This window comes from Paenibacillus sp. Y859 (genome assembly GCF_056786405.1).
Genome location: NZ_JBXCIZ010000004.1, coordinates 1 through 115,343 on the forward strand (window position 1 = coordinate 1; position 115,343 = coordinate 115,343).

The window sequence follows — 115,343 nt, forward strand, 5'->3', positions numbered from 1 at the left end:
CTCACCCGTCCGCCGCTGAAATCCCAGAAGTGCAAGCACTTCTGAAATCTCCGCTCGACTTGCATGTATTAGGCACGCCGCCAGCGTTCGTCCTGAGCCAGGATCAAACTCTCCAATTAGTATTGAAAAGAGCGATTATGCTCATTTTGAAACAAACTGACGAGAATATTACATTCTCAATCCAAATGATTTCTCATTTGTTTTGTTCTCACTTTCGTGAAAACCACTCACTCGTTGTTCAGTTTTCAAAGATCAATTTCTCTTTCGTTTACCGCCATTCTCTCTCGGCGACAACTTCATTATCATAACATGTCCGGTTCGTTTATGCAAGCTTTATTTTCGTTTTTGTTTCATCCGATAATTTGCTTGCCGATTCAATTAAACGTTGTTTAATTGGCCGGACTAATAATATATCACGTGAAGAAGATGAATGCAAGTCTTTTTATTATTATTTCTTAGAATCATATTTTTAATATAAGTACGTGTTCAAAAAGCTGACTTTTCAGCACTAAAGTATATGCTTTCGATGCTGCATTTCCCCGGAACGCCCCAGTTGATTGGATGAAGATAGGGAGTAAGGAGTGGAGCCACATGTTTTTATAGAAAGCGACTTAGGAATCATACGTTGGCAGTACCTATCGTGAGCACCTATAAAGTTTCCGAAGGAAACATACCTCGTAAGCATATGTTAGAACCGACTGAATTCAATCTTCGATGACGAATAGACCTCTTGCTATACTTCGGGATCAAAAGGAGACTCTTGAAACAACTCCTATAACAGCCATGTCATCCCTTATAGAAGGAAAAAAAGCTGTATCAAGCTCTTTACTGATTTTTAAAAGGATTACAGCAAGCATTTTTCAGTTTAATTTATTACCTTTTCTATATAAAGATGACGTTTCTGCTCCAAATTAATAATATCACCATGTACAGAGACCATAGGTCGAGTTGGATTGTTATGATTCGAGAAAACAATTTCACCGATCTGGTCGCTACTTAGACGAACCATCTTCCCATTATGGAATTCTGTCACTTTTCCAATAAAAGTCAACACCAGTTCTGGATCCAGTTTGCCGAAAGATTCCGTATGAATCTGTTCCAATACTAAGTATGGAGACTGTCCCTTTCGATAAGCCTTATTTAAAGTCATAGCATGATATATATCTGCTATCCCAACTATTCTAGCATAGATATGAATCTTAGTAAGTTCAACACCCATAGGGTAGCCTGTACCATCTACCTTTTCGTGATGCTGTAATGCTGCTAGACGCACACCCTCATTGATTGCAGTAACGTTCTTCAATATTTGGTACCCATATTTCGTGTGCTCATGCATTTCTTCAATTTCACTTAATGTTAATGAAGTTGGTTTATACAATATGGTTGGATCAACTTTGACGTTGCCAATATCATGGAATAATCCAGCAAAGGCGGCTTGCAGCCAATCCTTTTGTGGAAGACCACTCCATTGGGCAAGCTTGTACGAAGTCAATGCACACAATACCGCATTATGATGAATATAATCATGTTCAAATACGATTCGAGGTGAAAAAGATAGCAGGTCGTAGTCTTTTAGATAGTAAATTAAGCTTTCTAACTGATTACGTATTTCATAAATAGGAATTCCAACCGCAAGAACAGAAGGATAGCCATTTTTGATTAAATTGACCATCCTGTCATACTCTTCAATAAATGAAGACGTGTTAATCACTGACACTTCTTCGCGTACAGAAGCAGGTGAGCTATCCAAAGTATTTTTAGTTAGCACTTTTTTTTCTTTATTGAACTGCTTTTCTCTTGTTGAGGTAGCTTTAGTCCCTGTTTCATTAACTTCTACACTTTCTACAAGAAAGGCCGTTAGAATATCTAAATCACGAGGCAGTAACACCTTATCTTTATTAAAAAGAAGTGAACCCAACGGGGTATATACGTCTTCCATCAATTTAACACCAGGCTTTAAACTCAATACATTCATATTACTCATGGATTTATGAATACCCCCCATTTCATTTTCTATCATTTGATAACTGAGTATTACGATTATGGTTATTATATTATTTATCGTATAGCGCTACAATCTTTATTAGATAATACAGGAATAAAGTGAATAATATAATACTAGTCTGTAATCTTTATATACGATAAAGAGCACGCTAAGTCCAAATCAACCGTATTTCTGTCCCCTTTCCCAGTGATGTTACTACATGGATCTGCCCACCCATAGCCTCAACTAATCCTTTGGAAATAGCCATTCCTAACCCTGATCCATTTGGCGTAGCTGATGTATCTGTTCCACGATAATATCGCTCAAATAGTCTATTCGTCATATTCTCATCCATTCCATGACCATTATCCGTAAATTGAATGGTTATTCCCTTTCCGCGTTCACCATTCCACAGCGTTACTGTTAGAACAGTATCTGAAGAATTATGAAGTAGAGCATTGGCCGTCAAATTATTTACAATTCGCTCAAGCCAAGGGGTATATAGTTTAGACAATACCTCCTTCTCGGATGGAATGAATGTAATCCTCCCCTCGCCAAACTCAGGATGCGTACCTGCTTGCTTCAACGCTGTTCGTAGCCACTCATTCAGCTCAATTACTTCCGACTCTGGCGGGGTAACTCCTGTTGTAAGACGATAGGTCATCTCAAGATCGCTAATAAGCATAGCCATATGCGAAGATTTGTTAAGCATGTTATCAGAGAAATTACGTACTTCTTCCATAGTCCATTCATATTTAGGCTCAGCTAATAAATGTGCATAGCCTTTAATAGATGATAAAGGTGTTTTTAAATCATGCGTAATACCTGCAATCCACTCTCCACGCAAGTTATTGGTCTCTTGACGTAATACCTGGTCACGCTGAAGCGTGATCGACAGTTTATCCAACGAGTGCATGACTTCAGCAAAAATGCGATAACGGAGCCGCCATTTACCCGATCGAGTTCGGCTACGTGGAACACCCTTAGAATCCGTTGGCTCTTCATATTTAGATTTGCCAAGGGAATCGAGCCAATCAAGCATATGGATTATCGGCACACCAAAGCGATGCGCATTCCACAACGATAGAAGGATAAACACGATAAGCATAGCCGTAAACATAGCACCAATTCCAATCAACAATACTTGTATTTCCGCTGGCAAAAGCATAGCCGGTCCTTCTGCATCGCTTCGGGCATTGGGTAGACCAACCAACCATGTTCGTCCGGTATGGTCCTCATACGAAGAAGAGACATTATAACCGTATCTATCACTATACATCGTGCGTAGCGCAAGCTCCTGAATGGTGAATTGCGTTGGTATATCGTTAGGCTTATTAAAGGTAGCTATCTCGAGTCCTTCTGAATCTAGTAATTGAACGTAGCCGCCAAGTACTTTAATTCGTCCCTCAACTGCAGCAGGAAGCTCCAACTCTCCAGCTGGAGTAAGCAATGCACCCGTACTAATTTCTTGCAGTAGAGGCTTTAGATCGTTAGAAATACCATATATGAGAGTGAATAACTTCCCATCCTTTTCTTGAATCCAGAGGTAAAGATCGTATGGAAATGGGGCGGTCTTTGTCCAGTATGCAACCAGCTCGCCCGGGTCGTAATTCTTCGGAACGTCAGCAGGCGTATTGTATGAGCTATCGATCCGCCCATTCTCATCTAAACTTTGTAGCCATCCATTATTTTTTTTCACCTGCGCGAGTAAGTCTGCATCGAAACGTATACCATCCTCACTAAGTTCTGATGACTCAACGAGTCGCGCTAATCCAACCGAGGCGAAATCATGTGACATACTTATATCGCCTAAACGCTGAACAATCCATATGACACATATAGTCGTAAACAGTAGCACTACTATACCAGCGGTAATGAGCTGCAATATGAAGCGAAGGGTTAATCGACGCTTCGTCCTCATGGCGAATAGAATCTTCCCTGGTTCGCTTGAACTAATTTATATCCTAGTCCTCTAACATTAATGATAAAGCTAGGATTCGATGGATCTTTCTCGATCCTCTCTCTAATGCGATGGATATGGACCATAACGGTATTGTCATCACTAAATGATTCCTCACCCCATACATGCTCGTACAGTTGGCTTTTGCTAAATATCTGATTTGGATTTTTGCATAGAAATAGAAGAAGCTGAAATACGAGCGCAGGACATGTAACCGCTATACCTTCAACTTGAAGCTCACACGCCGCTTCGTCGATCCGAAACCTTCCATAATCATATACATTATGTACTCTCCTAGATGGTTCCTTTATTCTAGATTCCATAGCCAGTTGATGAATCGCCCCAAAGTAGCGACGCAACTGGGATCTTATCCGTGCAACCACTTCCAGTGGATTAAAAGGCTTCGTAATGTAATCATCGCCGCCAACAGCGAATCCTTTAATTTTATCAAAATCAGATGTTCGCGCGCTTAGGAACAAAATAGGGGCATCCGTAGTTTGACGCAGAAAGGGACATACTTCAATTCCGCTACGTCCAGGCAGCATGACATCTAATACGATTAAATCATATTTCTTCAACTCACAAGCCATCACTGCAGCTTCACCTGTCCCCGCAGTATCTATATTCGTATACCCCTCCTTGTATAATACAGTCTGCAGTAGTTCAATAATCGACCACTCATCGTCAACTAGTAAAATGGATGCATCGTTCATGGTGTCATTCCCCTTTCCAATAACCTGTATGCCTTCATTTTAACATGATTGCTTCGCGTCAAACGAAGACTTATCTTAACGGAAGCTTAATTCAAAATACATACAAAGTTAAGGGGGAGTTAATATACCATTTCACTAGACATAAGACTTCGTTGGTACAATGAGATGGTTAGAAGATGCTATGGCAAATATGAGGAGGAATGAAGAATGAACGTGAAGCTAAACCATTTGATTCATTCAGGAATGTATAGAATAACTGTGGTCGTACTTCTTACTTTAATGACGGCTTGCGGAGGAGGAACGGGAATGGGTACAAATACAAATATAAATAATCCCAGTTCAGAAGGTATGATCGTCACTGATAACTATCTTGAACCAAGTGAACTTCCTCAAGCGATGCTTGAAGCACAGTACAATCAAATCTACGATAGCTTCAGTCCAGCATTTAAGGGCCAAATCAGCGAAGCTGACTTTGCAGGAATGGCTAAAGACTTCACGCAAGGGGTTGAATCATTTGAACAAACTTCTGCTATGCAACTTAACGGAAATGACCAACGTGTATGGTTGAATCCTTCTCATGATAAGGGGATCTTAGCAGTATTTGATGAAACAGGCTTCATCGTGGGACTTCAGATTATGAACCTTTCCCCATCGACAGATACAGACGAGATGCTAACTACAACAACCTACGAGCTTCCTTTTCATGGAGATTGGCTTGTGTTCTGGGGGGGATCAAATATTCTCGTGAATTACCATTATGAATATGAAAGTCAGCGATATGCATATGACTTCATTCAACATAAAAATGGATATTCATTCTCTGGTGATCCACTGGTTAATCATAGTTACTACGCCTTTGGTCAGGATATATTGGCACCAGCAAACGGAACAGTTATATCAGTAGTCAATCATATTTCAGACAATGAGCCCGTTGGTGTCATGAACGAAAAAGAACCTGCAGGAAATGTAGTTGTTATCGATCATGGAGGAGAATATAGTATTCTAGCTCACCTCAAAAAGGATTCAGTCACAGTGAACCCTGGAGATCAGGTCATGCTAGGTGATAAGATTGGGGAGCTCGGTAATTCAGGTAACTCAAGCGAAGCACATCTTCATTTTCAAATATCAGACGGTGGGGATTTATTACATTCACATTCATTAAATGTACGTTGGAAGGACGGATTGAACCCGATAAGGGGTAATACTCTGCAGTCCATAGCATATTAAATATGAAGATCATCTATAAACGTTCATATTATAATTCCCATTAAAAATGACCCCGGTAGCAATACCGGGGTCATTTCTAATCTTTATTCCTATTCCTATTCCTCTTCTAGCGTATCATCTGAATCGTCTAGAATGATATTCTCATCATCCGATGAAGTTTCTTCTAAAGACTCTGTTCCCTGAACAATAGTAACAGAACCAGATTCATCGAATTCTCCATCTTCCTCAAGCAATTCATCCGTTTCTTCCGTCTTATCTACACGAGATACTGTAGCCACGGCGTCATCTTCACGTATATTAATCAACTTAACACCTTGAGTATAACGACCCATAGTGGAGATTCCCTCCATACTTGTACGTATTAAGGTTCCAAGTGTCGTAATAATCATTAAGTCTTCTTCATTCTTCACTACCTTCAAAGCGATGACCGCACCGTTCTTTTCTGTCACATTAATAGTCTTAATCCCTTTACCACCACGACCCTGAGAACGATAATCACTAGCTGGTGTTCTCTTACCATACCCATTGGCCGTAACGATTAAGATATCCAGATCCTTATCAATGACATCCATACCGATAACTTGGTCATTATCTCCTAAACGAATACCCCTAACTCCTGTTGCACTTCGTCCCATAGAGCGGACATCATTTTCAGAGAAGCGGATAGACATTCCTTGAGATGTACCCATAATTAATTCTTGTTCATTTGTTACAAGCTTCGCTTCGATAAGTGCATCATCTTCACGAAGATTAATAGCGATTAGACCGCCTTTACGGATATTCGTATAGTCTTCAAGAGGTGTCTTCTTCACGACCCCTTGACGAGTAGCAAAGAATAAGTATTCTTCACTCTCGAACTTCTGCACCGGAATGACAGCATTCACAGTCTCACCTTGTTCGATCTGTATCAGGTTGATAATCGCTGTGCCACGCGCTGTACGACTCAAATCAGGAATTTCATAAGCCTTGAGTCGATATACCTTCCCTCGATCTGTAAAGAATAAGAGATAGTGGTGTGAATTCGTCACGAAGAGATGTTCAACAAAGTCTTGATCCTTCGTGTCCATTCCCATAACGCCTCGTCCACCACGCTTCTGATTACGATAGGTATTCGCAGGAAGACGCTTGATATAACCAGAATGGCTAATCGTAATGATCACTTCTTCTTGTGGAATAAGATCCTCATCCAGTATGCTCTCTTCGCCCACTGTAATTTCAGTCCTACGCTCATCATTGAAACGATCCTTAATTTCATCCAGTTCTTCACTAATGATTTGTAAAATAAGATATTCATTAGCCAAAATTTCACGCATTTCTGCAATTCTCTTCATCAAATCCTGGTACTCGTTCTCAATCTTATCACGTTCCAAACCAGTTAGACGTTGTAAACGCATTTCCATGATGGCCTGTGCCTGTTCAAGGGTTAGCTCAAATTTACTCATGAGTCCATCACGTGCAATTTCTGATGTTTGTGAACCACGGATTAGAGCAATAACTTCATCCAGATGATCAAGTGCAACACGCAAACCCTCTAGTATGTGTGCTCGTGCTTCTGCCTTTTTAAGCTCGAATTCTGTCCGTCGGCGGATAACAATCTTCTGATGCTCTAAATAATGATACAGCACCTCATAAAGACCAAGCGTCTTCGGTTCACCGTTAACAATAGCTAACATATTAATCCCAAAGGTTGACTGCATTGGCGTTTGCTTATATAGATTATTCAAAACAACATTCGGATTAACGTCACGTCGTAATTCAATAACTACACGCATACCATTACGGTCAGATTCATCTCTTAAATCTGTAATTCCATCTATATTCTTCTCACGGACAAGATCAGCAATTTTCTCTACCAGTCGTGCCTTGTTTACTTGGTAAGGAAGTTCATAGATCACAATACGAGCTCTATTGTTATTCTCTTCAATATTAGCCTTCGCACGCATCGTTACGGATCCACGACCCGTCTGGTAAGCTTGGCGTATTCCCGAACGTCCTAATATGTATCCATAGGTTGGAAAGTCTGGCCCCTTGATATACTCCATCAATTCTAGAGAAGTAATCTCTGGATTCTTAATCAAAGCTTGAACCCCATCAATGACTTCACCCAAATTATGCGGTGGAATATTCGTAGCCATCCCAACAGCAATCCCTGAAACTCCGTTCACTAACAAGTTAGGATAACGCGCTGGCAATACCATAGGCTCTTGTTCTTCACCATCATAGTTGGGTTGGAAGTCAACTGTATCCTTGTTAATATCTCTCAACATTTCCATCGCTATTTTGGAAAGACGTGCTTCTGTATAACGCATCGCTGCTGCCATATCACCATCAACTGAACCAAAGTTACCATGACCCTCTACAAGCATATAACGCATCGAGAAATCCTGTGCCATCCGTACCATTGTATGATATACCGCTGTATCACCGTGTGGATGGTACTTACCAATCACATCACCGACAATTCTTGCTGATTTCTTAAATGGTTTATCTGGGGTCATCCCCAAATCATTCATAGCATACAGAATACGACGATGCACCGGCTTCAATCCATCTCTAACATCCGGCAAAGCTCTACTTACAATAATGCTCATCGCATAGTCCATAAATGACTCGCGCATTTCCACCCCGATATCCCGGTTCTTAATTTGCGAGTTTAATTCCTCCGACATGCTGTACCTCCTCCAATTTCCTATCAATCAATGAAATATATAAAGATAAACGGCTTCGCCATCCTTTTTCAGGACAGCACCCGTTTCAGCGGAAATATAAGGATTAGAATATCAAGCGAAACTTATACTTTCTTATATTACTTTCTCAAAAGATGAACTATTAAACGTTATATATGATAAAAGAAGAAAAACACTGATTTAATGTTAAGAAATAGTGATGTGCCCTGCCCTCTTATACCGCTTATTCATATAATAATTAATAAATCCCTATCTCACAGTATACCATTGTTTTACTGCCCTGTCCTAATTTTTCACGATCTGTTATATCAAAAATAGAATGTTGAAAGGATGAATACTTTTGGCTATTCAGCGTATCTCAAGCAAATGGGCCAAAACCAAAGTGCTCCTGCAGAATGAACATATCTCATCGCATATTCCTGTTACCTGTAAATACTCACCTGATGCCTTAATACGTATGCTGAATGAATATACTTTTGTTTTCTTAAAGCCTGATATCGGTACCTATGGTCGTGGAGTATTATGCATTGAACAAATAACAACAAATATGATAGATCCACACGATAATATCCAACTCAAAGATGATCACCAAGTCCATGACACCATATATCAACTTCGCTATGCTGCTGAAACACAAGTCATTACCTCCATTGAGGAATTGCATCTTAAACTTCAAACCCATGTCCATAAAGGTACTTATTTGATCCAACAAGGTATTCGCTTATTACGATACAACAATCGCCCTTTCGACTTGCGCATTCTTACCCAGAAAAGTCCTAACCATCAATGGATAACGACAGGAATCATCGGTCGTGTGGCAGCCCCTCATAAAGTCATAACTAATCATCACAGTGGTGGACAATGCCAAACATTCGAAACCTTAATGTCCCCTTATAAGAGCACCATGGAAATATTCATCATTCAACAATCACTTAAAAAATTAGGTATCTCCGTCGCTCAACAGCTTCAAAAAAAGTATCCGAATATTAAAGAGCTTGGACTTGATATCGCAATAGATAACGAGGGCTTACTCTGGATTCTAGAAGTAAATACTCTCCCCGCCTTATTCCCTTTCAAAAAATATATTTCTGACAAAGAAGTGTATCGGAGAATTCACCGGTATGCAGTATCCTATGGAAGATTAACTGCAAAGAAGAGCACCACACATTAATCATTCTTATATTTCAAAGAAAAGAGAAGACGCTTCTAACAGCATCTTCTCTTCTCTCATCATCAAAATCTAACTTTAAACATCCAAGTTCTTAACTGATTTCGCATGTTCATAAATAAATTCACGTCGTGGCTCTACATTATCACCCATTAGCGTATCAAACATGTTATCCGCTAACATCGCATCATCAATGGTCACTTGAAGCATTGTCCGTGTTTCTGGATCCATCGTTGTATCCCATAGTTGGGCTGCGTTCATCTCTCCAAGACCTTTATAACGTTGAACATTATATTTAGCATTAGCTCCAAATTCACTAATGATTTGATCTCTTTCCTGCTCTGTGTTCGCATATTTGATGACTTTATTGCGTTCCACTTTATATAAAGGGGGTTGTGCAATATAGACATAGCCTGCATCAATGAGTTTTCTCATGTAGCGATAGAAGAATGTTAACATCAATGTCCGAATATGTGCTCCATCGACGTCCGCATCCGTCATAATAATAAGCTTGTGGTACCGAGCTTTACTGATGTCGAACTCTTCACCAATTCCGGTTCCCATAGCTGTTATCATATTCCGAATTTCAGCATTAGAAAGAATGCGGTCAAGTCTAGCCTTCTCAACGTTTAGTATCTTTCCACGTAGAGGGAGAATTGCTTGGAAATGTCGGTCTCGTCCCTGCTTAGCTGATCCTCCAGCAGAGTCCCCTTCCACGATATAAAGCTCACTAATCGATGCATCCTTTGAGGAACAATCTGCTAGTTTACCAGGCAATGCGCTAACCTCTAGTGCACTCTTACGTCTCGTTAGTTCACGAGCCTTACGTGCAGCTTCCCGAGCTCTTGATGCTTGCAAGCCCTTATCGAGAATCCGACGTGATACAGCTGGGTTCTCTTCTAGAAATTCTTGTAGTTTCTCACCAAACAATGATTCCACAATTCCACGAACTTCACTGTTACCAAGCTTTGTCTTCGTCTGTCCTTCGAACTGTGGCTCTGGAACTTTAACTGAAATGATCGCGGTTAAGCCTTCACGAACATCATCACCAGATAAATTAGAGTTACTATCTTTAATGACTCCTGTCTTGCGAGCATAATCATTCACAATCCGCGTCAATGCACTCTTGAAGCCAGATTCATGCGTTCCGCCTTCATGCGTATTAATATTATTACAGAACGAATAAATATTCTCCGTATAGCTATCGTTATATTGCAAGGCAACTTCCACTTGGATCATATCGCGTGAACCTTCCACATAAATAGGCTCCTCATGAAGTGCCTCTTTTTTCTCATTCAAGTATTTGACGTACTCACTAATTCCACCTTCATACATGAATCGGTTGGAAACGTCCGTTCTTTCGTCAACAAGCGTCAAGGTAATACCCTTATTCAAAAAGGCAATTTCCCGAATACGTGTCAGTAGTGTCGCATAATCATACTCCGTTGTCTCAGTGAATATTTCAGGATCGGGTTGAAAGGTAACCGTTGTTCCATGTTCGTCCGTATCTCCGATCACTCTCACATCATACTGAGGCACACCACGTCGGTATTCCTGCTGATGGATATGTCCCTCACGTTTAACCGTTACAACAACTTTCTCGGATAAGGCATTCACAACCGAGACACCGACACCGTGCAAACCACCCGAAACTTTATAGCCCCCGCCACCAAATTTACCACCCGCATGCAGTACAGTCATAACGACTTCTAGAGCAGGGCGTTTCATCTTGGATTCTTCTCCTACAGGAATACCCCGTCCATTATCGACTACCGTCACACTGTTATCTTTGTGGATAGTGACTTCTATGTGATCACATATACCGGCCATTGCTTCATCGATACTATTGTCCACAACTTCCCAGACTAAATGATGTAAGCCCTTCGCACTAGTTGATCCTATATACATCCCCGGTCGCTTACGAACAGCTTCTAGACCTTCCAGTACCTGAATCTGACTTTCATCATAACTTGGTTCATTCATAGACATACCTTCACCTACTCCTATATATTCTAGATCATATAACGCTAAGCATTAGCATAAAACACGTTAACTCTTTTCTTCAGAGTGGTCGAGGAAATCGGGGAGTAAAAAACAGTGTCTCTCGTTACAACGATGGACTTTGGATCTTCCTCACCGATATTAACTAATGTTTTTTCCTCTTTAACGTGATTTACAAATTGCTTGGATATTTTAGATGTTTTCTCAATGGATATGTCAAAAATAGCAATGAGCTCTGAAGATCGAATAACTCTTTCTCCGCCCAAATGTATATACATCGTGACCCTCCACTCTGTTAGGAATCCACCTGACCTTTATTCACATGGTAAATATGTGCACCTTTTAATTTATTTGCATTCAGACTCTCTACTCCAGTTGCGGTAATGAATGTCTGTACCTTGCTTTGGAATGTTTCGATAAGTTGAGTCTGACGATAGGGATCAAGCTCAGATAGAACATCGTCTAGCAACAACACAGGATATTCACCGATCTCTTCCTTGATCAGTTCAATCTCCGCCAATTTGAGTGACAAGGCTGTCGTCCGCTGCTGTCCTTGAGAACCGTAAGTATGTACTTCCTTACCGTTTATAAAAAAGGTCACATCATCACGGTGAGGCCCCGTAAGTGTCATGCCGCGCCTAATTTCCTGTTCTTTCAATTGTTCTAACTTTATCATAAATTGCTGTAATAAAACAGCTTCATCTTCCTCGTCTGCTTCCCCGAACGATGGAACGTAGCGTAATTGGAGATCTTCGCTACCGTTTGTAATCCCGTGGTGGATCGTCTCTGCCCATTTCTGCAGCTTAATTATAAATTGTTTCCTTTTTCTTATAATTTTAACACCATGTCCCACAAGTTGTTCATTCCAGACATCTAACAACCCCTGCTGTGTATCACCTTTACCCCACAATTGCTTCAAAAAATTGTTTCGTTGAATCAATATTTTCTGATATTGCTGTAAATGATACAGATAGCTTGGTTGGACTTGCCCAATCTCCATATCGAGAAAGCGCCGACGAATGCCTGGAGTCCCCTTAACGATCTCCAAGTCTTCTGGTGCGAACATGACCACATTGAGAGAACCGATAAATTCACTTAACTTCCGTTGTTCAAGCCCATTGATCTTCGCTTTTTTTCCTTGGGGGGACAACATCAGTTCTAGTAAAAGAGGCCCATATTTCTTCTCAATAGTGGCAGATAAATGAGCTACGCCTTGTTCAAAGGCAATAAGCTCACGATCCTTGGAAGTGCGGTGACTTTTAGTAAGTGCCAGTACAAAGATGGCTTCCAGCAGATTCGTTTTCCCTTGAGCATTAGGACCAATCAAAAGGTTCACATCACCAAAGGAATCCAGCTGCAAATGTTCATAATTGCGGTAATGCTGCAAGCTGATGTTTTTCACAAACACATTGTATCCTCCTCATTTTCCACCCATGGTTCAAATATAATGGGCTTTGAGGTGCAGATCATGATTCCTTAGTAACCTCAAACGTACCTTCATCCGTCACTTTCACAATATCTCCAGGATATAACTTACGACCACGTCGTTCTTCTAATTCCCCGTTGACTAAGATCATTCCCTCTTGAATTAGAGCTTTAGCCATTCCACCTGTTGATACACAATTCGATAACTTCAGAAATGTATCTAACTTTATATATTCACTTTGGATAATAATTTTGTTCATAATCATTGTTCCTTTCACATTTAAATAGACGTATCCCTTAATTATTAGTTCTATATGGCAAAATAACAAATAGACTTTGGCTGTCATCCATTGGCTTGAGCACGATTGGACTCATTACCCCAGTGAAAGCAATCATTAATTGCTCACTTTCGACTACTTTTAGAACATCCAACATATATTTAGAGTTAAAGGAAATACGCAGAGGATCCCCTTTAAAGTCAATTAATTCCAATTCTTCACGTACTTTACCTAATTCAGTCGAACTTGAGGTTATTTCAATTCCACCATGTTCTAACGTTTGCAATCTTACGATGTTTGTTTTCTCTTCTCTGGAGAGCAAATATGCGCGATCAATCGATTCACTTAATTTTTTTGTATCGACAATTAGTTCTGTTTTATATGTTGACGGAATAATCCTAGAAGTATCAGGATAAATCCCTTCAAGAATTCGTGAATAGAAAAGAACGTTGTCAATCTTGAATAATACCTGATTATCGGATACGACGATATCAACTAGCGTATTCTGATCAGGGACAATTTTACTTAATTCATTTAACGTTTTACCAGCAATAACAACATTATTGAACTTCACATCAACTGCATTCAAATAGGCTGAACGTGTAGCGAGACGGTGCCGGTCGGTCGCAGTAAATTTCAGCTCATTATCCTCCAAGTTCCATAGGATACCTGTAAGAATAGGTGTTGTTTCATGAGTGGAAATAGAGAATCCCGTTTGTCTAATCATATTTTTCAATAAGTCCCCCGGAATAGAAACGGTTTGATTTCCTTCAATCGCTGGCAAAATAGGGAACTCCTCTGGATCTAGACCGACCATTTGGATCTCGGTTGCACCTGATGAAATAAAAGTATGGAATTGTTCCTTTACTTCCATATGAATATCTTGAGAAGGAAGTTTTTTAATAATTTCCACGAAAAATTTAGCAGGAAGCACGACGCTACCTGTTTCCTCAATTTGGATAATCGTTCCTTTATCATCTTCAATAGGAATAAATGATTGGATTGAAATATCGGTATCACTGGCAGTAAGTGTAACTCCTTGATGATTCACGTCTATTTTAATACCAGTCAGAATAGGGATCGTTGTTCTACTTGAGATAGCTTTATTGACTTGTTGGATCGATTCGTTTAAATAGTCTTTGAGAATGTTAATTTTCATAATTTCACTCCTTGGGAGAATTCGGGAATTGGGTCAGATGAGTAGACCTTTTTCACCCTCTTTATAGATGATTATTCTTTATATCTTTTATTAGTAATAGTAATAGGCGCAGTGGATATGTGTATAAGTCCAAATAGATTAATAAAGCCAAGCCTATCCACATGTGTATAGATTGTGCATAGGCTTGGACTTGTTCAGGTAGGATTTTTAATGGTATCTATGAGATTGTTGACCACTTTAAATAGCTCTTGGTCTACCTTGAGTAATTGAGTAATTTTCTCATGAGCATGAATGACGGTCGTATGATCTCTACCACCGAAAGCATCACCAATTTTAGGTAAAGAGAAATCGGTTAACTCCCTTGAAAGATACATAGCAATTTGTCTAGGGAATGCGATGGCTTTTGTCCGCTTACGCGCTTTAAAGTCTTCCATTCGCATGTTGTAGTATTCTCCAACCTTTTGCTGAATATCCTGCATTGTAATCATTCGAGGGCGGCTTGAAGGAATAATATCTTTAAGCGCCTCTGCAGCTAGATGAGTCGTTACATCTTGATTCGTCAGCGATGAATAGGCTACGACACGGATCAAAGCACCTTCTAATTCACGTATATTCGTGTCGATCTGATTCGCGATATACATCATTGCTTCATTGGGAATATCCAAGTTTTCAGCTTTTGCCTTTTTACGCAAAATCGCAGTTCTCGTCTCGAGATCTGGAGGTTGAATATCCGTAATCAAGCCCCATTCAAACCGAGAACGTAAACGTTCTTCCAACGTTGGAATTTCCTTCGGTGGTCTATCGCTAGAAATAATAATTTGTTTGCGTTCTTCATGGAGGGCATTAAACGTATGGAAAAATTCTTCCTGTGTAGACTCCTTACCTGCAAGGAACTGGATATCATCAACTAGGAGAATATCAACACTACGATATTTATTGCGGAAATTTTCCGTACGATTGTCTCGAATGGAATTAATAAATTCGTTCGTAAATTTCTCTGAAGATAGATAGACCACCTTACTGTTTGGATTGTGTTCCAGCACATAGTGACCAATGGCATGCATCAAATGCGTTTTACCGAGTCCAACACCACCATATAGAAACAGTGGATTATAGGCTTTGGCTGGAGCTTCTGCAACAGCTAAAGATGCTGCATGAGCAAATCGGTTACCTGATCCGATAACGAATGTATCAAAGGTATATTTGGGATTAAGCATGTGGGTCATAGATTCTTCATGTGAAATTTGAGGTTGTGGAGAGAAGAAAGAAGGCACGGTTTCTTCAATTTTGGTCTCTTCAATCACAAATTTAACATCAAGCTGCTTACCAACAACTTCAAATAGAGTGGAACCCACCAGTTTGGTATAGCGACTTTCAAGCCATTCGACAGCAAATGTCGTAGGGGCAGATATAACAATGGTTTGATTATTCATTGAGGTCGCTTTTGTTGCTTTGAACCAAGTATCAAAGCTGGGCTTACTTAGCTTGGTTTGAATAATAGATAAAATTTGCTGCCATAGTTCGGAAGTATGGCTTTCCACAGATATTGTCACTCCTTTAAATCATCCAAATATGGCTCAGGCCATGAGAGGAAATGTCGAAATAAAACGAAAATGGATCTATTTATCCCCAAAACTCAGAAGCAGAGAAACATAAAAAAATGGATAAATTGAAATTGTTCACAACTTTATCCACAGCCTGTTGATAGTATTGAGGCATAACACATGTATTCACATCAAAAAGTATTACCATCATAGCAAAATAACCGCTTGATTTCAATGATTGGTGGCATTTTATCCACAAACCCAATAACTTGTGTATAATTTTTATGCACACCACAAGATATTGTTTATATTATGTTAAAATTTCGACAGCATCTTGTAAAATGCAAATAAACTTATGCACAGCTTGTGCTAGAAATAATCGAAATTCAGATTATTATGAACAAGTGGATAAGTTTATATTTTTATTTTATTTATAAATGACCTGTGGAGAACTTTTTCTAATCCTTACGAATTATCGATGGAGGAAGCTCCCTGAGAATGAAGCAAGTGCATAAAGAAATGCTTCTGTTGGAAGATCAGCCAAGGTAGAGAGAAATAAGTACATGGTGGATGACAGCTAACATAGGGGGAATATTTGAAAGTCAGCTTTTGTGAGTTATTAAGTGTCGTTTGAGCAACTAAAATAAGCTAAATAGAAATCATGGTGGATTTAGTGAACTTTTTTACTATTAATATAGTAGAAGATGACTTGCTAAGACTTGATTAGGAAGATTATAATTAGGGGGAGGAAGTTGACATTTACGTGTCTACATGGTTATAATGTGTAAAGGCATTTTCGTGATTATGAGAATGGTTAATCTATGATATAAATTCCTGTAAGGGGGTGCAATACATGGGACCGACTTTTAAACCAAATGTGAGTAAACGCGCTAAGGTTCATGGTTTCCGTAAAAGAATGAGCACGAAAAACGGCCGAAAAATTTTGGCTGCTCGTCGCTTAAAAGGCAGAAAAATATTGAGTGCATAAATGTGAGCGTGCATGAAGACCACTCAGGTGGTCTTTTTTTTCTTAAATATGGAGTTGTATATATAGAAGAAGAAATAAATATTTTAAATTTGAGTTCAAAAATTCAGGTTTTCAGCACTAAAGCATTTGTTTATGATGCTGCGTTTCCTCGAAACGCTTCAGAAGATTGGTTTATGGGTTCTGAAGAATGCCTATAATATATGTAGGAAGTTAAATTATAATAATGAAGTGAAATTGGGAGAGACTCGTGCATAAAAGTTTACGTTTACGAAACCGGGCTGATTTCAGTCGCGTATATCGTCATGGAAAGTCATTTGCCAATCATCAATTTGTTGTCTATTGGTTCCGCAAAAAAGAAGTAGATCAATTTAGAGCTGGTATTTCAGTCAGTAAAAAAGTAGGGAATGCGGTTGTTCGTAATCGTATGAGAAGATTGGTGAAGGAAATTGTGCGTCATCATGATTCAGAATTGATAGAACATATTGACCTCGTATTTATTGTACGTAAAGGTGCTCTAAATATGACCTATAAGGATCTAGAGAAGAGTATTCTGCATGTGTTACGCAAAGCGTCACTTTTGAAGACTATGAAGCAATGAAGCTATATTTATTTGTCCCTTGGAATATGATATGATTTACTATGAAATGTAAGCGTTAAGAGAGGGGTTATCGAGTGTCACGACTGAAGACTAGAGTGGGAAGGAAATGGATCCTCCTCAGCATGATGATTTTTGCCATGACCATATTAGCAGGTTGTGGAACAAATGGAATGGCTGCGAAGACCACGGATCAACTACTTGAAGGTGGATTTTGGCAGAGAAATGTTGTTTACTGGTTCGCTACAGCACTTGATACGTTCGCCAGTTGGTTCGGTGGTCAATATGGACTAGCCGTACTAGTAATGGTGATTATTGTTCGGACACTTATACTTCCATTAACCATTAAGCAAGTAAAAAGTTCGAGAGCGATGCAAGCTATTCAGCCTGAACTCGCTAAGCTTAAAGAGAAGTACAAGGATAACCCGGAACAACAACAACAGGAAACGATGAAGTTATTTCAAGAGAATAAGGTAAATCCAATGGCAGGGTGCTTACCCTTAATTGTTCAGATGCCAATATTTATCGCTCTCTATAACTCTATTTATGGAAATGAATTATTACGTCATGGTGAGTTCTTATGGTTACAACTTGGAGAACCGGACAAAACATTTATTCTTCCCTTTTTAGCTGCTATTACGACATTCTTTCAGACTAAAATGATGATGAAGATGAACCCGTCACCACAACAAGGTGCTATGAAGTTCATGATGATGGTCTATCCGGTATTGATATTCTTCATGTCATACAATTTCCCATCTGCGTTACCGTTATATTGGTTCTTCAGTAACTTGTATACGTTAATACAGAATTACTTCCTTTATCGCAACAATCCTAACACAGCTAATGTTTCTGGTGTTGCTGTAGCAGGTAGTAAATCGAATATTAAAGGGAGCCAAGCTAAGGGTAAAACAAATCATAATCATCCTAAGAAGAAATCGAAGGGGGCAAAAAGGTCTAAATGAGCAACGTCATCGCTTCAGGAAAAACCGTTGAAGAAGCTGTAAATAAGGGACTTTCCAAACTCGGTGTTAGCCAAGACCGTGTTACGGTGAATATACTTTCGCAGCCGTCAAAAGGATTCCTGGGACTGATTGGTGTCAGGCAAGCGAAAGTAGAACTTACTTTGCTTCCAGAAGTAGCACCAAATTCAGTTACCGAGACGGTGAAACCTCTATCTGAATCTAGCAATCATGATTTAGTAGAGGGAGACCCTTATGCCATAGCAGTACAATTCATTCTTGATGTTGGTAAAAGTATGGGGCTAGACGTGCAGGTGGAGATGCAGCATTCAAGAGAAGCTACAACACTTCATATTTTTGGACCTGATTTGGGACTTATGATTGGTAGAAGAGGCCAGACGCTGGATTCTCTTCAATACTTAGCGAACATCGTAGCCAATCGTGCATCGAGTAGTTATATAAGAATTATTCTTGATGCTGAGAACTTCCGCGAACGTCGCAAGAAGACGTTAGAAGAACTTGCAGATCGTTTGGCAGGACGTGTGATTCGTTCTCATAAAGAGGTTGTGCTTGAGCCAATGTCCCCTCAAGAGCGTAAGGTGATTCATGCCAAGCTTCAGGATCATAAACTGGTAAAGACCTACAGTAAAGGCGAAGATCCTAATAGGCGTGTAGTCATTTCGTTAAGGTAACGAGATTAAATAGATAGAATGAAATTAAGGTGAACGCTAGTGAATATAAACTTAATTTCAATCTATCGGATAGAATGAGCTTAAGTTCATTCTGTATAGATGCAATGACTCTCTGGGAAGTGAATTAGAGTCATTGCTTTTTATATTTTATAGGGAGAGGTGACACTGTTGATTAGTGATACTATAGCAGCCATTATTACAGCGGTTGGAGAAGCAGGGATTGCGGTCATTCGCGTCAGTGGGCCGGATGCGATTGTAGAAGTAGAACGAATATTTAAAAGCCGGATAAAGCTAACTGAAGCTGACTCGCATACTGTTCATTATGGACATGTTATTAATCCTCACACAGGAGAAGAGGTTGAAGAGGTACTGACTACTGTGATGCGGGGACCTCGGTCTTTTACAACGGAGAATGTCGTGGAGATCAGTGCGCATGGTGGTGTAATCTCTGTTACGCGTGTGATGGATTTGTTATTGCAACAGAATATTCGATTGGCTGAGCCAGGTGAATTTACAAAGCGTGCCTTTCTGAACGGACGAATTGATTTATCACAAGCGGAAGCCGTTATTGATCTTATTCGCTCGAAATCAGATCGCGCCTTCTCTATTGCATTGAAACAAGTGAAGGGTGATCTTTCCCAACAAATTAAAAACCAAAGATTTACGTTGATTGAGACGATGGCTCATATTGAAGTAAATATTGATTATCCAGAGCATGATGTGGAGTCGATGACGTCTTCTTTTATTATGGAAAAGTGTAGTGAGGTTATGGAAGAAATTACGAAGTTATTAAAGACATCAAAGGAAGGCAAAATTCTTCGCGAAGGAATCACAACAGCCATCGTTGGTCGTCCTAATGTGGGGAAGTCCTCTTTGTTAAATACATTAGCACATGATAATAAAGCGATCGTAACGGATATTCCGGGAACGACACGTGATGTCATAGAAGAATTTATTACGATTAACAATATTCCATTAAAATTACTAGATACGGCGGGAATTCGTGATACGATGGATGTTGTTGAGCGGATTGGCGTAGAACGATCTAAGAATGCTGTGAATGAAGCAGATCTGATATTGCTTGTTTTAGATGCAAGTCAGCCTCTTCATGAGGATGAATTGGTATTAATGGAACAAATCCGTGGTAGACAATGTATTGTTATTACGAATAAAATGGACTTAGAATCCAAGATAGATATAGATGTAGTAAAAGGAAACTTCGATGAGGCATCTATTGTTCAAATGTCTGTAAAGGATCAAGAAGGTGTTGATGCATTGGAGAATGCCATATCAAAGTTATTCTTCAGTGGTCAATTGGAATCAAATGATTTGACTTATGTAAGTAATGTTCGACATATTGCCTTATTAAAGAAGGCACATCAGTCATTACAAGATGCCTATGATGCTGCTGAACAACTTATTCCGATAGATATGATACAGATTGATGTGCGATTGGCTTGGGAACAGCTTGGAGAGATTATTGGTGATACAGCGGGAGAATCTCTGCTAGATCAAATCTTTTCACAATTTTGTTTGGGCAAATAGAGGGGGTAGGACGATGAGTTATGTAGGAAGCAATTATGATGTGATCGTGATTGGAGCAGGTCATGCTGGGGTTGAATCTGCCTTAGCTGCTGCTCGAATGGGCTGTAAGACATTGGTTATTACGATCAATTTAGATATGGTGGCCTTTTTGCCTTGTAATCCATCGATTGGTGGACCTGCAAAGGGGCATGTTGTGCGGGAAGTTGATGCACTTGGTGGTGAAATAGGTCGAAATGTTGACCGAACATTTATTCAATTGCGGATGCTCAATACAGGAAAGGGACCTGCTGTGCATGCACTACGGGCCCAAGCAGATAAATTTAATTATCAGCATACAATGAAGGAGACGTTGGAGAAGGAACCGAATCTAACGCTACGTCAGGGAATGGTTGATGAGTTAATCGTTGAAGATGGCCAATGTGTAGGTGTCCTAACGATGACGGGGACTGAATACCGAGCTAAATCGATCGTGTTAACGACAGGCACTTATTTACGAGGCAAGGTGATTATGGGTGAGTTAACTTACGAAAGTGGGCCTAATAATCAGCAACCATCAGTAAAACTAGCAGAGAATTTACGTGAGCTTGGCTTTGATCTCGTACGTTTCAAGACAGGAACTCCGATGCGTGTGCATAGAGATACGATTGATTTCAGCAAGACGGAGATTCAACCAGGGGATGATAATCCTAAGTTCTTCTCTCATGAAACTGAATCTTCTACGAATGAACAACTACCTTGTTGGTTAACATATACGACAGCTGAGACACAGGAGATTATTATGGCGAATCTTGATCGTGCGCCTATGTATTCCGGCCTTATTGAAGGAACAGGACCACGTTATTGTCCATCTATTGAGGATAAAGTTGTCCGGTTTAGTGATAAAGCAAGACACCAAATCTTTCTAGAACCGGAAGGTAAGAACACGGCAGAGTATTATGTTCAGGGCTTGTCGACTAGTATGCCAGAGGATGTACAAATTGCTATGTTGCATTCTGTTCCAGGTCTGGAAAAGGCAGAAATTATGCGCAATGGTTATGCTATTGAATATGATTCTATTGTACCTACGCAACTATGGCCATCGCTAGAGACGAAGAAAATCCCGGGGTTATTTACTGCAGGTCAAATTAATGGAACATCTGGCTATGAGGAAGCAGCAGCACAAGGGATTATTGCTGGAATTAATGCTGCGCGTAAGGTGCAAGGCAAAGAGTCCATTGTACTTAGTCGCGCTCAAGGTTATATTGGAGTATTAATCGATGATTTGGTTACAAAAGGAACAAGTGAACCTTATCGACTATTAACATCACGTGCTGAATACCGATTATTGCTTCGTCATGACAACGCTGACCTACGTCTTACACCGATTGGACATGAGATCGGTTTGATATCAGATGAAAGATATGAGAGATTTCTTAAGAAAAAGGAAACGGTTGAACTTGAAGTTGAACGTTTGCGTGTAGAGAAGGCGAGACCAAGTGAAGTGAATGCACTCTTGGAAGCATCGGACTCATCTCAAATTCAGGATGGTAGCAGTATGTTAGTTCTTTTGCGTCGACCTGAAATTAACTATAGTCATATTGAGCAACTGTCACCTTCGCCTTATGAATTAACTGAGGAAATGAAAGAACAAGTTGAAATTCAGATTAAATATGCAGGGTATATTGAAAAGCAAATGGCGCATGTGGAAAAGCTACAGAAGATGGAGAAAAAGAAGATTCCTGATTCTATTATATATGAAGAAATAAAGGGACTGGCTATTGAAGCACGACAAAAGCTAGCTAAGATTCGTCCGCTTTCAATTGGCCAAGCTACACGGATTGCAGGTGTTACACCTGCGGATATATCTGTCTTACTGATATATTTGGAGCATTATAACCGAGTAACTGCGGCAAGGGGGTAGATGATGGATACTATACAACTGTCATTTACCAGTCGTCTGCAGGAGCACGGGATTACGCTAAGTGAAATACAATTAAATCAATTTGAAACGTATTTCAAAGAGTTAGTCAGTTGGAATGAGAAAATGAATTTAACGGGGATAACCGAGCGGGAACAAGTATATACGAAACACTTCTACGATTCTATATCTCTAGCCTTCTTTATGGATATGAGTAAAATAAAGACATTGGCTGATATCGGATCAGGAGCAGGATTTCCAGGCATTCCGCTGAAGATTTGTTTCCCAGAGCTACAATTAACAATTATTGACTCACTTAATAAAAGGATATCATTCCTTAAAAATATCGTAGAGAAGTTAAATCTCACAGGTGTTGAACTCATTCATGGTAGAGCAGAAGAATGGGGACAGAAACAAGGGTATCGAGATCACTTCGATTTAGTAACGGCTAGAGCAGTAGCAAAGTTAGCATTACTGAATGAATGGTGTCTACCTTTTGTACGTGTGGATGGGACATTTGCTGCAATGAAAGGTAGCGATCCTACGGAAGAAGTAAAAGAAGCGACATATAGTTTCAAACAATTAAAAGGTAAACTTAGTAAAGTTGAGAAATTCATTCTCCCTGTGGAGGAAGCTGAGCGACATATCGTTTTTTCTCAGAAGAAGGCTGCTACACCTCAGAGATATCCAAGAAGTCCAGGTGTTGCAGCTAAAGCTCCTCTTATATAAAAAGCCAATATAATGTTTCACGTGAAACATTATCGAAAAAAAGGACTATGTCTTTCCTATAAAGTAGGAGAGCGTATAGTCCTTTTTTTTATAGTATTAGTAAGTGAAAGTATCACGCGATACTCTGTTTCCTATATTCGCACTAAACCGAGTACCGTGTTTGAAAAAGGACAGCTTAGCTGCTTCTATGTGATTTAATGAAACATCGCGTGATATGTTTATATAATCAGTAAAAAATGCAAATAATGGTGCTGATAGAATAGGATTATATCGAAAAAGATGATAGAATAGGTTAGAAGGAATCTCATGCAATACAATGCGGAAGATTGACTCTTACAAAAAAGTAGAATGTCCATAAATATACAAAACATAGGTTCTTTTTTGCTTTGTATAGTGTTTAGAAGGCTCTAAAGGCATAGTGGTCTGAAATGAATAGATTGATCCACGGTGATTCGGAGCTATTATGAAACTAGGTGGTAATATACGGAATGAAAGAACAATTTTCTAAGTTATTTGGTCTAACTGAACGGAATAATGCGGATGAAGTGAAACAAATTCCGGTTGAGGAGATCGTATCCAGTCCATATCAACCACGTACTATTTTTGATGAAAGTAAAATAGATGAGCTGTGCCAGACGATTAAAACATTAGGAGTTATTCAACCGATTGTTGTTCGTTTCCGTAATGACAAGTATGAGCTTGTTGCAGGGGAACGCAGATGGCGAGCCGTTAAGAAGCTTGGACTTGAGGTCATCCCTGCTATAGTCCGTGACTTTAATGATTCACAGGCAGCCTCTATCGCATTAATAGAAAACTTGCAACGTGAGGGATTAACATCCATTGAAGAGGCTGTAGCTTATCAGAATCTCATCGAATTACATCAATTAACACAAGAAAGTCTGGCCCAACGTTTAGGTAAAAGTCAGTCTACCATCGCGAACAAGGTTAGGTTGTTGAATCTTCCTGAAACGGTAAAGTTAGCTTTAATGGAACGGAAAATATCAGAACGACATGCACGTGCTTTATTATCACTTCCAACTGAAGAGTTACAACTTAAATTATTATCAGAAATTATAGCTAAAGAATTGAACGTTAAACAGACAGAAGCTAGAGTTGCTTATTATAAAGAGACTGTTCATGTTAAGAAATCAAAGCGTATATCATATTCTAAAGATGTTCGTCTCGCATTAAATACCATTAGACAGTCTATTGATATGGTATCTGGATCTGGAATGTCAATTAAGACGACCGAAAAGGACCATGAAGATCATTATGAAATTGTAATTAAAATTCCTAAAAGATCATAAGAGGTAGAAGCGAAATAGGCCCAACTCATATCTCACAGCCAACATGACGAGTCTAATATATTATTGAGGTGAAATAAGTGTCCAAAATTATTGCCATAGCAAATCAAAAGGGTGGGGTTGGGAAAACGACCACTTCCGTGAATCTGGGTGCTTGCTTGGCTTCCTTAGGCAAAAGAGTGCTTCTCGTTGATATTGATCCACAAGGGAATACAACAAGTGGAGTTGGTATTAATAAAGCTGATGTTGAGAATTGTATTTATGATGTCATTATTAATGAAGTTCATCCTAAAGACGCCATCGCTCATACCAATGTAGAAGGCCTACATATTATCCCTGCTACGATTCAATTGGCTGGAGCGGAAATAGAATTGGTCCCTACCATTTCTAGAGAACAACGGTTGAAGAAATCATTACATTTAGTTAAAGATATGTATGATTATGTTCTGATTGATTGTCCGCCATCACTCGGGATATTAACGATTAATTCACTTACAGCAGCTGATTCCGTGTTAATACCTATTCAATGTGAATATTATGCGTTAGAGGGCTTAAGTCAGTTACTTAATTCTATTAGGTTAGTTCAAAAGCATCTAAATACGTCATTACAAATTGAGGGCGTGTTATTAACAATGTTTGATGCTCGAACAAATCTGGGAATCCAAGTAATTGAGGAAGTTAAAAAGTATTTTCAAGACAAAGTATATAGAACCGTCATCCCTAGAAATGTCCGTTTGAGTGAAGCACCATCTCACGGGCAATCCATTATTACGTATGATCCACGCTCTAAAGGAGCAGAAGTTTACTTAGAGTTGGCAAAGGAAGTGGTTTCTTATGAGTAAGCGCTTGGGAAAGGGATTAGATGCTTTAATTCCATCACTTTCTATTAATGATGACGATAAAATTGTAGAAATCCCGTTGAGTCAGTTGCGTGCTAATCCGTATCAGCCGCGCAAAGAATTCAAAGAGGAAGCTATTCATGAATTAGCAGAATCTATTCGTCAACACGGTGTTATACAACCTATTATCGTTCGTAAAGTTCTTAAAGGATTTGAGATTATTGCTGGTGAGCGTCGGTTTCGAGCGTCTCAATATTGCGATAAACCTACAATCCCAGCAGTTGTACGTAATTTTAGCGATCAGCAAGTGATGGAGATTGCTTTAATTGAGAATTTACAACGTGAGAACTTAAATGCGATGGAAGTTGCTGTAGCATATCAAGGACTGATGGAGCAATATTCATTAACACAAGAGGAACTGTCATTAAAAGTAGGAAAGTCTAGATCTCATATCGCTAACTTCTTACGTTTGCTGGCGTTGCCTGAGGAAGTTAAAGACTATGTTTCACGTGGAACATTATCAATGGGGCACGCAAGAGCTATCGTTGGAATTAAAGATACAGCAATCATTATACAGTTAGCTAAACAATGTGTTGAATATGAGTGGAGTGTTAGAGAGTTAGAGGAGACGGTGAAGAATTTAGATCGTAAGCCCGCTGAAACTCCAAAATCAACAATGAAGAAAATTGATCCCTATATTGATCATGTAGAGGAGTCACTTCGAGATCGCTTTAGAACGACAGTGAAAATTAAACAGAATAAAGATAAAGGTAAGATTGAATTGAATTATTATAGCAAGCAAGATTTAGAACGACTGTTGGAATTGTTGCAATAGTTGTAGATGGTGTAAATGCAGAGAGACATATCTGAGTTGGGGTGTGTCTTTCTGTGTCTTGAGGAGGTTGAGTCCAATGATTTACTTAGATCACGCGGCAACATCATGGCCTAAACCACCAGCTGTAATTCAAGCTATGAAGGTTGCAATGGAGGAGTCAGCGGCTAATCCTGGAAGGGGAAGCCACGCGATGGCCGTTAAGGCTAGTCGTGTTCTTTTCGAAAGTAGGATGCAATTGGCTAAACTGTTCTGTGTAAGAAATGCGAATGATATTGCCTTTACCAATAATACAACCCTTGCACTGAATATGGCGATAAAAGGGTTCCTACAAGAAGGAGATCATGTCGTTGCCACAATGGTAGAACATAACTCTGTTCGTCGTCCGTTAGAGTATCTGAAGAGAACGCTAGGGATTACGGTGGATTATGTACGAGTCAATGGAAAAGGTGAGTTGAATCTTCTTGATGTAGAGGTTGCATTGAGACAACCTACACGTTTGGTTGTGTGCACACATAGTTCGAATTTATTAGGAAGTATACTGCCTGTTGAAGAGATAGGTGCATTAGCCCACAAATATGGTGCGATCTTCTTGGTGGATGCGGCACAGAGTGCGGGGATTCTGGATATTGATGTGGAGCGGATGAATATCGATATGATGGCTTTTCCAGGTCATAAGGGGTTGCTAGGACCTCAAGGGACTGGAGGCTTGTATATCGCTCCTTATGTAGAATTGGAACCGCTTATTCATGGGGGAACAGGAAGCCAGTCTGAGGAGAAGGAACAGCCTTCTGTTCGTCCTGACCGTTATGAAGCAGGGACACCCAACACGGTTGGAATTGCAGGTCTACAAGTAGGAGTTAAAAAGGTGATTGAACTTACCCCTAAGCGGATATATAGTCATGAGTGGAATCTTACTCAACAACTTATGGATGGATTGGTCGATATACCAGGCGTTGCGTTATTAGGCCCCAATAAGGGAGATCCACGCACGGGTATTGTTTCTTTTGTGGTAGATAAGTATGACTCATCTGAGATGGCCTTTCGACTAGATCGTGAATACGGTATTGCTGTAAGGGCGGGTTTCCATTGCACCCCTCTTGCTCATTATGCCGTACATACGGATAAAAGCGGTGCTGTACGTGCTAGTGTAGGAGTCGATACGACAGAAATAGAAATAGACATGTTAATCAAGGCCATGAAACAAATGTGTAAATGAAACAGGAAAAGGAATGAAGCATCCATGTCAGATCTCAATGATTTAATCATAGAACATGTAGCGCTATATATTGGAATCATTATGTTTATTGTATTGGTATTGTTAATCTTGATGTTCATGCAATTATTTAAATTAAATAAATTGCGTCGTAGATATGAGCAGATGATGTCTGGCGATGGTGTGGAAAATTTAGAGGGTCTCCTAATTGATCTGAAGTTACAACTTGATCGGTTGCAAGAGGATCATGGTCAACAGCGAGAAACGCTAGAAAGTACGTTGAACAAGATGCAATCGGTAAAAGGGCATGTTGGACTGATTAAATACAATGCATTTGAAGAACGTGGTAGTGACTTAAGTTTCTCCGTTGCGATCATCGACGATCACTCTGATGGTATTGTTCTTACATCGATCTACAGTAGGGAAAATTCCTATATATACGCTAAACCGCTTAAACAAGGCGATTCAACATACACATTGTCTACAGAAGAGAAGCGAGCGATTACTCTCGCAAAGCAAACATTGTTGAGTGGGATTTCCACTCTTTAATCGCGGTGTATAAACTAATCGCAATAATATCAGATAAGCGCATAACTAAACTTAAACGTGTGTTCTGCAAAACAAAGTATTCCATGAAGCCGCCGACGTTAACGATTCCAGTTAGATGGATATCGCCTACAGGCGGTAATTGTTTATGTACCCCAGCTCCTGGCGCGAGAGGACCATCTATGATCTGGATACAACCAATACTAGAAGATTGTCCTAAACAGGCATCAATACCGATAACGAATGGTTGATGATAAGTCTTATATATAGAAGAGATATTATCCTGTAGATTAACCGCATGGACAGGGTCTTCTAATGTACCGTAAATATGAAATAGTGGACTCTCATAACGGGATAATAAAGTGCCTACGAGTGGACCGAGACTATCCCCTGTAGATCGGTCGGTACCTACACATACTATAATAATAGGCTGACCCTCTTTTACCTGAGAAAGATGGAAGAGCAAGCGATGAGTGAGTGTTGAATGGATTTCAGGATCGGTATGTGGTATTTTTAAGCAAGAAGGTTGCTGATTTGGCATTGGTTTGGAAAGAGGACTCATAGGATCTTCCTTTCATTGGCAGATAGTAGTATCTAGTATATGGACGAAGAGGGTTATTTATACGTAGGTTCTATTGAATCTATTAATTTGGATGATGAAATAGGCTATAAATTAAGAAATGGGAGGCTGAATGATGGAAGAAGGGCTTCTTATTGCGTTTGATTCCACGCAGCAGGCGTTACGAGCTGAGATGTTGCTGGAATATGCAAATATTGAGATTGACTTGTTTCCAACACCTAAAGATGTTACAGCTGGATGCGCATTATCTATTCTTTTCCCTAGTGAGGAGTTAGCTGTTGTTCAGAACATCATTGAACAAGAGAAGGTTGAGATCCGCGGGATATTTATGAAGAACAACTTAGAGCATTATGAAGCCATTTAGATGTAAGGAGGAACAGTCTTGCCATACTTGGATGTTGAAAGTGTAGATCCAGAGGCAGTCATTGTGGAGGTGCTGAGATTTAAGGATAAGGTATGGAACTGGCTAACGGATGTGGACATGTGGATGTCCGTTCTCATTGCAGGCATACGAATTATTATCATTATTTTGCTTAGTCGTTTAATAATTAAGATTGTATACAAGTTAATCGATCAATCATTGGCTCGTCAGGAGAATAGTAAGCTGAGAATGAATCCGCGTAGATTTGTGACTGTGAGTGGATTAATGAGGAATATTACTTCTGTGGCGTGTAACTTTATTATGGTTTTGATTGTTTTGGCTGAGTTTAATTTTGAATTAGCTCCGTTACTTGCGGGAGCAGGGGTGTTGGGTCTAGCCATCGGGTTCGGAGCACAAAGTTTAGTTAAAGATGTGATTACCGGATTCTTCATTATACTAGAGGATCAGTTCGCAGTGGGTGATGTGATCCAGACAGGTACTTTTAGAGGTACAGTGGAAATGATCGGCATTCGGACAACTCGGATCGTAAGCCATACGGGTGAAGTTTATATTTTGCCTAATGGAGGGATTACTACGGTGACTAACTTTTCATTATCTAATGCCTTGGCAATTGTAGATATCCCTATGAAGAATGAACATCATCTTGAAGATACGCTTAAACTTATACAGCGAGCGACAGAAGGGATGATCGAAGGTAGGATGGAAATGATCAGAACGCCTGATGTGCTTGGTATCCAAGCCTTAAGTACAAGTGAATATGCAATTCGTATTGTAGCAGATTGTCTGCCCAATACTCGTGACGAGGTTGAACGTCAAATTCAGATGGTGATTAAGCGGGCTCTTGAGGAAGAAGAGTCTTTACAATTAGGGCTGGTGGAACAGAACAATCCACAGTAAGAGAAGGCGGGAAGGAGTAGAAAAATGGAACGTAAAGTATTTCAATTAGGCGATGTTGTACAGATGAAGAAGCAACATCCATGTGGGAGTAATGAAATGGAGATCATCCGTATGGGGATGGATATTCGAATTAAATGTGTAGGTTGTCAGCACAGTGTACTTGTTCCGCGTGTGAAATTTGAGAAGAATATGAAGAAGGTTCTTCGTTCTACGATACCTCCATCAGAAACGATGGAATAAAGGGCTTAGCGAGTAGTTTGTAATTGCAATTTCATGCTCTTCACGGTATAATAAACTCTGCTGTGGAAAGGTACCCAAGTGGTCCAAGGGGGCTGACTCGAAATCAGTTAGGCGTCGCAAGGCGTGCGTGGGTTCGACTCCCACTCTTTCCGCCATTACTATTTTTCCTACGTATATAAGACCTTCCACTTCATGTGGAAGGTCTTTTTTGAAAGATCAGGCTGGAATAAGTGCCCGAATGACACTTATTTATCAGGATAACCCAGTTTATTTAAATATGACTGAAAGCCAATGTGGTTTCAACAGATGTGAACCAAAGAAGGACCCATAAGGGCCCTTCTTTGTAGCGGTGCGTGTCGATTTGGAATTCATCTACAGTCACATTTTACAGTGAAACTTCGGATTTCCGGTGATTTGTTTGAAATACAAGAAAAGTTTAAGCTTTACGCTAATTCTTGCTTATATCTCTCACAGACACAGATTTCGACCCCCAACTTAATGTAAGGCTGATGTTGTATCTGCTTGACTAAGTAGTCCAACGGAACCACACCTCTCTCATGCACCGCTTGCTAATATTATGATTAGGTAAGAGGGATCTTATACATGAACTTAATAAAAATTTATTTTAGCGATAATTAATGTGACTTTCCTTTGTCTTTCATTTTCCACTTTCGATTCTGGTTGCTCGTGTTAGGGAATCGTTCTCCCTTTTGAAGCTTAACATGCTTAGGGTCTAGAATGGGAGTATCAATACCGATTTCCCCAAACTCCATGTAATGACCGTTCTTTGGGGCCTTGTCTCCCGGTCTAAATTCTGTATGTTCGCCCATTATGATATCCTCCTTGAAATAAAAAATGGATTACCCCATTAGTGTGTACCAGTTACAAAGAATCATGTGTCCAATGATTGGACTTGCGTACAGCATGACAATTAGGTATAATGTTTAGGTGCGAGTTAACGCTCGCTCCTTGCTCCTGACGTTAGATCAGGGGCCGTGAGACCATAAGGAGGTGAAATGATATGCGCAAATATGAAGTAATGTACATTATTCGTCCTGATATTGAGCAGGATGCAGTCCAAGCTGCAGTCGAAAAATTCCAAGGCATTATCTCCAACGGTGGGGAAATTACAAAGCATGATGTAATGGGTAAACGCCGTCTTGCGTATGAGATTAAGAAATTTAATGATGGTACTTTCGTTCTAGTTAACTTCAACGGTACACCAGAAGTTATTAATGAACTTGAGCGTCTAATGAAAATTTCTGACGATATTATTCGTTATCTCATTACCAATGATGTTGCTTAATTCGTTTTTTGCTTTGTAGTTAAATCGCTTGAGGGAGGGGACTTAATTTGTTGAATCGTGTCATTCTGATCGGCCGATTAACGAAGGATCCAGAATTGCGCTACACACCTTCAGGGGTAGCGGTTACGCAATTTACGCTTGCTGTAGATCGTTCATTTACGGCTCAAGGCGGGGAACGCGAAGCGGATTTCATTCCGATCGTAACCTGGAGACAACTTGCTGAGACTTGCGCCAACTATTTACGTAAGGGCCGTCTGACGGCAGTAGAAGGACGCATTCAAGTGCGTAATTATGAGAATAATGAAGGTAAACGTGTATACGTCACCGAGATTATTGCTGATAATGTTCGTTTCTTGGAATCATCTAACCGCGAAGGCGGAAGTGGTGGAGGTAATACTGCAACACGTGAAGAGCCTTCAAACGGTGGCGAGGGGCGCGGAAATCAAGCCTCACGCAATACAAACAACAATCAAGATCCTTTTTCCGATGACGGAAAACCGATAGATATTTCGGATGATGATTTGCCATTTTAATTATGGAAGGGACTGACTAGCATGGCTTTTAAACCAAGAGAATCTGCTGATAACGATAAGAGACCGGCACGCCGCGGTGGACGTAATAAGCGTAAAAAGGTATGTTTCTTTACTGCTAACAAAATTACTCACATTGATTATAAAGATATCGATTTGCTTAAGAAGTTTGTTAGCGAACGCGGAAAGATTTTGCCGCGTCGTGTAACAGGAACTAGTGCAAAATATCAACGTGCTTTGACAATTGCTATTAAACGCTCACGTCAAATCGCTTTGATGCCATACACTACTGAATAGTAGTCTATACTTGTACATGAAAGAGACAGCTGCCTAGAGGCGGCTGTCTTTTTTTGTTTGAAAGAATAGACTTTTTTGAAGAAATGCATAAATCTATCATGCGTAGCTAATATATGAGAGTCAAATAACAGTGTCATTTATTGTGGAATATTAGCGAAAACACCAGAATGTTATATAATCTAACGCGTATTATTACATAAACCGACAAAAAACTAGAATAAGTGCTATATAATATAAAATCTCAAATACAATTATGGAAGTTAATGAAACATAATGAAGTGTATGCGGTTTTATTTTAAATGGAAGTTACACAAAAAATAGGTTGACGTGAGTTATTATAACACTGTATGATTTACATTAATTTAACAGAGGGATTAATTCCCTTATCACGCTATTATTGACCGTTGGTTTATTTCGCTTTAAAGCGTTAGTGTACTGTCTGACTATTGTGAATGCACAATGGAGGAAAATTTAACATCATGAAAAGCATCTATAAAGATTAGTATCAGCCATTCCAAGATGATCCGTAGGAGGGTGATTAATTAACATTATAGGATTCTTTCAGAATATGAATAGTTACATGGTGTTAAATAATCTCGAGGGGGACTTACTTTGAAGAAGAAACTATCAAGTATGATGCTAATACTCTTAGTTATGATTACCATTTTGTCAGCATGTTCAGGAAATAATATCGCAGAACCAGCTAAAGAAACTCCACCAGCTACTGAAACGATCAAGCCTGCGGAACCCGCAGAAACAGTAGAACCGGTAGCGACGGATGAGGGGAAGAATGATGGTGTATTCCCAGCTAGCGACCTTTCGCTGAACCCAGCGGCTGCTGCGAATCGTGCAGACACACTCATTATTGGTATGGTAGCTCCCAATGGTACATTTAACCCGTTATTCTGGTCTACAGCTTACGATAAATATGTTGTTGAAACCGTATTCGATAGTTTCCTTATCGTTCAAGGGGATGGGACGTACAAAGAGCATCTTGCTGAAAGTGTGGATGTTTCTGAAGATGGGTTGAAATATACATTTAAGTTGAAGTCAGGTATTAAGTATAGTGATGGAACGCCGGTCACAGTCAAGGATATCTTGTTCGCACTAAAAGTGCTTCATGATCCAACGTATGATGGAGAAACGGATATTCTATCTTTAAAAGTTGCAGGTGGTCAGGAATTTCATGATGGTAAGTCCAAGGATATTTCTGGTGTAACCATTATTGATGATAATACAATTGAAATTAATGTTACTGAAAAAACAGCTATTACAAGAACTGATCTGGGTGAAATTTACTTCATGCCTGAATCTTACTATGGTAAAGGGTATGAATTTGGTAAATTGGATTCAATTAAAGAACTGAATGATAAACCGATTGGTAGCGGTAAATACATCATGAAGAATCATGCTGCAGGTCAAGAAGTGGTATTTGAGGCAAACGCAGACTACTTTGCTGGTGCTCCAAAGGTGAAGAACTTGATCTTTAAGGCAACAACAGATGATACGAAGCTTGCGATGCTTCAAGCTGGTGAGATCGATATGGATATGGTTACAGTGAATGAGGATAATGTAGAAGAATTACAAATATTAGGATTTCTAGATGTTCATATATTCCCAACTAATGGATATGGGTATATTGCTTTTAACCATAAGGACAATAAATTCAAAGATGTTAAGGTTCGTCAGGCTTTAACAATCGGTCTGAACCGTAAAGAAGTTGTAGAAGGTTCTTTTGGTAAATATGCAGATGTAATCAATGTTCCAGAATCAAAAGTAGGTTGGGCTTACACAGATGAAGGTATTGAGTCGTATGACTTCGATATTGAGAAGGCTAAATCACTTCTTGATGAAGCAGGTTGGATAGTTGGAGCGGATGGTATTCGTGAAAAAGACGGAGAAAAGTTCAAGATTAACTTCTCCGCAACAGCAGATAACTCAGTTGTAGAGGCATTGCTTCCAATCATGACGAAGAACTACAAAGATCTAGGTGTTGATATTTCTTCAGAAACACTTGATTTCAATGCTATTATCGCTAAGCAAAAAGCTGGAAATTTCGAAATGTACTTCGCAGCTTGGGGCTTGACACCAGATCCAGATAACACGGTGTATACTTCTGATGGTGCACAGAACAATATCGGTTATGGTAGTGCTAAAGTAGATGAGCTAATGAGAAAGGGAAAAGTTGAACTAGATCAAGAAAAACGTAAAGAAATTTACAAAGAAATGTATCAAGAGCTTAATGCTGATCTCCCTTACATCTATATGTATCAAAGAAGAGATATGTGGCCTATTAACGGAAGAATTAAAGGGTTCGACCTTACTCCATATAAGAACTTTACGTATAGCCTGAACCAAGTGGAAATTGCACAATAATAATCATAGAACAAGAAGAATAGAAGAATAGAAGGATATATGCTCAGCCCCTAGGGGCTGAGCATATATCCATTATAAAGTCAGGAGGAATAATATGAGGCAGTACATATTCCGTAGACTGCTGCAAATGATTCCGACACTCATTGGGATCACTATGATTGTGTTTGCAATTTCCCGTATGGTTCCAGGAGATTATATTACGGCTAAAGCCTCTCCTAATATGACAGCAGAGAAAGAAGCACAGCTTCGTGAAATCTACGGCCTAGATAAGCCAATAGGTAAAGCTTATATTGACTGGGTGGGAAATATGGCTGTAGGTGATATGGGTGATTCGCTACAACATAAGAAACCGGTCACCAAGGTCATTGATACGTATGTTTGGAATTCCGTTGTCATTGCATTTACAAGTTTAGTATTAAGTTGGATTATTGCTATATTCGCAGGGGTGTTCTCTGCTAAATTTCAACATTCATTCTTGGATAAGATGATTACGCTGTTTATATTTCTCTGTATGTCGCTACCTTCGTTCTTCATAGGACTCCTACTTATATTAGTAGTCAGCCTAAATCTCGGGCTTACCCCTGTAGGAGGTATGACGACAGCAGGACTTGGGGCTACCGGATGGGACTATATCATGGATGTAGCTCATCATATGCTCCTACCGACTATTGTGTTGACGATGATTAGTACGGGGAGTCTTACACGCTATTTCCGTACCTCTATGCTGGAAGTCATCCGTCAGGATTATATTCGAACAGCGCGGGCAAAAGGGCTGAAAGAGCGAACGGTTATATTCAAACATGCCCTACGTAATGCGATGATTCCTGCGATTACTTTACTTGGATTTGAACTACCTGCTTTGTTTGGTGGCGCGATTATACTGGAGAAGATATTTATTTGGCCGGGGATTGGCCAAGTATATCTAGGATCTATCAGTATGCGTGACTATCCGTTTATGCTCGGGTTCACGATATTCCTTGCTGTACTAACATTGCTAGGCAATCTGCTCTCCGACGTATTATATGGAGTTGCAGATCCAAGAATTCGCCTGAAGTAGGAGGAGATTCAGTTGTCCGTAGACATAGCCATAAGGGAGACAAATGTACAAGTTACAACGAAAGCATCCTCTTCTCCATGGAGATTGGCGATGCGCAGATTTGTGAAGAACAGGTTAGCATTAATGGGACTTATCATACTAACATTTATGTTTATACTCAGTTTTGTAGGTCCGTTGCTATCCCCCTATAGTGTGGGGGACTATAGCATTGCTAATAAGAATTTAGCACCTCATTGGGCTCATTGGTTAGGTACCGACAAGCTAGGGCGAGATATTCTGCTTAGAATGATGCTCGCCGGTAGGATCTCTTTGACTGTTGGATTAGTGGCTACGTCCATATCGGTGGCCATCGGAGCAACGCTAGGCGCGATTGCTGGGTTTTATCGTAAAGGAATTGACGCGGTCATTATGCGTGTTGCTGATATATTCATGGCACTACCGACACTGCCAATACTGATCATTCTGGGTGCGGTGTTATCTGATCTCAAAGTAGATTCTGGCAATCGTATATACTTTCTTATGTTGATCATTGGTGTTTTGGGGTGGACGGGTCTATCTCGACTTGTACGAGGACAAATTTTATCACTTCGAGAGATGGAATTTATGCAAGCAACAGAAGCCCTTGGATTACGTGATCGTCGTAAAATATTTCGGCATCTGATCCCTAATGTTGTTCCCATTATTATTGTCTCTGCCACATTGGGAGTGGCGGGAGCCATCCTGTATGAATCAGCTCTGAGTTTCTTAGGAGTTGGTGTAGTACCTCCAACGCCATCATGGGGGAATATGATCTCAGCAGCGAATAATATGATTGATTTCCGTAAAAGGCCATGGCTGTGGATTCCACCAGGAATGTGTATTCTTATGACCGTTGTTGCGATCAATCTTATCGGTGAGGGCCTTCGTGATGCCCTGGATCCAAAAATGAAGAAATAGGGCACCTATATGCTTAAGATAGGAGATGCGATATGGCTAAGAATTTAGTAGAATTCCGTAACTTGAAAACGCATTTTCATACATCCGATGGAATTGTAAAAGCGGTTGATGATGTTAGTTTTACAATTCGCGAAGGCGAGACACTTTGCGTCGTTGGAGAATCGGGATGTGGTAAAAGCGTCACAGCGATGTCTTTGATGCGGTTGGTTGAGACGCCTCCGGGAAAGATCGCTGGTGGAGAGATTTTGTTCGAGGGTAAAGATATTTTGAAAATGAATAAGCGTGAAATGAGCTTCATCCGTGGAAATGAAATCTCAATCATTTTTCAAGAACCGATGTCATCTCTTAATCCGGTATTGACTATAGGTGAGCAGATCGCTGAACCCATTATTCTTCATCTCATGATGAATCGTAAAGAGGCTCGTATTAAGGCGATTGAACTCATTGATATGGTTGGTATACCACGAGCGGACAAAATATATCATTCATACCCACATGAATTAAGTGGCGGTATGCGTCAACGGGTCATGATTGCGATTGCTCTTAGTTGTAATCCGAAGCTGCTTATTGCTGACGAACCGACTACTGCGCTAGATGTCACCATTCAAGCGCAAATACTAGATTTAATGCGTGATATCAAGGATAAGCTGAATACTTCCATTATGTTGATCACTCATGACCTCGGTGTCGTGGCTGAAATGGCTGACTATGTTGTTGTGATGTATGCAGGAAAGGTGATTGAAGAGGCGCCGGTATTGGAGCTGTTTAAAGAGCCTAGGCATCCTTATACGCGGGGACTCTTGAAAGCAAAGCCGATTATGAATCAAGAACAGGAACGATTATATTCAATACCCGGACAGGTTCCTAATCCGGTTGATCTAGGAGATAACTGCCATTTCCATGAACGATGCGAGTTCTGTATGGATATTTGTACAACGAAACAACCCCCCTTCCGTTCACATGCAAATAAGGAACATAAAGTAGCCTGTTGGTTATATGAAGAAGAGAGGGAAGTACAATGAACGAATCATTGCTGGAAGTCGAGCATCTTAAGAAGTACTTTCCCATTACCGGCGGAGTATTCTCGCGGACCGTAGGACATGTCAAGGCGGTAGATGATATTTCATTTCATATTAACAAGGGGGAGTCGCTTGGTCTTGTAGGTGAGTCTGGTTGTGGTAAAAGCACGATTGGCCGTACAATACTTCGTTTGCAAGAGAAAACTTCGGGAACTGTGTTGTTCAAGGGAGTAGATATTTATAAGCTGCGAAAGGATAAACTACGTAACCTTCGTCCGAAGATACAAATTATATTTCAAGATCCTTATAGTTCACTGAACCCAAGAGTTAAGGTTGGTGAGGCTATAGGTGAAGCACTCTTTGATCATGGCATGGTCCATAACCAGAGAGAACTGAAGGAACGTGTCCTGGAGACGATGAATATTTGTGGATTAGCTAGCTATCAATATAATCGCTATCCTCACGAATTTTCGGGTGGGCAACGTCAAAGAATAGGTATTGCACGTGCACTAATTATGAATCCTGAATTTATCGTAGCAGATGAACCGGTATCGGCACTAGATGTATCTATCCAAGCACAGATTATTAACCTACTAAGTGATTTGCAGCAGGATAAGGGTCTTACATACTTGTTCATTTCTCATGATCTGAGCGTGGTGGAGCATCTCTGTGATCGGGTGGGGGTTATGTATTTGGGATCTATGGTGGAGATGGCTCCGAAAAAGGAATTATTCAGAAATCCACTACATCCATATACAAAAGCTCTAATGTCAGCGATACCGATTCCTGATCCTACATTGAAGCGGGAACGGATTATTCTTAACGGGGATATACCAAGCCCGGCAAATCCTCCGACTGGATGTAAGTTCCACACACGTTGCCCTATTGCTGCAGATATTTGTAAACAAGAGAATCCTGAGTATCGAAATGTAGGTAATGATCACTTTGTGGCATGCCATTTTGTATAGGTTACATGAACTCTTTTACCACCACATTACTTATATTTCCGCTGAAACGGGTGCCGTCTTTGAAAAAGGACGGCATTGCCGTTTCTACTTGTGTGTACTATTAAATAAATTTAGCGTTAAAGTCATTTTCCAGTTTCCTTTTATCGAGATAAAGTTTACAATAGTTTGGTATGCTCACTAATATTATTTATACTATACACGATAAGAAGGAACATAAACATGAAAAAAAGAACAAAAAGTTATACAATTGTAGCTATAGTGTTGGTATTGATTTTAGCGGGAGCTTTTACTTTTCGTAAATCTCTAGCTGTGCTTGCGTTTGATATCTTTCTGTCCGATCAAGTGGAGAACACATTGCAGGAGAAGTCATATAAGCCACTAAAGGAAGATGTAACTACTCCTAAGGCAGAGCCTATTGCACTTCAGAGTAAGCCTTTCTCGGTCTTACTGTTGGGAACAGACCAGCGTGACAATGAACCTGCGCGGTCAGATACCATGATTTATGCAGTAGTACGCCCGAAGGAATCGAAGATATTGTTGGTCTCCATCCCACGGGATACGTACACAGAGATTATAGGAAGAGGCAAGATGGATAAGATTAATCACTCCTACGCTTTCGGTGGCCAACAGATGGCGAAAGATACGATGGAGGCTTTACTTGATCATACGATTGATTATTATACTACGATTAATTTCGTTGGTTTGAAGGATGCTGTGGATGCAATTGGCGGTATTGAACTTCCCATCCAAAAGGATATTATCAATAAAGCAGCAGATCATGAGAAATTTACAATTAAGGCGAATCAGTTAGTCTACGACGGTACGGATGCATTAAATTATGTGCGTTACCGCGAGGATAGTGGCTTCAATCGGACAAAGAGACAACAAGTATTCTTAGACCAAGTGGCCAAGAAAATGATGAACGTGAACCAGTTAGCTAATATTCCGGAATTATTAGATATTATGGGTACTAATCTTCAAACGAACATGCAGCCTAAATTTATTATTGATCTAGCGAAACAGCTATTAACTGGAAGTGAACTACAAATTTCAAGCTATACTGTTATTGGTGAGAACATACGCTTGAATGGAATTTCCTATGAGAAAGCCAATGAGGACGATCTCCAATTTGCCCAAGATTTAATTGATAATTGGATGAATCAATCAACATCAACTTATTCATTGCTGATGCCGGAAGATCAGAAAACAACAAAGTAAGTTACTTCAGTCAGCAGCCCAACCGAGTAGGGCTGCTGATTTAGCATCTAATGGAACATTTCTGCGTTGTGAACGTATGAAGATAGTGAATTCTGTACCAAGATCAGGGAGGATCATTAAATATGAACATTGCATTTTTTCTACTTCCAAAGCAAGATGTGGTATGTTTGACTCATGAATCGACGTTGAGGCAGACGTTGGAACGGATGGAATTTCACCGATATACATCCGTACCTATGCTGGACAACAATGGGGAGTATGCCGGTACGATTACAGAAGGTGATTTATTATGGTATATGAAAAATTCTGAGGGCAAAGTGACTTTTGAGAATGCATCAAAGTTTCTAATAAGGGATATCCCTATTAAGATGAGTAATAAGCCTGTTTCGATTGATGCCAATATGGAGGATTTGATTAATCTGGCCAAAGTCCAGAACTTCGTACCCGTAGTGGATGATATGAATCGTTTCATTGGCATTGTACGTCGAAGTCAGATTATTGAGTATTGTGAGAAATTTGTATCCAAGGAATCGATAGCATCAAGCCGGGCTTAGTGTAGGAGTACTTTGTTTATGATATAATCAAGAATAAAGCTTTTTTGGGAGGTTAACGTGTCCAATATGCCGAAAGATTTGGATGTAGCCAAACGTGCTAAAGTGATTGAATGGCTGAAGACGGAAGTGGTCGACCATGTATCCCGATTGTTTAAAGCTCTATGGGAGGGCAGTACAGCTCGAGTGGGTGATAGCATCGCCAGCCTGATTATGAGCTCTTATATTCTAGGGCGAAGGCTGGGCGTGTCTTATCGAGAGATCGATGAGTTGTTAATTGACAAACTTAAAAAACATAAGCAAGAAGGACATCAATTGGAGGAGTGGTATCAGGATATCTCCACACTTGAAGAACATTTGCGTAAGAGGTGAACCTATTGAAATTTAGTTGGAAATCGTTAGCATGGACGGGAGTCTATTTGCTCCTTATCCTTTCATTGCTAACTAATTTATCAATCGTAACGGCATTTCTGTTAATTGTGCCGGTGATTGTACTATTTAACATATTAAGTATTAAAGGATTCTTGATCCATGTGATTCCGGTCTGGTTGGTTGCTTTATTCATTCATCCCGTCTATTTATTGCTGGCCTTGTATTTTGCAATTCCAGCAATCTTCATGGGGAGAAGTTACAAGAAGGGTGCGCCCGCTATACGTACCATCGGTGTTGGAACAGGTACGATTCTGACTGGGATGCTCTTGTTACTCTTTATTGGTACGGTTTTGTTCCAATTTGATCTTTCAGGGTATATGCAAGATGCCGTGAATATGACGATGAAACCGTTGCAAGACATGGTAGAGAGCGGTACTCTTCCAGCAGAATTTATATGGTCAGCAGAGGAAATGAAATTGTTGATGGATATGACAATGCAAAAGATTCCTTATGCATTGATCCTTAGCTCCTTTATGATGGCTGTGATCACACATGTGATTGCTCGACCGATTCTAAGTAGTATGGGTTACCCTGTGATGAAGCTTAAGCCTGCACGGGAGTGGAAGTTTCCAAGATCACTGATTTGGTACTATTTGCTTGGTGTCGTGATTGAAATGATTACGCTAAACTCAAAAAGCGGCTATTTAACGATGATTTCTGCGAATCTTATTCCTGTATTGAATATTTTCTTCTGTATCCAGGCTATCGGGTTCTTCTTCTTTCTAGCTCATCATCGCAAATGGCATATCATTGTTCCAATTCTAATCACTATACCTGTGTTGTTGTTTCCACCGCTGGCGATTATCGGTATTATTGACATCGCATTTCCATTGCGACAGCTAATGACCAAACCAAAAGGATAGGATGGAGAGTCATGCCTAAATTTCTACAGAAACGCTGGCACGGCTACAATAGCGTATGGGCGTTTATGCTTCTCCTGCTACTTGTTATCTTTGTGACATGGTATAACTGGCCACTTGGGATAGTTTGTCTGTGTATTGTAACTATTCTCAGCTATTTGATGTTAAAGACGGAAATGGCGTTCCGCAAAGATTTACTTGAATATATCAATGGTCTTTCATTCCGTATTAAACGGGTGGAGGCAGAGGCTGTAAGTATGCTCCCCTTTGGTATTGTGCTATACAGCGAAGATCGAACCATCGAGTGGAATAACCGTTACGTTAGTTTAATGTTTAAGCGAAAATCCTTGATTGGAAGCTCCTTACAGGATATGTTCCCTCAGCTGATGGTATCCATAAGCGATAAGAAAGAGGGCAGTAAGGATCAACTTAATAAGGAACATCATATAGAAATGCATTATGAAGATCGTCATTATCAGTTGATTGCCATTCCAGATGAGCGTCTCATCTATTTACATGACATTACGGAGCTTGTCGTACTTAGGTCCCGATATGAGGATGAGAGGTTAGCTTTAGGGATGATCTCATTGGACAATCTTGATGAAGCCACGCAGGGGATGGATGATCAACAGCGAACGGCGCTTATTGCTAAGGCCGCTAATGAAATCACGTTCTGGGCAAGAACATATGACGTATATTTAAGGCGTCTGTCTTCTGATCGATATCTAATGATGCTAAATTATAAATCTTTGCAAGAATTGGAGAAGAGTCGATTCGTCATACTGGATGACGTGCGAGAGATGACGGCGGATCTGAAGGTACCGATGACACTGAGTGTTGGTCTAGCCTTTGGTCCGGTGGATATTTCCGAATTGGGTGAGCTTGCCCAATCTAGCCTTGATATGGCGCTTGGACGCGGAGGCGATCAGGCTGCTGTGAAGGCTGGTCAGCGATTATCTTTCTATGGTGGTAAATCAAATGCTGTAGAAAGACGGACGCGTGTACGCGCTAGGGTGATTGCTCATGCCCTTCGTGATCTTATGCAAGAGAGTGATAAAGTGTTCATTATGGGGCATAAGTTGCCGGACATGGATGTGATCGGTGCCTCGATTGGTGTGCTAAAAGCAGCTCAAATGTACAATGTAGATGCTTATATCGTGCTATCGGGTAACAATCCTTCAATTGAACGAATGTTAATCCAGGTGGAGAAGGATGAGACGCTAGTAGAGCGATTTATTACGCCCGAGCAAGCCTTGCAGATGCTCACGGGACATAGCTTGTTAGTCGTTGTAGATACGCATAAAGCGTCGATGACGATGGAACCGAAGCTTGTGCATAATGCTTCTCGAATTGTAGTGGTAGATCATCATCGTCGAAGTGAAGAGTTCATCAATGATGCTGTGTTGGTGTATATGGAGCCCTATGCTTCATCTGCTAGTGAATTAGTTACCGAGCTACTTCAGTATATCCATGAGAAAATACAACTTACTCCGATCGAGGCTACCATGTTGTTAGCTGGCATTATTGTCGACACGAAGCACTTTGCCCTTCATACAGGTTCGCGAACCTTTGAAGCTGCTGGATTCTTGCGTCGTAGTGGTGCAGATACTGTGATGATTCAACGCATGCTGAAAGAGGATCTCCAGGAGTATTTGGCTAAGGCGGAAATTATTAAGAAGGTGAAAATGGTCCATCAACACGTCGCACTTGCGGTTACGGGATCAGGGGTTGTTATTTCACAACTATTAATTGCACAGGTTGCGGATACGCTTCTGACGATGACCGATGTGATGGCATCCTTTGTCATTAGTGAGCGTCCAGATGGGTTGATTGGTATTAGCGCTCGATCTCTAGGACGGATGAATGTACAAGTCGTAATGGAGATGTTAGGCGGTGGCGGTCACTTGACGAATGCCGCGGTACAACTGAAATGCACAGTTTCGGAAGCCGAAGTGAAGCTAATGGACGTACTGAATCAAATTGAAGAGAAAGAGGGTTTATTCGAATGAAGGTTATTTTTCTAAAGGACATGAAGGGTCAAGGTAAAAAGGGCGAAGTTAAAGAAGTATCCGAAGGGTATGCAGCAAACTTTCTATTTCCTCGTGGGGTAGCGCGTCCAGCGACAGATGGCAATATGAAGACTCTTGAGAATCAAACTTCAGCAGAGGAAAGACGTAAACAACAGGAAAAGGACGAAGCGATTACTCTTGGCAAAAAGCTTGAGGAAATGACGATAGAGCTTGCAGCAAAGGCTGGTGAAGGTGGTCGGTTGTTCGGAGCGATCACAAGTAAGCAGATTGCAGAAGCAATGGCGGCTAAAGGAGTCAAGATTGATAAACGTAAGATCGAGTTAGGTGAACCGATTAGGCAATTAGGTGTAACTCAAGTACCAGTGAAGCTACATCCTGAAGTAAAGGCAACGCTTAAGGTTCTAGTAGCGGAGGGTTAAAATGGGCGGAGAGCAGTATTATGATCGAATACCACCTCAGAATCTAGAGGCTGAGCAAGCTGTTATTGGTGCGATATTACTACAGGATGAAGCTCTAATTACCGCGATGGAGCGTGTAAATACAGATGATTTCTATGATAAACCACATCAACTGATCTTTGAAGCTATGCTACAGCTGGGTGAGGATAATCAACCGATCGATCTAGTTACACTGACATCTTTGTTGCAGGATCGTGGGCAACTGGAGGATATTGGTGGTGTCAGCTATTTAGCGAGGCTGGCTCATTCCGTACCAACGGCAGCCAACGTGGAGTATTACGCGCAGATTATTGAGGAAAAGTCGATGTTGCGGCGGTTAATTCGAACAGCCACTCAGATTGTTAGCGAAGGCTATACGGGTGGCGAAGACGTCTCGGGTATGCTTGGTGATGCTGAGCGTAAGATTCTGGAAATTTCCAATCGGCGTAGCGGAAGTGGGTTCGTATATATCCGTGACGTATTGATGGAAGTGTTCGATAAGGTGGAATTGTTACATGAGAATAAGGGGGGGACGTCCGGAATTCCAACGGGATTCGTCGATCTAGATAAAATGACGAATGGGTTCCAGAAGAATGACCTTATTATTGTGGCAGCTAGACCTTCTGTTGGTAAGACGGCATTTGCATTGAATATTGCTCAGAATGTCGCGGTTCGCGCCAATGAGACGGTAGCTATATTCAGTCTGGAAATGTCAGCGCCTCAGCTCGTGCAGCGGATGATTTGTGCAGAAGCTAACTTGGACGCGAACGTGATGCGGACTGGGGATTTCAAAGATGATGATTGGGCCAAGCTCACGATGGGAATATCCTCGTTATCTGAGGCAGAAATCTATATTGATGATACACCAGGTGTGACCGTGGCTGATATTCGTTCGAAATGTCGACGTCTGAAGAAAGAGAAGGGTCTCGGAATGATCGTCATCGATTATCTCCAACTGATTCATGGTCGTGGTAAAGCTGGAGAGAACCGTCAGCAGGAAGTATCTGAGATATCCAGAACGTTGAAGCAGATCGCACGTGAGCTTGAAGTGCCGGTAATAGCATTGTCTCAGTTAAGTCGGGGTGTAGAGCAACGACAAGATAAAAGACCTATGATGAGTGACTTGCGGGAGTCTGGCTCAATAGAGCAAGATGCCGATATTGTCTCTTTCTTATACCGGGATGATTACTATAATCAGGATTCAGAGAAGAAGAATATTATTGAGATCATTATTGCTAAGCAACGTAATGGACCTGTAGGCACGGTAGAACTGGTGTTTCTCAAGAACTTTAATAAATTCGTTAACTATGAAGGAGCCCAATCTGATCCTTTTGCAGGTTAATCAATGGGGTAATTTATTATATTACGCAATTAATAGTCTATTTCCGAACGATCACAGCCTTTATGGTGTGATCGTTCGTTTTTTTATTGACTTCAAAAAAATGGACTGTTACACTATTACTGTTACTTTATTAAGCTGTAGTATGGTTTGAGCGCTCTAATCATATGCTAAGCCCAGGATTTATGATGTCAATAATAGGTGCAATGGCACCAAAAGGGGAATGAACATGTCAACTGTAGTCGTTGTGGGAACGCAATGGGGAGACGAAGGCAAAGGGAAGATTACAGACTTTCTTGCGGAGAGCGCCGATGTGGTGGCTCGATACCAGGGAGGTAACAATGCCGGCCATACCATTCTGATTGACGATAAAAAATATAAGCTGAGCCTTATTCCATCGGGTGTATTTTATGAAAATAAAGTATGCGTTATTGGGAATGGAATGGTTATTAATCCAGCAGCACTTATTGAAGAGATAAATTATATCCATGATCATGGATTTACTACGAATAATTTGGTCATTAGCGACCGTGCACATGTCATTATGCCGTATCATATCGTTCTAGATGCGCTTGAAGAAGATCATAAAGGGGACCATAAGATTGGTACGACACGTAAAGGGATCGGTCCTTGTTATATGGATAAAGTTGCACGTAACGGTATCCGTATAGCAGATCTAATGGATGCAGAAGAGTTCGAATTAAAACTTCGCCAAATGATGCAAGAGAAGAATCAGGTTCTACAACAGATATATGGTGTAGAACCTCTTGATGTGGAACAGACGCTGAAGCAGTATCTAGAATATGCAGAAGTGATTCGTCATTATGTAACAGATACATCGGTTGTATTGAATGATGCGATTGATGAGAATCGTAAAGTATTGTTTGAGGGCGCTCAGGGTGTCATGTTGGACATTGACCAAGGAACGTATCCTTATGTCACGTCATCTAATCCTTCTGCTGGTGGAGTCTGTATCGGATCTGGTGTGGGCCCATCGAAGATTCAACAGGTTATTGGCGTGGCGAAATCGTATACAACTCGGGTCGGTGATGGTCCATTCCCAACAGAGTTAAATAACGAGATCGGTGACTTTATTCGTGAAACAGGTCATGAATATGGAACCGTTACTGGTCGTGCTCGTCGTGTAGGTTGGTTCGACAGTGTTGTCGTACGTCATGCTCGTCGTGTCAGTGGAATAACGGGATTATCTTTGAACTCTTTAGATGTCTTGTCTGGCCTCGAGACGGTTAAGATTTGTACCGGTTATAAGTATCGTGATGAGATTATCAGTCATTATCCCGCTAGTCTGAAGAAGCTTGCGGAATGTGAAGCCATATATGAAGAGTTACCGGGTTGGAGCGAGAATATTACGGGTGCTAAGACGTTAGGAGATCTTCCTGAGAACACTCGCAATTATGTGAAACGGGTCTCTGAGCTTACAGGTATCCCGATTGCCATATTCTCCGTTGGACGTAACCGTGATCAGACGAACCAGGTTCTTCCGATCTATGAATCATAGAATGTAGTTGTTCAAGAAACATCTAAAGGAGCCTGCTGGTCACTTCTGTGACTGGTGGGCTCTTTTTAACATAAAGAGGCTGAAATAGATGTATATATGCGCTTAATAAGCAGGAAAAGTAGTGATCAAAGGAAATAGTTGCTAAATCTACAGTTAAAAATGTCGATAACGCCGAAAAGTGGAATTTTCAGTAATTTAGATGTAGGTTGTGCAATTAAAATTGGATGAAGAGGGATATGGCTACATTTAGATGTACTTAATGCAACTGCGTTCCTAGCGAAGCTAGGTACATCTAATTGAGGAAGGGTTGGTCGGCGTAAGGTGATTACAAGATGATGATAAAGGTTAAGTATAGGACCGATCATTCGACGTGAATGTCTTATTTATGGGATTAAACGCCATCCTTCTGGTCAATACTGCTGATGAGAGTATGAACATGGATATCGGATCATGGGGTGTGGAGGAGGATAAATGATGAAGTTTCTAGTGTGGTTGTGTAAGGTAGTCTTAACGGTAGTATTGGTCAGTACATTGACCATGTTCACAACAGGATGGGTCGTGAATACTTATCTTAAATCGATGTTAGCAAGTTTCAATATACAGCTTCCGGGGCAACCCATTGCTTTGGTAAGTATGTTACAAGGGATAATGGGAACCGAAGTGAAGGATACGAAAGTCTCCGATGAGAAGATAGAGGAGAAGGGGACGCTCTCAGAACCAGGAGCGGAACAAGCTCCTTCTGACAATGATGCGCCAGTTGACGCACTACCAGTGATGGGACAATCCTATACAGAGGAAGCTGCTGGATTGGGACAACAGGATCAGTTAGGGTTGGATCAACAAGTTGTGGTTACACCCGATGAAATGGTACGTAAGAAGGATGGTCTGATCACTAGTGACAAGGAAGAGATATTTAACATATTAATCACGAAGCTTCCTCAAGAGAAAATTCAGGAAATCACCATCGCTATGGAGAATGGTCTGACAGAACAAGAGTTGACTGAAGTAGAGAAAATCTTATCTGAATATTTAGATAAAGATGAATACGCTAAGTTGTTATCTTTACTTAAATCATAATTAAGATTGTGAATGTCATCTGTTTGTCATTTATAAATAAAGAATAGAATATTAACAATATCTAGAAATCCGCATAACAGCGGGTTTTTTGTCGTAGTTAGTAAAGGTTGAATTGCTTGCAAATGTTATGGTAAAGTAAACAGAGAGCTAAAGGTTAAGATTTTGAAACCTTTTGGATTTACTTATTTTTGGAGAAGGCTACTTAATATAAAGAAAATTGGGAAGTATAAGCATTTGGAAATAGAGGATTATCATTCAACTGCAAATAAAGATATGGTTGCAAAGGAGATACATGATGAAAGGTTTCAACGTTATACCCTGGTTAAAGAATACATGGAGTAGCATCACACGATTTGTCCTGCCTGTGGAACAGGCGGATGAGAGCCAAATGAAGAGATGGTTAACTATAACAGCGACAGGAATTGTGATAACGGTAGTTCTTGTACTTGCAGGCAACCAATATGTTAATGCTAACAAAATCGCTTACTATAATGTTTACGTCGAGGATGAAGAGATCGGAAGCGTCGAGAATCCAATCCAGATTGAACAAATGTTCAGTCAGAAGCGACAAGAATATCAGAATAAATATCCCGATGTGGAAATGATTCTACAGACGGAAGGTGTTACGACCAAGGCAGAAGAAGCTTTCAATGCAGAAGTGGATAGCGAGTCAACGCTTAAGAAGCTAGACAGCATGCTAAATGCATATGCTAAAGGGGTAGAGCTAAAGATTGATGGTGAGATCGTTGCGATTGTTAAAGACCAGGAAACGGTAGACGATATATTGAATCAGGTGAAGCGACAGTATGTACCAGAGGTAGCCAAAGAACAGCTTCAGTTGAAAAGGATGAGTAGCTCGATACCAGCTGCTAACGTAAGTGCGGCGAGTGCGCCAGAAGAGTCAACTGTGAAATCAGTCAAAATCGGAGAAGAAGTGAATGTGACACCAATTAACACAGATCCTGACCAACTACTTGACGCAGAGGAAGTCGTAGCGCTCCTTACGGTAAGTAAAGAGGCTCCAATCGTATATACAATAGATGAAGGTGATACGTTAGGGTCTATTGCGAAGCGATATGATATTACAGAGAAGCAAATTTATTTAAACAATCCTGATGTTAAGGAGAAATATCTTCAAATTGGAGATACACTACAACTTAAGGTGCCTAAGCTTCCAATAACGGTTACAACGCTTGAGCAAATATCGGAAGAGATTGTGACGGCTCCGGCCGTTGAAATTAGAAAGACAGCGGAGCTTGAAGCGGGGAAATCAAAAGTAGTTCGCCCTGGACAAGAAGGACTCAAGGTCATGGAGTATTTGGTGACTAAAGAGAACGGTTATGTTGTCGATGAACAGTGGATCGGTCAAGAGGTCATTAAACAACCGGTCACCGAAGTGGTGCTACAAGGTACGAAGATTGCTGGGCAAGGATCCGGGCAATTCGCTTGGCCCGTAAGAGGTGCGACCATATCCAGTACTTATGGCTCACGATGGGGGAAACAACATAAAGGGATCGACATCGTCTCAGGAAACCGTACCATTATGGCAGCTGATGAGGGTGTTGTTACCTTCACGGGCAACATTAGCGGTTACGGTAAAGCTGTCATTATTAATCATAGCAATGGATACACGACATTGTACGGTCACTTGAAGAGTTACTCGGTCACTCAAGGGCAGACGGTAACGAAGGGAGGTAGCATCGGTGTTATGGGCAATACTGGACGCTCGACAGGTACACATTTACATTTTGAAATTCTGAAGAATGATGTTGCCCAGAACCCCATGAAATATTTGAATTAGTAGAGGAAGTTTGTTAATGGCATAAGAGCATGACCCTAATCGAGGGGCATGCTCTTTTTGCAAATATAAGATACTTATGAGGGTGTGACAGGCATTCAGGTGTGGTAAAATAAGAAGACGACTAACAACCGATTGATTGAAATATAAGGTGGGATACATTCATGCAGGGAACCATTCTAGTAGTAGATGATGAACAACCCATTGCTGATATATTGAAATTCAACTTAGAAAAAGAGGGGTACGACGTCATATGTGCATTTGATGGCATTACCGCCGTTGAATTAGCCTTATCTAAGAAACCTGATCTTATGCTACTTGATCTCATGCTACCAGGTAAAGATGGCATGGACGTATGCCGCGAGATTAGGGCAGCTCAGTTGCAATTCCCCATTATTATGCTTACAGCTAAAGATGGTGAAATTGATAAGGTGCTCGGATTAGAGCTGGGTGCAGATGACTATGTGACCAAGCCTTTTAGCACAAGAGAACTGCTAGCCCGAGTGAAAGCGCATATGCGAAGAGTCAATAAGATGGCAGCAGCATCGGAAGAGAGTGTAGCTTCGGAGAGGCAAGGTATACCCTTCTTTGACTTGTTTATAGATACGGATATGTATTTAGTATTCAAGAATGGTGAACCACTTGACCTGACACATCGGGAATATGAATTGCTGTTCTATCTCGTGAAGCATGCGGGTAAAGTGATGACGCGTGAGCACTTACTGCAAGCCGTGTGGGGATTTGAGTACTTCGGTGATGTGCGAACTGTGGATGTGACCATTCGTCGACTTCGCGAGAAAATTGAGGAGAACCCTAGCAAACCGGAGTATATACTTACCCGTAGGGGGCTTGGTTATGTGATGCGAAGTCTTAAAAACGGAGGTCTATAATGAAGCCGGCTTCATTATTTCGTACTGTTCAAGCTAAGCTTATCTTTGTGTATATGCTTCTGATTCTAATTGCCATGCAGTTGATAGGCGTCTATTTCGTGAGCGCGATGAAAAATTCACTTACGAGCAATTTCACGAATGATCTGCAAGAACAAGCAGAGCTTCTGTCCGTGATGTCCGCGGAGAAATTGGGAGGCGATGTTGAGGCAGGGAAGAATTCAGTGGAAAGTTTAGGCGTGATCATTAACAACCTGTTTAACCTCAGTGGCGTAGAAATTCAAGTCCTCGATGCGAGTGGGAAGGTACTGATTACCTCATTGTCTACCCATGCCGATTATGTGGGACGTAAGAACACGCAGACGGTAGTGAGCCGAGCGCTTCAAGGCATTAGTGATAATGAGGAATATGTGATTGATGAAGATAATGAACGCAAGCGAGTGGTTGCGAAGCCAGTCATTTATAACAGTAAAATTGTGGGTGCCGTCTATATCGTTGCTTCTATGAATGAATTACATGATACGATTGGACGGGTTAACAATATTTTTATTTCGGGAATGTTGATTGCGCTCCTATTAACGGCGATACTTAGCGTTATTCTGGCACATACGATTACCCAGCCTATCAAAGAGATGACACGCCATGCGACAGCAGTGGCAGAAGGCAGCTTCGATCAGAAGATGCCCGTATTCGGTAACGATGAAATCGGGCAATTAAGTGAAGCCTTTAATTATATGACGAGTCGCTTGCGAGATGCACTCTTACAGAATGAAGAGGAGAAGGAGAAATTAGCCTCTATCCTTACGAATATGAGTGACGGTGTCATTGCCACGGATGAAACGGGACAGGTTATTCTCATGAACCGTCGTGCTGGTGCGATGTTAAGTTTAGATGAAGAAGAGTTAGATAGCCGAGATATTACGATGCTGCTTGGACTTGATCCAGAGCAGACGGAATCTTTTGCTGAGGGATCTATTCAGAGTGCACTGCTTGAGATGAGTCCAGAAGAGGTGGCTACCACCTACAAGGTGCGTGTAACTTTCACCCCTATTCATCGACGTGAATTCGGGATAGCGGGTACGATTGCCGTATTGCAGGATGTAACGGAGCAAGAACAGCTGGAGGCATCACGACGCGAGTTCGTAGCGAACGTATCACATGAGTTAAGAACGCCACTTACAACGATTAAGAGCTACACAGAAGCTTTGGATGATGGTGCATTAGAGGATGCACAGTTAGCTCGACGCTTCTTAGGCGTGATTCAGAATGAAACAGAACGAATGATTCGTCTAGTGACGGATCTTCTACACTTATCAAGGCTTGATAATAAGGAAGCTGCCTTGCGCAAAGAACCGACGGATGTGCTGGAAATGTTGGAGGATGTGACGGATAGATTCTCTTTTCAAATGCAGCAGAAACATATTGAATCTAACATAAAGATCCAAGCGGGTATTGATAGCGTATTATTTGACCGTGACCAGATCGATCAAGTATTGGATAATCTTGTGTCTAATTCTCTTAAATATACACCTGATGGTGGTGTTGTTACGTTAGAAGCTAGGTTGACTGAGGACTATCAGATTGCAATTTCAGTACAGGACACTGGGATTGGCATACCAAAGAAGGATTTGGAGCGTATATTTGATCGTTTCTATCGGGTGGATAAAGCACGCTCGCGTAATATGGGAGGAACGGGACTGGGTCTTTCGATTGCCCGGGAAATTGTTAGTGCCCACGGTGGGGTTATGGCTCTCCAATCTGAATTTGGACAAGGGACGAAGGTTACCTTTACGCTTCCTTTAGTTGAAGATTGGGGTGTGATGACATGAAAGAGAAGCTGAAGTCGATCTTACTCGTCCTGTTGGTCTTGAGTAGCTTAGTGGAGAGTTATTATCTCATGTATCGCCTTCCGGGTGGTGATTCGGTCATTAAGTCTGCAGCTAAGTATCTCAAGGCAGAGGATATGGGACCTGAAGCCGATGTTGAGAGTCTGATTTATCCTGATAAGATGATCATTCATATGGGTGAAAATAAACATACCATATTTTATCCGAATTCAACGTTCTACAATCTGATCTTCTCTCGGCTTGAAGGTCGGAGCTTTGATAGTTTTCAGCGTCGTTCTTTGCAGGATCTGAATATCGCAGAAATACGATCACAGAATCCGGGGATTGAATTGACTTTCGGGGCTGGTGTTCCCGTGACATTATTGCAACGAATCATGCAGATCCATCCAGATGCTTTATTCCAAGCGGAGCAAATAGATCGAATCTGGATTTATAATGTTAGTAATGAAACGAAGGCACGTGCTTTGTTCTTCAGTACGGAAGGTGACGTCGTATACGAGGCAGGGAAAGCCGACCTTACGATTCAGGATGTGCAACAGCATGTCGATTTCGGATTAACATGGACCCCATATACTTTACAGAATGGGTTGTACTATATTCCTGAGACAGAGGTAGAGATGGTACAAACCAGGCTAAGTATTGATGCGTATACAGCGGAACAAATGCAACGCAGCCTATTCTTTGATCCCAGCATTACTCGTAATATTAGGGAGAAGAATGGCTCTGAAATATATACAGATAGTAAGCGGAGCTTGCAAGTAAGACAAGAACAGAAGTGGATGAGATATACAGATCCTGCGGCACTGCCGGATGGGGAAATTGATATGGATAAAGAAGTGCTAGCCGCGGTTGACTTCGTGAACGATCATGGAGGATGGAATGGGGATTATCGCTTAAGCCTTGCTGGTGGGGGTACGGATCAGAATGAGGTGGTATTCCAGCAATATTATGGTACCTATCCTATTCTATCAGAACCCCAATTTCAATATGGAACGATCAACCTTAACCTACATCAGGGAACGGTATCCACATACGAGCGCTCTCTCATCTATATGAAGTCTGAGGAAACGAAGAAGGACATGAAGATGTTGCCTTATGGGGAAGAACTGAGAGGTCGCTTAAAAGGCATCAGTGGACAATCTAGAGTAGTGGACTTGTATCCTGCTTACTTGCCTACACGTAGCGAGGAAGGGCTACTGCTTACACCTGTATGGGCTGTTAAGTTTCAGACAGGTGGAGTGATGGTGCTGGATAAATAAGTTGGGTGAATTGAATAGAACACAATGGGGATAAGGAGGGAAGGGAATGGATTGGGGACGGGCTAAAAATGTATTGATCTATGCTTTCTTGTTGCTAAATCTCGTGTTAGGCTATCAATTATGGAATGATGTAAGAGAACAAGTAAGCACAAAGCTGGATTACACCTCACTTGATAGTAATACACAGAAAATAATGCAGGAGAAGAATATACAGCTGCTATCTCTTATTCCTGCACGGACCCCAGTACTTCCTAAAATTAATTATCACTTTGTTAATGATCAGAATACGGACATCATAGAGCTAGAAACACCTGTGGATAGTAAGCTAGTCTTCATGGGTAATGAGTTAGTGAAAGCATTAGAGAGTCAGATCCCGAATTTCAAAGATTATCGTTATGATCCAATGGAGAGTGAGAACGGGGTATTTGTGTTCCACCCTTTAGTTGAAGGGGAATGGCCACTCTTTAATGATCAGTTAAAGTTGAAGCTGATATACAGCGATCGAAAGATAGTCTCGTATCAGCAATCCCCCATTAAGATGGTTTCATCCAATGAGGATGAACAACAGAAGGTGTTAACAGCGGTAGATGCATTAACTACTTTAATTAATAAGTATATTGCACCTAATTCCGTTGTGAAGGACATCCAGTTAGGCTATTATGGCGAGATGTTTGACTCAGAGAATCAGGTAGCTGCACCAGCGTGGCGCTTCACACTTGAGAATGAAATGTATTATGTACAGGGCATCAGTGGGGACGTTATTAGTTCCAAGACAGAGAAAGCGAAGGAGTAGAGTTATTGTTATGGGGATATCATTTACAGTGCTGTCGAGTGGATCGACAGGGAATGCAACGGTAGTCACGAACGGGGAGACGACACTGTTGATTGATGCAGGGTTTAGTGCACGACGGATAGATGAGCTTTTGCAGGAAAGAGAGTTAAGCGGCGGGGAAATAGACGGCGTTCTCATTACACATGAGCATTCGGATCATATTAAGGGATTAGGTCCTGTGGCCCGCAAATACAATCTCCCAATCTATGCGAATGAGAAAACATGGGATGCCATGAATAAATCCATTGGTAAGATTGCTGAAGAGAATCGGATTGTGATGGATAGTGGAGAAGTGAAAGATTTCGGCACACTCCGCGTGGAATCCTTCGGTATTTCCCATGACGCAGCAGAACCCGTAGGCTATAATTTCTATGATGGGGATGAGAAGCTGAGTGTGGCTACGGATTTAGGCTATGTCAGCGATAAAGTGAAGCGGGCTATCTCGAATGCAGATGTATTGGTGCTGGAAGCGAATCATGATATTGAGTTGTTGCGAATGGGCCGCTATCCTTGGAACACGAAACGTCGTATTCTAGGCGATATGGGGCATCTCTCCAATGAAGCTTCAGGAGAAGCGATGAGTGAGCTCCTGACAGGTGATACGAAACGCACATATTTGGCACATTTAAGTCGAGATCACAACATGATGGATTTAGCTAAAATGACAGTACGTGATGCGATGGAAGAGCGCGGGTGTTTCTATAAAGAAACGGATTTCCAGTTGTGTGATACTTATTATGATCGACCTACCCCATGGGATAAGGTGAGCAAGCGATGAATTAATCTAGTTCATCGGCCTTGATAGCCAATTCCTCACGAGTGAGAATTCCCTTGTCTACAAGAAGTTCAATGATTGTGCTTATGGCAAGGGTATTACGATAATGCTCGTCCTTCATATCTCCAAGCTTGGCCATCATGTGCACCATATCCATTGAAATATTTCCATTTTCCATGTATGAATTATTCCCTCCCTCGAACGGATGATTTACCCACTATTAACCAGTGAAAATAAATGCGAAAAGATTATGTAGCTAAGCTACATATGATACAATGAACACTAAGAGGATGACTTTTTGAACAACTTCTGTAGGCTCTATGAAGCTATGAATCTAGAATAAGAGACTTGTTATTAGTGTAGTCCGTTTCATCCGAAAATATTCCAATCTGAGTGAATTTTAACTTTTCTTATTAAGAAAGTGTCTATTTTATATTCAAAGTGACGTTATTGGGTGATATATAAAATAAAGTGGTTAAGAAGTGCAACTTTTAGGGTTGTAAAACTGTTATATTAGTGTGTGTTTAAAAAGGTTGAGGATTGTCAGAGGGTAATAACAAAGGGAGAGGATTTACTATGGGTTTGTTCGAAGATGGATTTTATTCGACCAAGGTATCAAGACAGAGCAAAGAGCATACCAAAGTAAAGCCCAATTCTGGAAGTTGGTCCAAAGCTCACCGTAAGGGAATGTCCACATTGCAAATATCTGTGATTAGTTCGGTGATCAGTGCAATGGTAGCTGTATTATTATTCAGTCTAGTTACTGGAGTGCCTAAATCAGCTCCTGAGGCAGCTGTAGTGAGCACAGTACCGGTCAAGATGGAGACGGATCCTTTTGAACGATTGATACAGGCAGCAGCAAAGGTACGTCCAGCCGTGGTGAGTATTGCTAATTATAAGGATCTGAAGACGGATGAGTTAGATCTAGATGAATCAGGTCTGGGATCGGGCGTCATATTCAAGAAAGAGGATGGCCTAGCCTATATTATCACGAACAATCATGTTATCGCAGAAGCAGATGAGCTGGAAGTGATGACGACGGATGGAGACTTGATCCGAGCGACATTGGTGGGAACAGACGTGGTTAATGATATTGCGGTTCTTTCTATTGATGGGAAGAAGATACATACGATCGCTGAGATAGGCAACTCGAGTACACTCCGGTTAGGAGAGACCGTCATTGCTATCGGCAATCCGTTAGGGTTAGGAGATACACTTACTTCTGGGATAGTGAGCCACACGAATCGGATTATTCCAGTATCGATGAATAAAGACGGCATATACGATTGGGAGCAGGAAGTGATACAGACAGATGCTGCCATAAATGAAGGTAACAGTGGTGGTGCCTTGGTGAATCTGAACGGTGAAGTGATCGGAATTAATACGATGAAGATATCGGATATGGGTGTTGAGGGACTTGGCTTCGCTATTCCGATCAAGCATGTGATGCATATCGTCGATGAATTGATGCTAACAGGTAAAATAACACGTCCATATATCGGAGTATATACGGTGGACATTAGTAATCCATTTGCACCGTTAGATGCAGACGAACGTAAAAGCTTGAAACTTCCAAGTAACGTCAAAGATGGCGTCTTGGTATTGGATGCTGTGGGTCCTGCACTAGAGGCAGGATTGAAGCTGAATGATGTCATTACGATGCTAGATAATGCACCCATTAGCTCAACGATGAAGCTCCGCAAGTACCTCTATAATGAGCGGGAAATTGGCGATGTTGTTGAAGTTACCTTTTATCGCGAGGGTATATTGAAAGTTGTTAAGCTAACACTTAGTGATAAGCCTGTGGAGTAGCAAAGAGAACCCTATGTAGTTTTTTGATGTGTTATGAGCAAATTCGGGTTATAATAAATGGAACATCAGCAGAGTGTAGGACAGAAAGGATGCTTTCATTCATGTACGTAGTATGCAAAGATCATGTAGAACTTGCGATCGACAAATTCGTTGATGAATATGAAGACGCACCGGACATTGTAGACTTGAAGGAGACTGAATTCTCCGACTGGGATCCGCCAGTGAAGTGTATTGAGTGTGAGCATGCTGCGCAGTATTTGGTGGTGTGAGAGAAGGGGCGTGAAGGTGGCGCCCTTTTTGTGTTTGTGGGGGATGACGTGGAGGGCGCTTCGAAGGTGGGGGTGTGAGAGACCGCTCCGAGAACGAATTGTTCTTCGGATCGCTGTTATCCCCGGATTTCTTGAATTTACCGCTGTTAGCGGTGGAAATCAGGGGATAAAGGCGAGCGCTTACGCTTCTCCAGTACAATTCCGTTCTCTGCGCTGATGCGCACGTTTATCGGGACAATTCCGTGCGGGCGCTACTTTCACGCTCGGTGGGTGGTAATGGGATTGGAGAAGACTTATTTCATGTGAGGTCTTGTTGGGCGAGAGTAAGGGATAAGAGCATGGGACTAGGATGAAGACAAAGAAACAGATAATGCTAAGGATGAAGTTAGTCTATGTGAAGGTACGGATATAAGTGTAAGTTCCAATAGAAGTACGAATGTAAGTACTATCAATACCAATGAGAGTATAAAGGTAAGTACTAAAGGAAGAGATAAAGATAGCGAAAAAGATAAGGGCATGATAAAGAAGAATGATAGGTGCTATTGCTAAGTATGGATAATAAGAATTAAAGATAATAGCGGAGTACGATGGACAAGTACCAGTATGAATTGTAAGGAAGAGAGTATAGATGCAAGAATTAAGAATGAGAAGATCGTGAGAGAATAAGTGTTTTGAAAGTTAATTAAGCATTAGGTGTTGTTGTGGGAGTATACATACATGTGGGGAGAGGGATTAAGGTGTTTATTCAGATTATTGGCGTTGGCAAATTGAAAGAGAAGTATTTAGTGTTGGGCATCCAGGAATATGCGAAGCGGCTTACTCCGTACATCAAGTTCCAGATGGTGGAGGTAGCGGATGAGAAGGCACCTGACACGTTAAGCGAAGCTGAGGTGTCTATTGTTAAAGAGCGCGAGGGCGAACGCATCCTCGCGCATATTAAGAGCGAGGCGCATGTCGTTGCGCTCGCTATCGGCGGCCAGCTATGGAGCTCGGAAGAGCTGGCCGCTGAGATCGACAAGCTCGGTACCTATGGGACGAGCCATGTCGTATTCGTCATCGGAGGCAGCCATGGGCTCTCCGATGGAGTACTGCGTCGCGCTCAGCAGAAGCTTAGCTTCGGGCGCATGACATTGCCGCATCAACTGATGCGGCTGGTGCTGACGGAGCAGGTGTACCGGGCGGTGAAGATAAATCGGGGTGAACCGTATCATAAATAGGGCGAAATTTTTTTGGGAAGTATTACGGTTTGATCGAGGCTAAGATACGTTATACATTATATTTTTAAATTTCCATGTTATAAATCTATTCTTAGCACCAGGGTCTTTCCTAGATGAGACTTCGTATATCAAATTGTTGACAGCTTTCGGCATAGATAATCGTCGTATTAGGTAAGCTAAAAAACATCAAGAACAGTTCTTATGTTCTTGATGTTTTTTATTTATAAAGTAAATTATATTAAGATTAGTTGATTTGATAAATGAAAAAACTCGTAGGAGCCTGGGTGCCCAAATGGATACCCTTAAATTTCGTTCAACAGCGAAAAATCTGGTGCGGGGCAGGCTTTTGACATAAAGCGTATAGTTTTGCTGGTATAGGGGCAGATAGCTAACTGTACTTGTCTTGATAAAAAATTGAGTTTTACGCGCTATACTGATAAATGTAAACGAAAGGTAAAAAAGAAAGTGGCTTAGAGGAGGCAGGCGGGTGCACAAGCTGTTAATCGTGGACGATGATGAAGAAATTTTGTTGCTCCTGAAGGACTACTTTGAAATGAACAACTACACCGTGATTACTGCTGATAATGGGATGCAAGCACTGGAGAAAGTGTCCAAAATACCGGATCTTATCTTGTTGGATATTAACATGCCGGACATAGATGGCTTCGAAGTGTGTAGGAAGATCCGTGATTATGTTTCCTGTCCGATTATTTTTTTGACGGCAAAGATAGAAGAAAGGGATAAAATCAATGCTTTTCGTATGGGCGGCGATGACTATATTGAAAAACCGTTTAGCATCAAAGAGTTAGGTGCGAGAGTGGAGGCGCATCTGCGGAGGGAACAGCGAAACGGGAACAAACAGAGCACCATTTTCCAAGGTGAGATCGTTATCGATTACGGAAAAAGAAAAGTGACAGTCAATAATCATGCGGTTAACCTAGCCAAGAAGGAATTCGATATCGTTGAATTTCTCTCCTTAAATGCCGGCCTAGTTTTTGACAAGGAGCGCATCTATGAGTGTGTATGGGGATATGACAAAGAGGGCGATCCTATTGTTATCATGGAGCATATCCGTAAAATACGAAAAAAGATTTCAGCCTATACGGACAAAAAATGTATTGAGACGGTCTGGGGGGTCGGTTATCAGTGGGGAGAATAGGGAACTTGAGCCTAAAAACAAGTCTATTCTTGTCCATGGCTGTTGCGGTAGGGATCTCCTCCGTGCTGAACTATATCGCACAAAATGTATGCGCGAAGATTATCTGGGAGATCACCCGAAAATATACGGTCATTAACACGGGTACAGTCTTGGAGATAACCACCCCTTTTTCCGCACGGGATGAATCGTTAATTCAATGGCTGAAAGCCGCGGCTGGGGTAGCTCCGATCCTCATTTTTTGCTTTTTTATTTTTCTGGCGGCACGCTTTTACTACCGGATTAAGTTGGAACGACCGATGTCGTTGTTAATCCGGGGGGCGGAGGAGATTGCCCAACATAATCTTGATTTTGCGTTGCAATACGACAAGTTAGATGAGATGAATGATGTGTGCCAAGCCTTCGAGGAGATGCGCCATGCCTTGTTGCAGAATAACAAAACCATGTGGCGTGCGATGGAAGAGCGGAAACGGTTAAATGCTGCCTTCGCTCATGATTTGCGATCACCCGTAACCACGCTTAAGGGGTATTGCGATTTTTTGTTAGAGTATTTTCCTGATCACAAAATTACCCCGGAGAAGACGGAGAAGGTTCTGCAATCGATATCCGGAAGCATTTCGAGAATTGAGCAATATATCGTTGACATGAGCAGTTTGCAACGGTTAGAGGACATTCGTCTGCAGATCCATTATGTGAAGGCGGAAAGATTGCAAGAGGTATTACAGGACACGTTGCATAGCCTTATTCCTGAGGGACGGCATTCATTTACATTGATGTTTGATTTAGATGAATCGGTTATCCCATTAGATGACAAGCTCGTTCTGCGGGTCGCGGAGAACCTGATCTCCAACGCGGCACGCTATGCAGACTCAAGCATTACGGTTAAGTGCGGAACAAAAGCCGGATTATTGACGATTCAAGTCCAGGATGATGGTAGAGGTTTTAGCAGCGAGGGATTAAAAATGGCGACAAAACCATTCTATTATGATAAATCGGCTACAAAAGGACAATCTGGAATCGGGCTATATATTTGCAAACTGTTATGCGAGAAACATGGCGGTAATATTGAACTTGCAAACGGAGAAAATGGAGGGGCGTGCGTAACGGCAACTTTTCAGTTAGGGTCTTGATCAATTTTGGCGGAAAGGAGCGTGCAAGAAAATGAAACAACGCATTATAAAAGGATTAGTATCTATCGTTTTTATCCTCTATATTGCCGTGTTAATTAAAATTATTATGTTAAAAACCATTTCGTTAACGGATCTCGTTCATGGGAACATGCATGGGTATCGTTCGTATAACTTCATTCCTTTTCAAATTTTCAAGGATTACCAACCGATGCTCCGGTCTTTCGGTTGGTTGCGGGGCATTTCGAATATCCTCGGAAATATGGTCGTATTTATTCCTTTAGGGTTATTACTCCCTGCTTTATTTGGGAAGATGAGAGAAAGAGTAGTCATTCCCGTTATCATCGCATGCGGCTTAAGCGTCTTATTTGAAAGCTTACAGTATGCATTGACGCTAGGCAGCGCGGATATTGACGATGTGATTCTCAATACTTTAGGCGGTCTCGTCGGCGTCTTGATCTACCGATTGATTGCCCGCGGCGTTCGTCAGAACATCGTGATGATTCACCGCATCGTGCTCCTGCTCATCGTCGTTAGCAGCGTTCCTGCCTATTTTGTTGCAAAAGAGGAATTCGGGAATCTACTCGGGTTAACGAAATTCGAGGCCGTCTACGTGGGAATGGAAAACATCCCGACACAGGAAGCGGATGGCGAAGGGACGCTCATTCAGATCACCGGTCAACGTCTGGAATATTATAACGGGATATTATCTAGTAATGAGACGACGAATTCGTTCTTAAAAAAGCAGGAAGCTTTGATTACGGAGAAAACGAAATTATATGTTCGTACTATTGAAAGCTCCAAATCGAAAGCTGTGTTTCGTTACACGGAGATTCGGCCTGAGCCCGATGAACTAAGCCGGATCGAACAAAAGGCAACAATCACACTCTGGCTGGATCCGAAGACTGGCAATCCGGAGGTCATTGTTTTTGCTGCCCCGCTAAAGATGGAGGGCGGCCAGATGAAAGTACAAACCGATCAAGTGTCGAAAACGGAAGAACAGGATCTGACTCATGATATCCCCGCTCAGGGAGTTCCCCTTAAGGAACCCCTCTCTGAAGATGTCCCATTGGAAGAAGTGAATGGCAGCGTATTGGAAGTACAGGATATCGGCTTTGTTCTCAATCTGGCAACAGTACAGGATCTAGAAGACGGAACATCCATCATGTCGACTGGGATCGGTAAAAACGTAAGAAAAGTAACGATTGAGTTAACGGCGAAGACCACCTTCACGCGACGCATATCGAAGGATAATGGAATGACCTATAGAGATGAAGTTGCGGAACGCAAAGATTTGGCTGTGGATCAGACCGTTATGATTACTGGCATGCGAAAGGGAGAAACGTTTATTGCTCAATCCATCATCATTTACAAATTTCACTAGATGAAACATCGTGATGGAAGGGCATCTTTTACGAGGTGCCTTGGTAGCAGAGAATGGGGTCGAGAATAATGAATAATAGTCCAGGCATTTTAATTTATCAGCAGATATATTACCTCGATTTCGCCTTACAGATGTTACGATGAACCGTATCACAAATAGGAATTTTTTTATTGCAGCTAGTGCAGGGATGTTGAAGAACTTAGTAGTATAATAAAGGAAGTTAGTTTTAAATAGCTAAAGAATCTTTATTGAATTTCTGTTGGAGGGTGGGGTTAACGGTATGAGAGTAAAATTAGAAGGAATCACTGTTTTGGCGCTTGATGTTCCTGGATTGACTAGGTTTTATCGTGATGTTCTAGGATTTAAGGCTATTGTTGAAGAGCGTAAAGGGCAGGCCTTTGAGCTTAACTTCGAATGTGATTCGCCTGAGGATGTCCACGTTAAGTATGATGATATTGTTTCAAAAGGGGCTACGGGGATAACAGCTCCGAAGTCGATGTCTTGGGGACACACTACGGGTTTCTTTGCAGATCCGGAAGGAAACATTCATTCTCTCTTTGCGATTAACCGCTCTGTTTTAACTATGAAGGGCACCTGATGGGTGCCCTTTAATTTCGCCCTATAGATTTTACGGTGAACCATATCACAAATAAATTAAAACGCATTCATTTCCAATTTTATCACGAATTTATGTTGTTTCATGGAAAGTGTTGTTTAGAGTGAGAAAAGGTACTATAATAACTTGTGGTTTAAAACAAGTTAATTAACTTTTATAGATACTTGTAAGTGTTGTTGTTATTAAGTTAGAGTAATGTGGAATGGTAATTTGTATATTTTTTTGACTAAATTGAAATCGATTTCAACTCATTCATAAAATGTTTTCCATGAATTTAACAATCCACTATAGATCCTAGTAAATAACAACACAGAGAACCAAATAAATATAAGTGGAGGATGTAATGATAGCTGAACAGTCTGAAAAAATGAGTGGTGTAAGTACAATAAGACAACTACCTAAACTTCCAATTAGTACGATCTGGATGATAAGTTTTGGTTTCTTGGGTGTACAAATGGCGTTTGCTTTACAAAGTTCAAATATGGGGCGTATCTTTCAAACGATTGGTGCTGATCCTCACTCATTAGGTTTTTTCTTTATATTACCTCCGCTTGCGGGGCTAATTGTTCAACCTATAGTAGGTTACTTATCGGATAGAACTTGGTTTCCTAGATTAGGAAGACGTATTCCTTATTTAATTGTCGGTGCTATAGTCGCCGTCATTGTTATGTGTCTACTACCCAATTCAGGTAGCTTTGGATTTACATCAGTAGTAGCATTGACTTTTGCAGCCGTTACTATTTTATTCATGGACCTTGCTTCAAACGTAGCTATGCAGCCATTTAAAATGATGGTTGGTGATATGGTCAATGAAGAACAAAAGGGTTTTGCCTATTCCATTCAAAGCTTTCTTTCTAATAGCGGTGCTGTACTAGCTAGTATTTTTCCGTTTGTTCTTACGTTTCTAGGTGTCTCAAACACAGCAGCTGAGGGAGTTGTACCACAATCAGTAGTCGTTTCCTTCTATGTAGGTGCAGTTATTTTAATCATTTGCAGCGTATTTACTGTATTAAAAGTTAAGGAGTATTCACCCGCTGAATATGCCGCATATCATGGAATAGCACTTAAGACGAAAAGAGAAAAAGTAAGCATGATTGCTTTACTTCGCAAAGCACCTAGAATATTCTGGACGATTTCTTTAGTTCAACTATTTTGTTGGATGGGTTTTCAGTATTTATGGACGTACGGTACGGGAGCAATTGCAGACAATGTTTGGAATACAACTGACGCATCTAGTGCAGCCTACCAAACAGCAGGTAACTGGTTTGGTATTCTTTCTGCTGTACAAGCCATTGCCGCAGTAATTTGGTCACTTATACTGTCACGTATTTCCAATAATCATCGCAAAATTTGGTATGCATTAAGTTTATTAATTGGTGCAATTGGATTTGGCACTATATTCTTTATCGAGAATCAAGGTGTATTACTTGTTTCATTCTTCTGCATTGGTATTGCATGGGCAGGTATGATGATGTTCCCATTCACAATGTTAACAAATGCATTGTCAGGTGAAAATATGGGCACATATTTAGGTCTATTTAACGGTAGTATTTGTATACCTCAAATTATTGCTTCTTGTCTTAGTTTCGCGTTGTTCCCATTATTAGGTGCTTCAATGCCAGCTATGCTTTTAGTTTCAGGTGTGTTACTTGTATTAGGATCGCTATCTGTTGTGACTGTTAAGGAAACTTATTTAAGTTAGGTAGTGTTTTATTACACCATACTATAAGTAAGCACATCGCTAGAATTATTTGAAGCGTCAATGAACAATTTAATGTTTTTGACGTTTCTTTTTTATCTTTGTAAACTTAGGCTATAGATTTGTTGTCTCCTTCAGGAATATAATTGGATATACAAATATAAAACTGATCTCTAACAATCCACTAAAATAGTTTAGTATGGAGTGAAATATATGCCTAATATTAACGATGTTGTCCGCCTTTCAGGAGTTTCAAAGTCAACGGTGTCTAGGGTAATAAATAACTACCCGCATATAGCATCAGATAAAAGAGAACGTGTTTTAAAGGTCATGAAGGAAATAGGATATATACCGAACGTAGCAGCTCAAAAATTAAGAGGGTTAAATGGTACTATAATTGGCGTAATTGTCCCTAGAATAATTAATCCGTTCTTTTCTCACCTAGTGGAAGCGATTGAAAAAGAAGGTTATATAAGAGGATATCAGACGATTATTTTTCAAAGTCATGAAGATAGTGAGCGTGAAATAAATTTTCTGAATTTAATGAAACATAAACAAGTTGATGGCGTCATTATGACGGCATATGAAAATGATTGGAATATAATAAATAACTATTTGAAATATGGTCCGATTGTCATGTGTAACGAGTATTTATCTGAACCAGTCGTACCAACGGTAAGAGTTGATCAATTTATGGCTTCATACGAAGGTGTAAAACATTTAGTTAGCCAAGGACATCGAAAAATTGCTTATTGCACAGGCGGCTTATTTAGTCAGTCAGGAAAAGATAAAGACAGAAATCAAGGATACCAGAAAGTATTAACAGAAGCTGGAATCGAAATCAATCCGAATTGGATTTTTATAAAGCGACATACCGTAGAAGATGGTCGAAAAGTATTGCATCAAATTTATGATATGCAGGACAGGCCGACAGCTATTTTCACAGGAAGCGATGAAGTTGCAGCAGGTATAATCATGGAAGCTAGAAATCAGGGGATACGTATACCAGTGGAACTTGCAATCATTGGATTCGACGATCAACCTTTAGCACAAATGCTATCACCAGAACTGACTACGATTAAACAGCCTGTCAGTGAAATGGGCTATACTGCAATGGATTTAATTATTAAGCGATTGGAAGGTAAAGATGTTGAAAATAAGATGTTTACATTACCTTTTCAATTAGTGGCCAGAAAAACAACATAAATTTATAAAAGTGAAATATCCGCTATCTATAATCAATGTCGGATTTTAATTCATTTTGTACTGTTTATTGAATTCCAATTGAAACCGATTTCGAAAAAATGGTATAATAAAAATAATTTTGGATATGAAATTTAATGTTATTATAAAGGATATTTAGAAGTAAATATTTATCGAATCAAATTGAAATCGTTCCCAATAACTAAAGACATTCAGTAGTAATCAATAGGGTGGATTCCAATGAATGTATTTAACTTAACATATATGAACAACTGGGAGTTACTCATTCTAGCTTTATATTTAGGAAATGTGAAAGTGAGGAAATAAGTATGAAACAAACATGGTGGAAAGAAGCAGTAGCTTATCAAATTTATCCACGTAGCTTCGTTGACACGAACGGTGATGGTATTGGTGACTTACAAGGTATAATAACAAAGCTTGATTATCTAAAGGATCTAGGAATTGATGTCATTTGGATTTGTCCAATGTATAAATCTCCAAATGATGATAATGGCTATGATATTTCTGATTATAAAGATATCATGGCTGATTTCGGTACAATGGCTGATTTCGATGAATTACTAGAACAAGTACATGCTCGTGGTATGAAGTTGATTTTGGACCTTGTTATTAACCACACATCCGATGAACACCCTTGGTTTATTGAATCAAGAAAAAGTAAAGATGATCCATACCGTGACTATTATATTTGGAGAGATGGTAAAGACGGTAAGGAACCGAACAACTGGGAAAGTATTTTCCACGGTTCAGCATGGAAATATGATGAGTTAACCGATCAGTATTTCATGCATATCTTCTCTTCTAAACAACCTGACCTTAACTGGGAAAATCCAGTAGTACGAAAAGAACTAATTGATACTGTAAACTGGTGGTTAGATAAAGGTGTGGATGGATACCGTGTAGATGCGATTTCACATATTAAAAAAGCGCCTGGTTTCCCTGATTTACCGAATCCAGATGGCTTAGACTATGTATCTTCATTCCCGTATCATCTAAATCAACCAGGCATTCAAACTTTCTTAGAAGAACTTCACCGTGAGACCTTTGCAAAGTATGATATTATGACTGTTGGTGAAGCTAACGGTGTAACAATCAACGAAGCAGAAGACTGGGTTGGCGAGAAAAACGGTAAGTTTAATATGATTTTCCAGTTTGAAGCGAATGGACTTTGGGGTCAAGAAACTGATGGTAAGTTAGATTTATTGGAACTGAAAAATGTGTATACCCAGTGGCAAAATGCCTTAGAAGGTGCAGGCTGGAATGCGTTATTCCTTGAAAATCATGATTTACCACGTTCTGTATCTGTATGGGGCGATGATAAAAATTATTGGTTAGAATCATCTAAAGCACTGGCTACATTATTCTTCTTTATGCAAGGAACACCGTTTATTTACCAAGGTCAAGAAATTGGTATGACGAATACGAAATTTGACTCTATCGATGATTACAACGATGTATCTGCAAAAAATGCTTACCGTATCGGAATTGCCGCTGGTAAAACGCATGAAGAAATTATGGCACCGATTTGGATTAATGGACGAGACAACTCTCGTACACCGATGCAATGGACGGCTGGAGAAGGTGCTGGCTTTACAACAGGTACACCTTGGTTGAAGCTAAATCCAAACTATAAAACAATTAATGTTGCTGCAGCGGAACAAGATAAAAATTCTATCTTAAGTTATTACAAGAAGATGATCAAGTTGCGTAAAGCTGATAAGCTATTAGTATACGGTAAATACGACCTAATCCTGCCTGACAATGAGCAAGTTTATGCGTATACGCGTGAATGGAATGGCGAAAAAGCAGTTGTTATTGTTAATATGTTCAGTAAAGAAGTACAGATTTCATTACCTGAGCAGTTAAACAACTACAATTTTGATTTAGTATTAAGTAATATCAATAAATCGGATTCATATGAACAAAGTATGACGCTTGCACCGTATGAAGCACGTATTTATCGTTCGAAATAATGAAGACATCAAAAAGAAGTCTAAGTTAGTGAATGAAATGTCCCCAATAAGATAGACACTTTAAAATGGTCATCTTATTGGGGATTTTTTGTCTTTCTCCCTTAACTACAGCACCATCCCCAACTACAGATTCATCCACCGACACATTGTCATACCATCCACCTACCGCAAGGTTGAGCACTAGATAGAAATACTCGTCAAAGGGCATAATGTCTGGTTGCTGGCGACGCTCGGCGTAGCAATGTCCATCTACTAGCCAGCGGATCGAGTTGGCATCCCATTCTAGCGCATAATCATGAAATTCGTTAATTGTACTGTTTTCAAGTTGGTAGGAGAACTCATCGGTCACTTTATGGTCCCAATCTTTCCCGTAGTGCAGCGTACCAGATACTTGCTTAGGCAGGCGGCCTTTCGCTTCCATAATATCGATCTCACCGGAGGCGGGCCAAGGGCCATAAATCTCTTGCTGTGGAAGCAACCAGATCGCAGGCCATAATCCCTGTCCTAAGGGCAGCTTTGCGCGGATAATTAGTTTGCCGTAGCAAAAAGAAAGATGGTTCTTAGAGTCCAAACGAGCGGATGTATAGGCAAAGTTGCGACCGTCTACTTCTATTGATTCGCGGCGCGCACATAAGTTCAAGCCAAATTCATTGATATATAGGTTGTTAGAATTCCCCGTGTAAAACTAACAAAAATGTAACGGACTATGGTGAGCATGCTTACTAATTATACTGATACAGATGTTATTGCTCCACAAGTTGTTTCGGCTAATGACCACATTGTTATATTATGGTCTACAAAAGATGACACATTTTATATGGTATTATCAGAAGATGGGAAAATTATTACCCCTGCAACATCACTCGGTGGACTACCGTTAAATTCATTTGAGCGCCCAGTGTATTATGATGGCGCAATTTATTGGGTAGTTGTCAATAATGGTAGATTAAAAATTATGAATATTAAACCTTGAAAATTCTTTAATGGAGAAGATGAGTACCAAGAAGTCATTATCTAGAAGCACACCAATTCGGTACAACGAAATGCTACCTATATGGATCTCATCGGCATAACAGCCATTACAACCATGTATATTCATCTTATCTAAAATGAAAGTTGTAACAGTATACACGAAAAAGATCCAATCACCTAAAATGACTGGATCCTCAATAATCAACTAAAATTCAAAATCAATGGTACCATTTTCGGTCAATTCAAACGGACCGGGTGTGACATCTGCATCAGGTCTCTTTATTCCGAAAAAGTCGGAGTCAAAACGATATGGAGTGCTGTCCGGTTCCTCATACTTCATATCGGCGTGATAAGTCTTGCCAAGCAGTCCGGTGGTAACCAACATTGCAGAGGCTCCACGAAGTAATTCGGGCTCATTGACCTGAATTTGCACCTTACCTTGCGTAGGATTAATCTCAACTTTTATGCCCTTCTGCGCATATATCTTCGCATTGGATTCATGACTACTTGGAACCGCATGGTTAAGATATAAATTTTCACCCATAGCCACCGGAAGAACTGCATTCCCTACAAAGAAATCCTTTGCGGCATCGCCAAGCTCAGCAAGCTCGTCTTTGGTGTATTCCCACCATTTCTTATCTTTTACATCAGGATGTTTGTCGTAGCCCCCCAGTCCCACGGTATGCAGATAGCAAATGGAATTGTCCGGAACACCATCCATGACAGTCTTCCCGTCATCTCCAGCTTCATCCCTTGGTTTAAGTGGAAGATGCTCAAAAAAGCTTATTGGAACAGGTTCCTTATTAGCATCATTATCCCCCAAAAAGATATTGTTGTAGTATCTGTCATCGCCTCCAGTGATATTGGAGTATCCTGCCATTGCCGTCTCGTGAGGGAAGTGATACGGCGTAGTACGGGTAATCTCGGAACGAACTACAAATTTACCTGCAAACAAGTTATGGACAAATGCTCCACCCTGTGCCATATTTCTGAAATTCATAGGTGAGAGGAACAGATTATGATCAACCAGATACGGACCATGGCAAACCTCAACGAAAAGGTCTTCAGAAATGTTGTCAAAAAATACATTGCGGCTGATGCGTGTGCCCTGTGCCTGCCAGTCAAGCCAAAGCCCACGGTAACAGCTATAGATTATATTTTCTCTAATTTGAGTATCCAGGGAACCATGCAGTTTGATTCCTGCTACTTCAGCACCGTGTCTGAGCCGTTTGTGGTGAATATTGTAAATGCGATTCTGATCAATGTGGCTGAAGGCTGCCCCCATATGACCCACAATACCTGCTTGTTCGCAATCATGAATCACATTACCTCGAACGATGTGACTACCGACTGTATCCTTATGCCAGCCGGAGCGTAATGCTCGCAAAATAACCTCCTGCTCACGTTGAGTACCGCCTTTACTATGTTTCTCTAAAGACTTGGTGTGACCTGTACCGATTTCGGTACCCAGGCTGATACCAACGCATTTGGATTCACTGATTATATTGTTTTCAATAATCCAACCCTTGCTCCAGTGAGGTCCGATCAAACCTTCCTGGTAATCAGTAGGCGGCGCCCATTGAGGAGAGGCTTGACGAAGGGTGAAGCCATTTACGGTTATATAGTTAAGTCCTGATTTCTCAGGCCAGAAGCAATAAGGACGGACATTAATTTCTACATTTTCCTTACGAGGATCTCTTCCACCAAAATTGGACCAAATTTTTGTTGTTGTAGATCCGACTTCGGCATACCATTTTAACAATGAGTCCTTGGGATATTTGGCTTCGGGCCAAACTTCGGGCTTGTGAACCTTTTCAACACTATCGCATTCATACAGAGATTTGCAATCCAAATACACATCACCGAGATGAACCGGGAAGGCCCCGTCAAACAACCAGTCTCCACTCAACTCCACCTCAAAGGGATTACGAACGGAAAACATGGAATTGGGGACTTCTGTGCTCCAAACATTGCTTCCTTCAGACTTCCAGTCGGTAATCCGTTCAGCTCCTGTAATGACTACTTCCCCGTCTCCTGCGGATCGATATATGATTCTATGCTCCGCTGTTCCTCCATTAGCCGGGTTAACCCATTCCCTGTATACTCCGGCATGAACAATAACCGTATCACCAGCCATGGCAAGAGCCGCAGCGCGTGATATTGTACGAAAGGGTTGACTAGCTGTTCCTTTTACCTGATCATTCCCATGTATGGATACATGATATTCCATAAAATCTCTCCTTCTTCCTACCTTATAAAAATCGTAAGAATTCCTTACAAGCTGACGGCAGGCTATGTATAAAAATATTGATGTATCTATTATAGTACAGTTTTATTATTTATAGTGATTACCTTATACGCCGTCATTTATTTCAAACCTTGCTGATGTCCTTGTACAAATTAGATGAAAGCCTGTGGCGGTGGATGATTGCATTTGTCTTGATTATGGGACACAGGTTATTTATTCGCCGGTAGCCACGTTACGGTGAGCCTTATCATAAGTAGGGCGATAAATTTGAGTGATAAGAAGTGTGTAGAGACCTTTTAAAATGTGAAGAATGGTGACATAGAAATATGTTTTCCTCACCCTATGATCGCCGGTCCTTGACAGGAGAAGCTCAATCTCTGGTGTGTCCCAAAAAGTGCTCTATAATTTTGTGTATACCTGATCATAAGCCTTTTTCATTTGCTCTCGTAATTCTAGCGCAGGCGCCTCATCATTCGTCAGATGATTCATTCGTATAACTTTTTGATAAATGATTAACCTGAGGAGGTAGAAAATGATTGTAAGAGATGCATTTAATAAATACAAGCCGGCAATTGCATCACTTCCGATTAACCAAATACTTAGTAAAGATGATCTATTAAGAAACGAGTTTAATATATTGAATTCTAAGGAAGTTACTATGTTTTACTCACCCCATAATGAATATGTAAACACATCAGCAAAAATAATGATTGTTGGTCTAACCCCTGGATGGACTCAAATGAGAATAGCATTTGAAGAGGCAAGAGCTTGTTTAAATATGGATCTTTCAGATGAAGAAATCCTAATTAGGACTAAGAAAGCAGCACGGTTTGCCGGAAGCATGAGAAAAAATCTAATTGAAATGCTTGATGAACTTAGTCTAAATAAATATTTACTAATGCCTTCTAGCGAGTGTTTATTCAATGAAACATCAGAGCTTCTTCATACAACCTCTGTATTGCCGTATCCGGTATTTATAAATAGTCTAAATTATACGGGAAGTAATCCTAACTTAGTATCAGTACCATTTCTTCGAGATTTTGCACGAAGTTCTTTTTTAGAAGAGATTGTATTACTAGAAAACCCATTAATCATTCCATTAGGCAAAGCGGTTGAGAATGTACTGATTCATGTTGATAAAACAAGTAAATATGTACTTGATAATTGTATATGGGGTTTTCCTCATCCATCTGGTGCAAATGGTCATCGAAAGGCTCAGTTTAAACAGAACTTCGAATTGATGGAAAAGTCTTTGAAAGCTTTTTTTGAAAATTAGGTAAGCGTCAAACAGCCCTCAACTTGATGACAAGGTGGGGGCTGTTTGACGCTTACGGTCGCATTTTCGCCGATAGCTCCGTTACGGAGAACCGTACCACAAGTAACGGCAAGTTTTTCGGAGATACCCGAGTTCTTGGAAGGGCACTTTCCCAGGCATGAGTTTGGGATGGATCTTACTCGGAGGAAAAGTCGGTGTAAACGGGCTGCTGCTTGCTTTTGGAGTACAGAACGATGGGGTACCTAGAGGGGACTGTTGCTTGCTGAAGCAAAAGCCCCCTCCGTTATTTGGTGGAAGGGGCCGGTTCAATTAACGTTCAACATATTTGTTTCAAAAAACGTGGTCACGGCGTCGAGGCATTACTAGACGCTGAAGACCCTTTTTTTGTTCTTTCCGCCAGCCTCGTAATCGACTCAATGTCTAGATCGGTTAACTGATCTAGGAAATGTTTGCGTATGGCCATGGAGACAATGGGCCGGGCATCATCTAATGCTGACTTTCCAATGGGAGTGATGATGACTTGAACACCGCGATCTGCGTCTAATGGCTTTCTCATCACAAGGCTACGTTTTTCCATCCGAGTCAGATGATGTGACAATCGGCTCTTATCCCAGTCCATAGATTCAGCCAACTCTTGTTGGCGAAGGCTGTCGTTCCCCAGAAGGTCTAACCGATCCAATACCCCATAATCGCCTTCGGATAGTCCGGTGCACTCGGACATCTCTTTAATTACGCGACCGAAGATGCTGTGAAAGGAGCCTTTCCACTTATACCATAATTGAATTTCTTCATCGTTCAGTTTGCTATTATCCATGAGAATATAATAGCACGGTTGACGTGACAACTTCAACCGTGCTACATTAAGTACAGGTTGACACGTCAACCTGTACTTAAATTGAGAAGACCAAGAAAGGAACATCTATTATGAAAATGCACGTAAGTACGTCTACTCCAGTCATCTCGGTAAAGCCGATAGTGCTGTCAGCCCCGGGCCGCGGTGAGGATTTGCAAGTGCGGGTATCAGCGCCAGCGACGGGTAGCCAATTACCTATTATTATTTTATCGCAAGGCTTTGGTTGGTCGATGGATAGCTACGGTCCGTTAGTCGACTACTGGGCTGCTCACGGCTTCGTGGTCATTCAACCGACCCATCTCGACTCGAGGACGCTAAATCTACCTCCTGACGATCCCCGTACACCACTGATCTGGCGTTTCCGCGTCGAAGACCTGAAGCGCATCCTTGACCAACTTGATCTTATTGAAGCTTCCGTTCCAGGCCTCAGCGGACGTCTCGACCGCAGCCGCATCGCCGCTGCGGGACACTCCTGGGGAGGCCAAACGGTGAGCATGCTGCTTGGCGCGCGAGTCCTCGATGCCAATGGCGAACCGGGAGAGGACATGTCCGACTCGCGGATCAAGGCGGGCGTATTGCTTTCCACGACTGGCCTTGGTGAAGCTGACTTGAGTCCGTTCGCGGCAGAGCACTTTCCATTCATGAACCCGAGCTTCTCCGATATGAGGACGCCGACTCTCGTGGTCGCGGGGGATCATGACCAATCCCACCTGTCCACTCGGGGGCCGGACTGGTTCACAGACCCCTACTTCCTGAGCCCGGGCAGTAAGAGCCTGCTCACCCTCTTCGGGGCAGAACATATACTTGGCGGAATCTCCGGGTACAACGTCGCGGAGACGACGGACGAGAACCCCGAACGAGTTGCTTTGCTCCAGCAGCTCACGTGGTCTTACCTTCGCGATGCGCTCAATCTCGACGATTCAAGCTGGTTGGCAGCCCGGAAAGATCTGGAGGAGGGTGCCAATCCATTAGGTCGCATCGAATCTAAGTAAGAACCTAAAAGGCGTGATCAAAGCGAATCAAAGAAAGGGCCATCAAAAGGATGGCCCTAAAACTTGCCGTTACAGACAGTGCGGTGAACCGTATTATAAATAGGGGCAAGTTAGTTTGAAGTTGAGCATAGCTCAATGTTACTAAACATTGAATTTGTTAGGAGCGATCTTCAGGGCCCGTTAACTGTGCTGACAATTACGTGCAGGAGAGATTAACCCGGCGATATCGAGCTCGCTCTGTTCCAGAGGCATGCCGTTGTTGATTCGCGTATATTCAAACAGTTCGTCGATCAATCGCCGAAGCGCCAAGGATTTCTCATACGCGATGTTGACGTAATAGCGCATCTCCACTTCATCCTGATATCGATCCTTCTCGATCACTTCGAGAAAGCCGAGAATCGAGGTCAGTGGAGTGCGCAAGTCATGCGATACACCGGTAATTAAATCATTTTTGGTCTTTTCCGCCTTGCGTTTCTCCGCTATCGAATGCTTCAACTGCATACGCATCTGGTTGATGCTGAGCGCGAACTCGCGGGGAGTCAACTTGATTTCCTGCTGATCGACCGTTACCGTATGGGACGGAATATTAATAACGACGTTGCCGATATGTATTTCGTTCGCATTAGCCGGAACGGAGTTGAACTGGTTCATCCTTCGTGGATAGCTTTACGAAAGATACACTTACAGGAAGCATTTGTTGGAGTGAGGATGAGTTAAATATGGAGGAAGAACAGGATTAAAAAAGAAAGAATAAAAAGGCTTCCCAGTAGGAGCCTTTTTACATGCCGTTACAGCCACCCCCCAATCCTTCGCCCAATCCGCTTTAATATTAACATTACAAAACACATTGATCGTTGGTAATCCACTTTGGCATAGTAAGGGGAGTTCTACTTATAACGTAGGAGTTACTTTAAATCCATCATATCTATTCCTCGTAATCCTCCTCATCAACCAACGTACGTCTGCGGTTGGTTTTGCGCCCTGGTTTGAATATCGGAGGGCATACTTTCTTGCGACGACGCGGTTTCAGATTGCAAGGCCCGCATTTCCCGGACAGCCAATGGACGTCGACGATACGTTCCTGCATGATGGTAATGACTGTTCCATCTAATTGCTTGAGATCCACGAAATCGGTGCCGACGTTGCAGATCACCCCGCGAATCACCTTTTCCCTTTCGCCCGCCAAGATATTGATTCTCACACGGCAACCTTTAAAGCGGAATAACTGAAAATTCAAGCCACCGTTCAAGCCGGCCAGACGAATCTGCACACATGGATCAAAACAAAACGAGCTTTTGAAGCGATCCACCTTGTAACCGTGACCTAAGCCTACCCCATACCGCCTATGTTCACATTTGTCGTTGTGATTGAAGGTATCTTTGCACCCGCAATGCTCCTTTATTGAATGTTTAGGGACAAAAACGAAAGCTTTCTTCGATAATAAAATACGATTACCTTTTTTCTTGCGTGTTGTGATCACTGTACACGACCTCCTGTGGTTTCCTAGTAAGATGGGATATATATACGCCCACTCGTTAGTCAGCGTAAGGTATAAACGCCTAGTTCCTGCTATTATTTTTTTTGTCAAAAATGGGCGTCTACCCATATCTAAATGGGCGTTAGGCCATAGGATGAAGTACATTTGTACGAATGCCTAACTATGGAGGGACGATTAACTTATGATAAGTAAACTATTGCATCGCCCGGATTTACAAGCCTGCTTCACTTGCGAGCCTCAGTTGCAGCCCAAAGAGGAGGTACGGAGAAAAGGATGCCCAGAGCGAATACCGACGCCATTATTCCCATCACCTGTAAGCCCGTTATCACCGGAGAAACTGAAGGAGCTTAAATTACAGATTGCCCGCGCGAACGACATCCTGCGTGCCCTTGGTAATCCCAGGGATCCGGATCAACTGCGTGCCTTTCAGTTAAAGCTGCTGGCTAACCGGGGTCAATTCCTACATTTAAAAGTGGAAAATGAACGGCGTAATCTCGATGTCAAAGGTTTTCTTATCGAGTCGGGCAAGGATTACTTGCAGCTTAGTGGTCACAAGTGGCTGACGTTTGTACTGTATACTAATATCATCAAGATCGAAGGTTTGCTGTGTCCGGGACCACCGATCGTGCACGATCCTCATCTGTCTTGCTTGAACGTGCAGCAACGTAGAGACTTAACGCTGAATTTCGGTAAAGTAGTATCCGGAAATATCGATTTATTGAATGCGTTCTTCGGTATCCCGTTGTCCATCGCTTTAGTGCCGTTTACCTGTCGTAACACCCTTGTCATCCTTCAGGACGGCAGCGTTGAAACGGGCACTATCCTGAAGGTGAAGGAAGATGAACTTCTGCTGAAATCGGCAGAAAGAAGATCCGTAAAGCGTATAAAATTGGATGACATTTCGGTTCTGAAGGTGAAAAAAGGTCTATAGGATACCAAGCGCGGCATAGGTATAAGGTGAGTATTTTATTCCTAAACAGGAGGGACCCGCTTTGACATTTGTTGCGCCGAATAACACGGTTTTTGAAGAGCTTCTCGGTCAAGATGTTCTGATTATTCTTGACGCCACCCAGCTGAATATTTTGGGGCAGACCTTCCGCTCAATCTTCAGCGGCAGACTTGCCGAAGTTTTTGTAGGCTCGATTCTATTGGACCCCGCCATCATCAAAATGCAAAACGCACCTTTCTTCCGTTTTCCGACACCACTTATGTTTCCTATCGAGCATATCGTGAGTATCCTGCCGTTCGATCCAGAACGCAGGATACCATTGATTTAGTAGGGGGAGAGACAATATGGAAGAATTATCAACAGGATCAACCGATGCCAACGAAACACGCCAGCTAGGTGTCGTGGAGCAATTCGTGTTGAATATCGGAACGAAGGTGCTGATCTTTACGGAAACCTATCCGTTCTTCATCGTCGGATTACTCGTGAACGTGGAATCAGACTTTGCCTACATTGTCGTAGAGCTGAACAATATCAACGAATTAGACGGTACAGTGATTCGGACTCATATCGACGAGATTTATGTGTTTTATTTCGAAACGGAAGGCGTTCCTATACCATCGATACAAATTTAGTCGAGGGGAGAGATAATCCTATGCTGCGAAGCTATCACATCGTGGCCATTCCGATTCGGATCGTGGTGAACAATTTCGGAGATCATGACCCCGATGGTATTATGTACATACTGAAGGAGAATGAAGCGCACGTTAGAGGGCTGGTCGCGAAAAATCCGTTTACACCTGTCGATCTCGTGCAACCACTGATCATTCGAGCCACTATTGGCGATGAGGTCGAGATCTGTTTCGAGAACCAGCTACCTTTTAATACGTCGATGCATATCCAGAACGCAGAATACGATGTACGGACATCTGACGGCGCCTTTGTCGGGAATAATCCAGATACGACCGTAGCTCCATGTGAGAGGATCACGTACAGATGGCATGTGCTCATTGAGGGTATTCATTATTTCAGCGATCTGGGGAATACATTGTCCAGCGAGTCGGGAACGCAGGTTCATGGCTTATTCGGGGCGCTGATCGTGCAGCCTCGCGGCTCATGGTGGACCGATCCGGTTACGGGAAAGCCGATCGACAGCGGTGTATTTGCGGACATACATAATCCGTTCCTTCCTTCATTCCGCGAATACGCTTGGTTCTTCCATGACGAGATGGAAGTCGACGATATGACCGGCGACAAACCAATTGATCCTCACACGTTGCAACCATCCGCAACTCACGCCGTCAACTACCGGGCAGAACCAATGCGTAACCGGTCTCGCCTCATCCAGGAGGGGGTCGTCTCTCCAGATCTCGAAGGTGAAGAGGTCCATCATGATTCTTGGGTATTCGGCGATCCTACGACTCCTATTCTTAAGGCGTACGTCGGTGACCCCGTTAAAATCCGGTTAATTCATGGCGGAACGAAGGAGACCCACGTATTCCATTACCATGTCCATCAATGGCTGTTCGAGCCGAGCGACATCGACTCCGAGACCCTCGATTCACAGGCGATCTCGCCGCAAAATTATTATACGGTATCGCCGGCATACGGTGCGGGAAGCCTTCAAGGCGCATTCGGTGACGTCATTATCCATTGTCATCTGTACCCGCATTTCGAGGAGGGAATGTGGGGGATGCAGCGAATATTCAACACGCTGCAGGACGGAAGCCAGTGCTATCCGAATGGAGAGCCGATTCAAGCGCTCAAGCCGCTTCTGGGCCGCCCGATGCCGGCTTTGCCTACGCCCGCCCGACCGGGCTTCCCGAATTTCATTCCTGGCATTGTCGGCTGCAAGGCACCAAGGCCGCCCCTCGGTATAATCGGGGGAAGGGAATCCACTCAGCTTGAAATCAATCAATTTGCGCCTAATGCTGTACCGGGAGCGGTTTTTGTCAATCCCTGCATCGTCGGCGTAACGCCTGAGCGTCATTATGAAATTGCGCTCATTCAAATGAAGATTGTATATAATGAGCATGGATGGCATGATCCGGAAGGACGCCTGTATGTGTTGCTGGAGGACGTCGAGGATGTGCTGGCGGGACGGAAGCTTCCGGAGCCGCTCGTCATTCGCGCGAACGCAGGCGAGTGCATACATTTAGAGTTTACGAATCTGCTCCCGGAGACGATTGGCGGCAACGCATTTCAGCTTGTGACCCGCACTTACGAAGCCGGAATGCACGTACACTTCGTGAAATTCGATCCGCTCGTGGCCGATGGAGCGAATGTCGGTTGGAACTATGACTCCGGCGTACTGCCAGGTCAGACGATCCGCTATCAGTGGTTTGCGGACGCGGAGCTGAAGGCCACCTTCTGGCATGACCATCTGTTCGCGAATTCGAATCAGCTGCATGGTGTATTTGCCGGCATCAATATTGAGCCCCGTGGATCCCGTCATCTCTCGCCGGTTACGGGAGAAGAGATCCGCTCCGGTACTCAGGCTATGATCGTACAGCCCTTTATCCCGGACTTCAGGGAATTTAATTTGTTCGTGCATGATTTTGCACTGTTATTCGATAAAGACGGCCAGCCTCTCAATCCGGCTAATTTCCCCAGCTCCCATGAGGACCCTGGGGTAATGGGTGTGAACTACCGCAATGAACCCATTCAATTCCGGCTGAATCAGCCGGGCTTCGATCCGGCATATGTCTTCAGCTCGTGGTTGCACGGCGATCCGGTTACGCCGCTGATGCAGACCTATAACGGTGATTCGGTGCGTATTCGGCTTCTCGATGGTGCACATGAAGAATCCCACTCCTTCAATTTGCACCGGCAGCGATGGAACCGAGAACGTCCGGATATCGACTCTGACTTGGTGCAGCAGATGCACATCGGTATTTCGGAGTCGTTTACGTTGGAGTTCGAGGTGGAGGGTGAAGGCGACTTCGATATGCTCTACCATTACGGTTCGTTGGACGATATTTGGCTTGGTAACTGGGGCATCATGCGTTCCTTCGGCTCGAGAGTGCCCCATCTACTGCCGCTACCGGATCGGCCAGCACCGCCGCCGCGCAACGATCCGTTGCCGAAGATGACCTGCAAGGCACCGCCGAAAGCTATTCCGAAGAGCAACCCGGGACCGCCGGGCGCACCGGTTCGTTCCTATGACGTAACGGCGCTTCAAACGCCGATTGTCTACAACAAGTTCGGTGACCATGATCCAGACGGCTTGATTTTCGCGTTGACACGTGACGTTCGTAATATCCGGAAGGGGCAGATCAACCCCGAGCCGTTAGTTCTTCGCGCCAACGTCGGCGAGGTCATCGAAGTGACACTGCATAACCGGCTGAAGAAGGATACTCAACCTCTCGGCTTTGGGTATCCGGCCGTTGCGGTGGAGGTTCCATTCAAAGCTTCAAATCGAATATCGCTGCACGCGCAGCTGTTGGTGTATGACGTTAGGGACGCCGATGGGGCGACCGTCGGATTCAATTTGGATCAAACGATCGGCCCGGGCGAGCGCTATACGTATCGTTGGTATATCGACAAACAGTTAGGCGCAGTGAACCTGGTCGATATGGCGGATATCCGGCATCACCGCCATCATGGCGCCTTCGGTATTCTCATTACAGAACCGAGAGGCTCGAAATATGTGAATTCCTTGACGGGTCAGCCTGAGGTAAATGCGAGTCAGGCTGTCGTGATCAATCCGTTCGGCTCGTTCCGCGAGTTCGCCCTCATCATGCATGACGGTGTTCGTTTGCTTGATAAGGATGGTAATTTAATCGTCGATCCGGAGCCGCCTCTGCTCGATTCGCCGGAGCCTGGTGAAGTGGAGGATTTCGAGGACCAAGGCTCGCGGGGCTTTAATTACCGCGCGGAACGGTTCAAGAACCGTCTGGCCAACGTGTTGGATATCGCCAAGGTGTTCAGCAGCAAGGTGCATGGCGATCCGTCCACCCCGTTGTTCCTTGCGCATGTCGGCGATCCTGTGGTCATTCGTTTTGTCTTTACGTCAGATCGTCCTCGCACCCATACGTTTGTATTGCACGGTCATACATGGCTCCGAAGTGATGACGACGTGAATTCCCAGGCGGTCTCAACGCAGGGGCAGAACACAGTCGGCTCGTCGGACGATTTCCTCCTCCTTTACGGAGCTGGTGGTTTCTTCGGAAGACCGGGTGATTATATGTACCGATCGGGCAATATCCGCTGGGACATCGAGCTGGGATTATGGGGGATTTTCAGAGTACTGAAGCCGGGCGACCGGACGATCGTTTCGCTTCAAAAGCTTATCGATCGCTACTGATCCCCACATGTAAAAGCAGACCCACGATGTGATCGGTGTTCGATCAAATCGTGGGTTCCCTTTCATTTACCTGATTTTTTGGGGAGGATGAACAGGAGAGGAGAGAGCGAATTCAGCAAACGGACATCATGAATGCAAGAGATCGCGTGGGTTAGAATATCTGTTTGGTTTCGTGCGCTATTTAATGCAACTAGCCGACCTTCCTTTACTCTGACCAGGGAACTTCCGGATTCTTGTTTCGTGCGAACCTGAAACACCGTGCCTTCCCACGTTTTTAAGTAGCTTTCCAAGGAGGGTTCGAAGAACTGACGGAGCAAATCATTACGCTTGTTCACGGTCCGGCCGAATTCTATTGTCAGTTGCTTGCGAAGGCGTTGGTCGAATACCGCGTGCTGGTGAGTGGAAGATAGATTGGGCAATCCGAGCGGTATATTCGCCGAAGTAATGACAGAGAACGGTAGCCAGTAACGATGAATCAAGCGAGAGATGATGACAAAATCTCGGCCGACGACTTCCACCTTGCCTATCGTTTCGATCGTCTCACCACAATGTTGCCAGGAGACCGCAACCTGTTGAAACCGTTTGTGTTTGAAAAATTTAAGTAAAATCATTTCGTTCTTCTTTGCCGGCATAGCCTCGCTTAAACGCTGCAGATTTAGTCCATGCAGATAATCCTGTCTAACTTTTAATTCATGGAGCGGGAGCGTACTCGTCGGAGACGTGTATTTGGACTCTTCTCGTGGTTTCATGATCAGATCACCTCCCTTTATCTTATGATCTTTACAGCTTCGTTTATTTCCGTGCCGGCCGAATGGAATAAATATATTTCTAAGGTTATATATTAGAAATATAAAAGGGAGGGAAGCGTGATGACGGACGTAGGGGCGCTGCTATTACTGGCAGCTATTTTGTTAGTAGGGGTAATTTCCTACCTGTATTTATATAAGGCGAGAAGACTGATCAGCTACCATCTGGGCATGAATATCGCGATGACGGCGAGCGGCGTCTCGGGACTCGCGATCGGAGCGGTACTGAGTACATGGCTGTCCCACGACATGTCCACCCTGGTCATCATTGGGACGACATGCACGGCCATTGTGATAGGTATCATTTTTGGCTCACTTGTCGATTACCAAACCATCGTCAGCGGAGTGACAAGCGGCGTCATGTCCGGCTTAATGGGACCCATGTTGGGAATGCACCTAAGTGATCCGGGTACCATTGCCGTTTTCTGCTCAATACTGGCTTGTATGTCTTTTTTCATGCTGTGCTTATCCGTTAGAGCATAACGCCGAAGGAGGTACGTTAATGAGGGTTAAAGCGAATGCATCGGGTAGCTCTAGAACGGGTATCTGCATCATAATGGTTCTCCTTGCCATTACGCTCGTTCTGGCGGGATGTCAAAAGGGAGAGACAAATCATAGCGAGCATGAGCATCATGATTCTGTGCAGAAATAAGGATACGCTTATTATTCTCACGGATAAACTAAACCGGAAAAAACACGTCAACTAAGAGGTGTTCTCGTCTGCTTTGTCTCGCGTGATGACTTAGCTGCAGCATGGACATCTGTCCAGACGATGGTCAACGTAACAGATTCGAAGGTGAAGAATTAATCTGGATACTCTCTCATGATCTTAACGTGGAGCCGCAATCGGTTCCGCGTTTTTTATGATTGACTCCCTTTTAAAACATCGCTATTGACATAGAGTAAACTCTAGACATTATAATGAAAACAACTTGTGATTAGGAGGATTTATAAATGAAAACAATATTTATTACAGGTGCATCTACAGGGTTAGGGAAAGCGACAGCCGTGCATTTCGCAGAACAAGGGTGGAACGTCGTAGCAACTATGCGATCCCCGGAAAAAGAAACCGAACTTATTAAGTATAATAATGTTCTTGTGACTCCTATGGACGTCCAGCAGCCAGAAAGCATCCATTGTGCTATAAGTGAAGCCGTAGAACGCTTCGGACAAATAGACGTACTTATAAACAATGCAGGATATGGAGCAGTGGGAGTTTTTGAAGCAGCTACCGAAAAACAAATTCACAACCAGTTTGACGTAAACGTTTTTGGATTAATGCGAGTGACGAAAGCCCTATTACCACATTTTAGAGCAAATCAGAAAGGCATGATTGTTAACATTTCTTCTCAAGGCGGAAGAATCACGTTCCCTTTAACCTCTTTATACCATGCAACTAAGTTTGCCGTAGAGGGCTTCTCCGAATCGCTGTCCTACGAACTGGCTTCCCAGAATATTCAGGTTAAATTAATCGAGCCGGGCATTGTAAAAACTCCGTGGTACAGCTCCGCCGAAAGATTGCACGATGAATTGCTGTCAGACTATAATGATTTCTCCGAATCTTTCAATCAGGGGTTTGAGAAATTCACCCAGAAAAATGCTCACCTACAAGCCACAGCAGAAATGGTCGCTCAAACCATTTTTAGAGCAGTAACGGACGAAGGTGATCAATTAAGGTATCCCGCTGGCCAAGATGCTGAGGAAATATTGAAGTTTCGCGAACAATTAAAAGACGAGGAGTTTAAAGCGTACGTATACAGCCAAGTTCTTGGTTAAAGGGGCAGTCTTATTAATTACTCGATTGGCAAGGTTGCAGAAGAAACCGGTCTGTCTATTCATACCTTACGATATTATGAAAAAGAGGGGATTTTTCCTCCTATAAAACGTAACGAATTCGGCACAAGAGTCTTTGACGAGGATGACATGGAATGGCTTAAGTTCGCTCTCTGTCTCCGGGACACCGGGATGACCATTGAAGAAATGAAGACTTTTGCACAATTAACCCTCCAAGGCGATGGAACAATCCCAAAACGTGTCGATCTACTGAATCGGCAAAAGGAGAGGGTATCGAACCAAGTCAACCAATTAATGACATATGCATCTATGATTGAACACAAGCTTGAAAAGTATGGTGAGAAGATCTGAAGGAAGTTGTGAATCATTGTGAAGAATAAAATTAAACCTGATCGGACAAAAGTAAAGATTTTGTCCGATCAGGTTTTCGTTTTTAAATCAGCAGACTGAACATTTTCTAGACCTGGACAGAGGCTTTTTGTTTATAGCCGATTACAATAATAATAAATTGAATATCTAGATAATCATCTGTATGTAATAGATACAAGGACTAAATTAAAAACAAAAGGAGACCAAGATAAATCTTAATTAACGACATTTCAAACTGTCAGCAAGCTCAAAGTGGTGTAATAGCCAAAGCTTGCGAGGCATCCATTAATGGATACCAATCGCCGGAAGCGTTCGCACGGGCGTTCAAGAATCTCCATGGGATCATTCCGATATCTGCGCGCAGAAATACTTGGGAACGAATCACTTTTAAAACCGATGAACTACCTTCCCCCTTAAGTAGAAGATTAACTGACCTGAGCAGAGGGGCGAATAATGATTTCATTCACCGAGGCCCATTCCGGTTGCTCGATGGCATAGCAGATCGCTTTAGCAATGTCTTGGGGCTGTAAAGGCTGAGTGGTTCCATGGGTGCCCCACTTGATGTTGTTGACCCGTAGCGTGGCTACGGGTCTTCTTGAATTTAGGAAATGTTATTTCACACTTTGGGGGGATTTATCTCGCAGGACTGTATTCTTCATCGAGAAATTGCTGCACAGCCTTGAAGACCTGTAATCTGTTCTTCTCAAGCATGACCATATGCGTTCCTTCTCCGATTTCGACCCAACGCCGATAGGGAGCGCCTGTTATTTCGGAGAATAACTCTTTTGCCAATTCGATCGGAACATCGATGTCCCATTCTGCATGAACCAAAAGGACCGGAACCTTGATATCTTTGGGTTCATAGAACTTTTTGCCTGCGCCCCAATATTCGCGTACATCTTGTATGGGACCGTTAGTGGCTTGGATACTCGGGGGGGTCCGCATCTTGCTAGTGGGGTCAGAAGCGAGTGTCGCTTCCGACCACTTCTCGAACCAGCCTTCTGGGAGGAGGTCGTCTCTCTTATGTTCCGGAGCAGCGCTTAACCATCTAACCTTCATTTGGTTTGTCGGAACGAAGCGATACGCTCCAATCTGACCGCCGGGATCAAGCGGAATTGGCTTCGAGCTAATCCATTGCGGCGCGACTAGTGTAAGCTTATTCACCTTATCATTATGCATGCTGGTGTAAGCGGCTGCTACGGTCCCGCCCCAGGACATCCCGAACACATTGATTTTGGACAGTTTCTTTCGCTTCAAGATAAAGTCAACTGCAGTACCAAAATCTCGAACGGCTGTTTCGGTTCGGACGAGCGGGGGATTGTGATCAGCAGGCTGCTCCATCTCGGATGGGCGAGTCGATCCACCATAACCGCGTACGTTCACGGCATACACATCATAACCATGACTGGCGAGGAAATCCAAGAAGGTAAAGCCGTCGAGTTCGACATCAAATAGACTTTCGATTGGATAGGTTGCACCATGTACGATCAATATTGTCCGTTCCGTGGTAAAGCTTTCACTGGAAGCCAAGCGTTTATTTCTAACCAGCAGTTCAATGCCCGGTGTATCGCTTTGAATTCTAAAGTCTTCCTTCACAATGAATTGCTCGTTTAATAATAGATTTGTATTCATGTTATTACTCATAACGCCATTTGAAGCCGTCTCCATCTCGACTCACATAACCTGCTGAAGTGCCAGGAAAATGCGTGCCGAAATAAAGAGCGTTGCGATCCGCTGCATAGGCAAGCGCCCAAAGCCGCGATTCACGTGCTTGATCGTCAAATTCACAGAAGCAAGAGTTCCATTCCGGACGATATACCTGGATCGGATGATGCAAGACATCGGAGGCGAAGAAGGCCTCTTCCCCACATGATGTTATACTGATCGACATTTGACCGATGCTATGGCCCGCCGATGGGATGAATTTGATGCCTTCAATAAAGTCTCCGCCCTCTGGTCCGATGAATTCGGCTAATCCCGCCTGGATAATCGGTAAAACACTTTCCTCGTAGGCATTAATGCTTACCTGGTTTGCCTCGTTATGGCTTTCCGAACTACCGAAGAATTGTTCCTCTATCCTCGGCATAATGTATTTGGCATTCGGGAAGGTCGGAACCCAATTGCCGTCAACTAGCTTAGTGTTCCAGCCGACGTGATCATAATGGAGATGCGTCAGCAAAACGTAATCCACTTCCTCGGGGGTTACGCCAGCTTCCTCCAACCATTGGAGATAGGGAAGCTGAAGATTGGAAAGACCCGGATTATTGGGCAAGTTTTTATCATTTCCAGTAGACGTATCTATTAAGATCGTATGCTCAGGAGTTTTCACGATCCAATTTCCGATCGTAATGATGACATGTTCCAAATCCTCATCCATGCTTCCTTTAAGCAACCAGTCTTTATGCTGTTCTAAGAAGGACGGATCCCAATCAGGAAGAAGACCCTTCGCCGTATATCCGTTTGTTTCCAATTCATTTATACGTCTGACTGTGATGTCTCCCACTTTATAGATCTTTGATCCTAATGCCATAATTGTTTCTCTCCCACTATAATTTATTTATCGGATATTATGTCTTTGCAGGAAGAAACATGATGCATGTTTCTCTCCCTAGAGCGTAAATTACGCTAGCAACGAATACTATCAAGATAGGTCTGAAATATTCTAATTCAAAAGTCTTCTGTCTGTAGAAGATGCTTACTAGCCCCGGAAGCTAGCTTTGCATCAGCCTTGATATAAATACTAATGCAATCATGTTCACAAATCAACGTTTTTAGAACGTAATCCTGCCCTGCTTCAAATGCTTGTAAAAGCACAAATTAGGGCATATAATTACGATATTATTTCGCTGTCAGCGTAAAAAAGGAAAAGAGGAGAAATTTCTACATGAATTCAATAGGCGATTCCATCCGTAAAGTAAGAAAAGAGAAAAAATTAACTCTCCATGACGTGTCCGAAGCGGCCTCAATCTCGCTTTCGTTTCTTAGCGAGATTGAGCGGGATAAGGCTAATCCTTCTATGAGCGTATTAAAACGGATCGGCAATGCATTGCAAATTAATTTTAGAGATTTATTGGCAAATGATGAGCGAAGCACTGTCATAAGAAAAAATGAACGAAAGCCTCTTGTTCAATCTGAAGGTTCCAGGATTACCTGGTTTGCGCTTAGTCAGGGAAACAGCAATAAAATGGGCCCGCTTTATGGGGTACTTGAAGAAGGTGGTACTTCTGGAGAGATCGGTGTCGGTCACAGTGAAGGGGAAGAATTTACATTTGTAGTTGCAGGGAAATTAGAACTCTTTATTGGTAATGACCGTTATATTCTAGAAGAAGGAGATAGCATTTACTATGATGCTACCCTTCCCCATCGCTATAGAAATATCTGGAAAGGAGAAACCATACTTCTTGCCGTTTCGACTCCCCCGTTCTAATGAAGAGTATATATTTTCATCTAATTCGTTTACAGATTAATGGCGGCCATGAGGCCGCTATTTGTTTTTGCCGATAGACCCGTTAAGGTGAACCGTATTACAAGTGACGGAGGAAAAATACTTTAACTATTTTGTAATTGGGATTACAAAAATCATTGAATTATTATATTAAAATATAATTTGCCGGCTAGAGTCAGGGAGCCGCAATTAATATAATCGAATACCTGTCTTTTTGAGAAATCTAATGATTAATTTTGTCCGTCTAGCGGCGATCGTGTCACCAAAAGTTCATAAATGTGGGGGGAAGTAAAGTGATAAAAATAAAAAGACTGAAATTATCCATTGTACTTATGCTTGTAATGACGTTGTTTGCAGTTCCTGTTGCTCAGGCGACTTCGCTCGGCCAAGTGGCTGAGATTTCTATTATCGTTAATGATAGCCTAATCCCGAGTGACGTTGAACCCGTTGTCCATAGAGGAACCATGCTTATGCCGTTGAGGGTCCTTGAAGACTCGCTTGGTGTGTCTCTTAACTGGAACAGTTCTACACAAACAATAGTAGCTTTTAAAGGAGATGCATCGGGTACGCTGATTATCGGCAACCCGACCGCCAGCACTAAAGTCGGTGATGTAGAGGAGAAGGTCACGCTAGATCAACCTGCTAAGATCATTCAGAACCGGGTTATGGTACCGGTACGTTTTATTGCCGAATTATTCGGTGCAGAAGTAGAATGGAATTCCACCGCGAAAACCATCTCCATCAGTACGCAGCTATCGGTTGTCCAAGAATCGCAGGATTCTAAAGTCAATGGAGTCAAGGGTGATAAAGGCGATACCGGAGCGACTGGGCCAGCGGGAGCACAAGGCCCATCAGGACCGGCGGGATCACAAGGAGGTTCAGGGTCAGCAGGAGTACAAGGCGCAGCAGGCCCTGCGGGATTGCAAGGAGATCCAGGACTAGCGGGAGTACAAGGCGCAGCAGGCCCTGCGGGATCGCAAGGAAATCCAGGACTAGCGGGAGTACAAGGCGCAGCAGGCCCAGCGGGATCGCAAGGAGATCCAGGACTAGCGGGAGTACAAGGCGCAGCAGGCCCTGCGGGACTGCAAGGAGATCCAGGGCCAGCGGGAGCACAAGGCCCAGCAGGCCCTGCGGGATCGCAAGGAGATCCAGGGCCAGTGGGAGCACAAGGCCCAGCAGGGACTTCTTTTACCTCGGAGGGGTTTTCTGTTTCGGGTACGACATACTCAATCGCTAGTAGTACGCTATTTACGAATTGGAGTGAGGCGTCCCCTTATTACGCAAGCCCTACATTTAATCCTGCTACAGGGATATTTACGGCACCGGCCACTGGCAAATATGCCATACATGCAACTGTTAACTATAAGACTAACACTGCAGTTAGTACAAGCTTAGGACGTGGGGTCGATCCAATTTTTACCGTAAAGAAGAATGGCAACACTGATTTAATAAAAGGTTATATGCCTATATTGGACGTCAATGTGGCGTTAATTTTAACTATGAGGACCGTACTAAGTAGTGCGACGGTGACGCTATCCGGTGATGTAGAGCTGCAAGCAGGTGACTCAGTTGGATTATATTACGAAGCTAACGGTCTAACCCTTGGTTTCAATACGGATACAGTATGGTCGATTCATCGGCTATTCTAATACAGGGTTGCATGAGGTGCTGTTGAACCTCTGGTAATAGAAACACATCTTAACAGATATAGAGTTGGGCCATACTCTTTGGGAGAATGGCCCAACTCTATTTTTAATACAACTCTTTAATGAAGTGTCATGCCGACTACTTCTTAATATGCTACTCGCGTCCTTTATTCGCTGCACCTCGGCACTCATCCTGAGGACTGTGGCCCCGCGCCATACTCAGCTCCGTGAACCATTTCAGTACATTTAGACCGAACACCACGATTACGCGTGCAGAACTCGTTATGATGCTGATGAATGGACAGAAGCTTACTAGCAAAGTCACTACATTAAAGTTTAGCGATGCACCAATGATCCCCGCGTGGGCAAAGAGTGCAATTGCGCAGTCAGTAGAATCCGGGATCGTGCATCCTCTTAGACGTCTGACTTGTAAAGCAGTTGATCAGGAGAGAGTTTCGCTGCTCTAAGTTTATGTATGCAGAGAAAGGAATCGAATTTAACTAGCACTTGGAGTATACTCAAAGTGAAATTGAAAGATTTCATTTAAAGGAGTATTATATGATGGTAAAAACATCCGATAATTAAGGGGTGAATCTTGTTGGCTAAAAAGTCATCTCAATTTTGGGCCTTACTTTTATTCTCGATCGGCGTATTTATGGCACAGCTTGATAACGGGATTATTAGTGCAGCGCTCACAACCATTAATCGTCACTATGATGTGACGGATAACTGGGGTGCTTGGGGGATTACCATTTATACACTAGGGTTGGCGATTAGCTTACCGATTGTTGGTAAACTTTCCGACCGGTATGGAAGAAAGAAACTATTTATTATTGAAATTGCCTTATTCGGTATCGGTTCAACATTAGTAGCGCTTAGCCCGTCATTTGGTTTTTATTTAGCAGCGCGTTTCATTCAAGCACTTGGCGGCGGTGGTATTTTCATTATCGGGAACTCCCATATTTTAAGTACCGTTGAGCCAAGCAAGCAGGCGAAGTATTTAGGACTATTAGGTGCGATGAACGGAGTTGCAGCTGTATTAGGGCCAAACGTCGGTTCATTCTTACTTGATTTGACGGGGAACTGGCATATTTTATTCTTAATCAACGTGCCCATTGCCATTGTTTTATTTATTCTTGCATTTATGAAACTAAAGGAATCAGCAGATCCAAGTCCTGGACGTTTAGATTTAATGGGAACAATTATTTTATCGTTCGCTATTTTATCGATTATGTACGGCTTAACCAACATTGATATTGATTTCTGGGCAAGCTTTAAGCAGCTTGAAGTATCAGGCTTTATTGGCGCAGGAATCGTATTGTTTATCGTGTTAATGATTTATGAGTCTGCATTAGAACGAAAAGAAAATGGTGACCCTATTTTACCTATATACTTAATTAAACAGCCTCGTTTCTTAATGGTGCTTTTAATTGGTGCTTTATCAGGTGGAATTTTAGCAGGTATGATTTTTATCCCAGCCTTCACAGAAAATGTACTTGGTATCACGGCTGAAAAATCAGGTTACTGGATGACTCCACTTGCATTAGCAGCAGGTGTTGGTGCTGGGTTAGGTGGTATACTTGTTACTAAGCGAGGCCCCGTATTTACAGTTATTGTTTCGGGGTTAATTGCAGCCATCGGGTTTGCATTATTCCCGTTATGGATTGAAGTGAAATGGCAATTTGTTGTCTCAAGTATGATTGCAGGTGTTGGGATTGGTGTCATTTTAGGTGCACCATTAAATATTTTAGCGACAGAAGGTTTAAAATCAGATAAAGGTTCTGCTCTTGCTTCTTTATCATTACTTCGTCAAATTGGTATGACCATAGCTCCAACCATTTATGCGGGTTTCATTGCACGAGGCTATAACAATATGGGTAATCTTTTTAAGAATGATTTCCAGGATGTGTTACAGGCCAACGTTGCGCAGGCGGATTTATCAAAGGATGCACTTGGTGAGTTAGCACAAATCGGTCAGCAAATGGCTTCCGGATCTGGTTCAATTGATCCTAATCAAATGAATGAAATCGTTAGTTCGATTCAAGACCCAGCATTAAAAGAAGTTATTCTAAACAGTGTTTCTGAAATTACAACAAGGGCTGCAGAAAATGGTTACGGCGGGTTGTACTGGTCAGCGGCTATTCTAGGTATACTCATCATTGTCGCTTCTTTAATATTAGTACCATTACGCGAGAAGGTTTCTGCATCACGTGCTGAATAGGTCGGGAAACAATTGGTCCGTACAGCCATTGAGAACGGCATTAACTTACTTGATACTGCTTTTTTGTATGGCCCAGGACGTTCAGAAGAACTCATAGGTGAAGTTGTGAAAGAAAGCGGCAAACGATCTGAACTTGTCGTCGCAACGAAGGTTTCTGCCATACTTCCAAAGCGAAGCATTCGCGTAAAATCTTGATAAAGTGGAACGCATTCGTCAGCTAGCAGACGCTAAAGGAGTCGAAGTGGCACATATTGTACTTGCTTGGTATTTAACGAGCGAAGCGATTGATGTCATCATTCCAGGGGCTAAACGGGCAGAGTAAGTATTAAACAATTTAAAAATGGTAGATGTTCAGCTATCCAATGAGAAAATTCAAGAAATTAATATGATTTTCCAAGCTTAAAGGATGGAATAATGATGGGAAAGAAAGGTGAAGTGCTATGAAAATTATTATTTTTGGCGCATCAGGCGGTGTAGGCCAATCTGTCGTGAAGCAGGCAATAGAGAGCGGCTTTGAGGTAACGGCGTTTGTACGAACTCCAACAAAGATAGACGTTACACACGGGAATTTAAATATCATACAAGGAAATGCCTTCAATCAAGGAGAAGTCGCAGCAGCGATTGCTGGTCATGATGCTGTCGTGTCATGCTTAGGCTCTAGTCAAGGGATGAAGAAATCTACGGAGCTCCAAGAGATGGCAAAAAATATTGTTAATGGTATGCAGGAGCATGATGTGAAACGAATTATCTACACCGCATCTGCCGGAATTCATAAAGAACTACCGGGGATAAGTGGGAAACTGATCATGAGAATGCTTAAGAATACTCTCGTCGATCATCGAGCTGCTACTGATTATATTGAAGAACATGGACTGAATTACACAATTGTTAGACCTTTAGGGTTAACCAATCGTCCCTTTTCAGGAATATACAGAGAATCTACGACGAATGTACCAAAGAAATCAATGTCAATACCACGTGCTGACGTAGCACATTTTATCTTAAAAGCATTAAAAGATGCACAATATGAAAACACATCGATCGGAATATCTACTTAATGAATTATTGTCAGTTTGAATAAATTCATGCTAGCTGTTATGGCATATTGGTTGAACGTAGGAAAGAGTCAGCGTTATTGTTCACGCTGACTCTTTGGCAATTGAATCTCGAACATTGTTTTTTCAAAAGGGACACTTCTCAAGATAATGGCCTTCTGATCCGTAGCGAATCGCGTTGTCCAATAGGTTTCGCAGCGCACGTTCGATGAGGGAGGCATCAATCCAGGATTGGATATCCTCATCAGGGATATTTACTTCAACATGAAGCTCTAAATTCCCCTCATCGTGGCGAGTAATATCTAACAATTGATCTAAAAGCTTATCGATATAACGAGAGCGCTGTAGCAAAACATTGGAACTCGCTTGTAGCTCCTTCTCATCCTTATGCAATCCAGCACGAATCGTTTCTGCGTAGCCTAAAATCATCGTTAGAGGGGTGCGTAGATCATGGGAAAGATTAGACAGTAACAGATTTCGTCTGGTGTCAAATTGCTTGATTTGTTCGCCATGATTTTGAATAATTGGCCACATTCCTAGTTCGAGGATTAGGTATCAAGGAGAAAGTTGAATCGACTCCAATTGGGCTGCTGGATATGTCCAGAAGGCGCTCAATTTAGGCTTGCTAGAGAACGCTCCGGACGGTACATTCGGCGGTAAGGAGGAGGCGAGTCGCGGGCTGCTTGCTACTGGAGGCTTCGAAACAGTTAGAACGTTTGAAGAGACCAAACCTCTTGAAGTGTCTGGAGCAGACTTTGCAGCGGGAAACAAGCTACATCTGACTCATGATCTTCGTTTTTCTAGTTATCAGAATAAAAGAGCTTCAACATTGAATAAGAGACGCCATCTGATAGTAGGGTAAGCGAAGGATTACTCTCCGCTCCTACGAATGTGCTGGGGATGGAAAGAAACCTTTACAACTTGGTATAACTATTCACTGAATGTCGAAGTTGTGCAGGATAGGGTGACTGCGGCGACGATACGTCGCTACGCATCCCCTTTCCTCTTCCGCCCATTGACCAATGACTAATAACCTAAAAACCCAACCTCATTATCCATTCAACAAAGCGCTCCTTCTCCTCAAACTGCGGATAATGAGCTGATTCTTCAAATCGTACGAATTCCTTTACTGGTGCATCCAGTATATCGAAGTAATCTTTTGCCGCTTCCATAGATGTCATGTAATCATATTGTCCCATAACAAAATAAGTGGGTATTTCCAAGCGCTCAACAATATCGGTGATATGGTTAGTTGATGCTTCCATAATCAGGGATTTTTGTGAATTGGATATCCCCTTGATTGAGCGAATCACATCGAGCCCATTATTCTCAGGATTCAGAAGTAACCCTAAGTAATAATCCTGGTTATCGTTGATGAGTCTAGCTGCTCCACCATATTTTCGAACAAGATTTCTGGGCGTATACCCCTCCCCTCGTTCGATGGGGTCTCGAAGAAGCTCTAAGCTTTCCACATCATCCAAATTTCCCGCTTGCTTTGCCTGTTCAATGGTGTATTCCAAGCCATCCAGCTCACTCTGAATCGTATCAGCCATTTGTCCTATTCCTATATATGCTTGGAATTTATCTGGCGCTTTAGCAGCAGCCTTCATCCCAATATAGGTTCCGAACGAATGTCCTATCAGCAGAGCTTTATCTTGATCTAATTTCTTGGTAACATAATCTGTTAATGCCAGTAAATCATCAACAAGTAAATCGGTTCTCAGATTCGAATAGTCCTCAAAAAAATGATAAGACTTTCCACTTCCGCGCTGATCATAATGAACGATAGTAAAATACTGCTCAAGCTCTTCCTGATATTTTCTCACATACGGAATCTCGGAGACGCCTGGACCTCCATGTACAAAGATCATGATCGGATTGCTCCGATCGACTCCTCTAATCATGATCTCATGTCCTGCACCGTTGATTTGGACCTGATCTAGTACACTGATGCTGTTCTTGCCTTTAATTTGTGGTGTCCATGTAGGAAATACCAAACCTAGTACAGCTATTATAATGATGATTAACAAGCTACGTTTTAATATTTTTGAAATCTTTCTGCGCATGTAACCGCTCCTTCAAGTTGGATCGTATCCATCTTTTTATTTTTCATCTAAGGTATGTTCTCTTCCATTCTAATACATATTCAAAATACTGCACCCCCGTCACAAGAGTTAATTTCCAGAAATGGGGATACGGTATTCAGACAAATCTATTTAAGTCTGGTGATACGGTATTAGTTAACTTTGGTATCTGACAGTGGGCATCGATGTAGACTCTATCGACCTGTCTAAGATTACGATCAACGGGGTGGCGTTAAATCCCAAGTTGGACAGCTTTGCTCTGTCTGAAGACAAGAAAACGATTATTATCAAGTTGCATGATGGCTTCCAGTTAAATACGTCCAAGACACCAGTCATCGCCGTGAACGGCCTGAAGACACAATTCGGTAACGATGTGAAAAACGATGAAAGTAATAAGATCCCGGTTACATTGACCAAGCCTCCAGCCAGCTCAACAACACCGTACATAATTACTTCCAACGGGTTCTAATGTTACTTTCGATCATGACGGAGAGATACGAGATGCCCTTTGCGGCGAGCAAAGATCAGCATAGGGATGGCAATAAACAGACTGATTATGATGGGTACTATCGAAGCTTCAAGACCAAATTCGCCTCCAGTGAGAAGGGCCGGGCCCGTAACTTCGACCGTGAAGAGACCTGAGGAGGGATGCCCCGAGACGGGGATACCTAAGAGTCCCACCGTTGTATTCCAAATGAAATGGAGGCTAATGATATACCAAACATTGCGCCGCCAAAGGAAGGCTGCACCTAGCAATACACCAGCTTCAATGGCAATAGCGAAACCTCCCCAAATTGTAGCTCCGGGGTTGCCGAGGTGAGCGATCCCGAAGAAGAGGGATGTCACGGCCAATGCAATCCAACTTCCCCCCATTTTTTCAATTGCTTGAAAGGCAAGCCCCCGAAAGATCAATTCTTCTACCAAGGCAACGCCGAGTGCTGTGGTGATGATAGGCAGAACGACAGAGCCAGCGTTTTCGGGTGACCATGTGAATGAATAGCCACCAAATGAGATGATGAGAACCGTTGAAACGATGACAAAGCTCAGACCGACGACAGCACCGAGAATTGCCTCCGATACCGCACGTTGTACCAGAAGTTCAGTAACTAGACGCTGTGCCAGAAATTTCATCACGAGCCAATAGAGAACGATAGCAACAACGCCTCCGACAAGTGTCAGTACGAAGGACCCTAGTGCTTTGGAATCTTCGGACAACAAGCTGAATGTCACATTGGCGAGGGCGATACCAAGCGCTCCCACAAGCATCCAGATGAGAGGGAATTGAAAGAACGAAACAAACTTAGATATTCTCTTACCGCTAAGCACCTCATTATCGGGTGTATTAGTCTTTCTCATCATAAATAATCTCTCCTCTTCCTCTTACAGGATCTCTATTCATATTTCGATATTACAGGTAACAAATCATACTATACTTTAATAAAGTCATATATCAGGAGTGCCATTTAGTCATATCATGGTCATATGACTTTAGCGAAATAGATTATTAGAATGGGGATGGCTAGCCCCGACCTCTCACAGCATCGGACAGGTAATCTACATCAACAAAAAAGCCGACATCCGTTACGGTGTCAGCTTTGAGCAGATGTACTGTGTTATCCCATTCTTCTTTAAGGTGTATTCTTTAACTATCTAAAATCCCTGTTTCCCTAGCCTTATGAGTAGCTTCTCTTCTGCCTTTCACATTCAATTTCGAATAAATATTCGAGATGTAATTCTTAACTGTACCTTCACTAAGAAATAATACCTTAGCGATATCCTGATTGCGCAACCCTAGTGCCAGCTTGTGAAGAACTTCGACTTCGCGGGTACTGAGTCCGTACTCATTGTTTCTCTCAAGCAATTCGGGCTCAAAGGCCCTTGTATCCATAGTCGATGGAATACCACTTTTCAGCAAGTTTTTAATCATCTTATCTGCCATTTCTTGCGAAATCAATGTGCCGCCTGTGTGAACCACCCGTATGCCGGCTATAAGGTTTTTGGGATGGATGGCTTTGAGTAGGAAGCCTTCAGCTCCATGGCTTAACGCGGCCAGAACATAATCCACCTCTTTGTACGAAGTCAGAATAATAATTTTCGTTAATGGGAATCGCTGTTTGATCCTCTCTGTTGCTACAACGCCATCCATAATAGGCATATTTATGTCCATAAGGACGATATCCGGTTGGGATTTTTCACAATAGATGATGGCTTCTTCACCATTCTTAGCCAATCCCACAACCTCGATGTCGTCTTCTATCCCTAGTACTATATTGAGACTTTCAAGGATCAATTCCTGATCATCAACTATGAGTACTTTGATTTTAGGCATACAACTTATCCCCTTTCAGTGGTATTTCGCATCTGATTTCAGTGCCAGCGATCGCCAGGGCAGAGATTGAAAAGGTGCCTCCCAGCATCTCTATCCGATTCTTCATTGTGGTCAGGCCGAACCCATACTCCATTTTATCCAAGGGCTTTCCATTATTTTGAATGACAACACGTAAAGTTGATGCAGTAAAATGGAGCACCAACTCAATTTCCGATGCTTTTCCATGCTTTAGTGCATTCGTAAAAGACTCTTGGATCACCCGAATTATCGATTGGCGCACATCGAAACGAATTGCCTGTTCTGTTCCCTCCAGTGTGAGACGAATGACCGTTCCGGTATATTCCCGAAAGTTGTTGATGAGCCTCTCGGCTTGATTCACTAGACTTATATCCTCTTCCTCCCCCATCTTGTGCACGATGTCTCTCATTTCATCCAAGTTTTGTTCCGTCAGTCCTCTTAAACTAATCAACTTTTCTTTGGCCAGAGTCGGCTTCTTGTCCAGCAGTACAATAGCAGCATCGAGACTCATAATAAGGGAAATAAAAGAATGTCCTAACGTGTCATGCAGCTCCTTGGACATACGATTTCGTTCCTCCAACAGAGTCATCCTTTCGATCTCGGCAGCATACTGGGTTAACAATTTATTTTGTTCATCAATTTCTTTAGCCAATGTATTTTTCTCATGATAGGCACTTGCAATGAAGCCAACCCAAATTCCGATAAACGAGAAAAGCAAGTTGTCTGTGCTTGAACCGAGTACCAGGTCCCACGTAACTTCTCCAAATAACATGCTGGCAACGGGAAGCAGTAATAGGACCGACATAGTCCAGGCAGTCTGTCTAGTCAATAAGTATCCGATTGCAAGACTCGGGATCAGATAATCGACACTCCCCACCACATCCGCCTGCATGAACGATTTAATATAATAAGATCCTCCTAGCAATAGTTCAAGTAAGATGAACCATTCCTTGTTCATCCTTCGCTGCGGAAACCAGAATAAAATAGGAACAATAAGGGCAGCTAAGAGCCAGACGACGTTAACGAGCAACTGGGGAGAATATTCATTCTCCATTAAAATATGTAATATCAGCAAAATATAATTGTAGGACCGGAGCCCAAATATACCCCAATCCATGAAATGAAAAACTTTTTTCATAGGTATCACTTCCTTTACCCCAAGCATAACTATTGAATCTGCTCAATTATACATCAAATAATAAAATTCAGTGCAGCCCAAATTGTCAGAGGCTACCGAAGATTGAATATATTTTGAAAACAAATATAAAAGGAGTGAATTCTACATGAGTTCCATCACAAGTGAATTCCACAAAACAAACGATTTCAATAAAATCGTCTTGGAGCGCAGTTCTGTTAAAGTCTACGATTCCGAAGTGAAGATTAGCAGGGAGGAGATGCCACCAATCCGATGGCCGGTTATGAAAAGGACCGGATCGCAGAAGCTTTTGGCCTAGACAAAAAGCGGTTCCAACCGGTCATGTTGATCTCAATAGGGAAAGCAGACCAAGAGGGCTATCCTACCTACCGCCTGCCGGTTGAAACGACTACTACCTGGGCATAATCCATAGAAGCGTAACATCAAATGAATCCACCGGGTATGATCATTTTTTTTGCTACTGTTATGATCGCCTAAATGAGGGAAGGTCTTGATGAAACGCTACAGTTAGAAGGCTAACGGCCATTGGCGAACGTTCTAGAGGACTGTAGATGCAATGGGCAGTGAAAGTAACAACAGTGGGAGAGCGCTACACTGGCAGTGTAGAGGTCAGCGGTTTGATCCCGCTAAGGTCCACCAATACCTTAAATTAAACGGCAGAGATGCCGTTTTTTTATTTGTATAGGAAATTATGAGCGATAAAAAACTGTGCAAAAAGCAATACGGTGTGGAACCAATGATATGGGGCTTGTCGTCGTTACTTGTACCAACACAACTAACACAGAAATCTCATCCCTCAGACGGAGGAGTTATCCATCTGAAGCCAGTTAATAAAATGGAGATCCTAAAATATAATAAATAGATCAATGGAATTACTTTTTATATTGTACGGGAGAGGATGGTTATAGGGTGGAGAAGATGATTGAAGTACGGGGAATTAGCAAGGTGTATGGGAAAAGGAAAACGGAAGAGAAGATACATGCCGTTCGTGATGTTTCTTTTCATGTGAATCGTGGAGAGGTTCTCGGTTTATTAGGGCCTAATGGTGCTGGGAAAACATCAACGATCAAGATGCTCTGTGGCTTGTTAGAATCGGATGCAGGTTCTATACACATTAATGGCTTAGATATTGGTAAGAAGAGACTCAAAGCTCTAGAGCATATTAGTGCTGTATTAGAAGGGAACCGAAATTTATATTGGCGTCTTACCGTCCGGGAGAACCTAGAGTATTTCGCGGGTAACCGGGGTTACTCTCGGAAGCAAGTGGCCTATCAAGCGGATAAATTATTAGAGCAATTCAACCTTAAGGAAAAGGAGAATGAGCTTGTCAATGGATTGTCCCGTGGGATGCAACAAAAGCTGGCAATCGCTGTAGCACTACTAGCTAATACGGATGTCATCTTGCTAGATGAGCCAACGCTCGGCTTGGATGTTGAGGTTAGTTATGAATTGCGTAATATTCTAAAAAGGATCGTTAAGGAAGAAAAACGCACGATTATTATTAGTTCACATGATATGCCCGTCGTTCAGGAGCTGTGTGACCGTGCCATTATCATTAATAAAGGTGAAGTTGTGATTGACGACAGGGTGGACAATTTACTTAAGTTATTTGAGACAAGGGCATATTCAATTAAGCTGGGTGAGCAATTAAGCATAAACCAGGAGAGTACACTGTTGAGTAGATTCCCTTTAAGTACTTATAAAGCAAGTTCCCATGAAAGCATTGTGGAAGTGAATTTGGAGCATAGTCAGGACATCTACGAGTTGTTCGATCTTCTGAAAGAGGAAGGAACGATGGTGGAAAGTATTGATCGTATAACGATCGATTTTGAACAAGTGTTTATTCAGATTGTAAAGGGAGGGAAGACTCATGAAATGGCTCCACTTATTCAATGCTAATTTCCGTAAGGAATATATTGAGATGAAACGGTATCTACCGAACACGATTGCGTTAGTATTCACCTTTTATATTATATTTCTGGCTGCCTTTTTTGGGATTATGTTCATAGGTGATCCAGCCAGCTTCGATAGTAATGTTCAATATTCCATTGTAAGTGTCGTCTTTTGGAGCTTAACGATGATGACGATGAACTTTATTGGTTTTTCGGTAGTAACAGAAGCGACACGTGGAACGTTAGAACAAATATATATGTCTCCCATGGGTGTGTGGAAAATCATGCTCACGCGGATCATCGGACAATTTGGCTTACAGTCTGTTATTATGGTGTTCTTGCTTTTTGTTGCTATGCTCACCTCTGGACAGTGGTTGAGTCTTAACCCCATGACAACGATCCCGATCATTGTAGTGACGATGATAAGTATGGTAGGTATTAGCTTTATGATTGCTGGTTTAGCTATTATCGTGAAACAAATTCAAGCATTTCTGCAGATTTTTCAGTTTGTATTGATGGGGCTTGTATTCGTTCCGTTAACTGTAGCCCCGTTTCTAGCATTCGCCCCATTTGTCAAAGGAGTGAATATGGTAAGAACAGTGATGATGGAGGATCTGACGTTGACACAATTACCGCTGTCGGATTATGGGTCATTATTATTGAATTCGCTGGTATATTTGATTCTAGGGCTCTTTGTGTTTCAACGCTGCGAGAAAATAGCTATGAAGAAAGGCCTTCTAGGGCAATACTAGTATGGTATTATCCCCTTTAAGTAGACACTCAAAAAAGCATGTTATCATGTGGATAAGAGTGAACTTGGAGGGGATATTTTCATGGCTAAAAAAGGACAAGTATTTCAGCAGTATTCGGATGAGTTCAAAGTAGAGGCAGTAAAGGCTTATGTGTAAGGATCAGAGAGCTATAAAATTGTAGCAAACAGGTTAGAAATCAGAAGTTGCACACAATTAAGGTATGGGTGAAGAAATGGCTAGATGGGGAAAAATTCGATGTGTGTAAGGGGCAATCTAACCCACTTAAAGGACGCCTCCGTACAGTATTTGAAGGTGTGGAGGAAGAACGAGATTACCTAAAAGCACAGGTAGACTACTTAAAAAAGCGGCGGAGCAGGGGGTCGAACGGCCAATCCGGGAGTACACTAGCACGTAGGAGGCGGGTAATTTTTTACAGTCTATATATTAAAGAAGCTCGCTGTCGCAGCGAGCTTTTTCTGTGTCATCTCTCAACCTATATCCAACAACCGTAATTCAACTACAAACTTTTCTCACCTGTTAAAATAGTGGCCCTGTTCAACGTCTTGGATCAGGCCAGGATGGACCGGCTGCCATCCTAAGCGTTCCTTTGTCAGCGCGCTCGACGCTGGATTATCCGTGGAGGCAGCGAAGGAGAGCCATCCGAAGTGAGCGTCTGCCTCTTCACGGGTGATGCTGACCACTGGCAGGTTTAAGTGACGCCCGATGACGCTGGCAATATCCCGGAAGGGCACTCCCTCGTCGGCGACCCCGTGATAGATGACTTCCTTGTCGCCTTTTTCAAGCACCAGTCTGAAGAGACGTGCTGCATCCAATTGATGTACTGCCGGCCATCGGTTGAGTCCATCTCCCACATAGGCTGAAACCCCTTTTTGGCGCGCGATCTCGATGAGGGTCGGAACGAAGCCCTGCTCGCCCTCACCATGTACGGACGGCGCGAGGCGGACGATCGATGACCGCACCCCGTGTTCAGCCAGCTCAAGAGCTGCCTCCTCGGAGCGTCGCGGCGTAGATTGCGTCGACGCCTGTTCCTCCGTCCCCAGGATTCCCGGTATGAGCATCAACGTGCCTGAGGTGGCCACGAATGGTTTCCCGGTACCCTTGAGCACCGATCCCATGGCCTCGATCGCCAGACTGTCGGCTGCTGCAGCCGCCTCAAAGCTGGCGAAGTCGTGTTTGAAGGCCAAGTGAATGACCCCGTCCGCCGATCCGGCACCTTCTCGCAGGCTGTCAAGGTCATCGAGGTCGCCGCGTTGTACTTCGGCGCCGGACGCCTTCAACGCTGTGGCTGACTTATCCGAGCGGGCGAGTCCAACAACCTGATGCCCCGCATCGAGAAGTTCGCGTACGACGGCAGAACCGATGAACCCCGTTGAACCAGTTACAAATACACGCATAGTATCCATCCTTTCATCTCATTGGCATGATTAGGTACAGGAAGGATTATACAGCAAGGAATCATTAAAGTAAACTAAATTCACTAAATTAGTTAAGTTAGTAAAATAAGTTAATGAAGTTTGTGGTCCTAGCGATTTTGCTATACTATTGTGAAGTAAGCATCAAAGGGGGCCTAAGTCGTGAGAAAACCGATGAGCGCAAATCATTATATGAATAAAATCAAGCCTATCGTTCGAAAGACCAAGTTTAGCCAATTGAGAATCGACGATATCGCAAAATATATGGATATTAGCAAAGTGACGTTATATAAACATTTTTCATCCAAAGAGGATATCATCGAAAAGGTAGTCGAATATGAAATTCAGTATTTGCAGCAGGCTGATCTCGTTGTAAATGATGATTCCCTCTCTTTTATAGATCGCTTCCAAAAAACATTTCTGCAATCGGTGCTGTGCGTTGCGTATATATCTGATTTGTTTCTGCAAGATCTCAAGGAATTTTATCCGACACTTTATGAAAAGCTTGTCTATGCCCAACAAAATCGGAATAAGAATTTGCAGGACTTTTTTGAAGCCGGGATGGACCAGAAGGTGTTTAACCGAATGAATGCCGTGCTGTCCTTGGTTCAAGATGACGCCACCCTGCGGCGCATTATGGAACCGACCTTTAGTATCCAATGGTACGATCTCACGTTAAAACAAGCCATTATCGAATATTATAAGATGAAACAGTATCAAATGATTAAGCCGGAACATCTGGATACGATTGACGACTCCAATTTGGAAAGTCAGGTAGCGGAGATTTTACAAACCATCTCGTGACGTCAACGATGCATTTAGCGCAGAGATGATATCGGGGTAACCCTTCGGTTGGATTTGTACTACCTTGTCAGCATAAAAGAATAATCGGAAAGGTCATTCGCATGGAGAACTGCACCCCTTACAGTGGCATTGGAAAGACTCCTTCGTCTTTTTATCATTGAAAACTGTAAAGGGTGCTATTTGTTATGGAGAAGAAAGGGCAAAGGAAGCAAACGTTCTAAAATATTATGAAACAGATTTGCTGCCTTTTATAAATTATACAAGACAGCAACTCGGCCGTTTGCATTCCCTTAGCGTGCTTTGGGGCGCGAAATGCGTTCCATGATCAAAGCTACTCTGCGTCGGGGAAGAAAACGGCCCATCTGGGCCGACATGTAGTTGTTTCGCCCGTCGATGATATAACTGCTTCCTTTGTCGATTCCACGAAATCCGGCTTGAACTACGTTCTCCGGTGTGGACAGCGCACTGCCCGCCGCCATGTCCCGGCTGCCGACAGCATCGAAGAAGCCCGTATCCGTCGCACCCGGGCACAGGGTAAGTATGTGGACACCTCGTCCGCGGGTTTCTGCCCATAGCGCTTCGGAGAAAGATAATACGAATGCCTTGGTAGCACCGGCAGGCAATCCACAAGGCGGCTCCAAGTGACATGTGGATCGCGATGAATTTACTGGAAAAACATGGGCATCATGCTAAAATTGATTTGAGAGAAGTTAAAAAAATTCTGGCAGAGAACAAATCATGAAAAACATCCTAATAAAGGATATAACTCTGTAGATATTAACTGGTTGTCTGATTTCGCCTTACTTATGATACGGTGATGCGTATCGCGCATACTGGTACAGCAAAGAGTTGAGTTGAAAATTGAAGCAGCAATGCTAAAAGTGACAGTAGGTACGTAGGTCACAGCACTCGACTCATGTGGAGTGCTGTTCACTGTTAGTGAGGAAAGATTAATAACAAGATGTATCGGTGCTCAGACTTGCCGGCATTCCATTGTTCCCGCATGGCTCTGCAACTGCATCTCCGCAATCGCCGCCGAGCTTAAATCCGACGTTCCGCGAGGTGTAATTTGATTGCCGGGATAAAGACCGAACAGATGGGACAAATGCCGATGGTCGATGTATCCAAGACGAGGGCTAATTATTAGTATTCGATGCAATGACCTATTGAATATAAAAGTGTGTTATCTAAACAAACAATACAGAGTACCAGAGGTCATCTCTCAGAACTCTGGTAACCTGTATTGTTTAGGTTGGCTTTATTTCACATTAAATATTTACCTTTCAGTTCATCTTGTTGCTCTTTTGTGATATCAAGTTCTTGTTCGAAAAATGAACTAACAGAACCATATTGTTCGTCAATTGTTTGGAAGACAGCTTGGATATAACTTTCAGTAACACCTTGTAATAAACGAACGTTAGATAGTACTTGCTCGTCAGAGGTTTTTTGAGAAGCTAATTTTACAGTTCCATCGATTTTTGGCTTAAGGAATTCATTCGACTTCAAGAAATCCTCAATGACTGTTTCTCGATCTACTCCGAGTACGCTAAGCAATAAAGCAGTTGCCGTGCCAGCTCGGTCTTTTCCTGCAGTACAGTGATACAATACGGCACCATCTTCATTTGCCAGTACATATTCAAAAAATGATTTCAGTTGACCGATTGAATAGTCCTCTGTAACCAATTCGGGATATGATTTTACATTGTACGCTTCGACGTCTCCGCCCATCGTATCAACATAAGCTAGCAATATATCTGCAGGGTCTGTAAGCTTTGTTTTATTTTCATGCGTAATGCCTAGCTTCGTATCTTTAATAAGCGGAATAGCCGTATTCGTCACGCCATTAATAACAATCTCCGGATCTTTCGCTACCTCTGCTTCTGTTCTGAGGTCAATGATGTTTTTTATTTGATAATCATTCACTAATGTTTGAATATCTTGTTCAGTTAGTTTTTCAAGTGAACCACTACGTATGAGCATATCCGGCTTTACGACTTTCCCATCTAACGTTTCGTAACCACCTAAATCACGTGTATTTAGAGAACCTTTAAGTTGTATTTTTGTTCCTTGCGTTACAGTTGCTGTTTCGTTCGTGTCTGCAAGTTGATTGTTGGCTGTCGGTTCACTTGTAGGCTGAGAATTGACTACTTCCTCTGACTGATTTGAGCATGCCGCAAAAAGCAAACCGATTGCTAAAATAGAACTCAATAAATGAAATTTTCTCATGATGTATGATATCCCCCTAGTTTTATGTGCAAAATCAATGATACTAGGTAATTATTAAATTCACGTACGAGTTATGTTTTACTATTGTAAAGTTTATTGAGGCTGATAAATGAGGGGAAGAGTTGATATGCTTACAATTTCTTTTATCTTATCTTATGATTTCAAAACCCTTAGGCACCTCGCCACTTCCCGAAAGGTTCCCTCGTTCGAAAGGATGCCGTCATGATCGCAATCCAGCAGCGATACCGTCTTTTCTTTACCATGGGAATTTAGACACATATAGTTCAAGTAATATCCTGCGTTACTTCGGGCTTTAATTAAGGAAGTCCATATGAAATCTACTATACCAGTGTAATAGATAATGTGAGGGTTGAATTTCATAGTAGAAGGCTTTTTTCCAATGAGGAAGTAGTTGAATATACACCCAAGGAATTTGAGCTATTAGAGGTACTCATAAGAAATAGAAACATTGCTTTATCAAGAGAGAAGCTTTTAGAGTTAGTATGGGGATATGAATTCATGGGAGAAACAAGAACGGTAGATGTTCATATTCAGAAGCTTAGAAAAAAGTTAGGGTTGGAGAAAAGAATTGTAACCGTGTATAAACTAGGTTATCGGTTAGAGGTGTAGTATGAAAAACAAAACGTACATATGGACTTTGGTATTATTTCTATTGTTTATTAATGTTGGGATTATGTTATTTAGTATTAGTAATACAAAACATAACCTTTCAGGCATTAAAGGGAGCTATCTAAGAGAGCATTATTTTTTAGTGAATAGTATGACTAAAGACATCATGGCTATGAACAATAGAGGTTATGAAATAGATGATGCTATTGCCCATTCTTATGATTCGTATAAAATGCATTATGAAGTTCGGAGATACATGTTGCGACACTAAATGAAAGGAAATACATAAAAATATCTGGGAACTTACCAGAGAAGTATAGCCAATATGCATTAGTCTATTATGCAGACATAACAGATATAGTACATGAGTGGGAAAAGAGGAATAACTCTTTATTTATTGCAAGTATCATATTTTCGGGAATTTTAAGTATATGTTTGTTTATTTTATTAGAGTATCTATTTGAACCACTAGAAAGAATTTCAAGTATGTCAAATAAGATTGCCAATGGGGAATACAAAGAAAAGCTAGAGATTAGGGGTGGCGAAGAAATCGCAGAAGTTGTACAAAGTTTTAATACGATGGCGGATAAAATTCAATATCAGATGGAAGAGCTTGAGAACCATGCGAGAGAAAGGCAGAGATTGATAGATGATTTGGCACATGAATTAAGAACGCCATTAACCGCAATCTATTGATATAGAACAGTTGTTTAGAAAGGTTCATCAAACCGAAAATATTAAGCTCAAAGAAAAAGGAATAGAATTTGTATATTACAATGAGAGCTTATTTTGAAAATGAGAAAAAATTTATTGAAGTAGAAGATAACGGAAAGGGAATGACAGAGAAGCAGCTCCTTCAGGTAACAGAAGCATTTTATAGAGTAGATAAGGCAAGAAGTAGAAAAGAAGGGGGAAATGGATTGGGACTCGCATTATGTGCGCAGATTGCTAAGAAGCATCATGCAGAGTTATCTTTTTCTTCAAAACCTAACGAGAAAACAATTGTAAAGATAGTTTTTCAAGAATGATAACTTAAAGGATGCAAAGAACCTTACTTTAGGAAGAGGTTGCACTTGCCTTACAGTCTGTTATTATGGTGTTCTTGCTTTTTGTTGCTATGCTAACCTCTGGACAGTGGTTAAGCCTTAACCCCATGACAACGATCCCGATCATTGTAGTGACGATGATAAGTATGGTAGGTATTAGCTTTATGATTGCTGGTTTAGCTATTATCGTGAAACAAATTCAAGCATTTATCCGTTGGGTATTGTATAAGTGCGAGTTCAAAAAGTCGACTTTTCAGCACCGGAAGGACCGGCTGAATTCAATCTTCGATGTCGAGTAAGCTTCTTGGTAACCTTCGTGATCAAAAGGTGGATTTTTGAACATCCTCTATAAGTGAAGATGACTAATGATTAGGGCACCCAATCAGGTGCCCTTTAATTTCGCTGTTAGAGTGATACGAGGAATCGTACCACAAATAACGGCAATAAAGTGCAAGTGATGGCGGAGACTTTGGGGTTCAATACCAACACTTTTATGGCTATTAGATAAGATATGATCCCCACACTTGCTAATAATGTTACAAGTGTTTGCTTGCACAAAATTGCATAGATCGGTTCTATTTTAATCAATAAGTTCCTTTGGATGTGAAGCTACCAATGCCTTTTAATACATAGTCAAAGAACTCAAGAATAATTTGGTTTTCGGTTTCAATACAATAATATGGATCAATATCTGCTACGCCACCTTGAAGTGCATTGGCAAGTAGAGGAGAGAACAGCGGTAAATCTGTCAGGCTTAAATGCTTAGCACCTTGAAAATGGACGGTATATGCCTCTGTGGAATTTGCATCAATGACTTTGTTCGCGGCATAAGTGGAGCTGGTATCTAGCTGTACCCAAACATCATCTGAATAGATATTCAGAAGTGGAGTCGTGTAGACTTCGCCGCTGGCAACGAGATCATCGATCTCTTTATTGTACCTAAGCTCACTAAACAACGGAGCATCAATATTAACAACGGCACTTATATCATCACGCTCTCGACCGAGCCATACACTTGCTGCACCGCCCATGGAGTGCCCAAACACACCTATTTTATCGGTATTGATAAGCTTATATATGGCGTTACTGTTACCTTTAGACTGTGTAAGTATTGTATCTATTACAAAATTCATATCGTCCGTTCGAAGCTTCATCCATTTTTGAATTAACCCGTAAGTCTCCTCCACCGTATAGATGCCCTCTTTGTTGGAATTGTTGATCTCCCGCATATATTCTGTATTGACTATAGCAGTTGTCCCATCATCTGAAGCCGTATAAAAAGAATGATAAGGATGATCGATGGATACGACGACATAACCGTGGCTTGCAAGCTCCGTATAGGTAGAGCTGTTGCTTGCCTTAATACCGTATGCCCCATGTGAGAATACCAATAGTGGATAGGTTCCATCAGTATTGTCCGGATACCAAAATTCTACGTTAACAAATCTATGCTTACCGGTGTCGGTAAACTGATCTATGCGGTTCTTGTCTGTGTATGTGTACGTTGCTGTTGCGACTTTATATTCGCCGGTAACTTGTGGGGGATTATACTGCGGAAAAACAAGTACAGGTGCAAATGAAAATACCAGTGTGAGTGTCATTATGATTGCTTTTCTGATCATACGAGAAGTTTTGTATCCTTTCGTATTTACTTTGTTACGGATAAGCGAGACTGTTCCGATTACCGCCAGTATGAACAGCAATATTGCAAGTAAGAACCAACGGAAACTCCATATGATAACCCATGAAAGTGTGAGCGTTACAAATACGATGAATACGGCAATTCTAGCCCAATTCCTAACTTTGTTATGGTTGTGCTTCGTAACCATACAGTAGGTTGTAAAGGAAATCTCAAAGATCAAAGCGAACAAAAATAGTAACATTCCCATAGTGGATACACCGTTCCCCTTCTACATTTAAATCCTATGAGTTCATCATAAAAAATGGCTGAAAGGATGTATATAGCAAAACAATAAGCTGTATCTACAGGCAAATAAGTTGCAAAAAAAGAGCGATAAGCTATAAAGCTTACCGCATAATAATCTGTTGCAGACAACTGCTTTATATTGTTTTATCGACTACTCTCAAATGTTTTTCTTGAATTCCTTTAGTTGTTCGTTGATCCTTTGGGCTTCTCTTTTATCATTTTGCCATGATAACAGACGAACGATGACATAGATTACCGCGATTTCCGATGCCAAAATGATGACACTTAATGCATTATCCACAATACCAATGATACTACCAAGGGAAATGATTATCACCTCTAGGGCGAGAAAATGAATTACGATCCTTACACGCATGTTTTTCTCGCTTATATCATGAGGAGAATACAAAATAAATCCCGTTAACGCACCTACAGCTGAAAATGCCATAAGGGTATAAATCGACTTCAAATCAAAGGCTATATCGGGATAAAAAATTTGTCGCAAAAAAGTAATAATAATGATGATGGATGCGAAGATGATCAAGAAATCTGTAATTACTTTTTTGGTGAATTCAGAAAGCCCCATATTGATCTCCCCCTTACAATCCGATCATATTTTTAAGCACAGGTACATACTGCCTCGATATCACAATACGTTCACCGTTATCAAGTACCGCTTGAAATCTGCCACTCATCGACGGATGGATATATGAAATTTTAGCTATGTTCAAAACAGTAGATTTGGATACACGAAAACATTTCTTTTCTTTGCATAATTCCTCTAACTCATACAGCTTTTGTTTGACCTCATATACGCTATCTTTGCAGTAAATAAAAACCTTACCGTCCACAGCCTCGAAATAATAGATATCGCTAAGTTGTATACGGTGAATATTGTCATGATGATATCCGAGTATAATGAGGTCTTCTGTCTTCAGCTTGTTTACGATTTCGCATATATCATCATCGACCTTATGGCACCGGATGATGATTTCCTCTTCGTGTTCTTTACCTATTTCTTCTATTGAAACTTTGATATACTCACCCACTTTATTAAATCACTGGTGCTTGATTTCGTATGGAGATTAACTAACTCTACTAAATATGTTTGGTAAAATTCCTTGATTCCGCTTTTGTCTCGGTATAAACTCAACATTATCATGTTTTCTATGTTTGGTAAATTTATGTGGATATTATAACTTAAAGAGAATCCCATACAAAGGAGCCTTCATAAAGTCTAATGTCGAAAACGTCAAGTTAGTACTCAATAATGGTGGAAAAACATATGGGGAAAATGATCGAGCCGTGGCAACCAAAGTTTCGCCTAATAGATGATATGATGAACCGTACCATAAGTAACAGCAAGTCTTACAGGACAAAACGGAGCATTACAGGACAGGAACCAATGCCCTACTCCCCTTAGACTGAAGGAGAAAGGAGATGAGAAATGATGGAGACGTTAGTATTGCTGCGTCAGGCTATCGATTACATGGAAGATAGGTTGGAGACGAGGCTTGAAATCGAGGATATAGCAAAGGCAGCATTGTCCTCTAAATACCATTTTCAGCGAATGTTTCATGCCTTGACCGGTTTTACCGTAACCGAGTATATTCGTAATCGCCGACTTACCCTCTCTGCTGAAGAATTGGCAAGTACGGACAATAAAGTTATTGATGTCGCGCTGAAGTATGGTTACGAGAGTCCAGAGGCGTTCACTAAAGCTTTTCAGCGGTTGCATGGCATCACGCCCTCTGCTGCGAAGAAACAAGATGTGAAGCTCAAGTCGTTCCCTCGAATCTCCTTTCAAATTCAGATTAAAGGAGTAGTGGAAATGGAATATCGTATTGTGGAAGAGAGTGCTTCAACAGTGGTGGGCAAGGACTTTATTATTCAAAAGGATGCTGCTACGGAAATACCCGAATTTGTGGAGAGAATTTGGAAGGATGGAACGCATGATCAAATCAATGAAGTTTTGGGGAAACCTGCGGGGACGCTTCTTTACGGGTATCATTACGATTTTAGCGAAGATGGTGCGAAACGGTATTTAATGGGCTCTGAATTAGAGGATGGAAATGAAACTCCGCAGGACTTAACGGTTCTCCAGATTCCAACACAGACGTATGCGGTGTTTGACAGCAGGGAGCAAATTCCGGATGATGTGGAGATTGGTTTGGAGATTGTGAATGTTTGGAGACGGATCTACTCGGAGTGGTTCCCTTCGGCGAACTTTGAACAAGTTGAGGGTCCATGCATTGAGAAATATCATTGGGTAGACGAGAGTCAAGCGGATTCTATTTGCGAGGTATGGATACCCGTTCGGAGAAAGAAGCTTTAGATATAAGAACCGTCTAGCGGATATGGGCATTTGGTTGCTAAATATTACGACAAGTTGGAGAGCGCCTGATGTGATCAGGTGCTCTTCAACTTGTCGTATCACACATGGATTGGCATATCCATGTGTTTAATCAAACAAGAAAATGGGGATATAGACAGAGTCGAGTTCTTTGAAATTGAGTATGAAATCAGTCTTTAGAGTTTCGTTGTAGCAAGTTGATCTTGATTCTACTATGATCAGTAGAAGGTCGACACTGAGTTAGAAGGAATGTACCAATCGGTTGTGGAATATATCCGAGAAACCAAAGTGTTGAATATCAGGGGTATCTAGGAGTACGCCCTGTTGTAGGAGGAGAGAGACATGAAGACAATCACTGTTAAAAGCCTTACGGAGGTATTCCAATTGGAAGTACTTGCGGGAGCAAGCCGAATGGATCGCGTGATTACCCGTCCACGAACGCACAGACCAGGACTGGAGTTTGTTGGGTATTTCGATTTTTTTCCTATGGAGCGGGTGCAAGTACTCGGACGTAAGGAAATTACCTATTTATTGACACTTACTATAGAGGAACGCAAGATGCATATCGGAAACGTTGTTAAATATCATCCACCATGTTTTATTGTGACGTCAGGACAACAGGAGATTCCTTATCTGACCTTGTTTTGCGATCAGGAGGGCATACCGCTGCTGCGGACGCCAGAGACGACAACGGAATTTATCGGCAAGCTGGACAGTTATCTGGTGAAGAATTTGGCTCCGGAGGTGTCGATCCATGGGGTATGTATGAATGTATCCGGCATAGGCATCCTGCTCAGGGGTAAATCCGGAATTGGCAAAAGCGAGACAGCTCATACGCTCATCGGAAGAGGTCACCGATTTGTGGCGGACGATGTTGTCGTGCTTAAGAAGCTGGGCCCATCGACGCTTCTCGGAACACATAATGAGACTACACGCGAGTTCCTTGCCCTACGCAGTGTCGGGCTGATCAATGTCGTACGCCAATATGGGCGCAGGGCATTCCAGGACGAGACGCGAATTGTACTCGATATTGAGCTGTCCCCGTGGCAGGAGAATTCCCTGAATAATGAGTTAGAGATAGTACCACAGTTCACGGAATATCTCGGCGTTCAAATACCGCATATAGAAGTCCAGCTTCAGCCGGGACGCGATGTAGCAGGTTTGATCGAGGCAGCGGCGAATAACTGGTATCTCAAGCAGCTCGGCTATAGCGCTGCTGAAGAGTTCATGGGTCGGATCGCAGATAAGATGCAGTAGGATATGGAGAATCACAATATATAGAGTTAATTAATAAAATAAAGTGAATGAATATACTAGATGGCCTTGGAAGGGTATTGCATCTGCTTATTCAGAAGATAACAATTGATAAAGATAGAAAAATTAAAAGCATTCAATTACATTGTATGTAAATTGATAAAGGCGACTTTCCATTCAAATCTGAATGGAAAGTCGCCTTTATTTATGTTTTTCTCGGACTCTTTTACTTCATAAGCGTCAATATTCTTTTAAGATTGACTGCGAATATGGCAATCGCCCCCTCCTTATAGCAACCTTCTTTCAAAGGACATTGCTTACACTTATCGATATCAAAGTAATAGGTATCTACGTGGTCTATCCCTACATCCTTTCTTCCTTTTCCACAGACTGAATCACTTTTCGGCAATAGTCCAGTTCATTTACCAATTCGTTGTTGTTTTGGGAGGTCATTGATTTGAAGTAGCATATTATCTTTTGGCACGACTATATCGTAAATGGCTATGTATGGACTTAGAGTAAGAGATCGTTGGTTTGAAATCATCGTAAACACCTGCCTGAATTTGACACTATTATTATACGTTACATTTCATTATTTCAACCGTGAGACAAAGTGTCCTATCAAAATAGTCTACCATAGTAAAGTCACTGTAACCAAAAGATCATGAGAAAATAAAGCGATGAAAACTTAATTAACAAAAACTAATTATCTAGATGATATTCCTCTAACATTGAAGTGTTAGATTTAACACAAACGTTTGCGGGAACGTTTGCGGTAGCCGGCTAAGCAAACTACAACCTAAAAACGTTGAGTGATTGATTTTGGATTAATAGGAAGGAAGTGAGCTGTGTGGCAAGTATCAAAGATATAGCTAAGCTTGTAGGAGTTTCAAATTCCACAGTTTCTAGGGCACTGAATAATCATCCAGACATAAGCGAGGGAACGAAACTTCAAGTAAAGGAGGCAGCTCTTTCTCTCAACTATCATCCAAATGCGATTGCAAAAGGGCTAATACAGAAGAAGACTTATACGATTGGTCTAATGATCCCAGATATCTCGGACCCCTTCTTCTCGGCATTAGCTAATGCAGTAGAGACACAATTGTATGAGCATGGATATCAGGTCGTGTATGTGAACACGAATCGAAATCCGGAGAAGGAAAAGCAGTTCATATCGAACGCGATATCCAGACAATTCGATGGGCTCATTATTACACCGGATTATGTGGATGATGAATTGATAGACCTGCTGACAGGCTTGGAAATGCCAGTTGTGTTCTTAAGACGGAGAACGCCTGCAGGACTGCCCTATCCATTTGTTGACGTTGATCATTACGAGGCTGCTTGTGTTGCTGTCAATTACTTAATTGACTTGGGTCACAGTAGTATCGGCTTCATCGCCATGCCAGAGAAATCATTCACCGGTTCAGAAAGGTTAAGAGGATATAAAGACACCATGAGCATGCGTGGTCTCCCGGTCCCAAACAACGGTATTGTCATTGGGGGCCGAACCATTGAACACGGACGGATGGCAATGGATCGATTGGTTCAGACCAATTCACAATTGACAGCCATATTTGCTGCGAACGACTTGCTCGGCATTGGTGCGCTTGAATGGTTAGCTGTACATAACATCAGTGTGCCGGACAATCTATCGATTATGGGCTTTGACAACTTAGAATATGCTGACCTTCATTGGGTTCAGTTAACAACGATGGATCAACCGCGTGATGAAATGGGGAAGAAAGCCGCACAGTTGTTACTGAATATGATCTCAGATAAGAGAAATGAAAGTTCGACCTCTCAGGGATCTCAATTGATTGAAGCTAGACTCGTTATTCGTAAGTCTTGCAAGTCATTAGGTTAAGATTATACACATTCTAAGGAGGTTCAAATTATGTTGAGGTTTAAAAAAATGATGGTATTGGCAGTGTCTATGGTATTGGTGCTATCTGCTTGTGGAAACGAAGGAAGCTCAAGTAAGTCTACTGAAGGATCAGGTAAACTGGTGCTTTACTCAGCGCTTAATGAAGATGATACCGTTCAAATACAAAAGAAGTTTAAAGAAGATACAGGCATTGAGATTGAATACTTAAGATTGAACAGTGCAGGTGAAGCGAGTACACGTGTGCAAGCTGAGAAGGGGTCACCTAAGGCTGATGTGCTCGTTGGCGGATCAGTTGAGTTCTACAGTCCGCTTGCTGAACAGGATTTATTGGAAAAGTACAGCTCCGAAAATGCTAAAGATTTGGATGCCATGTTCAATGATGCTAACGGCTACTTCCAAGGCTGGTATATGGGGGTTCTAGCACTAGCAGTCAATGAGGAGCGCTTCGAGAAGGAAATAGCATCGCAAGGCGTTCAAGAACCGACAACTTGGGATGATCTGCTTGATCCTGCTTATAAAGACCTTCTTATCCTTCCGAACCCAGCAACAGCGGGTAGCGGATATATTTTCACAGCGACCCAGATCTTCCGTCTTGGTGAAGATAAGGCTTGGGATTACGTGAAAAACGTGAGCAATAACGTTCACCATTATGTAGCATCAGGCGGAGATGTTGTCAATCTTGCTGCAACAGGCGAATTTGTTGTTGGTATGCATTGGGCTCATGATATTGTGAAATCCGCGAAACAAGGTTATCCAGTAAAAGCCGTTATTCTTGAAGACACCGCATTCGAAATCGGAGGAGCGGGGATCGTTAAAGGCGGAGCGAATATAGAAAATGCTAAAATCTTTATCGATTGGCTACTGACGAAGGAAGCACAAGAGATGAACACTGAGAATTCAAGTCGTT

The 115,343-nt window shown here is 42.0% G+C and carries 113 protein-coding genes, 1 tRNA gene, 1 rRNA gene and 5 pseudogenes (1 of these 120 running past the window's edge); 87 read left to right on the forward strand and 33 right to left on the reverse strand.

Translation table 11 applies throughout. From position 1 onward, the window contains the following. The 4 genes from AC1TO8_RS11065 to AC1TO8_RS11080 form a co-directional block, all read right to left on the reverse strand. A 16S ribosomal RNA gene (locus AC1TO8_RS11065) occupies nucleotides 1-119 on the reverse strand; the annotation flags it as partial. 746 nt (nucleotides 120-865) lie between these two features. Then, nucleotides 866-1,984: an HD-GYP domain-containing protein gene (locus AC1TO8_RS11070; RefSeq protein WP_482055682.1), complete on the reverse strand. Its 1,119-nt coding sequence runs from the start codon at nucleotides 1,982-1,984 to the stop codon at nucleotides 866-868. A 169-nt stretch (nucleotides 1,985-2,153) separates the two neighbouring features. Beyond that, nucleotides 2,154-3,905 (reverse strand): sensor histidine kinase, encoded by a 1,752-nt coding sequence (locus AC1TO8_RS11075; RefSeq protein ID WP_482055683.1) that lies wholly within the window; start codon nucleotides 3,903-3,905, stop codon nucleotides 2,154-2,156. Continuing rightward, the gene (locus tag AC1TO8_RS11080) at nucleotides 3,902-4,657 is read right to left on the reverse strand and encodes a response regulator transcription factor (RefSeq protein WP_482055684.1); all 756 of its coding nucleotides are present in this window, start codon (nucleotides 4,655-4,657) and stop codon (nucleotides 3,902-3,904) included. The genes AC1TO8_RS11075 and AC1TO8_RS11080 overlap by 4 nt, the downstream gene beginning before the upstream one ends. A 207-nt stretch (nucleotides 4,658-4,864) precedes the next feature. Here AC1TO8_RS11080 and AC1TO8_RS11085 point away from each other — a divergent pair, with 207 nt between their 5' ends. Further along, on the forward strand, nucleotides 4,865-5,884 hold the full coding sequence (locus AC1TO8_RS11085; RefSeq protein WP_482055685.1) for a peptidoglycan DD-metalloendopeptidase family protein: 1,020 nt from the start codon (nucleotides 4,865-4,867) through the stop codon (nucleotides 5,882-5,884). A 95-nt stretch (nucleotides 5,885-5,979) separates the two neighbouring features. Here AC1TO8_RS11085 and gyrA read toward each other — a convergent pair whose 3' ends face one another. After that, entirely contained in the window at nucleotides 5,980-8,553 is a 2,574-nt protein-coding gene (gene gyrA, locus AC1TO8_RS11090) for a DNA gyrase subunit A (RefSeq protein ID WP_482055686.1), read from the reverse strand. Between the two features lie 358 nt (nucleotides 8,554-8,911). Between gyrA and AC1TO8_RS11095 the strand changes: the two genes are divergently transcribed. After that, nucleotides 8,912-9,742, forward strand: coding sequence for a YheC/YheD family protein (locus tag AC1TO8_RS11095; protein WP_482055687.1), 831 nt, complete (start codon nucleotides 8,912-8,914; stop codon nucleotides 9,740-9,742). A gap of 75 nt (nucleotides 9,743-9,817) precedes the next feature. On the opposite strand, the gene gyrB is transcribed toward AC1TO8_RS11095, so the two are convergent. The 6 genes from gyrB to dnaA form a co-directional block, all read right to left on the reverse strand. Next, entirely contained in the window at nucleotides 9,818-11,728 is a 1,911-nt protein-coding gene (gene gyrB, locus AC1TO8_RS11100) for a DNA topoisomerase (ATP-hydrolyzing) subunit B (protein WP_482055688.1), read from the reverse strand. 38 nt (nucleotides 11,729-11,766) lie between these two features. Beyond that, complete coding sequence (gene remB / locus AC1TO8_RS11105; protein ID WP_482055689.1) at nucleotides 11,767-12,018, reverse strand: extracellular matrix regulator RemB; 252 nt, start codon at nucleotides 12,016-12,018, stop codon at nucleotides 11,767-11,769. A gap of 17 nt (nucleotides 12,019-12,035) precedes the next feature. Beyond that, the gene (gene recF, locus AC1TO8_RS11110; RefSeq protein ID WP_482055690.1) at nucleotides 12,036-13,148 is read right to left on the reverse strand and encodes a DNA replication/repair protein RecF; all 1,113 of its coding nucleotides are present in this window, start codon (nucleotides 13,146-13,148) and stop codon (nucleotides 12,036-12,038) included. A 58-nt stretch (nucleotides 13,149-13,206) separates the two neighbouring features. Further along, on the reverse strand, nucleotides 13,207-13,425 hold the full coding sequence (gene yaaA, locus AC1TO8_RS11115; RefSeq protein WP_482055691.1) for a S4 domain-containing protein YaaA: 219 nt from the start codon (nucleotides 13,423-13,425) through the stop codon (nucleotides 13,207-13,209). Between the two features lie 37 nt (nucleotides 13,426-13,462). Further along, nucleotides 13,463-14,602, reverse strand: a complete 1,140-nt coding sequence (gene dnaN / locus AC1TO8_RS11120; RefSeq protein ID WP_482055692.1) for a DNA polymerase III subunit beta — start codon at nucleotides 14,600-14,602, stop codon at nucleotides 13,463-13,465. A gap of 194 nt (nucleotides 14,603-14,796) precedes the next feature. Continuing rightward, on the reverse strand, nucleotides 14,797-16,143 hold the full coding sequence (dnaA, locus tag AC1TO8_RS11125) for a chromosomal replication initiator protein DnaA (protein ID WP_482055693.1): 1,347 nt from the start codon (nucleotides 16,141-16,143) through the stop codon (nucleotides 14,797-14,799). 856 nt (nucleotides 16,144-16,999) lie between these two features. On the opposite strand from dnaA, the gene rpmH reads away from it, so the two are divergent. The 13 genes from rpmH (at nucleotide 17,000) to AC1TO8_RS11190 (ending at nucleotide 28,294) form a co-directional block, all read left to right on the forward strand. Continuing rightward, nucleotides 17,000-17,134 (forward strand): 50S ribosomal protein L34, encoded by a 135-nt coding sequence (gene rpmH / locus AC1TO8_RS11130; RefSeq protein WP_482055694.1) that lies wholly within the window; start codon nucleotides 17,000-17,002, stop codon nucleotides 17,132-17,134. A gap of 2 nt (nucleotides 17,135-17,136) precedes the next feature. Further along, nucleotides 17,137-17,331 (forward strand): hypothetical protein, encoded by a 195-nt coding sequence (locus AC1TO8_RS11135; RefSeq protein ID WP_482055695.1) that lies wholly within the window; start codon nucleotides 17,137-17,139, stop codon nucleotides 17,329-17,331. A gap of 50 nt (nucleotides 17,332-17,381) precedes the next feature. Next, the gene (gene rnpA, locus AC1TO8_RS11140; RefSeq protein ID WP_482055696.1) at nucleotides 17,382-17,732 is read left to right on the forward strand and encodes a ribonuclease P protein component; all 351 of its coding nucleotides are present in this window, start codon (nucleotides 17,382-17,384) and stop codon (nucleotides 17,730-17,732) included. 170 nt (nucleotides 17,733-17,902) lie between these two features. Then, nucleotides 17,903-18,694: a YidC/Oxa1 family membrane protein insertase gene (locus AC1TO8_RS11145; RefSeq protein WP_482055952.1), complete on the forward strand. Its 792-nt coding sequence runs from the start codon at nucleotides 17,903-17,905 to the stop codon at nucleotides 18,692-18,694. Then, a complete protein-coding gene (gene jag / locus AC1TO8_RS11150; RefSeq protein WP_482055697.1) occupies nucleotides 18,691-19,383 on the forward strand; it encodes an RNA-binding cell elongation regulator Jag/EloR in 693 nt (230 codons plus the stop codon). Before AC1TO8_RS11145 ends, jag begins: the two co-directional genes overlap by 4 nt. Nucleotides 19,384-19,551: 168 nt before the next feature. After that, nucleotides 19,552-20,928: a tRNA uridine-5-carboxymethylaminomethyl(34) synthesis GTPase MnmE gene (gene mnmE, locus AC1TO8_RS11155; protein WP_482055698.1), complete on the forward strand. Its 1,377-nt coding sequence runs from the start codon at nucleotides 19,552-19,554 to the stop codon at nucleotides 20,926-20,928. Nucleotides 20,929-20,941: 13 nt separating this feature from the next. After that, entirely contained in the window at nucleotides 20,942-22,828 is a 1,887-nt protein-coding gene (gene mnmG / locus AC1TO8_RS11160; protein WP_482055699.1) for a tRNA uridine-5-carboxymethylaminomethyl(34) synthesis enzyme MnmG, read from the forward strand. Nucleotides 22,829-22,831: 3 nt separating this feature from the next. Then, nucleotides 22,832-23,554, forward strand: coding sequence for a 16S rRNA (guanine(527)-N(7))-methyltransferase RsmG (rsmG, locus tag AC1TO8_RS11165; RefSeq protein WP_482055700.1), 723 nt, complete (start codon nucleotides 22,832-22,834; stop codon nucleotides 23,552-23,554). Between the two features lie 488 nt (nucleotides 23,555-24,042). After that, nucleotides 24,043-24,861, forward strand: a complete 819-nt coding sequence (gene noc, locus AC1TO8_RS11170) for a nucleoid occlusion protein (protein WP_482055701.1) — start codon at nucleotides 24,043-24,045, stop codon at nucleotides 24,859-24,861. Nucleotides 24,862-24,938: 77 nt separating this feature from the next. Beyond that, entirely contained in the window at nucleotides 24,939-25,700 is a 762-nt protein-coding gene (locus AC1TO8_RS11175) for a ParA family protein (protein ID WP_482055702.1), read from the forward strand. Beyond that, on the forward strand, nucleotides 25,693-26,532 hold the full coding sequence (locus tag AC1TO8_RS11180) for a ParB/RepB/Spo0J family partition protein (RefSeq protein ID WP_482055703.1): 840 nt from the start codon (nucleotides 25,693-25,695) through the stop codon (nucleotides 26,530-26,532). Before AC1TO8_RS11175 ends, AC1TO8_RS11180 begins: the two co-directional genes overlap by 8 nt. A 67-nt stretch (nucleotides 26,533-26,599) precedes the next feature. Next, nucleotides 26,600-27,748: an aminotransferase class V-fold PLP-dependent enzyme gene (locus AC1TO8_RS11185; protein ID WP_482055704.1), complete on the forward strand. Its 1,149-nt coding sequence runs from the start codon at nucleotides 26,600-26,602 to the stop codon at nucleotides 27,746-27,748. Nucleotides 27,749-27,772: 24 nt separating this feature from the next. Continuing rightward, nucleotides 27,773-28,294: a DUF4446 family protein gene (locus tag AC1TO8_RS11190; RefSeq protein ID WP_482055705.1), complete on the forward strand. Its 522-nt coding sequence runs from the start codon at nucleotides 27,773-27,775 to the stop codon at nucleotides 28,292-28,294. On the opposite strand, the gene yyaC is transcribed toward AC1TO8_RS11190, so the two are convergent. Continuing rightward, nucleotides 28,248-28,853 carry a spore protease YyaC gene (gene yyaC / locus AC1TO8_RS11195; RefSeq protein ID WP_482055706.1) on the reverse strand — a complete coding sequence of 202 codons (606 nt, stop codon included), beginning with the start codon at nucleotides 28,851-28,853 and terminating at the stop codon, nucleotides 28,248-28,250. The genes AC1TO8_RS11190 and yyaC overlap by 47 nt on opposite strands. Before the next feature lie 133 nt (nucleotides 28,854-28,986). Here yyaC and AC1TO8_RS11200 point away from each other — a divergent pair, with 133 nt between their 5' ends. The 4 genes from AC1TO8_RS11200 (at nucleotide 28,987) to AC1TO8_RS11215 (ending at nucleotide 30,545) form a co-directional block, all read left to right on the forward strand. After that, entirely contained in the window at nucleotides 28,987-29,235 is a 249-nt protein-coding gene (locus tag AC1TO8_RS11200; protein ID WP_482055953.1) for a putative Se/S carrier protein, read from the forward strand. Nucleotides 29,236-29,253: 18 nt separating this feature from the next. After that, on the forward strand, nucleotides 29,254-30,150 hold the full coding sequence (locus tag AC1TO8_RS11205; protein ID WP_482055707.1) for a mechanosensitive ion channel family protein: 897 nt from the start codon (nucleotides 29,254-29,256) through the stop codon (nucleotides 30,148-30,150). A gap of 24 nt (nucleotides 30,151-30,174) precedes the next feature. Continuing rightward, nucleotides 30,175-30,390: a DUF951 domain-containing protein gene (locus tag AC1TO8_RS11210; RefSeq protein ID WP_438348365.1), complete on the forward strand. Its 216-nt coding sequence runs from the start codon at nucleotides 30,175-30,177 to the stop codon at nucleotides 30,388-30,390. A gap of 64 nt (nucleotides 30,391-30,454) precedes the next feature. Then, a tRNA-Ser gene (locus AC1TO8_RS11215) sits at nucleotides 30,455-30,545 on the forward strand. Nucleotides 30,546-31,025: 480 nt separating this feature from the next. On the opposite strand, the gene AC1TO8_RS11220 is transcribed toward AC1TO8_RS11215, so the two are convergent. Next, nucleotides 31,026-31,220, reverse strand: a complete 195-nt coding sequence (locus AC1TO8_RS11220) for a YjzC family protein (RefSeq protein ID WP_482055708.1) — start codon at nucleotides 31,218-31,220, stop codon at nucleotides 31,026-31,028. 191 nt (nucleotides 31,221-31,411) lie between these two features. Here AC1TO8_RS11220 and rpsF point away from each other — a divergent pair, with 191 nt between their 5' ends. The 23 genes from rpsF (at nucleotide 31,412) to AC1TO8_RS11335 (ending at nucleotide 55,743) form a co-directional block, all read left to right on the forward strand. Beyond that, a complete protein-coding gene (gene rpsF, locus AC1TO8_RS11225) occupies nucleotides 31,412-31,696 on the forward strand; it encodes a 30S ribosomal protein S6 (RefSeq protein ID WP_482055709.1) in 285 nt (94 codons plus the stop codon). Between the two features lie 47 nt (nucleotides 31,697-31,743). Next, nucleotides 31,744-32,229, forward strand: a complete 486-nt coding sequence (ssb, locus tag AC1TO8_RS11230) for a single-stranded DNA-binding protein (protein WP_482055710.1) — start codon at nucleotides 31,744-31,746, stop codon at nucleotides 32,227-32,229. A gap of 21 nt (nucleotides 32,230-32,250) precedes the next feature. Next, nucleotides 32,251-32,523 carry a 30S ribosomal protein S18 gene (gene rpsR, locus AC1TO8_RS11235; RefSeq protein ID WP_438348368.1) on the forward strand — a complete coding sequence of 91 codons (273 nt, stop codon included), beginning with the start codon at nucleotides 32,251-32,253 and terminating at the stop codon, nucleotides 32,521-32,523. 633 nt (nucleotides 32,524-33,156) lie between these two features. After that, nucleotides 33,157-34,899: an ABC transporter substrate-binding protein gene (locus tag AC1TO8_RS11240; RefSeq protein WP_482055954.1), complete on the forward strand. Its 1,743-nt coding sequence runs from the start codon at nucleotides 33,157-33,159 to the stop codon at nucleotides 34,897-34,899. A 94-nt stretch (nucleotides 34,900-34,993) separates the two neighbouring features. Next, nucleotides 34,994-35,956, forward strand: coding sequence for an ABC transporter permease (locus AC1TO8_RS11245; RefSeq protein WP_482055711.1), 963 nt, complete (start codon nucleotides 34,994-34,996; stop codon nucleotides 35,954-35,956). Nucleotides 35,957-35,968: 12 nt separating this feature from the next. After that, the gene (opp4C, locus tag AC1TO8_RS11250) at nucleotides 35,969-36,892 is read left to right on the forward strand and encodes an oligopeptide ABC transporter permease (protein WP_482055712.1); all 924 of its coding nucleotides are present in this window, start codon (nucleotides 35,969-35,971) and stop codon (nucleotides 36,890-36,892) included. Nucleotides 36,893-36,924: 32 nt separating this feature from the next. Further along, entirely contained in the window at nucleotides 36,925-37,914 is a 990-nt protein-coding gene (locus AC1TO8_RS11255; protein ID WP_482055713.1) for an ABC transporter ATP-binding protein, read from the forward strand. After that, nucleotides 37,911-38,879, forward strand: a complete 969-nt coding sequence (locus AC1TO8_RS11260) for an ABC transporter ATP-binding protein (protein ID WP_482055714.1) — start codon at nucleotides 37,911-37,913, stop codon at nucleotides 38,877-38,879. The genes AC1TO8_RS11255 and AC1TO8_RS11260 overlap by 4 nt, the downstream gene beginning before the upstream one ends. A 219-nt stretch (nucleotides 38,880-39,098) precedes the next feature. After that, nucleotides 39,099-40,097 (forward strand): LCP family protein, encoded by a 999-nt coding sequence (locus AC1TO8_RS11265; RefSeq protein WP_482055715.1) that lies wholly within the window; start codon nucleotides 39,099-39,101, stop codon nucleotides 40,095-40,097. A 122-nt stretch (nucleotides 40,098-40,219) separates the two neighbouring features. Further along, nucleotides 40,220-40,651: a CBS domain-containing protein gene (locus AC1TO8_RS11270; RefSeq protein ID WP_482055716.1), complete on the forward strand. Its 432-nt coding sequence runs from the start codon at nucleotides 40,220-40,222 to the stop codon at nucleotides 40,649-40,651. Between the two features lie 66 nt (nucleotides 40,652-40,717). Then, complete coding sequence (locus AC1TO8_RS11275) at nucleotides 40,718-41,020, forward strand: MazG-like family protein (RefSeq protein ID WP_482055955.1); 303 nt, start codon at nucleotides 40,718-40,720, stop codon at nucleotides 41,018-41,020. A 5-nt stretch (nucleotides 41,021-41,025) separates the two neighbouring features. Beyond that, on the forward strand, nucleotides 41,026-41,943 hold the full coding sequence (locus AC1TO8_RS11280; protein ID WP_482055717.1) for a DUF2232 domain-containing protein: 918 nt from the start codon (nucleotides 41,026-41,028) through the stop codon (nucleotides 41,941-41,943). A gap of 11 nt (nucleotides 41,944-41,954) precedes the next feature. After that, nucleotides 41,955-43,949 carry a DHH family phosphoesterase gene (locus tag AC1TO8_RS11285; protein ID WP_482055718.1) on the forward strand — a complete coding sequence of 665 codons (1,995 nt, stop codon included), beginning with the start codon at nucleotides 41,955-41,957 and terminating at the stop codon, nucleotides 43,947-43,949. Then, a complete protein-coding gene (gene rplI / locus AC1TO8_RS11290; RefSeq protein ID WP_482055719.1) occupies nucleotides 43,946-44,389 on the forward strand; it encodes a 50S ribosomal protein L9 in 444 nt (147 codons plus the stop codon). The genes AC1TO8_RS11285 and rplI overlap by 4 nt, the downstream gene beginning before the upstream one ends. A gap of 1 nt (nucleotide 44,390) precedes the next feature. After that, complete coding sequence (dnaB, locus tag AC1TO8_RS11295; RefSeq protein ID WP_482055720.1) at nucleotides 44,391-45,749, forward strand: replicative DNA helicase; 1,359 nt, start codon at nucleotides 44,391-44,393, stop codon at nucleotides 45,747-45,749. A gap of 226 nt (nucleotides 45,750-45,975) precedes the next feature. After that, nucleotides 45,976-47,265 carry an adenylosuccinate synthase gene (locus AC1TO8_RS11300; RefSeq protein ID WP_482055721.1) on the forward strand — a complete coding sequence of 430 codons (1,290 nt, stop codon included), beginning with the start codon at nucleotides 45,976-45,978 and terminating at the stop codon, nucleotides 47,263-47,265. Between the two features lie 471 nt (nucleotides 47,266-47,736). After that, the gene (locus AC1TO8_RS11305; RefSeq protein WP_482055722.1) at nucleotides 47,737-48,342 is read left to right on the forward strand and encodes a hypothetical protein; all 606 of its coding nucleotides are present in this window, start codon (nucleotides 47,737-47,739) and stop codon (nucleotides 48,340-48,342) included. 292 nt (nucleotides 48,343-48,634) lie between these two features. Beyond that, on the forward strand, nucleotides 48,635-50,143 hold the full coding sequence (locus AC1TO8_RS11310; protein WP_482055723.1) for a peptidoglycan DD-metalloendopeptidase family protein: 1,509 nt from the start codon (nucleotides 48,635-48,637) through the stop codon (nucleotides 50,141-50,143). A 161-nt stretch (nucleotides 50,144-50,304) separates the two neighbouring features. Further along, nucleotides 50,305-51,030: a response regulator YycF gene (gene yycF / locus AC1TO8_RS11315; RefSeq protein WP_482055724.1), complete on the forward strand. Its 726-nt coding sequence runs from the start codon at nucleotides 50,305-50,307 to the stop codon at nucleotides 51,028-51,030. Next, nucleotides 51,030-52,856 (forward strand): cell wall metabolism sensor histidine kinase WalK, encoded by a 1,827-nt coding sequence (gene walK / locus AC1TO8_RS11320; protein WP_482055725.1) that lies wholly within the window; start codon nucleotides 51,030-51,032, stop codon nucleotides 52,854-52,856. The genes yycF and walK overlap by 1 nt, the downstream gene beginning before the upstream one ends. Continuing rightward, entirely contained in the window at nucleotides 52,853-54,133 is a 1,281-nt protein-coding gene (locus AC1TO8_RS11325; protein ID WP_482055726.1) for a YycH family regulatory protein, read from the forward strand. Before walK ends, AC1TO8_RS11325 begins: the two co-directional genes overlap by 4 nt. A 46-nt stretch (nucleotides 54,134-54,179) precedes the next feature. Beyond that, nucleotides 54,180-54,926 carry a two-component system regulatory protein YycI gene (yycI, locus tag AC1TO8_RS11330; protein WP_482055727.1) on the forward strand — a complete coding sequence of 249 codons (747 nt, stop codon included), beginning with the start codon at nucleotides 54,180-54,182 and terminating at the stop codon, nucleotides 54,924-54,926. A gap of 10 nt (nucleotides 54,927-54,936) precedes the next feature. Then, the gene (locus AC1TO8_RS11335) at nucleotides 54,937-55,743 is read left to right on the forward strand and encodes an MBL fold metallo-hydrolase (protein WP_482055728.1); all 807 of its coding nucleotides are present in this window, start codon (nucleotides 54,937-54,939) and stop codon (nucleotides 55,741-55,743) included. 1 nt (nucleotide 55,744) lies between these two features. Here AC1TO8_RS11335 and AC1TO8_RS11340 read toward each other — a convergent pair whose 3' ends face one another. Next, nucleotides 55,745-55,918, reverse strand: a complete 174-nt coding sequence (locus tag AC1TO8_RS11340; RefSeq protein WP_482055729.1) for a hypothetical protein — start codon at nucleotides 55,916-55,918, stop codon at nucleotides 55,745-55,747. Nucleotides 55,919-56,316: 398 nt separating this feature from the next. On the opposite strand from AC1TO8_RS11340, the gene AC1TO8_RS11345 reads away from it, so the two are divergent. The 10 genes from AC1TO8_RS11345 (at nucleotide 56,317) to AC1TO8_RS11390 (ending at nucleotide 68,217) form a co-directional block, all read left to right on the forward strand. Then, nucleotides 56,317-57,552, forward strand: coding sequence for a S1C family serine protease (locus tag AC1TO8_RS11345; protein ID WP_482055730.1), 1,236 nt, complete (start codon nucleotides 56,317-56,319; stop codon nucleotides 57,550-57,552). 101 nt (nucleotides 57,553-57,653) lie between these two features. Further along, nucleotides 57,654-57,821, forward strand: a complete 168-nt coding sequence (locus AC1TO8_RS11350; protein ID WP_438348391.1) for a CxxH/CxxC protein — start codon at nucleotides 57,654-57,656, stop codon at nucleotides 57,819-57,821. A 737-nt stretch (nucleotides 57,822-58,558) separates the two neighbouring features. Beyond that, on the forward strand, nucleotides 58,559-59,038 hold the full coding sequence (gene rlmH / locus AC1TO8_RS11355) for a 23S rRNA (pseudouridine(1915)-N(3))-methyltransferase RlmH (RefSeq protein WP_482055731.1): 480 nt from the start codon (nucleotides 58,559-58,561) through the stop codon (nucleotides 59,036-59,038). A 487-nt stretch (nucleotides 59,039-59,525) separates the two neighbouring features. After that, nucleotides 59,526-60,197: a response regulator transcription factor gene (locus tag AC1TO8_RS11360; RefSeq protein WP_482055732.1), complete on the forward strand. Its 672-nt coding sequence runs from the start codon at nucleotides 59,526-59,528 to the stop codon at nucleotides 60,195-60,197. After that, nucleotides 60,185-61,324, forward strand: a complete 1,140-nt coding sequence (locus tag AC1TO8_RS11365) for a HAMP domain-containing sensor histidine kinase (protein ID WP_482055733.1) — start codon at nucleotides 60,185-60,187, stop codon at nucleotides 61,322-61,324. The genes AC1TO8_RS11360 and AC1TO8_RS11365 overlap by 13 nt, the downstream gene beginning before the upstream one ends. 31 nt (nucleotides 61,325-61,355) lie before the next feature. Beyond that, on the forward strand, nucleotides 61,356-62,705 hold the full coding sequence (locus AC1TO8_RS11370; RefSeq protein ID WP_482055734.1) for a VanZ family protein: 1,350 nt from the start codon (nucleotides 61,356-61,358) through the stop codon (nucleotides 62,703-62,705). A gap of 280 nt (nucleotides 62,706-62,985) precedes the next feature. Then, nucleotides 62,986-63,303 carry a VOC family protein gene (locus AC1TO8_RS11375; RefSeq protein WP_482055735.1) on the forward strand — a complete coding sequence of 106 codons (318 nt, stop codon included), beginning with the start codon at nucleotides 62,986-62,988 and terminating at the stop codon, nucleotides 63,301-63,303. A gap of 361 nt (nucleotides 63,304-63,664) precedes the next feature. Further along, nucleotides 63,665-65,023 carry an SLC45 family MFS transporter gene (locus AC1TO8_RS11380; RefSeq protein ID WP_482055736.1) on the forward strand — a complete coding sequence of 453 codons (1,359 nt, stop codon included), beginning with the start codon at nucleotides 63,665-63,667 and terminating at the stop codon, nucleotides 65,021-65,023. Nucleotides 65,024-65,233: 210 nt separating this feature from the next. Next, the gene (locus tag AC1TO8_RS11385) at nucleotides 65,234-66,226 is read left to right on the forward strand and encodes a LacI family DNA-binding transcriptional regulator (RefSeq protein ID WP_482055737.1); all 993 of its coding nucleotides are present in this window, start codon (nucleotides 65,234-65,236) and stop codon (nucleotides 66,224-66,226) included. Nucleotides 66,227-66,552: 326 nt separating this feature from the next. Then, nucleotides 66,553-68,217: a glycoside hydrolase family 13 protein gene (locus AC1TO8_RS11390; RefSeq protein WP_482055738.1), complete on the forward strand. Its 1,665-nt coding sequence runs from the start codon at nucleotides 66,553-66,555 to the stop codon at nucleotides 68,215-68,217. 25 nt (nucleotides 68,218-68,242) lie between these two features. Here AC1TO8_RS11390 and AC1TO8_RS11395 read toward each other — a convergent pair whose 3' ends face one another. Next, nucleotides 68,243-68,857 (reverse strand): glycoside hydrolase family 16 protein, encoded by a 615-nt coding sequence (locus AC1TO8_RS11395; RefSeq protein WP_482055739.1) that lies wholly within the window; start codon nucleotides 68,855-68,857, stop codon nucleotides 68,243-68,245. Between the two features lie 75 nt (nucleotides 68,858-68,932). On the opposite strand from AC1TO8_RS11395, the gene AC1TO8_RS11400 reads away from it, so the two are divergent. After that, nucleotides 68,933-69,190 carry a hypothetical protein gene (locus AC1TO8_RS11400; protein WP_482055740.1) on the forward strand — a complete coding sequence of 86 codons (258 nt, stop codon included), beginning with the start codon at nucleotides 68,933-68,935 and terminating at the stop codon, nucleotides 69,188-69,190. A gap of 204 nt (nucleotides 69,191-69,394) precedes the next feature. On the opposite strand, the gene AC1TO8_RS11405 is transcribed toward AC1TO8_RS11400, so the two are convergent. Beyond that, nucleotides 69,395-71,419: a right-handed parallel beta-helix repeat-containing protein gene (locus AC1TO8_RS11405; protein ID WP_482055741.1), complete on the reverse strand. Its 2,025-nt coding sequence runs from the start codon at nucleotides 71,417-71,419 to the stop codon at nucleotides 69,395-69,397. A 550-nt stretch (nucleotides 71,420-71,969) separates the two neighbouring features. Between AC1TO8_RS11405 and AC1TO8_RS11410 the strand changes: the two genes are divergently transcribed. Further along, complete coding sequence (locus tag AC1TO8_RS11410) at nucleotides 71,970-72,713, forward strand: uracil-DNA glycosylase family protein (RefSeq protein ID WP_482055742.1); 744 nt, start codon at nucleotides 71,970-71,972, stop codon at nucleotides 72,711-72,713. 343 nt (nucleotides 72,714-73,056) lie between these two features. On the opposite strand, the gene AC1TO8_RS11415 is transcribed toward AC1TO8_RS11410, so the two are convergent. Then, nucleotides 73,057-73,527 (reverse strand): MarR family winged helix-turn-helix transcriptional regulator, encoded by a 471-nt coding sequence (locus tag AC1TO8_RS11415; RefSeq protein WP_482055743.1) that lies wholly within the window; start codon nucleotides 73,525-73,527, stop codon nucleotides 73,057-73,059. Nucleotides 73,528-73,637: 110 nt separating this feature from the next. On the opposite strand from AC1TO8_RS11415, the gene AC1TO8_RS11420 reads away from it, so the two are divergent. After that, nucleotides 73,638-74,558 (forward strand): alpha/beta hydrolase family protein, encoded by a 921-nt coding sequence (locus AC1TO8_RS11420; protein WP_482055744.1) that lies wholly within the window; start codon nucleotides 73,638-73,640, stop codon nucleotides 74,556-74,558. A gap of 210 nt (nucleotides 74,559-74,768) precedes the next feature. On the opposite strand, the pseudogene AC1TO8_RS11425 reads toward AC1TO8_RS11420, so the two are convergent. Beyond that, a pseudogene (locus tag AC1TO8_RS11425) lies at nucleotides 74,769-75,083 on the reverse strand (histidine kinase dimerization/phospho-acceptor domain-containing protein); the annotation flags it as partial. 400 nt (nucleotides 75,084-75,483) lie between these two features. Beyond that, nucleotides 75,484-76,038 (reverse strand): hypothetical protein, encoded by a 555-nt coding sequence (locus AC1TO8_RS11430; protein ID WP_482055745.1) that lies wholly within the window; start codon nucleotides 76,036-76,038, stop codon nucleotides 75,484-75,486. A gap of 199 nt (nucleotides 76,039-76,237) precedes the next feature. On the opposite strand from AC1TO8_RS11430, the gene AC1TO8_RS11435 reads away from it, so the two are divergent. The 4 genes from AC1TO8_RS11435 to AC1TO8_RS11450 all read left to right on the forward strand — a co-directional run bounded on the left by AC1TO8_RS11435 (nucleotide 76,238) and on the right by AC1TO8_RS11450 (nucleotide 81,308). Beyond that, a complete protein-coding gene (locus AC1TO8_RS11435) occupies nucleotides 76,238-76,987 on the forward strand; it encodes a hypothetical protein (protein WP_482055746.1) in 750 nt (249 codons plus the stop codon). A gap of 61 nt (nucleotides 76,988-77,048) precedes the next feature. Continuing rightward, nucleotides 77,049-77,333 (forward strand): hypothetical protein, encoded by a 285-nt coding sequence (locus tag AC1TO8_RS11440; RefSeq protein WP_482055747.1) that lies wholly within the window; start codon nucleotides 77,049-77,051, stop codon nucleotides 77,331-77,333. 16 nt (nucleotides 77,334-77,349) lie between these two features. Continuing rightward, a complete protein-coding gene (locus tag AC1TO8_RS11445) occupies nucleotides 77,350-77,637 on the forward strand; it encodes a hypothetical protein (RefSeq protein WP_482055748.1) in 288 nt (95 codons plus the stop codon). Nucleotides 77,638-77,657: 20 nt separating this feature from the next. After that, nucleotides 77,658-81,308, forward strand: coding sequence for a multicopper oxidase domain-containing protein (locus AC1TO8_RS11450; RefSeq protein ID WP_482055749.1), 3,651 nt, complete (start codon nucleotides 77,658-77,660; stop codon nucleotides 81,306-81,308). A 62-nt stretch (nucleotides 81,309-81,370) separates the two neighbouring features. Here AC1TO8_RS11450 and AC1TO8_RS11455 read toward each other — a convergent pair whose 3' ends face one another. Beyond that, nucleotides 81,371-82,057, reverse strand: coding sequence for a hypothetical protein (locus AC1TO8_RS11455; RefSeq protein ID WP_482055750.1), 687 nt, complete (start codon nucleotides 82,055-82,057; stop codon nucleotides 81,371-81,373). A gap of 120 nt (nucleotides 82,058-82,177) precedes the next feature. Here AC1TO8_RS11455 and AC1TO8_RS11460 point away from each other — a divergent pair, with 120 nt between their 5' ends. The 5 genes and pseudogenes from AC1TO8_RS11460 to AC1TO8_RS11480 all read left to right on the forward strand — a co-directional run. Continuing rightward, complete coding sequence (locus AC1TO8_RS11460) at nucleotides 82,178-82,597, forward strand: hypothetical protein (RefSeq protein ID WP_482055751.1); 420 nt, start codon at nucleotides 82,178-82,180, stop codon at nucleotides 82,595-82,597. A 19-nt stretch (nucleotides 82,598-82,616) separates the two neighbouring features. Next, on the forward strand, nucleotides 82,617-82,766 hold the full coding sequence (locus AC1TO8_RS11465) for a hypothetical protein (protein ID WP_482055752.1): 150 nt from the start codon (nucleotides 82,617-82,619) through the stop codon (nucleotides 82,764-82,766). Nucleotides 82,767-83,068: 302 nt separating this feature from the next. Further along, on the forward strand, nucleotides 83,069-83,890 hold the full coding sequence (locus AC1TO8_RS11470; protein ID WP_482055753.1) for an SDR family oxidoreductase: 822 nt from the start codon (nucleotides 83,069-83,071) through the stop codon (nucleotides 83,888-83,890). 24 nt (nucleotides 83,891-83,914) lie between these two features. After that, on the forward strand, nucleotides 83,915-84,259 hold the full coding sequence (locus AC1TO8_RS11475; protein ID WP_482055956.1) for a MerR family transcriptional regulator: 345 nt from the start codon (nucleotides 83,915-83,917) through the stop codon (nucleotides 84,257-84,259). A gap of 308 nt (nucleotides 84,260-84,567) precedes the next feature. Continuing rightward, a pseudogene (locus AC1TO8_RS11480) lies at nucleotides 84,568-84,639 on the forward strand (AraC family transcriptional regulator); the annotation flags it as partial. 271 nt (nucleotides 84,640-84,910) lie between these two features. On the opposite strand, the gene AC1TO8_RS11485 reads toward AC1TO8_RS11480, so the two are convergent. After that, a complete protein-coding gene (locus tag AC1TO8_RS11485) occupies nucleotides 84,911-85,909 on the reverse strand; it encodes an alpha/beta hydrolase (RefSeq protein WP_482055754.1) in 999 nt (332 codons plus the stop codon). 4 nt (nucleotides 85,910-85,913) lie between these two features. Continuing rightward, nucleotides 85,914-86,807, reverse strand: coding sequence for an MBL fold metallo-hydrolase (locus AC1TO8_RS11490; RefSeq protein ID WP_482055755.1), 894 nt, complete (start codon nucleotides 86,805-86,807; stop codon nucleotides 85,914-85,916). Nucleotides 86,808-87,161: 354 nt separating this feature from the next. On the opposite strand from AC1TO8_RS11490, the gene AC1TO8_RS11495 reads away from it, so the two are divergent. From AC1TO8_RS11495 to AC1TO8_RS11520, 6 genes and pseudogenes are all read left to right on the forward strand, one after another. Further along, the gene (locus tag AC1TO8_RS11495; protein WP_482055756.1) at nucleotides 87,162-87,704 is read left to right on the forward strand and encodes a helix-turn-helix domain-containing protein; all 543 of its coding nucleotides are present in this window, start codon (nucleotides 87,162-87,164) and stop codon (nucleotides 87,702-87,704) included. A gap of 311 nt (nucleotides 87,705-88,015) precedes the next feature. Further along, nucleotides 88,016-89,371, forward strand: a complete 1,356-nt coding sequence (locus AC1TO8_RS11500; RefSeq protein ID WP_482055757.1) for a copper amine oxidase N-terminal domain-containing protein — start codon at nucleotides 88,016-88,018, stop codon at nucleotides 89,369-89,371. 224 nt (nucleotides 89,372-89,595) lie between these two features. Further along, nucleotides 89,596-89,835 carry an S-layer homology domain-containing protein gene (locus tag AC1TO8_RS11505; RefSeq protein WP_482055758.1) on the forward strand — a complete coding sequence of 80 codons (240 nt, stop codon included), beginning with the start codon at nucleotides 89,596-89,598 and terminating at the stop codon, nucleotides 89,833-89,835. A gap of 128 nt (nucleotides 89,836-89,963) precedes the next feature. After that, nucleotides 89,964-91,589 carry an MFS transporter gene (locus tag AC1TO8_RS11510; RefSeq protein ID WP_482055759.1) on the forward strand — a complete coding sequence of 542 codons (1,626 nt, stop codon included), beginning with the start codon at nucleotides 89,964-89,966 and terminating at the stop codon, nucleotides 91,587-91,589. Then, a pseudogene (locus AC1TO8_RS11515) lies at nucleotides 91,590-91,992 on the forward strand (aldo/keto reductase); the annotation flags it as partial. A 37-nt stretch (nucleotides 91,993-92,029) separates the two neighbouring features. Further along, nucleotides 92,030-92,647: an NAD(P)-dependent oxidoreductase gene (locus tag AC1TO8_RS11520; protein ID WP_482055760.1), complete on the forward strand. Its 618-nt coding sequence runs from the start codon at nucleotides 92,030-92,032 to the stop codon at nucleotides 92,645-92,647. Between the two features lie 123 nt (nucleotides 92,648-92,770). On the opposite strand, the gene AC1TO8_RS11525 is transcribed toward AC1TO8_RS11520, so the two are convergent. Beyond that, nucleotides 92,771-93,178: a sensor histidine kinase gene (locus AC1TO8_RS11525; protein ID WP_482055761.1), complete on the reverse strand. Its 408-nt coding sequence runs from the start codon at nucleotides 93,176-93,178 to the stop codon at nucleotides 92,771-92,773. 37 nt (nucleotides 93,179-93,215) lie between these two features. Here AC1TO8_RS11525 and AC1TO8_RS11530 point away from each other — a divergent pair, with 37 nt between their 5' ends. Next, nucleotides 93,216-93,506, forward strand: a complete 291-nt coding sequence (locus tag AC1TO8_RS11530) for an S-layer homology domain-containing protein (protein WP_482055957.1) — start codon at nucleotides 93,216-93,218, stop codon at nucleotides 93,504-93,506. A gap of 172 nt (nucleotides 93,507-93,678) precedes the next feature. On the opposite strand, the gene AC1TO8_RS11535 is transcribed toward AC1TO8_RS11530, so the two are convergent. Continuing rightward, nucleotides 93,679-94,710, reverse strand: a complete 1,032-nt coding sequence (locus AC1TO8_RS11535; RefSeq protein WP_482055762.1) for an alpha/beta fold hydrolase — start codon at nucleotides 94,708-94,710, stop codon at nucleotides 93,679-93,681. A gap of 244 nt (nucleotides 94,711-94,954) precedes the next feature. Between AC1TO8_RS11535 and AC1TO8_RS11540 the strand changes: the two genes are divergently transcribed. Beyond that, the gene (locus AC1TO8_RS11540; RefSeq protein WP_482055763.1) at nucleotides 94,955-95,197 is read left to right on the forward strand and encodes a hypothetical protein; all 243 of its coding nucleotides are present in this window, start codon (nucleotides 94,955-94,957) and stop codon (nucleotides 95,195-95,197) included. A 2-nt stretch (nucleotides 95,198-95,199) separates the two neighbouring features. Here AC1TO8_RS11540 and AC1TO8_RS11545 read toward each other — a convergent pair whose 3' ends face one another. The 3 genes from AC1TO8_RS11545 to AC1TO8_RS11555 form a co-directional block, all read right to left on the reverse strand. Then, nucleotides 95,200-96,087 carry a CPBP family intramembrane glutamic endopeptidase gene (locus AC1TO8_RS11545; protein ID WP_482055764.1) on the reverse strand — a complete coding sequence of 296 codons (888 nt, stop codon included), beginning with the start codon at nucleotides 96,085-96,087 and terminating at the stop codon, nucleotides 95,200-95,202. Between the two features lie 283 nt (nucleotides 96,088-96,370). Further along, nucleotides 96,371-97,057 (reverse strand): response regulator transcription factor, encoded by a 687-nt coding sequence (locus AC1TO8_RS11550; RefSeq protein ID WP_482055765.1) that lies wholly within the window; start codon nucleotides 97,055-97,057, stop codon nucleotides 96,371-96,373. After that, nucleotides 97,050-98,213 (reverse strand): sensor histidine kinase, encoded by a 1,164-nt coding sequence (locus AC1TO8_RS11555; RefSeq protein WP_482055766.1) that lies wholly within the window; start codon nucleotides 98,211-98,213, stop codon nucleotides 97,050-97,052. The genes AC1TO8_RS11550 and AC1TO8_RS11555 overlap by 8 nt, the downstream gene beginning before the upstream one ends. Nucleotides 98,214-98,358: 145 nt before the next feature. Here AC1TO8_RS11555 and AC1TO8_RS11560 point away from each other — a divergent pair, with 145 nt between their 5' ends. The 4 genes and pseudogenes from AC1TO8_RS11560 to AC1TO8_RS11575 all read left to right on the forward strand — a co-directional run bounded on the left by AC1TO8_RS11560 (nucleotide 98,359) and on the right by AC1TO8_RS11575 (nucleotide 100,875). Continuing rightward, on the forward strand, nucleotides 98,359-98,529 hold the full coding sequence (locus AC1TO8_RS11560; protein WP_482055767.1) for a hypothetical protein: 171 nt from the start codon (nucleotides 98,359-98,361) through the stop codon (nucleotides 98,527-98,529). Next, nucleotides 98,466-98,636, forward strand: a pseudogene (locus AC1TO8_RS11565) (nitroreductase family protein); the annotation flags it as partial. The gene AC1TO8_RS11560 and the pseudogene AC1TO8_RS11565, both read left to right, overlap by 64 nt. A gap of 504 nt (nucleotides 98,637-99,140) precedes the next feature. Further along, nucleotides 99,141-100,130 (forward strand): ABC transporter ATP-binding protein, encoded by a 990-nt coding sequence (locus AC1TO8_RS11570; protein WP_482055768.1) that lies wholly within the window; start codon nucleotides 99,141-99,143, stop codon nucleotides 100,128-100,130. Beyond that, nucleotides 100,102-100,875, forward strand: coding sequence for an ABC transporter permease (locus AC1TO8_RS11575; protein WP_482055769.1), 774 nt, complete (start codon nucleotides 100,102-100,104; stop codon nucleotides 100,873-100,875). The genes AC1TO8_RS11570 and AC1TO8_RS11575 overlap by 29 nt, the downstream gene beginning before the upstream one ends. A 530-nt stretch (nucleotides 100,876-101,405) precedes the next feature. Here AC1TO8_RS11575 and AC1TO8_RS11580 read toward each other — a convergent pair. Then, nucleotides 101,406-102,290, reverse strand: a complete 885-nt coding sequence (locus AC1TO8_RS11580; protein ID WP_482055958.1) for an SDR family oxidoreductase — start codon at nucleotides 102,288-102,290, stop codon at nucleotides 101,406-101,408. 180 nt (nucleotides 102,291-102,470) lie between these two features. Here AC1TO8_RS11580 and AC1TO8_RS11585 point away from each other — a divergent pair, with 180 nt between their 5' ends. Both AC1TO8_RS11585 and AC1TO8_RS11590 read left to right on the forward strand, forming a co-directional pair. Further along, a complete protein-coding gene (locus tag AC1TO8_RS11585; protein WP_482055770.1) occupies nucleotides 102,471-103,112 on the forward strand; it encodes a TetR/AcrR family transcriptional regulator in 642 nt (213 codons plus the stop codon). A gap of 477 nt (nucleotides 103,113-103,589) precedes the next feature. Further along, nucleotides 103,590-103,757 (forward strand): hypothetical protein, encoded by a 168-nt coding sequence (locus AC1TO8_RS11590; protein WP_482055771.1) that lies wholly within the window; start codon nucleotides 103,590-103,592, stop codon nucleotides 103,755-103,757. Between the two features lie 328 nt (nucleotides 103,758-104,085). Here the strand turns inward: AC1TO8_RS11590 and AC1TO8_RS11595 are convergent, their stop codons facing one another. After that, entirely contained in the window at nucleotides 104,086-104,271 is a 186-nt protein-coding gene (locus AC1TO8_RS11595) for a glycosyl hydrolase family 95 catalytic domain-containing protein (RefSeq protein WP_482055772.1), read from the reverse strand. A gap of 104 nt (nucleotides 104,272-104,375) precedes the next feature. Beyond that, entirely contained in the window at nucleotides 104,376-105,338 is a 963-nt protein-coding gene (locus AC1TO8_RS11600) for a tyrosine-protein phosphatase (protein WP_482055773.1), read from the reverse strand. A gap of 405 nt (nucleotides 105,339-105,743) precedes the next feature. Between AC1TO8_RS11600 and AC1TO8_RS11605 the strand changes: the two are divergent. The 5 genes and pseudogenes from AC1TO8_RS11605 to AC1TO8_RS11625 all read left to right on the forward strand — a co-directional run. Next, a pseudogene (locus tag AC1TO8_RS11605) lies at nucleotides 105,744-105,968 on the forward strand (winged helix-turn-helix domain-containing protein); the annotation flags it as partial. A gap of 1 nt (nucleotide 105,969) precedes the next feature. Next, on the forward strand, nucleotides 105,970-106,239 hold the full coding sequence (locus AC1TO8_RS11610; protein ID WP_482055774.1) for a hypothetical protein: 270 nt from the start codon (nucleotides 105,970-105,972) through the stop codon (nucleotides 106,237-106,239). 164 nt (nucleotides 106,240-106,403) lie between these two features. After that, nucleotides 106,404-106,664, forward strand: coding sequence for a HAMP domain-containing protein (locus AC1TO8_RS11615; protein WP_482055775.1), 261 nt, complete (start codon nucleotides 106,404-106,406; stop codon nucleotides 106,662-106,664). 80 nt (nucleotides 106,665-106,744) lie between these two features. Next, on the forward strand, nucleotides 106,745-106,996 hold the full coding sequence (locus AC1TO8_RS11620; protein WP_482055776.1) for an ATP-binding protein: 252 nt from the start codon (nucleotides 106,745-106,747) through the stop codon (nucleotides 106,994-106,996). 65 nt (nucleotides 106,997-107,061) lie between these two features. Next, entirely contained in the window at nucleotides 107,062-107,313 is a 252-nt protein-coding gene (locus AC1TO8_RS11625) for a hypothetical protein (RefSeq protein ID WP_482055777.1), read from the forward strand. 285 nt (nucleotides 107,314-107,598) lie between these two features. Here the strand turns inward: AC1TO8_RS11625 and AC1TO8_RS11630 are convergent, their stop codons facing one another. The 3 genes from AC1TO8_RS11630 to AC1TO8_RS11640 all read right to left on the reverse strand — a co-directional run bounded on the left by AC1TO8_RS11630 (nucleotide 107,599) and on the right by AC1TO8_RS11640 (nucleotide 109,990). Beyond that, nucleotides 107,599-108,903: an alpha/beta hydrolase family protein gene (locus AC1TO8_RS11630; protein WP_482055778.1), complete on the reverse strand. Its 1,305-nt coding sequence runs from the start codon at nucleotides 108,901-108,903 to the stop codon at nucleotides 107,599-107,601. Between the two features lie 195 nt (nucleotides 108,904-109,098). Then, nucleotides 109,099-109,527 carry a hypothetical protein gene (locus AC1TO8_RS11635; RefSeq protein ID WP_482055779.1) on the reverse strand — a complete coding sequence of 143 codons (429 nt, stop codon included), beginning with the start codon at nucleotides 109,525-109,527 and terminating at the stop codon, nucleotides 109,099-109,101. 13 nt (nucleotides 109,528-109,540) lie between these two features. Further along, nucleotides 109,541-109,990: a LytTR family DNA-binding domain-containing protein gene (locus AC1TO8_RS11640; protein WP_482055780.1), complete on the reverse strand. Its 450-nt coding sequence runs from the start codon at nucleotides 109,988-109,990 to the stop codon at nucleotides 109,541-109,543. A gap of 398 nt (nucleotides 109,991-110,388) precedes the next feature. Between AC1TO8_RS11640 and AC1TO8_RS11645 the strand changes: the two genes are divergently transcribed. From AC1TO8_RS11645 to AC1TO8_RS11660, 4 genes are all read left to right on the forward strand, one after another. Further along, nucleotides 110,389-111,276, forward strand: coding sequence for an AraC family transcriptional regulator (locus AC1TO8_RS11645; protein WP_482055781.1), 888 nt, complete (start codon nucleotides 110,389-110,391; stop codon nucleotides 111,274-111,276). Nucleotides 111,277-111,636: 360 nt separating this feature from the next. Continuing rightward, nucleotides 111,637-112,551, forward strand: a complete 915-nt coding sequence (hprK, locus tag AC1TO8_RS11650; protein ID WP_482055782.1) for an HPr(Ser) kinase/phosphatase — start codon at nucleotides 111,637-111,639, stop codon at nucleotides 112,549-112,551. A gap of 847 nt (nucleotides 112,552-113,398) precedes the next feature. Then, complete coding sequence (locus AC1TO8_RS11655; protein WP_482055783.1) at nucleotides 113,399-114,415, forward strand: LacI family DNA-binding transcriptional regulator; 1,017 nt, start codon at nucleotides 113,399-113,401, stop codon at nucleotides 114,413-114,415. Between the two features lie 30 nt (nucleotides 114,416-114,445). Further along, nucleotides 114,446-115,343: the 5' portion of an ABC transporter substrate-binding protein gene (locus AC1TO8_RS11660; RefSeq protein ID WP_482055784.1), read on the forward strand. The gene runs 143 nt beyond the window's last position; only the first 898 of its 1,041 coding nucleotides appear in the window; the start codon lies at nucleotides 114,446-114,448; the stop codon falls past the right edge of the window.

Coding starts and splice junctions, on each gene's coding strand:
- AC1TO8_RS11070 (WP_482055682.1), bottom strand. CDS start 1,984: ATGAGTAATATGAATGTATTGAGTTTAAAGCCTGGTGTTAAATTGATG.
- AC1TO8_RS11075 (WP_482055683.1), bottom strand. CDS start 3,905: ATGAGGACGAAGCGTCGATTAACCCTTCGCTTCATATTGCAGCTCATT.
- AC1TO8_RS11080 (WP_482055684.1), bottom strand. CDS start 4,657: ATGAACGATGCATCCATTTTACTAGTTGACGATGAGTGGTCGATTATT.
- AC1TO8_RS11085 (WP_482055685.1), top strand. CDS start 4,865: ATGAACGTGAAGCTAAACCATTTGATTCATTCAGGAATGTATAGAATA.
- gyrA (WP_482055686.1), bottom strand. CDS start 8,553: ATGTCGGAGGAATTAAACTCGCAAATTAAGAACCGGGATATCGGGGTG.
- gyrB (WP_482055688.1), bottom strand. CDS start 11,728: ATGTCTATGAATGAACCAAGTTATGATGAAAGTCAGATTCAGGTACTG.
- remB (WP_482055689.1), bottom strand. CDS start 12,018: ATGTATATACATTTGGGCGGAGAAAGAGTTATTCGATCTTCAGAGCTC.
- yaaA (WP_482055691.1), bottom strand. CDS start 13,425: ATGAACAAAATTATTATCCAAAGTGAATATATAAAGTTAGATACATTT.
- dnaN (WP_482055692.1), bottom strand. CDS start 14,602: ATGAAAATTAACATTCTCAAAGACTATTTAAACGAATCGATCCAACAA.
- rpmH (WP_482055694.1), top strand. CDS start 17,000: ATGGGACCGACTTTTAAACCAAATGTGAGTAAACGCGCTAAGGTTCAT.
- AC1TO8_RS11145 (WP_482055952.1), top strand. CDS start 17,903: ATGGCTGCGAAGACCACGGATCAACTACTTGAAGGTGGATTTTGGCAG.
- jag (WP_482055697.1), top strand. CDS start 18,691: ATGAGCAACGTCATCGCTTCAGGAAAAACCGTTGAAGAAGCTGTAAAT.
- mnmG (WP_482055699.1), top strand. CDS start 20,942: ATGAGTTATGTAGGAAGCAATTATGATGTGATCGTGATTGGAGCAGGT.
- rsmG (WP_482055700.1), top strand. CDS start 22,832: ATGGATACTATACAACTGTCATTTACCAGTCGTCTGCAGGAGCACGGG.
- noc (WP_482055701.1), top strand. CDS start 24,043: ATGAAAGAACAATTTTCTAAGTTATTTGGTCTAACTGAACGGAATAAT.
- AC1TO8_RS11180 (WP_482055703.1), top strand. CDS start 25,693: ATGAGTAAGCGCTTGGGAAAGGGATTAGATGCTTTAATTCCATCACTT.
- AC1TO8_RS11190 (WP_482055705.1), top strand. CDS start 27,773: ATGTCAGATCTCAATGATTTAATCATAGAACATGTAGCGCTATATATT.
- yyaC (WP_482055706.1), bottom strand. CDS start 28,853: ATGAGTCCTCTTTCCAAACCAATGCCAAATCAGCAACCTTCTTGCTTA.
- AC1TO8_RS11200 (WP_482055953.1), top strand. CDS start 28,987: ATGGAAGAAGGGCTTCTTATTGCGTTTGATTCCACGCAGCAGGCGTTA.
- AC1TO8_RS11210 (WP_438348365.1), top strand. CDS start 30,175: ATGGAACGTAAAGTATTTCAATTAGGCGATGTTGTACAGATGAAGAAG.
- AC1TO8_RS11220 (WP_482055708.1), bottom strand. CDS start 31,220: ATGGGCGAACATACAGAATTTAGACCGGGAGACAAGGCCCCAAAGAAC.
- rpsF (WP_482055709.1), top strand. CDS start 31,412: ATGCGCAAATATGAAGTAATGTACATTATTCGTCCTGATATTGAGCAG.
- rpsR (WP_438348368.1), top strand. CDS start 32,251: ATGGCTTTTAAACCAAGAGAATCTGCTGATAACGATAAGAGACCGGCA.
- AC1TO8_RS11240 (WP_482055954.1), top strand. CDS start 33,157: ATGATGCTAATACTCTTAGTTATGATTACCATTTTGTCAGCATGTTCA.
- AC1TO8_RS11245 (WP_482055711.1), top strand. CDS start 34,994: ATGAGGCAGTACATATTCCGTAGACTGCTGCAAATGATTCCGACACTC.
- AC1TO8_RS11255 (WP_482055713.1), top strand. CDS start 36,925: ATGGCTAAGAATTTAGTAGAATTCCGTAACTTGAAAACGCATTTTCAT.
- AC1TO8_RS11260 (WP_482055714.1), top strand. CDS start 37,911: ATGAACGAATCATTGCTGGAAGTCGAGCATCTTAAGAAGTACTTTCCC.
- AC1TO8_RS11265 (WP_482055715.1), top strand. CDS start 39,099: ATGAAAAAAAGAACAAAAAGTTATACAATTGTAGCTATAGTGTTGGTA.
- AC1TO8_RS11270 (WP_482055716.1), top strand. CDS start 40,220: ATGAACATTGCATTTTTTCTACTTCCAAAGCAAGATGTGGTATGTTTG.
- AC1TO8_RS11275 (WP_482055955.1), top strand. CDS start 40,718: ATGCCGAAAGATTTGGATGTAGCCAAACGTGCTAAAGTGATTGAATGG.
- AC1TO8_RS11285 (WP_482055718.1), top strand. CDS start 41,955: ATGCCTAAATTTCTACAGAAACGCTGGCACGGCTACAATAGCGTATGG.
- rplI (WP_482055719.1), top strand. CDS start 43,946: ATGAAGGTTATTTTTCTAAAGGACATGAAGGGTCAAGGTAAAAAGGGC.
- dnaB (WP_482055720.1), top strand. CDS start 44,391: ATGGGCGGAGAGCAGTATTATGATCGAATACCACCTCAGAATCTAGAG.
- AC1TO8_RS11300 (WP_482055721.1), top strand. CDS start 45,976: ATGTCAACTGTAGTCGTTGTGGGAACGCAATGGGGAGACGAAGGCAAA.
- AC1TO8_RS11305 (WP_482055722.1), top strand. CDS start 47,737: ATGATGAAGTTTCTAGTGTGGTTGTGTAAGGTAGTCTTAACGGTAGTA.
- AC1TO8_RS11310 (WP_482055723.1), top strand. CDS start 48,635: ATGATGAAAGGTTTCAACGTTATACCCTGGTTAAAGAATACATGGAGT.
- yycF (WP_482055724.1), top strand. CDS start 50,305: ATGCAGGGAACCATTCTAGTAGTAGATGATGAACAACCCATTGCTGAT.
- walK (WP_482055725.1), top strand. CDS start 51,030: ATGAAGCCGGCTTCATTATTTCGTACTGTTCAAGCTAAGCTTATCTTT.
- AC1TO8_RS11325 (WP_482055726.1), top strand. CDS start 52,853: ATGAAAGAGAAGCTGAAGTCGATCTTACTCGTCCTGTTGGTCTTGAGT.
- yycI (WP_482055727.1), top strand. CDS start 54,180: ATGGATTGGGGACGGGCTAAAAATGTATTGATCTATGCTTTCTTGTTG.
- AC1TO8_RS11335 (WP_482055728.1), top strand. CDS start 54,937: ATGGGGATATCATTTACAGTGCTGTCGAGTGGATCGACAGGGAATGCA.
- AC1TO8_RS11340 (WP_482055729.1), bottom strand. CDS start 55,918: ATGGAAAATGGAAATATTTCAATGGATATGGTGCACATGATGGCCAAG.
- AC1TO8_RS11345 (WP_482055730.1), top strand. CDS start 56,317: ATGGGTTTGTTCGAAGATGGATTTTATTCGACCAAGGTATCAAGACAG.
- AC1TO8_RS11350 (WP_438348391.1), top strand. CDS start 57,654: ATGTACGTAGTATGCAAAGATCATGTAGAACTTGCGATCGACAAATTC.
- AC1TO8_RS11370 (WP_482055734.1), top strand. CDS start 61,356: ATGAAACAACGCATTATAAAAGGATTAGTATCTATCGTTTTTATCCTC.
- AC1TO8_RS11375 (WP_482055735.1), top strand. CDS start 62,986: ATGAGAGTAAAATTAGAAGGAATCACTGTTTTGGCGCTTGATGTTCCT.
- AC1TO8_RS11380 (WP_482055736.1), top strand. CDS start 63,665: ATGATAGCTGAACAGTCTGAAAAAATGAGTGGTGTAAGTACAATAAGA.
- AC1TO8_RS11385 (WP_482055737.1), top strand. CDS start 65,234: ATGCCTAATATTAACGATGTTGTCCGCCTTTCAGGAGTTTCAAAGTCA.
- AC1TO8_RS11390 (WP_482055738.1), top strand. CDS start 66,553: ATGAAACAAACATGGTGGAAAGAAGCAGTAGCTTATCAAATTTATCCA.
- AC1TO8_RS11400 (WP_482055740.1), top strand. CDS start 68,933: ATGCTTACTAATTATACTGATACAGATGTTATTGCTCCACAAGTTGTT.
- AC1TO8_RS11405 (WP_482055741.1), bottom strand. CDS start 71,419: ATGGAATATCATGTATCCATACATGGGAATGATCAGGTAAAAGGAACA.
- AC1TO8_RS11410 (WP_482055742.1), top strand. CDS start 71,970: ATGATTGTAAGAGATGCATTTAATAAATACAAGCCGGCAATTGCATCA.
- AC1TO8_RS11415 (WP_482055743.1), bottom strand. CDS start 73,527: ATGGATAATAGCAAACTGAACGATGAAGAAATTCAATTATGGTATAAG.
- AC1TO8_RS11420 (WP_482055744.1), top strand. CDS start 73,638: ATGAAAATGCACGTAAGTACGTCTACTCCAGTCATCTCGGTAAAGCCG.
- AC1TO8_RS11435 (WP_482055746.1), top strand. CDS start 76,238: ATGATAAGTAAACTATTGCATCGCCCGGATTTACAAGCCTGCTTCACT.
- AC1TO8_RS11445 (WP_482055748.1), top strand. CDS start 77,350: ATGGAAGAATTATCAACAGGATCAACCGATGCCAACGAAACACGCCAG.
- AC1TO8_RS11450 (WP_482055749.1), top strand. CDS start 77,658: ATGCTGCGAAGCTATCACATCGTGGCCATTCCGATTCGGATCGTGGTG.
- AC1TO8_RS11455 (WP_482055750.1), bottom strand. CDS start 82,057: ATGAAACCACGAGAAGAGTCCAAATACACGTCTCCGACGAGTACGCTC.
- AC1TO8_RS11460 (WP_482055751.1), top strand. CDS start 82,178: ATGACGGACGTAGGGGCGCTGCTATTACTGGCAGCTATTTTGTTAGTA.
- AC1TO8_RS11465 (WP_482055752.1), top strand. CDS start 82,617: ATGAGGGTTAAAGCGAATGCATCGGGTAGCTCTAGAACGGGTATCTGC.
- AC1TO8_RS11470 (WP_482055753.1), top strand. CDS start 83,069: ATGAAAACAATATTTATTACAGGTGCATCTACAGGGTTAGGGAAAGCG.
- AC1TO8_RS11485 (WP_482055754.1), bottom strand. CDS start 85,909: ATGAATACAAATCTATTATTAAACGAGCAATTCATTGTGAAGGAAGAC.
- AC1TO8_RS11490 (WP_482055755.1), bottom strand. CDS start 86,807: ATGGCATTAGGATCAAAGATCTATAAAGTGGGAGACATCACAGTCAGA.
- AC1TO8_RS11495 (WP_482055756.1), top strand. CDS start 87,162: ATGAATTCAATAGGCGATTCCATCCGTAAAGTAAGAAAAGAGAAAAAA.
- AC1TO8_RS11520 (WP_482055760.1), top strand. CDS start 92,030: ATGAAAATTATTATTTTTGGCGCATCAGGCGGTGTAGGCCAATCTGTC.
- AC1TO8_RS11525 (WP_482055761.1), bottom strand. CDS start 93,178: ATGTGGCCAATTATTCAAAATCATGGCGAACAAATCAAGCAATTTGAC.
- AC1TO8_RS11535 (WP_482055762.1), bottom strand. CDS start 94,710: ATGCGCAGAAAGATTTCAAAAATATTAAAACGTAGCTTGTTAATCATC.
- AC1TO8_RS11545 (WP_482055764.1), bottom strand. CDS start 96,087: ATGATGAGAAAGACTAATACACCCGATAATGAGGTGCTTAGCGGTAAG.
- AC1TO8_RS11550 (WP_482055765.1), bottom strand. CDS start 97,057: ATGCCTAAAATCAAAGTACTCATAGTTGATGATCAGGAATTGATCCTT.
- AC1TO8_RS11555 (WP_482055766.1), bottom strand. CDS start 98,213: ATGAAAAAAGTTTTTCATTTCATGGATTGGGGTATATTTGGGCTCCGG.
- AC1TO8_RS11560 (WP_482055767.1), top strand. CDS start 98,359: ATGAGTTCCATCACAAGTGAATTCCACAAAACAAACGATTTCAATAAA.
- AC1TO8_RS11575 (WP_482055769.1), top strand. CDS start 100,102: ATGAAATGGCTCCACTTATTCAATGCTAATTTCCGTAAGGAATATATT.
- AC1TO8_RS11580 (WP_482055958.1), bottom strand. CDS start 102,290: ATGCGTGTATTTGTAACTGGTTCAACGGGGTTCATCGGTTCTGCCGTC.
- AC1TO8_RS11590 (WP_482055771.1), top strand. CDS start 103,590: ATGTCCCGGCTGCCGACAGCATCGAAGAAGCCCGTATCCGTCGCACCC.
- AC1TO8_RS11600 (WP_482055773.1), bottom strand. CDS start 105,338: ATGAGAAAATTTCATTTATTGAGTTCTATTTTAGCAATCGGTTTGCTT.
- AC1TO8_RS11610 (WP_482055774.1), top strand. CDS start 105,970: ATGAAAAACAAAACGTACATATGGACTTTGGTATTATTTCTATTGTTT.
- AC1TO8_RS11620 (WP_482055776.1), top strand. CDS start 106,745: ATGAGAGCTTATTTTGAAAATGAGAAAAAATTTATTGAAGTAGAAGAT.
- AC1TO8_RS11625 (WP_482055777.1), top strand. CDS start 107,062: ATGGTGTTCTTGCTTTTTGTTGCTATGCTAACCTCTGGACAGTGGTTA.
- AC1TO8_RS11630 (WP_482055778.1), bottom strand. CDS start 108,903: ATGGGAATGTTACTATTTTTGTTCGCTTTGATCTTTGAGATTTCCTTT.
- AC1TO8_RS11635 (WP_482055779.1), bottom strand. CDS start 109,527: ATGGGGCTTTCTGAATTCACCAAAAAAGTAATTACAGATTTCTTGATC.
- AC1TO8_RS11645 (WP_482055781.1), top strand. CDS start 110,389: ATGATGGAGACGTTAGTATTGCTGCGTCAGGCTATCGATTACATGGAA.
- hprK (WP_482055782.1), top strand. CDS start 111,637: ATGAAGACAATCACTGTTAAAAGCCTTACGGAGGTATTCCAATTGGAA.